120 protein-coding genes, 1 pseudogene and 1 riboswitch (1 of these 122 running past the window's edge) are annotated in these 115,343 nt (G+C 35.5%); of the genes and pseudogenes, 104 read left to right on the forward strand and 17 right to left on the reverse strand.

Annotation, left to right across the window (positions count from 1 at the left end; all coding sequences use genetic code 11):
- The first annotated feature begins 368 nt into the window (after positions 1-368).
- A complete protein-coding gene (locus ACTYBU_RS18695; protein ID WP_445492067.1) occupies positions 369-1,160 on the forward strand; it encodes an SDR family NAD(P)-dependent oxidoreductase in 792 nt (263 codons plus the stop codon).
- Positions 1,161-1,210: 50 nt separating this feature from the next.
- Here ACTYBU_RS18695 and ACTYBU_RS18700 read toward each other — a convergent pair whose 3' ends face one another.
- The gene (locus ACTYBU_RS18700; RefSeq protein ID WP_445492069.1) at positions 1,211-1,411 is read right to left on the reverse strand and encodes a YqzH family protein; all 201 of its coding nucleotides are present in this window, start codon (positions 1,409-1,411) and stop codon (positions 1,211-1,213) included.
- 177 nt (positions 1,412-1,588) lie between these two features.
- Between ACTYBU_RS18700 and msrA the strand changes: the two genes are divergently transcribed.
- Positions 1,589-2,104, forward strand: coding sequence for a peptide-methionine (S)-S-oxide reductase MsrA (msrA, locus tag ACTYBU_RS18705; protein ID WP_445492071.1), 516 nt, complete (start codon positions 1,589-1,591; stop codon positions 2,102-2,104).
- A 61-nt stretch (positions 2,105-2,165) separates the two neighbouring features.
- Here msrA and ACTYBU_RS18710 read toward each other — a convergent pair whose 3' ends face one another.
- Entirely contained in the window at positions 2,166-3,083 is a 918-nt protein-coding gene (locus ACTYBU_RS18710; RefSeq protein ID WP_445492073.1) for an alpha/beta hydrolase, read from the reverse strand.
- Positions 3,084-3,446: 363 nt separating this feature from the next.
- Here ACTYBU_RS18710 and ACTYBU_RS18715 point away from each other — a divergent pair, with 363 nt between their 5' ends.
- Complete coding sequence (locus ACTYBU_RS18715) at positions 3,447-4,208, forward strand: GNAT family N-acetyltransferase (protein ID WP_445492074.1); 762 nt, start codon at positions 3,447-3,449, stop codon at positions 4,206-4,208.
- 99 nt (positions 4,209-4,307) lie between these two features.
- Here the strand turns inward: ACTYBU_RS18715 and ACTYBU_RS18720 are convergent, their stop codons facing one another.
- The gene (locus ACTYBU_RS18720; RefSeq protein WP_445492076.1) at positions 4,308-4,439 is read right to left on the reverse strand and encodes a hypothetical protein; all 132 of its coding nucleotides are present in this window, start codon (positions 4,437-4,439) and stop codon (positions 4,308-4,310) included.
- 113 nt (positions 4,440-4,552) lie between these two features.
- Between ACTYBU_RS18720 and ACTYBU_RS18725 the strand changes: the two genes are divergently transcribed.
- Together ACTYBU_RS18725 and ACTYBU_RS18730 are read left to right on the forward strand one after the other, a co-directional pair.
- Complete coding sequence (locus tag ACTYBU_RS18725) at positions 4,553-5,002, forward strand: OsmC family protein (protein ID WP_445492077.1); 450 nt, start codon at positions 4,553-4,555, stop codon at positions 5,000-5,002.
- A gap of 45 nt (positions 5,003-5,047) precedes the next feature.
- Positions 5,048-5,293, forward strand: a complete 246-nt coding sequence (locus ACTYBU_RS18730) for a YqkE family protein (RefSeq protein ID WP_445492079.1) — start codon at positions 5,048-5,050, stop codon at positions 5,291-5,293.
- Positions 5,294-5,348: 55 nt separating this feature from the next.
- Here the strand turns inward: ACTYBU_RS18730 and ACTYBU_RS18735 are convergent, their stop codons facing one another.
- Complete coding sequence (locus ACTYBU_RS18735) at positions 5,349-6,257, reverse strand: aldo/keto reductase (protein ID WP_445492080.1); 909 nt, start codon at positions 6,255-6,257, stop codon at positions 5,349-5,351.
- Positions 6,258-6,328: 71 nt separating this feature from the next.
- Positions 6,329-6,508, reverse strand: coding sequence for a Z-ring formation inhibitor MciZ (gene mciZ / locus ACTYBU_RS18740; protein ID WP_445492082.1), 180 nt, complete (start codon positions 6,506-6,508; stop codon positions 6,329-6,331).
- Between the two features lie 227 nt (positions 6,509-6,735).
- Between mciZ and ACTYBU_RS18745 the strand changes: the two genes are divergently transcribed.
- On the forward strand, positions 6,736-7,284 hold the full coding sequence (locus ACTYBU_RS18745) for an NUDIX domain-containing protein (protein ID WP_445492084.1): 549 nt from the start codon (positions 6,736-6,738) through the stop codon (positions 7,282-7,284).
- Positions 7,284-8,447 (forward strand): endonuclease Q family protein, encoded by a 1,164-nt coding sequence (locus ACTYBU_RS18750; RefSeq protein WP_445492085.1) that lies wholly within the window; start codon positions 7,284-7,286, stop codon positions 8,445-8,447. Before ACTYBU_RS18745 ends, ACTYBU_RS18750 begins: the two co-directional genes overlap by 1 nt.
- Before the next feature lie 64 nt (positions 8,448-8,511).
- Here ACTYBU_RS18750 and ACTYBU_RS18755 read toward each other — a convergent pair whose 3' ends face one another.
- On the reverse strand, positions 8,512-9,078 hold the full coding sequence (locus ACTYBU_RS18755) for a GNAT family N-acetyltransferase (protein ID WP_445492087.1): 567 nt from the start codon (positions 9,076-9,078) through the stop codon (positions 8,512-8,514).
- Between the two features lie 348 nt (positions 9,079-9,426).
- Here ACTYBU_RS18755 and spoIIM point away from each other — a divergent pair, with 348 nt between their 5' ends.
- The 9 genes from spoIIM to ACTYBU_RS18800 all read left to right on the forward strand — a co-directional run bounded on the left by spoIIM (position 9,427) and on the right by ACTYBU_RS18800 (position 17,641).
- Positions 9,427-10,092 carry a stage II sporulation protein M gene (gene spoIIM / locus ACTYBU_RS18760; protein ID WP_445492088.1) on the forward strand — a complete coding sequence of 222 codons (666 nt, stop codon included), beginning with the start codon at positions 9,427-9,429 and terminating at the stop codon, positions 10,090-10,092.
- A 164-nt stretch (positions 10,093-10,256) separates the two neighbouring features.
- Positions 10,257-10,721, forward strand: a complete 465-nt coding sequence (gene fur / locus ACTYBU_RS18765; protein ID WP_445492090.1) for a ferric iron uptake transcriptional regulator — start codon at positions 10,257-10,259, stop codon at positions 10,719-10,721.
- Positions 10,722-10,828: 107 nt separating this feature from the next.
- A complete protein-coding gene (locus ACTYBU_RS18770; protein ID WP_445492092.1) occupies positions 10,829-11,056 on the forward strand; it encodes a YqzK family protein in 228 nt (75 codons plus the stop codon).
- Positions 11,057-11,061: 5 nt separating this feature from the next.
- A complete protein-coding gene (gene xerD, locus ACTYBU_RS18775; RefSeq protein ID WP_445492094.1) occupies positions 11,062-11,952 on the forward strand; it encodes a site-specific tyrosine recombinase XerD in 891 nt (296 codons plus the stop codon).
- A gap of 247 nt (positions 11,953-12,199) precedes the next feature.
- A complete protein-coding gene (gene deoB / locus ACTYBU_RS18780; RefSeq protein WP_445492095.1) occupies positions 12,200-13,384 on the forward strand; it encodes a phosphopentomutase in 1,185 nt (394 codons plus the stop codon).
- A 15-nt stretch (positions 13,385-13,399) separates the two neighbouring features.
- Positions 13,400-14,218: a purine-nucleoside phosphorylase gene (locus ACTYBU_RS18785; protein WP_445492097.1), complete on the forward strand. Its 819-nt coding sequence runs from the start codon at positions 13,400-13,402 to the stop codon at positions 14,216-14,218.
- A gap of 151 nt (positions 14,219-14,369) precedes the next feature.
- A complete protein-coding gene (locus tag ACTYBU_RS18790; protein WP_445492098.1) occupies positions 14,370-15,674 on the forward strand; it encodes a pyrimidine-nucleoside phosphorylase in 1,305 nt (434 codons plus the stop codon).
- Positions 15,675-15,852: 178 nt separating this feature from the next.
- Complete coding sequence (locus tag ACTYBU_RS18795) at positions 15,853-16,344, forward strand: GNAT family N-acetyltransferase (RefSeq protein ID WP_445492100.1); 492 nt, start codon at positions 15,853-15,855, stop codon at positions 16,342-16,344.
- Between the two features lie 259 nt (positions 16,345-16,603).
- A complete protein-coding gene (locus ACTYBU_RS18800; protein ID WP_445492275.1) occupies positions 16,604-17,641 on the forward strand; it encodes a serine hydrolase domain-containing protein in 1,038 nt (345 codons plus the stop codon).
- Positions 17,642-17,928: 287 nt separating this feature from the next.
- On the opposite strand, the gene ACTYBU_RS18805 is transcribed toward ACTYBU_RS18800, so the two are convergent.
- Together ACTYBU_RS18805 and map are read right to left on the reverse strand one after the other, a co-directional pair.
- Positions 17,929-19,140, reverse strand: coding sequence for a GNAT family N-acetyltransferase (locus ACTYBU_RS18805; protein ID WP_445492277.1), 1,212 nt, complete (start codon positions 19,138-19,140; stop codon positions 17,929-17,931).
- Positions 19,141-19,439: 299 nt separating this feature from the next.
- Positions 19,440-20,186, reverse strand: coding sequence for a type I methionyl aminopeptidase (map, locus tag ACTYBU_RS18810; RefSeq protein ID WP_445492101.1), 747 nt, complete (start codon positions 20,184-20,186; stop codon positions 19,440-19,442).
- Positions 20,187-20,456: 270 nt separating this feature from the next.
- On the opposite strand from map, the gene ACTYBU_RS18815 reads away from it, so the two are divergent.
- From ACTYBU_RS18815 to sigF, 4 genes are all read left to right on the forward strand, one after another.
- Positions 20,457-21,620, forward strand: coding sequence for a D-alanyl-D-alanine carboxypeptidase family protein (locus ACTYBU_RS18815; RefSeq protein WP_445492103.1), 1,164 nt, complete (start codon positions 20,457-20,459; stop codon positions 21,618-21,620).
- Between the two features lie 215 nt (positions 21,621-21,835).
- The gene (gene spoIIAA / locus ACTYBU_RS18820) at positions 21,836-22,186 is read left to right on the forward strand and encodes an anti-sigma F factor antagonist (protein WP_445492104.1); all 351 of its coding nucleotides are present in this window, start codon (positions 21,836-21,838) and stop codon (positions 22,184-22,186) included.
- Between the two features lies 1 nt (position 22,187).
- A complete protein-coding gene (spoIIAB, locus tag ACTYBU_RS18825; protein ID WP_445492106.1) occupies positions 22,188-22,628 on the forward strand; it encodes an anti-sigma F factor in 441 nt (146 codons plus the stop codon).
- Positions 22,629-22,640: 12 nt separating this feature from the next.
- Positions 22,641-23,396, forward strand: coding sequence for an RNA polymerase sporulation sigma factor SigF (gene sigF, locus ACTYBU_RS18830; RefSeq protein ID WP_445492108.1), 756 nt, complete (start codon positions 22,641-22,643; stop codon positions 23,394-23,396).
- A gap of 87 nt (positions 23,397-23,483) precedes the next feature.
- Here the strand turns inward: sigF and ACTYBU_RS18835 are convergent, their stop codons facing one another.
- Complete coding sequence (locus tag ACTYBU_RS18835) at positions 23,484-23,606, reverse strand: hypothetical protein (RefSeq protein WP_445492109.1); 123 nt, start codon at positions 23,604-23,606, stop codon at positions 23,484-23,486.
- A gap of 81 nt (positions 23,607-23,687) precedes the next feature.
- Between ACTYBU_RS18835 and ACTYBU_RS18840 the strand changes: the two genes are divergently transcribed.
- The 6 genes from ACTYBU_RS18840 to ACTYBU_RS18865 all read left to right on the forward strand — a co-directional run bounded on the left by ACTYBU_RS18840 (position 23,688) and on the right by ACTYBU_RS18865 (position 29,129).
- Positions 23,688-24,308, forward strand: a complete 621-nt coding sequence (locus tag ACTYBU_RS18840; RefSeq protein ID WP_445492110.1) for a stage V sporulation protein AA — start codon at positions 23,688-23,690, stop codon at positions 24,306-24,308.
- Positions 24,298-24,717, forward strand: coding sequence for a stage V sporulation protein AB (locus ACTYBU_RS18845; RefSeq protein ID WP_445492111.1), 420 nt, complete (start codon positions 24,298-24,300; stop codon positions 24,715-24,717). The genes ACTYBU_RS18840 and ACTYBU_RS18845 overlap by 11 nt, the downstream gene beginning before the upstream one ends.
- Before the next feature lie 44 nt (positions 24,718-24,761).
- Complete coding sequence (locus tag ACTYBU_RS18850; RefSeq protein WP_445492112.1) at positions 24,762-25,364, forward strand: stage V sporulation protein AE; 603 nt, start codon at positions 24,762-24,764, stop codon at positions 25,362-25,364.
- Positions 25,327-26,811 carry a spore germination protein gene (locus tag ACTYBU_RS18855; RefSeq protein WP_445492114.1) on the forward strand — a complete coding sequence of 495 codons (1,485 nt, stop codon included), beginning with the start codon at positions 25,327-25,329 and terminating at the stop codon, positions 26,809-26,811. Before ACTYBU_RS18850 ends, ACTYBU_RS18855 begins: the two co-directional genes overlap by 38 nt.
- A gap of 215 nt (positions 26,812-27,026) precedes the next feature.
- Positions 27,027-28,352, forward strand: coding sequence for a diaminopimelate decarboxylase (gene lysA / locus ACTYBU_RS18860; protein WP_445492115.1), 1,326 nt, complete (start codon positions 27,027-27,029; stop codon positions 28,350-28,352).
- Between the two features lie 402 nt (positions 28,353-28,754).
- Positions 28,755-29,129, forward strand: a complete 375-nt coding sequence (locus ACTYBU_RS18865) for a GNAT family N-acetyltransferase (RefSeq protein ID WP_445492116.1) — start codon at positions 28,755-28,757, stop codon at positions 29,127-29,129.
- A gap of 762 nt (positions 29,130-29,891) precedes the next feature.
- On the opposite strand, the gene ACTYBU_RS18870 is transcribed toward ACTYBU_RS18865, so the two are convergent.
- The gene (locus ACTYBU_RS18870; RefSeq protein ID WP_445492117.1) at positions 29,892-30,410 is read right to left on the reverse strand and encodes a DUF309 domain-containing protein; all 519 of its coding nucleotides are present in this window, start codon (positions 30,408-30,410) and stop codon (positions 29,892-29,894) included.
- Between the two features lie 363 nt (positions 30,411-30,773).
- Between ACTYBU_RS18870 and ACTYBU_RS18875 the strand changes: the two genes are divergently transcribed.
- From ACTYBU_RS18875 to ACTYBU_RS18970, 20 genes are all read left to right on the forward strand, one after another.
- Entirely contained in the window at positions 30,774-31,544 is a 771-nt protein-coding gene (locus ACTYBU_RS18875; protein ID WP_445492279.1) for a segregation/condensation protein A, read from the forward strand.
- Positions 31,531-32,115 carry an SMC-Scp complex subunit ScpB gene (gene scpB / locus ACTYBU_RS18880; RefSeq protein ID WP_445492118.1) on the forward strand — a complete coding sequence of 195 codons (585 nt, stop codon included), beginning with the start codon at positions 31,531-31,533 and terminating at the stop codon, positions 32,113-32,115. The genes ACTYBU_RS18875 and scpB overlap by 14 nt, the downstream gene beginning before the upstream one ends.
- Positions 32,116-32,419: 304 nt before the next feature.
- On the forward strand, positions 32,420-33,313 hold the full coding sequence (locus ACTYBU_RS18885) for a superoxide dismutase (protein WP_445492120.1): 894 nt from the start codon (positions 32,420-32,422) through the stop codon (positions 33,311-33,313).
- A 205-nt stretch (positions 33,314-33,518) separates the two neighbouring features.
- Positions 33,519-34,667, forward strand: coding sequence for a D-alanyl-D-alanine carboxypeptidase family protein (locus tag ACTYBU_RS18890; RefSeq protein WP_445492121.1), 1,149 nt, complete (start codon positions 33,519-33,521; stop codon positions 34,665-34,667).
- Positions 34,660-35,250 carry a nucleoside recognition domain-containing protein gene (locus tag ACTYBU_RS18895; protein WP_445492122.1) on the forward strand — a complete coding sequence of 197 codons (591 nt, stop codon included), beginning with the start codon at positions 34,660-34,662 and terminating at the stop codon, positions 35,248-35,250. The genes ACTYBU_RS18890 and ACTYBU_RS18895 overlap by 8 nt, the downstream gene beginning before the upstream one ends.
- A 2-nt stretch (positions 35,251-35,252) precedes the next feature.
- Positions 35,253-35,786: a spore maturation protein gene (locus ACTYBU_RS18900; protein WP_445492124.1), complete on the forward strand. Its 534-nt coding sequence runs from the start codon at positions 35,253-35,255 to the stop codon at positions 35,784-35,786.
- Positions 35,787-36,243: 457 nt separating this feature from the next.
- Positions 36,244-36,969, forward strand: a complete 726-nt coding sequence (gene rluB / locus ACTYBU_RS18905) for a 23S rRNA pseudouridine(2605) synthase RluB (RefSeq protein WP_445492125.1) — start codon at positions 36,244-36,246, stop codon at positions 36,967-36,969.
- A 381-nt stretch (positions 36,970-37,350) separates the two neighbouring features.
- The gene (gene resA / locus ACTYBU_RS18910) at positions 37,351-37,875 is read left to right on the forward strand and encodes a thiol-disulfide oxidoreductase ResA (RefSeq protein WP_445492127.1); all 525 of its coding nucleotides are present in this window, start codon (positions 37,351-37,353) and stop codon (positions 37,873-37,875) included.
- A gap of 18 nt (positions 37,876-37,893) precedes the next feature.
- Positions 37,894-39,540, forward strand: a complete 1,647-nt coding sequence (gene resB, locus ACTYBU_RS18915; protein WP_445492128.1) for a cytochrome c biogenesis protein ResB — start codon at positions 37,894-37,896, stop codon at positions 39,538-39,540.
- Positions 39,521-40,696: a c-type cytochrome biogenesis protein CcsB gene (gene ccsB / locus ACTYBU_RS18920; protein WP_445492130.1), complete on the forward strand. Its 1,176-nt coding sequence runs from the start codon at positions 39,521-39,523 to the stop codon at positions 40,694-40,696. Before resB ends, ccsB begins: the two co-directional genes overlap by 20 nt.
- 121 nt (positions 40,697-40,817) lie before the next feature.
- Positions 40,818-41,534 carry a response regulator transcription factor gene (locus ACTYBU_RS18925; protein ID WP_445492281.1) on the forward strand — a complete coding sequence of 239 codons (717 nt, stop codon included), beginning with the start codon at positions 40,818-40,820 and terminating at the stop codon, positions 41,532-41,534.
- Positions 41,531-43,297: an ATP-binding protein gene (locus tag ACTYBU_RS18930; RefSeq protein ID WP_445492132.1), complete on the forward strand. Its 1,767-nt coding sequence runs from the start codon at positions 41,531-41,533 to the stop codon at positions 43,295-43,297. Before ACTYBU_RS18925 ends, ACTYBU_RS18930 begins: the two co-directional genes overlap by 4 nt.
- A 365-nt stretch (positions 43,298-43,662) precedes the next feature.
- Positions 43,663-44,214, forward strand: coding sequence for an RNA polymerase sigma factor SigX (gene sigX / locus ACTYBU_RS18935; RefSeq protein WP_445492134.1), 552 nt, complete (start codon positions 43,663-43,665; stop codon positions 44,212-44,214).
- Positions 44,189-45,361: a hypothetical protein gene (locus ACTYBU_RS18940; protein WP_445492135.1), complete on the forward strand. Its 1,173-nt coding sequence runs from the start codon at positions 44,189-44,191 to the stop codon at positions 45,359-45,361. Before sigX ends, ACTYBU_RS18940 begins: the two co-directional genes overlap by 26 nt.
- A gap of 250 nt (positions 45,362-45,611) precedes the next feature.
- Positions 45,612-46,742 (forward strand): glycerate kinase family protein, encoded by a 1,131-nt coding sequence (locus ACTYBU_RS18945; RefSeq protein WP_445492136.1) that lies wholly within the window; start codon positions 45,612-45,614, stop codon positions 46,740-46,742.
- Positions 46,743-46,969: 227 nt separating this feature from the next.
- Positions 46,970-47,560, forward strand: coding sequence for a M23 family metallopeptidase (locus tag ACTYBU_RS18950; protein ID WP_445492138.1), 591 nt, complete (start codon positions 46,970-46,972; stop codon positions 47,558-47,560).
- 229 nt (positions 47,561-47,789) lie between these two features.
- A complete protein-coding gene (locus ACTYBU_RS18955; protein WP_445492139.1) occupies positions 47,790-48,830 on the forward strand; it encodes a sulfate ABC transporter substrate-binding protein in 1,041 nt (346 codons plus the stop codon).
- A gap of 45 nt (positions 48,831-48,875) precedes the next feature.
- Positions 48,876-49,718, forward strand: coding sequence for a sulfate ABC transporter permease subunit CysT (gene cysT, locus ACTYBU_RS18960; protein WP_445492141.1), 843 nt, complete (start codon positions 48,876-48,878; stop codon positions 49,716-49,718).
- A gap of 12 nt (positions 49,719-49,730) precedes the next feature.
- A complete protein-coding gene (gene cysW, locus ACTYBU_RS18965; RefSeq protein WP_445492142.1) occupies positions 49,731-50,603 on the forward strand; it encodes a sulfate ABC transporter permease subunit CysW in 873 nt (290 codons plus the stop codon).
- 11 nt (positions 50,604-50,614) lie between these two features.
- On the forward strand, positions 50,615-51,661 hold the full coding sequence (locus ACTYBU_RS18970; RefSeq protein WP_445492144.1) for a sulfate/molybdate ABC transporter ATP-binding protein: 1,047 nt from the start codon (positions 50,615-50,617) through the stop codon (positions 51,659-51,661).
- A 187-nt stretch (positions 51,662-51,848) separates the two neighbouring features.
- Here ACTYBU_RS18970 and serA read toward each other — a convergent pair whose 3' ends face one another.
- On the reverse strand, positions 51,849-53,426 hold the full coding sequence (gene serA / locus ACTYBU_RS18975) for a phosphoglycerate dehydrogenase (protein WP_445492146.1): 1,578 nt from the start codon (positions 53,424-53,426) through the stop codon (positions 51,849-51,851).
- Positions 53,427-53,709: 283 nt separating this feature from the next.
- A riboswitch (FMN riboswitch) is annotated at positions 53,710-53,847 on the forward strand.
- Between the two features lie 165 nt (positions 53,848-54,012).
- On the opposite strand from serA, the gene ACTYBU_RS18980 reads away from it, so the two are divergent.
- Both ACTYBU_RS18980 and ACTYBU_RS18985 read left to right on the forward strand, forming a co-directional pair.
- On the forward strand, positions 54,013-54,588 hold the full coding sequence (locus ACTYBU_RS18980) for an ECF transporter S component (RefSeq protein WP_445492148.1): 576 nt from the start codon (positions 54,013-54,015) through the stop codon (positions 54,586-54,588).
- A gap of 77 nt (positions 54,589-54,665) precedes the next feature.
- Positions 54,666-54,926, forward strand: coding sequence for a hypothetical protein (locus ACTYBU_RS18985; RefSeq protein WP_445492149.1), 261 nt, complete (start codon positions 54,666-54,668; stop codon positions 54,924-54,926).
- A gap of 232 nt (positions 54,927-55,158) precedes the next feature.
- Here ACTYBU_RS18985 and ACTYBU_RS18990 read toward each other — a convergent pair whose 3' ends face one another.
- Positions 55,159-55,407 (reverse strand): ferredoxin, encoded by a 249-nt coding sequence (locus tag ACTYBU_RS18990; protein ID WP_445492283.1) that lies wholly within the window; start codon positions 55,405-55,407, stop codon positions 55,159-55,161.
- A 260-nt stretch (positions 55,408-55,667) separates the two neighbouring features.
- On the opposite strand from ACTYBU_RS18990, the gene ACTYBU_RS18995 reads away from it, so the two are divergent.
- The 5 genes from ACTYBU_RS18995 (at position 55,668) to ACTYBU_RS19015 (ending at position 60,417) form a co-directional block, all read left to right on the forward strand.
- Positions 55,668-56,717 carry a helix-turn-helix domain-containing protein gene (locus ACTYBU_RS18995; protein WP_445492150.1) on the forward strand — a complete coding sequence of 350 codons (1,050 nt, stop codon included), beginning with the start codon at positions 55,668-55,670 and terminating at the stop codon, positions 56,715-56,717.
- Positions 56,714-58,222: a RecQ family ATP-dependent DNA helicase gene (locus tag ACTYBU_RS19000; protein ID WP_445492152.1), complete on the forward strand. Its 1,509-nt coding sequence runs from the start codon at positions 56,714-56,716 to the stop codon at positions 58,220-58,222. The genes ACTYBU_RS18995 and ACTYBU_RS19000 overlap by 4 nt, the downstream gene beginning before the upstream one ends.
- A complete protein-coding gene (locus tag ACTYBU_RS19005) occupies positions 58,203-58,859 on the forward strand; it encodes a lysostaphin resistance A-like protein (protein ID WP_445492153.1) in 657 nt (218 codons plus the stop codon). The genes ACTYBU_RS19000 and ACTYBU_RS19005 overlap by 20 nt, the downstream gene beginning before the upstream one ends.
- A gap of 108 nt (positions 58,860-58,967) precedes the next feature.
- Complete coding sequence (locus ACTYBU_RS19010) at positions 58,968-59,807, forward strand: LysM peptidoglycan-binding domain-containing protein (RefSeq protein WP_445492155.1); 840 nt, start codon at positions 58,968-58,970, stop codon at positions 59,805-59,807.
- Between the two features lie 151 nt (positions 59,808-59,958).
- Complete coding sequence (locus ACTYBU_RS19015) at positions 59,959-60,417, forward strand: YpbF family protein (RefSeq protein WP_445492156.1); 459 nt, start codon at positions 59,959-59,961, stop codon at positions 60,415-60,417.
- A 53-nt stretch (positions 60,418-60,470) separates the two neighbouring features.
- On the opposite strand, the gene ACTYBU_RS19020 is transcribed toward ACTYBU_RS19015, so the two are convergent.
- From ACTYBU_RS19020 to ACTYBU_RS19030, 3 genes are all read right to left on the reverse strand, one after another.
- On the reverse strand, positions 60,471-61,040 hold the full coding sequence (locus ACTYBU_RS19020; RefSeq protein ID WP_445492158.1) for a manganese catalase family protein: 570 nt from the start codon (positions 61,038-61,040) through the stop codon (positions 60,471-60,473).
- Between the two features lie 119 nt (positions 61,041-61,159).
- Positions 61,160-61,420, reverse strand: a complete 261-nt coding sequence (locus tag ACTYBU_RS19025) for a spore coat protein CotJB (protein WP_445492159.1) — start codon at positions 61,418-61,420, stop codon at positions 61,160-61,162.
- Positions 61,417-61,647: a spore coat associated protein CotJA gene (locus ACTYBU_RS19030; RefSeq protein WP_445492161.1), complete on the reverse strand. Its 231-nt coding sequence runs from the start codon at positions 61,645-61,647 to the stop codon at positions 61,417-61,419. Before ACTYBU_RS19030 ends, ACTYBU_RS19025 begins: the two co-directional genes overlap by 4 nt.
- Positions 61,648-61,945: 298 nt before the next feature.
- Between ACTYBU_RS19030 and ACTYBU_RS19035 the strand changes: the two genes are divergently transcribed.
- The 12 genes from ACTYBU_RS19035 (at position 61,946) to rpsA (ending at position 73,749) form a co-directional block, all read left to right on the forward strand.
- Positions 61,946-62,728 carry a metallophosphoesterase gene (locus tag ACTYBU_RS19035; RefSeq protein ID WP_445492162.1) on the forward strand — a complete coding sequence of 261 codons (783 nt, stop codon included), beginning with the start codon at positions 61,946-61,948 and terminating at the stop codon, positions 62,726-62,728.
- A 97-nt stretch (positions 62,729-62,825) separates the two neighbouring features.
- Entirely contained in the window at positions 62,826-63,410 is a 585-nt protein-coding gene (locus tag ACTYBU_RS19040) for a genetic competence negative regulator (protein ID WP_445492163.1), read from the forward strand.
- Between the two features lie 614 nt (positions 63,411-64,024).
- Positions 64,025-65,302, forward strand: coding sequence for a Glu/Leu/Phe/Val family dehydrogenase (locus tag ACTYBU_RS19045; protein WP_445492165.1), 1,278 nt, complete (start codon positions 64,025-64,027; stop codon positions 65,300-65,302).
- Between the two features lie 273 nt (positions 65,303-65,575).
- Positions 65,576-66,541: a YpdA family putative bacillithiol disulfide reductase gene (locus ACTYBU_RS19050; RefSeq protein WP_445492167.1), complete on the forward strand. Its 966-nt coding sequence runs from the start codon at positions 65,576-65,578 to the stop codon at positions 66,539-66,541.
- Between the two features lie 33 nt (positions 66,542-66,574).
- Positions 66,575-67,246, forward strand: a complete 672-nt coding sequence (gene prsW / locus ACTYBU_RS19055; RefSeq protein WP_445492169.1) for a glutamic-type intramembrane protease PrsW — start codon at positions 66,575-66,577, stop codon at positions 67,244-67,246.
- A 282-nt stretch (positions 67,247-67,528) separates the two neighbouring features.
- Complete coding sequence (sleB, locus tag ACTYBU_RS19060; protein ID WP_445492284.1) at positions 67,529-68,395, forward strand: spore cortex-lytic enzyme; 867 nt, start codon at positions 67,529-67,531, stop codon at positions 68,393-68,395.
- A 13-nt stretch (positions 68,396-68,408) separates the two neighbouring features.
- A complete protein-coding gene (gene ypeB, locus ACTYBU_RS19065) occupies positions 68,409-69,758 on the forward strand; it encodes a germination protein YpeB (RefSeq protein ID WP_445492286.1) in 1,350 nt (449 codons plus the stop codon).
- Positions 69,759-70,249: 491 nt separating this feature from the next.
- A complete protein-coding gene (locus ACTYBU_RS19070; RefSeq protein WP_445492171.1) occupies positions 70,250-70,972 on the forward strand; it encodes a flagellar brake protein in 723 nt (240 codons plus the stop codon).
- Between the two features lie 91 nt (positions 70,973-71,063).
- Positions 71,064-71,240: a DUF5359 family protein gene (locus ACTYBU_RS19075; RefSeq protein WP_445492172.1), complete on the forward strand. Its 177-nt coding sequence runs from the start codon at positions 71,064-71,066 to the stop codon at positions 71,238-71,240.
- 187 nt (positions 71,241-71,427) lie between these two features.
- Entirely contained in the window at positions 71,428-71,565 is a 138-nt protein-coding gene (locus ACTYBU_RS19080) for a hypothetical protein (RefSeq protein WP_445492173.1), read from the forward strand.
- A gap of 90 nt (positions 71,566-71,655) precedes the next feature.
- Positions 71,656-72,333 carry a (d)CMP kinase gene (gene cmk / locus ACTYBU_RS19085; RefSeq protein WP_445492175.1) on the forward strand — a complete coding sequence of 226 codons (678 nt, stop codon included), beginning with the start codon at positions 71,656-71,658 and terminating at the stop codon, positions 72,331-72,333.
- Positions 72,334-72,609: 276 nt separating this feature from the next.
- Positions 72,610-73,749: a 30S ribosomal protein S1 gene (gene rpsA, locus ACTYBU_RS19090; protein ID WP_445492177.1), complete on the forward strand. Its 1,140-nt coding sequence runs from the start codon at positions 72,610-72,612 to the stop codon at positions 73,747-73,749.
- Positions 73,750-73,807: 58 nt separating this feature from the next.
- Here the strand turns inward: rpsA and ACTYBU_RS19095 are convergent, their stop codons facing one another.
- Complete coding sequence (locus tag ACTYBU_RS19095) at positions 73,808-73,945, reverse strand: YpzI family protein (protein ID WP_445492179.1); 138 nt, start codon at positions 73,943-73,945, stop codon at positions 73,808-73,810.
- A 105-nt stretch (positions 73,946-74,050) separates the two neighbouring features.
- Here ACTYBU_RS19095 and ACTYBU_RS19100 point away from each other — a divergent pair, with 105 nt between their 5' ends.
- The 25 genes from ACTYBU_RS19100 to ACTYBU_RS19220 all read left to right on the forward strand — a co-directional run bounded on the left by ACTYBU_RS19100 (position 74,051) and on the right by ACTYBU_RS19220 (position 99,969).
- A complete protein-coding gene (locus ACTYBU_RS19100; RefSeq protein WP_445492180.1) occupies positions 74,051-74,659 on the forward strand; it encodes a YphA family membrane protein in 609 nt (202 codons plus the stop codon).
- Positions 74,660-74,988: 329 nt separating this feature from the next.
- The gene (gene der / locus ACTYBU_RS19105) at positions 74,989-76,299 is read left to right on the forward strand and encodes a ribosome biogenesis GTPase Der (RefSeq protein WP_445492182.1); all 1,311 of its coding nucleotides are present in this window, start codon (positions 74,989-74,991) and stop codon (positions 76,297-76,299) included.
- Between the two features lie 14 nt (positions 76,300-76,313).
- On the forward strand, positions 76,314-77,366 hold the full coding sequence (locus ACTYBU_RS19110) for an NAD(P)H-dependent glycerol-3-phosphate dehydrogenase (RefSeq protein WP_445492183.1): 1,053 nt from the start codon (positions 76,314-76,316) through the stop codon (positions 77,364-77,366).
- A 178-nt stretch (positions 77,367-77,544) separates the two neighbouring features.
- Positions 77,545-77,715 carry a hypothetical protein gene (locus ACTYBU_RS19115; RefSeq protein WP_445492185.1) on the forward strand — a complete coding sequence of 57 codons (171 nt, stop codon included), beginning with the start codon at positions 77,545-77,547 and terminating at the stop codon, positions 77,713-77,715.
- Positions 77,716-78,450: 735 nt separating this feature from the next.
- Positions 78,451-79,929, forward strand: coding sequence for a stage IV sporulation protein A (spoIVA, locus tag ACTYBU_RS19120; RefSeq protein WP_445492187.1), 1,479 nt, complete (start codon positions 78,451-78,453; stop codon positions 79,927-79,929).
- Between the two features lie 456 nt (positions 79,930-80,385).
- Entirely contained in the window at positions 80,386-80,658 is a 273-nt protein-coding gene (locus ACTYBU_RS19125; RefSeq protein WP_016203034.1) for an HU family DNA-binding protein, read from the forward strand.
- A 551-nt stretch (positions 80,659-81,209) separates the two neighbouring features.
- Positions 81,210-81,773, forward strand: coding sequence for a GTP cyclohydrolase I FolE (gene folE, locus ACTYBU_RS19130; protein ID WP_445492189.1), 564 nt, complete (start codon positions 81,210-81,212; stop codon positions 81,771-81,773).
- Between the two features lie 152 nt (positions 81,774-81,925).
- Entirely contained in the window at positions 81,926-82,723 is a 798-nt protein-coding gene (locus ACTYBU_RS19135) for a heptaprenyl diphosphate synthase component 1 (protein WP_445492190.1), read from the forward strand.
- Between the two features lie 6 nt (positions 82,724-82,729).
- Complete coding sequence (locus ACTYBU_RS19140; protein WP_445492192.1) at positions 82,730-83,437, forward strand: demethylmenaquinone methyltransferase; 708 nt, start codon at positions 82,730-82,732, stop codon at positions 83,435-83,437.
- 72 nt (positions 83,438-83,509) lie between these two features.
- A complete protein-coding gene (gene hepT, locus ACTYBU_RS19145; RefSeq protein ID WP_445492194.1) occupies positions 83,510-84,472 on the forward strand; it encodes a heptaprenyl diphosphate synthase component II in 963 nt (320 codons plus the stop codon).
- An 88-nt stretch (positions 84,473-84,560) separates the two neighbouring features.
- Positions 84,561-85,007, forward strand: a complete 447-nt coding sequence (gene ndk, locus ACTYBU_RS19150; RefSeq protein ID WP_445492196.1) for a nucleoside-diphosphate kinase — start codon at positions 84,561-84,563, stop codon at positions 85,005-85,007.
- A gap of 172 nt (positions 85,008-85,179) precedes the next feature.
- Positions 85,180-85,956 carry a CheR family methyltransferase gene (locus ACTYBU_RS19155; RefSeq protein ID WP_445492198.1) on the forward strand — a complete coding sequence of 259 codons (777 nt, stop codon included), beginning with the start codon at positions 85,180-85,182 and terminating at the stop codon, positions 85,954-85,956.
- 225 nt (positions 85,957-86,181) lie between these two features.
- On the forward strand, positions 86,182-87,351 hold the full coding sequence (aroC, locus tag ACTYBU_RS19160) for a chorismate synthase (RefSeq protein WP_445492200.1): 1,170 nt from the start codon (positions 86,182-86,184) through the stop codon (positions 87,349-87,351).
- Positions 87,351-88,445 (forward strand): 3-dehydroquinate synthase, encoded by a 1,095-nt coding sequence (gene aroB / locus ACTYBU_RS19165; protein WP_445492202.1) that lies wholly within the window; start codon positions 87,351-87,353, stop codon positions 88,443-88,445. Before aroC ends, aroB begins: the two co-directional genes overlap by 1 nt.
- Complete coding sequence (aroH, locus tag ACTYBU_RS19170) at positions 88,438-88,806, forward strand: chorismate mutase (RefSeq protein WP_445492204.1); 369 nt, start codon at positions 88,438-88,440, stop codon at positions 88,804-88,806. The genes aroB and aroH overlap by 8 nt, the downstream gene beginning before the upstream one ends.
- Before the next feature lie 254 nt (positions 88,807-89,060).
- Positions 89,061-90,167, forward strand: coding sequence for a histidinol-phosphate transaminase (gene hisC, locus ACTYBU_RS19175; protein ID WP_445492205.1), 1,107 nt, complete (start codon positions 89,061-89,063; stop codon positions 90,165-90,167).
- A gap of 30 nt (positions 90,168-90,197) precedes the next feature.
- Complete coding sequence (locus ACTYBU_RS19180; RefSeq protein ID WP_445492288.1) at positions 90,198-91,304, forward strand: prephenate dehydrogenase; 1,107 nt, start codon at positions 90,198-90,200, stop codon at positions 91,302-91,304.
- A 26-nt stretch (positions 91,305-91,330) separates the two neighbouring features.
- Entirely contained in the window at positions 91,331-92,623 is a 1,293-nt protein-coding gene (gene aroA / locus ACTYBU_RS19185; RefSeq protein ID WP_445492207.1) for a 3-phosphoshikimate 1-carboxyvinyltransferase, read from the forward strand.
- Between the two features lie 292 nt (positions 92,624-92,915).
- A complete protein-coding gene (locus tag ACTYBU_RS19190) occupies positions 92,916-93,824 on the forward strand; it encodes a hypothetical protein (RefSeq protein ID WP_445492208.1) in 909 nt (302 codons plus the stop codon).
- 12 nt (positions 93,825-93,836) lie between these two features.
- Positions 93,837-95,093 carry a tetratricopeptide repeat protein gene (locus ACTYBU_RS19195; protein ID WP_445492210.1) on the forward strand — a complete coding sequence of 419 codons (1,257 nt, stop codon included), beginning with the start codon at positions 93,837-93,839 and terminating at the stop codon, positions 95,091-95,093.
- A 147-nt stretch (positions 95,094-95,240) separates the two neighbouring features.
- On the forward strand, positions 95,241-95,777 hold the full coding sequence (locus ACTYBU_RS19200) for a ReoY family proteolytic degradation factor (protein WP_445492212.1): 537 nt from the start codon (positions 95,241-95,243) through the stop codon (positions 95,775-95,777).
- A gap of 354 nt (positions 95,778-96,131) precedes the next feature.
- Positions 96,132-96,731: a DUF1405 domain-containing protein gene (locus tag ACTYBU_RS19205; RefSeq protein ID WP_445492214.1), complete on the forward strand. Its 600-nt coding sequence runs from the start codon at positions 96,132-96,134 to the stop codon at positions 96,729-96,731.
- Positions 96,732-96,799: 68 nt separating this feature from the next.
- Positions 96,800-97,609, forward strand: coding sequence for a sporulation protein YpjB (gene ypjB / locus ACTYBU_RS19210; RefSeq protein ID WP_445492215.1), 810 nt, complete (start codon positions 96,800-96,802; stop codon positions 97,607-97,609).
- A 61-nt stretch (positions 97,610-97,670) separates the two neighbouring features.
- Positions 97,671-98,345, forward strand: coding sequence for a zinc metallopeptidase (locus tag ACTYBU_RS19215; protein ID WP_445492217.1), 675 nt, complete (start codon positions 97,671-97,673; stop codon positions 98,343-98,345).
- A 406-nt stretch (positions 98,346-98,751) separates the two neighbouring features.
- On the forward strand, positions 98,752-99,969 hold the full coding sequence (locus ACTYBU_RS19220; protein WP_445492218.1) for an MFS transporter: 1,218 nt from the start codon (positions 98,752-98,754) through the stop codon (positions 99,967-99,969).
- A 62-nt stretch (positions 99,970-100,031) separates the two neighbouring features.
- Here the strand turns inward: ACTYBU_RS19220 and ACTYBU_RS19225 are convergent, their stop codons facing one another.
- On the reverse strand, positions 100,032-100,910 hold the full coding sequence (locus ACTYBU_RS19225) for a YitT family protein (protein WP_445492289.1): 879 nt from the start codon (positions 100,908-100,910) through the stop codon (positions 100,032-100,034).
- A gap of 439 nt (positions 100,911-101,349) precedes the next feature.
- On the opposite strand from ACTYBU_RS19225, the gene ACTYBU_RS19230 reads away from it, so the two are divergent.
- From ACTYBU_RS19230 to asnS, 14 genes and pseudogenes are all read left to right on the forward strand, one after another.
- Positions 101,350-101,679, forward strand: coding sequence for a nucleotide pyrophosphohydrolase (locus tag ACTYBU_RS19230; protein WP_445492220.1), 330 nt, complete (start codon positions 101,350-101,352; stop codon positions 101,677-101,679).
- A 70-nt stretch (positions 101,680-101,749) separates the two neighbouring features.
- Complete coding sequence (dapB, locus tag ACTYBU_RS19235) at positions 101,750-102,550, forward strand: 4-hydroxy-tetrahydrodipicolinate reductase (protein WP_445492222.1); 801 nt, start codon at positions 101,750-101,752, stop codon at positions 102,548-102,550.
- Positions 102,551-102,560: 10 nt separating this feature from the next.
- Positions 102,561-102,983, forward strand: coding sequence for a methylglyoxal synthase (gene mgsA / locus ACTYBU_RS19240; RefSeq protein ID WP_445492224.1), 423 nt, complete (start codon positions 102,561-102,563; stop codon positions 102,981-102,983).
- Complete coding sequence (gene bshB1, locus ACTYBU_RS19245) at positions 102,952-103,689, forward strand: bacillithiol biosynthesis deacetylase BshB1 (protein ID WP_445492225.1); 738 nt, start codon at positions 102,952-102,954, stop codon at positions 103,687-103,689. The genes mgsA and bshB1 overlap by 32 nt, the downstream gene beginning before the upstream one ends.
- Positions 103,686-104,822: an N-acetyl-alpha-D-glucosaminyl L-malate synthase BshA gene (gene bshA, locus ACTYBU_RS19250; protein WP_445492227.1), complete on the forward strand. Its 1,137-nt coding sequence runs from the start codon at positions 103,686-103,688 to the stop codon at positions 104,820-104,822. Before bshB1 ends, bshA begins: the two co-directional genes overlap by 4 nt.
- A 1-nt stretch (position 104,823) precedes the next feature.
- Positions 104,824-106,020, forward strand: a complete 1,197-nt coding sequence (locus ACTYBU_RS19255) for a CCA tRNA nucleotidyltransferase (protein ID WP_445492228.1) — start codon at positions 104,824-104,826, stop codon at positions 106,018-106,020.
- Positions 106,005-106,982, forward strand: a complete 978-nt coding sequence (locus tag ACTYBU_RS19260) for a biotin--[acetyl-CoA-carboxylase] ligase (RefSeq protein WP_445492230.1) — start codon at positions 106,005-106,007, stop codon at positions 106,980-106,982. The genes ACTYBU_RS19255 and ACTYBU_RS19260 overlap by 16 nt, the downstream gene beginning before the upstream one ends.
- Positions 106,983-107,405: 423 nt before the next feature.
- Entirely contained in the window at positions 107,406-108,242 is an 837-nt protein-coding gene (gene panB, locus ACTYBU_RS19265; protein ID WP_445492232.1) for a 3-methyl-2-oxobutanoate hydroxymethyltransferase, read from the forward strand.
- Positions 108,239-109,108 (forward strand): pantoate--beta-alanine ligase, encoded by an 870-nt coding sequence (gene panC / locus ACTYBU_RS19270; protein WP_445492234.1) that lies wholly within the window; start codon positions 108,239-108,241, stop codon positions 109,106-109,108. The genes panB and panC overlap by 4 nt, the downstream gene beginning before the upstream one ends.
- Before the next feature lie 33 nt (positions 109,109-109,141).
- Entirely contained in the window at positions 109,142-109,525 is a 384-nt protein-coding gene (panD, locus tag ACTYBU_RS19275) for an aspartate 1-decarboxylase (protein ID WP_445492235.1), read from the forward strand.
- A gap of 313 nt (positions 109,526-109,838) precedes the next feature.
- Complete coding sequence (gene dinG, locus ACTYBU_RS19280) at positions 109,839-112,616, forward strand: ATP-dependent DNA helicase DinG (protein WP_445492237.1); 2,778 nt, start codon at positions 109,839-109,841, stop codon at positions 112,614-112,616.
- A gap of 293 nt (positions 112,617-112,909) precedes the next feature.
- Positions 112,910-113,389 (forward strand): cell wall elongation regulator TseB-like domain-containing protein, encoded by a 480-nt coding sequence (locus tag ACTYBU_RS19285; protein ID WP_445492239.1) that lies wholly within the window; start codon positions 112,910-112,912, stop codon positions 113,387-113,389.
- Positions 113,390-113,427: 38 nt separating this feature from the next.
- Positions 113,428-114,615 (forward strand): pyridoxal phosphate-dependent aminotransferase, encoded by a 1,188-nt coding sequence (locus ACTYBU_RS19290; protein ID WP_445492291.1) that lies wholly within the window; start codon positions 113,428-113,430, stop codon positions 114,613-114,615.
- A gap of 519 nt (positions 114,616-115,134) precedes the next feature.
- Positions 115,135-115,343: pseudogene (asnS, locus tag ACTYBU_RS19295) on the forward strand (asparagine--tRNA ligase) (it continues 1,084 nt past the right edge of the window).

Below are 115,343 nucleotides of genomic sequence, written 5' to 3' on the forward strand. Positions count from 1 at the left end.
AAGCCTCGGAGAACAGAACGAAAATCCTTACTTCCTATTTAGTTGCTAATTTTTCTTTTTTTTGAAGTTTAGCTTGATGACTTTGGGGTCTTACTGCCTGTTAAGAGTGGGATAAAAAAAGGTTGCAAGTGGACAAATATATCCAGTTAGATTCCTAATAATAGTAAAAATCTATAAGTTGAGCTTAAATATTTTTACCAGCTGTATGGAACTTAAAGCCGAATCTATAAAAATAATATGTTTTTATAGCGTAAACAAAATATTGTTTGTTAATCATTATAAGATATGTGAAAATGATTTTATTCGATATTGTATGAAACTTAGAAATTATCAGCTAGATGAAGATGGAAATTTACATGAGGTGAACAATGCAAACATTAAAAAATAAAAATATTGTCATTACAGGGGCTTCCTCTGGAATTGGAGAAAAAATTGCTCACAATGTAGCAGAATTAGGAGCAAGGCCCATTCTGTTGGCTCGTTCTGCTGATAAGCTGGAGCAAATCTGTACTGACATCAATCAAAAGTTTAATGGTGACTCCATTTATTTTCAATTGGATGTTAGTGATCCTGCAGAAATAAAAGCAGTATTTAAAAAGATTTATGAAGAAGCAGGCTTTATTGATATTTTATTAAATAATGCTGGCTTCGGGGTATTTGATTATCTAAATGAAGCAAATTATGAAGATATAGAAAAAATGTTTCAAGTAAATGTGCTTGGATTAATGGTTTGTACAAAAGAAGTGCTGCCTTCCATGCTTGAACAAAATAGCGGACATATTATAAATATTGCATCCATTGCAGGCAAGCTGGCAACGGCGAAATCAAGTGGTTATTCTGCAACAAAACATGCAGTGCTTGGGTTTACAAACAGTTTGAGGATGGAATTGGCAAAAACGAATATATCCGTGACTGCTGTTAATCCTGGTCCTATTGCTACTAATTTTTTTACCATTGCAGATAAGTCAGGGGATTATGTGAAAAATATTAAAAAACATATGCTTTCTTCTGATGATGTTGCACAAAAGGTAACAAATTTAATGATCAAGCCAAAAAGAGAATTGAATGTACCGAATTGGATGAATTGGGGTAATAAGCTGTATCATTTATTCCCAAAAACCGCTGAGAAAGTAATGTCGAAAATGTTTGACAAAAAATAGAGATGCATTTTTTTGCTTTAGCAGGAGGAATAGTATATAACAGATTCTCCTTAAAAGTAAGGAGAATCTGTTATATAGCCATAAACAATATCTTGGACAAGATCGTACATATCTGATTCAGGTGATTCCTTTTTAGAGTACAAAATTTTTTTGTACATATTTTCGAAATCTTGATTATTCAGCATATTGCTTTCTGCATGATATTGTTTCAAGGTATTTTTAATCATTTTAATTATAAGGGATTTATCCATGAGTGATACCTACTTTAGTTTGTTGTTATAAAAGAGTAAAAGATAGAATGCTTTTATAAAATATTATATATTATATCTCAATCAAATAAATTACTTTTTAAGATGTGAAAAAGTTTACGGAATTTATGGAGATTAGACTGTTGATTGGAATTTTTGAGGGAAATGAGGATGGAAGTTATGGAAAAAGCTACGTTTGCAGGGGGATGTTTTTGGTGTATGGTAACACCATTTGATGAGTTGCCAGGGATTGAAGGCATAACATCTGGCTATATGGGAGGAGCAAAAGAAAATCCAACTTATGAAGAAGTGAAAACTGGAACGACTGGCCATGCGGAGGTTGTACAAATCACGTTTAATCCAGACCTTTTTCCATATGAAAGATTATTAGAGCTTTATTGGCAGCAAATTGATCCAACTGATGCAGATGGACAATTTCATGATAGAGGATCACAATATCGCACCGTTATTTTTTATCTTAATGAAACACAAAAGAAACTAGCGGAAGCATCGAAGCAAACGGTTATAGATAATGGAAGATTTAAAAAACCAATAGTAACAACAATCGAGCCGGCAAGTGTATTTTACGAAGCAGAAGCGTACCATCAAGATTATCATAAAAAAAATAAACAGCATTATAAAGAAGATAGACAAAAATCCGGCAGAGACGAATATATTAAAGAATACTGGAATTAATTGATAGAAAAGGGATTGTCATCTGAATTAAAGCCAGTAGACAATCCTTTTAAACAGAATCTCAAATTTCTTTAACAGGCATATACTCCTGTAAAAAATCATCAATTGCTTTTTCGTATGCTTCTTTGTTTTCATTATAGGATTGTGCATGGACACCATTAACTGCAAAAAAAAGTTTTTTTGATCCTTTTTTCTTTTCAAATAACTTTTGAGTCATCTCCGGTAGTATGAAATCATCTTTTTCACTGTGAATAAACAGCATGGGTTTTGTTATTTTGTCTATAACGGTTATTGGAGATACTTCGCGAATTGAGTAATGTTCCCGCATACGAAGAAAAATATCAGCAATTGGCAAGATCATTTTTGCAGGTAATTTCATTTCAGAACGAATTAAATAGCTAACTTCCTCTGAAAAATCCGAAAAGGGACAATCTGCGATATAAAAATCTGCCCTATCTTCTAACATGCCAGCATACAAAATCATGGTGGCAGCTCCCATCGATTCCCCGTGAATGCCTAGTGTGATATTTCGTCCTTTATTTTCATAAACCCAATCAACGACTGCTTTTAAATCATACTTTTCATAATGCCCAAAACTGGTTGTCTTCCCTCCGGATTCACCATGTCTGCGATGGTCATAAATAACTACATTAAATCCTCTTTTTAAAAAAAGATTCATATACTTGATGGAATTCGTTTTGTTTTCTGTAACACCATGAGAAATAATAATATACCGGTTTGTTTCATATGGTTCGACAATAATTGTTTTTAGTAAATACCCAAAGGGAGATGGGATGGAAATATCTTGTTTATTTAATGCCTCAAATGACGTTGGATTGAAACGTCCAGCTTCTTTCTCTCGATTAAAAATAAATTGATCTTCCTTCTTCTTCATATACATTAATCGGTTGGTGCAATAAAGACCGATAGAAGTCAATAATAATACACATGAAAAGATATAACGAAAGAACCTTTTCACCCTAATCCCACCTTTATTTCTTCCCTTTTTCTGTAAAAATCTTTCTATATTTTATCACTCTTTTATCATGAAATATAGTAATAGCTTATCTCTGCATGTTCTTTTTATCCCACTCTTAACGGGCAGTAAGACCCCCATCCTCGGGGAAGCTGAGGAATCGAAGAAGCTAGTTGGGGGATAACTGCCCATAAAGGTCCGATAAGTTCAACTAACCATCAGTGGGGGATGAAGAAAACCCCGCTGATGGAAAGGTTCACTTATCGGATCGATAGGAGAAATTGTAAAGAACGGTATTTTTGTATTGTAAGAAAATCTTCAGAGAGGTAGAATATTAAAAAATGATAAAGAAGGGATGAATGAAATATGAAACATGCTGCAGCAGCAATAGAGGAATTGGCGATGAATGCTCAACCATGTGCAGAGACTCTTTTAATGGATGGCTGGATTATACGTTTTAACAACGGGTATACAAAACGCGGCAATTCCATACAGCCATTGTATGCTTCTTACGTGAATCCCGAGAAAAAAATTCAGGAAATGGAGATAGTATATAAAAAGAAAGGACTTCCTGTCATATTTAAAATGACCGAGTATGCTCATCCACAGGAGTTGGATCCGCTTCTTGAAGAAAAGGGATATGTCCTGATAGATGAAACAAGTGTACAAATAGTACCATTAGATAATTTTTCTTCTTCTTCACCTTATGTCGAAGAAGTGGAAATGGAAGTGGAAATGGAAACGGAATATACGGAAGAGTGGCTCCATTATTATTGTAAATTCAATCAAATAGAAAAAACGAATTACTCGACATTGATTCATATGTTGAGTACTATTATTCCAGACACATGCTTTTGTTTATTAAAGGCTGGCAAAAAAGTCGTTTCCTGTGGCTTAGGTGTACGACAAGGGGATTATATTGGACTATTCGATATTGTCACAAATAATGAGGAACGCAGAAAAGGATACGGCAGCGCAATCGTTCAAGCCATTCTAAATTGGGGTAAAAAAACGGATGCTAAATATGCATACTTACAAGTAGTAAAGAAGAATAAACAGGCATTAAAATTATATCAAGCCTTCGGGTTCCAAGAAAGCTATCGTTATTGGTATAGAATAAAAGAATAAAAAACACTAGCTCCCGTGCTCTTTAAAGGAGTGCTTAGCAGTCAGACGGAGGGAAAGTCTCCATCTGATTGTTGGCAGCAGCAGTTAGTGAAAATAGGTTTACTGCTTTGCGTTTTGTCTTTTTGTCGGATGAATGGCTTTTTCTAATTCTTCTGCTGCGAGTGTTGCTTTTACTGTATCACCTTCAGGTTTTCCAGCTTGACTAAATCCTTTGTCCCGTTTTTGGCTCATTATTGCTTCTCCTTTCAAATGAAACTTTGTTCATACGCTGATAATATAAGTAATAAGCAGTATTTTTATGCATTTAATCAAACATAATGACAGAGAGCAGAAGGGGGAAAAACATGGCAGATCATCACTTTTTTTTACAGGCAGACTGGCCTGGATTAAGAAATGACGTCGGAACCATACAAAGTGGGAATTTACAGACAAGGATTTCGATTCCGAAAGAAATGGACGGACCTGGGATTGGCACAAATCCCGATGAAATGCTTTTAGGAGCGGCAGCTACTTGTTTTATCATTACCTTTGCAGCTATGATGGAAAGAAATAAAATAAACAAAGTTAGTTTAACATTAGAGTCAGAAGGAATAGTGGATGTGACAAATGGCGTTTTTACATACAAACAAATCATTCATCGCCCCAAAATTGTTTTAACTAAACATGCAACAGAAAGAGAGCAATCATTAGTCCGTCGTTTAGCATATAAAGCAGAAGCATCCTGTATGATTACAAGGGCCATAAAAGGAAATGTAGAAGTAAAGTTGGAAGAGACAATCTGCTTACAGAAGTAAAGAAAGTAAAAGCACTGAATTTTTGAATAAAAGGATGAATTTACCATGAAAAAACAACGCAAACCAATAAAAAAAGAGCAGCAGGATAAACCAGCAACTCTAGGGGATTTGCTTAATGAACAATTAACAAAACAGTTAAAAGACAAACAAAAGGAATTAAAAGAAGAAGAACAGGCAAGACAAAAAGCTGAAGAAGAAAAAAGACTGAAAGAAAGGAAATTAAAAGAAAAAAATAAATCTTTTGAAGAATTATTAAATGAGAATCCTTTAAATTGGAAAGAATTTAAGTAGCAAATAATACAGGAATGTTTTTGCCGTTAATGGGAAAAACATTCCTTTTTCAGTATTATCGATGTTGAGTATATTTATTTGCCTTGGTCAGCTTTTGAATCAGTTCTATTTCATTAAGGGTTAGAGGCTCGCTGTTGACTGCTTTAGCATTTTTCGCTAATTGATCAGCAGAGCTTGCGCCTGCAATAACGGAAGCAACAGCTGGATCAGCTAAATTAAATTGCAGGGCTACTTCCGTCAAAGTTCGACTATCTGCGAAAATGTCTTGCAGCTTAGTTATTAACTCTTGTAATTCATCTTTCGTATAATCTAAAAATCCTGAGTCAAGCTTGTTCCTGAAGTTTTCACTTAACAGCCCTTTTGCTACAGGCCCTCTTGTTACTACACTAATTCCGTTTCCATATAATTGAGATAATATTTCTTCCTCTGGGCGTCTGTCCAACATACTGTATTGCATCATAACGGAAACAATGGAGGAATGTTGGATATATTCACGAATTACATTAGGACGAATGGATGAAATTCCATAATAGCGGATAAATCCTTCTTCTTTTAATTCTTCAAAAGCTTCAATGGTTTCTTTAATATTATCTTCTAAGGTGCCGCCATGGAGCTGATATAAATCGATATAATCAGTATTTAAGCGCTGAAGGCTTTTTTTAACAGCTTCTTTTATATAAGCTTTGCTGGCATCCCATGACCAATTCTCTTGTCCTTCTTTCCACTTGTTTCCTACCTTGGTTGCGATTATCACATCTTCCCGGTTGTTTTTAAAAAATTTTCCGATGATTTCTTCATTTTTCCCAAAATCATACAAATCAGCCGTATCAAAATAGTTAATCCCTTTTTCGAGGGCAGCTTCTAAAATAGGAAAAGCTGTTTTTTCTTCTGTACCTAAACTCATACATCCTAATCCAAGTCTTGATACTTGTAAATCAGATGATCCTAATCGTATTTTTTTCAAAATAAGGCACCCCATTTGTTGAATTTATTACATTGTACCGAATAAGGAAGGAGGTTTTCAAAAATATCGCCTTATGTTTTTTTTTCAAAAGGATGGTTTTTCAAAGATTGAACTTTTATTTGTTGACTTTTTCCATCTTCTATCCATTCTTTTACATACGTATAGTTTGCAGTATACTGCTTTAATAGCCGCCGGACTTGCCATGCCTTTCCTGTGCATATAATTCCTCTCTCATGCAGATAAATTTTCACATTTAGCTCCTTTCTGTCTTTACAAAAAGAAAAAAAGTATAATAAAGGTTGTATGTAGACAAAAAAAGGCTATATTTATGACAGAAAGACCATCACGATAACCTTTAGCAGTGGTCGATGAATGGTTGCGTTTCAAGACTGAAAGTTTGCAGAGTTATACTTTGTCTACACTAAAGAACTATATTTGGATAGATGAAGAAAATAGAACGAGAATAGGAGTGGAAGAAATGAAATTAGAAGAAAAAACAATAAAGACGGAAAAAATATTTGAGGGTAGAATTATTACGGTGCAAGTGGATGAAGTGGAGCTTCCAAACGGAAAAACATCGACAAGAGAATTAGTCAAGCATCCTGGGGCTGTTGCAATTATTGCAATGACAGATGAAGAAAGAATTGTGATGGTTGAACAATACAGAAAACCACTGGAAAAAGAAATTGTGGAAATACCTGCGGGTAAGCTGGAGAAGGGGGAAGATCCTGCAGTTTGTGCTAAAAGAGAACTAGAGGAAGAAACAGGCTATGGCTGCAATAATTTAGAGCTGCTTACATCCTTTTACACTTCTCCAGGATTTGCGGATGAACTTGTACATATTTACCTTGCCAAAGGATTATATAAAATTGAGGAAGGTGCAGGACTGGATGAAGATGAGTTTGTTAACTTAATGGAGGTAACCTTAGAGGAAGCAGAGGAGATGGTGAAAAATCAGCGCATTTTTGATGCAAAAACAATATACGCTGTTCAATACTTGCAGCTTGGCAAGGCACTGAAAAAATAATGAAGCGGTATTATGCAGATCTACATATTCATATCGGCCGTACTTTAAGCGGAAAACCAGTAAAAATTACCGGTTCCCGAACATTAACCTTCAGCAATATTATCAACTATGCAAAATCTCATAAGGGAATGGATATGATTGGAATCATTGACGCTCATTCACCAGAAGTGCTCGATGAAATAGAACAAAACGTGAAGAGTGGGAAGATTGTTCCAAAAATAAACGGCGGTCTCGATATGGGTGGTTTAACGATTATATTAGGATCAGAGCTCGAAGTATATGATCAAAAATGCAGCGGCCCGGTTCATGTATTGGTGTTTATGCCAACTTTAGAGAAAATGAAGATATTTTCCGATTGGCTTGCATCTAATCTCAAGAACATCACATTAAGTTCACAAAGAATATATGCAACTGGAGCAGACTTGCAGAAAAGAGTAAAAAGCCTCGGAGGTTTATTTATTCCAGCTCATATTTTTACACCTTTTAAAAGCCTATATGGTCGAGGAGTTAAACAGTCTTTATCAGAAATTTTTGATCCTGAGTTAATAGATGCAGTAGAGCTTGGTTTGAGTGCCGACTCCAAAATGGCCGATTGTTTGGAAGAATTGCACCGCTACACTTTTTTAACCAATTCAGATGCACATTCATTAGCAAAAATAGCGCGGGAGTATCAAATAATCGAAATGGTTGAGCCTTCTTTTTTAGAGTTGGAAAAAGCATTAAAAGGAGAAGAAGGACGAGGAATTAATGCGAACTATGGATTGGATCCTTTGTTGGGAAAATACCATGAAACCGTTTGTGCGAAATGCTTTAACCGTCTTTCGACCATTGAAGAAACGTGTTCTATATGTGGAAGCCAAAAAGCGATTAAGGGTGTAGCGGCAAGAATACAAGAGTTAAATAATGCGACAACCAAAACGATGAGACCACCCTATATTCATCAAATACCGCTTGAATTTATCCCCGGACTTGGAAAAAAAACATTAGAAAAACTTCTACATTATTTTTCTACAGAAATGCAGATTATCCATGAAGTTCCAAGCGGAAAACTAGAAGAAGTTGTTGCGAAAAGAATAGTGGATTATATTACAGCTGCAAGGAATGGAAATTTAACACTTTCCGTAGGAGGCGGCGGCAAGTATGGAAAAGTGAAAGAAAGTTGAATCAAAATTGGTGCTACCCATTAGTTAATTGAGTGGGAGCACCTTTTTGATTAGAATAAAAGGATTATTTGGAGTTAGTTAATGAATAGATACATGTATCTCTTAATGTTTTTCCATCCGCACTTAAACTATCATTTTGGAGGATTGCATCTAAAGAAAAGCCTAATTTCTCTGGAATGGCCCTGCTCTTTCTATTTAATCTATCACATCTAATTTCGATCCGGTTTGCATGCAATGATTCCTTGGCGAATGCTATTAAAGCTTTCGTGCTTTCTTGTATGTATCCATTTCCAGTGAAATTTGTGTCGCACCAATAACCTATTTCAAACGAACGAACTTCCCAATTAATATGATGAAGTCCTGTTGACCCTATAAATCTATTGTTTTCTTGTAAATAAATATGCAGCCGAATATCTTCTTTCAGGATAAAATTGGCGTATGCTTTCCTGATATTTTCTTCTGTACTTTCAAGTGTTTGTGTTTGATTAGCAAAGGGCATCCATTTTTGCAGATCCTCTTTGGAGCGTTGCATACTTTTATATACATCTTTTCCATCTCCAGGTAGGCAGGGTCTTATATATAATCTTTCGGTTATGATTTTTTCTGGAAAATCCATTAAAATTGGCTTCATTGTTCTCCCTCCATTTCAATATATTTCCTTTTTACTATAGTGAAATTCTCTATAAAAAGATAGGCATAGTATTATATTATTGCTGTTCATGTCATTTTTATCCCACTCTTAACGGGCAGTAAAACCCCCACCTCGGGAATGCTGAGAAATCGAGGAAGCTAGGTGGGGGATAACTGCCCATAAAGATCCGATAAGTTTAACTAACCATCAGTGGGGGATGAACAAAACCCCCACTGATGGAAGGATCACTTTATCACCTGCCACTTGCTATAAAAATACTAGATTTACATGTCATATGCCTTCTATTTTTGCATAGAATGAATTAACTGATTAGTAGGAGGAAGGGCAATGAAGAAAAAAAAGTACCAGAACATTGTAGCCAATCATTTTCGGGAGCATTCCTCAATTTATTTATTTATTGTCGTATTATTTTTAATGGGGGTAATATTCGGAGCGGTGGTTGTCAACAGTTTAACCTTAACGCAGAAAGAAGATTTATTTTATTATTTATCCCAATTTTTTGGACAAGTGTCAGATGGAAAAATGGCGGATGGCAAGGATCTGTTTTTACAGAGCTTTTCACATAATAGCAAGTTCATTGGTTTAATGTGGCTATTAGGAATTTCCATTATCGGATTGCCCGTTATATTAATTCTTTTATTTATTAAAGGAATGGTTGTTGGTTTTACTGTTGGATTTTTAGTAAATCAGATGGGATGGAACGGATTTTTGCTTTCATTTGTGTCAATTTTGCCACAAAATATTATTGTTATTCCTATTTTCATTATTTCAGCTACCCTTTCTGTAGCATTTTCATTTAAAATGATAAGACAGCAGTTTATTAAAAAAATGGGGGAGCCAATGCTGCCATTATTTGGCCGTTATTTGTTTCTTTTATTGATGTCCTTTCTTTTTTTAGCAACTGCTGCTGGAATTGAAGCTTTTATTTCACCGATGTTGATGAAGTCTGTTATAAAAATGGTTCAATCTTTTATTATGCCTTTTGGAATTTAAGTTGGAACACCATGAATAAAATAACAATAAGGTTCTGATATATTGAATATAATTAGTGTTATTTTATAATAATTATAGGTTCTTAATTATAATAATTTTTATTAGGAATCTTTTTCTTCTTCTGTTATAATGAGGTGAACAGTGGCTAGGGAGGGACTTTCGGAATGGAAAGTAGAATAGATAGAATAAAAAAGCTGTTGCACTCTTCGAGCTATAAATTAACTCCCCAAAGAGAAGCAACAGTAAGAGTATTATTAGAAAACGAAGAAGACCACTTAAGTGCTGAAGATGTATACCTCCTTGTAAAAGATAAATCTCCAGAAATTGGATTAGCAACCGTTTATCGAACATTAGAATTGTTAACTGAACTTAAAATTGTTGATAAAATAAATTTCGGAGACGGTGTCTCAAGATATGATTTACGACAAGAAGGAGCAGCGCATTTTCATCATCATTTAGTATGTATTGAATGTGGAGCTGTTGATGAAATTCAAGAAGATTTATTAGGGGATGTCGAAAAAGTAGTTGAACGTGATTGGAATTTTAAAATAAAAGATCATCGTTTAACCTTTCATGGAATATGTCATCGCTGCACGGAAAAAGATGAAGGTGCAGTTGAAGAAGAATAAACCTTCTCTTTTGGGAAGGTTTTTTGCATTTGATTGTGTAATTAAGGTATAAAACCTGTCCAAACTGGCATAGCTTTTATTAAGATGCAAGTTTGGAGGATATGAACATGGTACAATGGACTAAAATGGTTTTTCGCACGATTAAAGTGTTTCTTTTATTTACTGGATGCACCATTCTTTTTTATTATGCACTTATATGGTTTAATGAAGAATATCAAGATTTACATCGTTATGATGAACCTTCTGGTGCTGCAGTAAAAGTAAATAGTGCCGTATCAAAAGAAGATTCTTCCTGGAAGGATCGAATATTATTGTTTTATTTAAATGGGGAGTAATGCTAATGGAAGACCAATTACAAGATTTTATGCATTTTTTGTTGGTGGAAAAAGGATTAGCAAAAAATACGCTGGTTTCATATGAACGGGACTTAAAAGCTTACAATAAATATATGAAAAACATAGAAAACTGTTCACTAAAGCAAATAAATCGCCCTCATATTATCCGATTTCTAGCTTTTTTAAAGGATCAGGGGAAATCATCGAAAACAATTGCTAGACATATTGCATCCATTCGCGCATTTCATCAGTTTTTATTAAGAGACCGAGTAGTAGAAGAGGATCCTACCGTACATATTGAAACACCGCATGCGGAAAGAACACTGCCTAAAGTTCTTTCCATGAATGATGTTGAAAGGCTGCTGGATTCTCCGCAAAAAAAGGACCACTATGGAAAACGGGACAAAGCGATGCTGGAGCTGTTATATGCAACAGGCATTCGAGTTAGCGAACTTATTAGTTTAAATGAAGACGATGTTCATTTAACAATGGGATTTGTCCGGTGTATCGGTAAAGGAAATAAAGAGCGAATCATTCCTATTGGGGGTGCTGCAACAAATGCGCTCCAGCAGTATATAGAGGATGGACGCACTTATTTTGTTCATAAAAAAGAAAAGTCAGATGCCCTGTTTCTCAATCATCATGGAAAAAGGCTGACCCGTCAAGGTTTTTGGAAGATTTTAAAACGTCTGGGAAAAGAGGCGCAAATAAACAAAGAAATCACTCCTCATACATTAAGGCACTCCTTTGCCACACATTTGTTAGAGAATGGGGCTGATTTGCGGGCAGTACAGGAAATGTTGGGTCATGCTGATATTTCCACTACACAAATATATACACACTTAACCAAAGCAAGATTAAAAGATGTGTATTCGAAGTTTCATCCTAGAGCATAAAAATGCAATACTTCCTTTTTGCAGCGAAAGAGAACCAGGCAAAGTTAGTGGAACAGCCTGAACACTTTTTATGCAAATTAATGTTCTGTACCTGTCACAACGACAGGTTTTTTTCTTTCTGCAAAAGGAAAAAGTATGAATAAAAGATGTCAGACTTCTGACGATTATGATATAATTTTCTTAGATTAAAGATACATATACAAGGGCAAAATAGGGTGACTTTTTATTCTTTAAGGAGGAAGGTAGCATGTCTTCATATACATATAAAAGAGTATTTCTGATTGTTATGGACTCGGTTGGAATTGGCGAAGCGCCAGATGCTGAAAAATTTGGGGATATCGGCTCTCATACATTAGGACATATTGCAGAAAAAATGGATGGACTCAAAATGCCGAATATCGGCAAATTAGGCTTAAGCAATATTGAAGAGATAAAAGGAATTGAAAAAGTGGAGCATCCCCAAGCATATTATACAAAAATGCAGGAAGCTTCCAATGGAAAAGATACGATGACAGGTCATTGGGAAATCATGGGTTTACATATTGACACTCCTTTCAAAGTTTTTCCAGAAGGCTTTCCAGCTGAACTTCTAGATACAATAGAAGAAAAAACAGGCAGAAAAATTATTGGAAATAAACCGGCAAGCGGAACAGAAATACTAGATGAATTAGGGGAAGAGCATATGAAAACAGGGGCTCTTATTGTTTATACATCTGCAGATTCTGTTTTGCAAATTGCGGCACATGAAGAAATCGTCCCATTAGATGAATTATATAAAATTTGTGAATTGGCGAGAGAATTGACGTTGGACGAAAAATATATGGTAGGAAGAATCATTGCACGTCCTTTTATTGGAGAACCAGGCAATTTCAAAAGAACGGCCAATCGCCACGATTATGCGTTAAAACCGTTTGATCGAACCGTCATGAATGAATTAAAGGACCAAGGCTTTGACAGTATTGCCATCGGAAAAATTTCGGATATTTACGATGGGGAAGGTGTATCACAATCGTTAAGAACGATCAGCAATATGGATGGCATGGATAAATTAGTAGAAACATTACTTATGGATTTTACAGGATTGAGCTTTTTAAATTTAGTAGATTTTGATGCTCTTTTTGGTCATCGAAGAGATCCAATCGGATATGGAAAAGCATTGGAGGAATTTGACGCGCGATTGCCAGAAGTATTTGATTTATTAAAAGAGGATGATTTATTGATTATTACTGCTGATCATGGGAACGACCCAATACATCACGGAACGGATCATACAAGAGAATATGTACCATTATTAGTGTATAACAAAAAGAGGAGCGCTGGAAAACAGCTGCCGTTAAGACAATCCTTTGCTGATATTGGTGCAACTGTTGCCGATAATTTTCAAGTGGCATTGCCTAAATACGGAAAAAGTTTTTTAAATGAGTTAAAATAAGGAGAGAAATAAATAATGAACTATACAACCATTAAACAAGCTGCAGAATTTTTAAAGAAAAAAAACAGTCAATCGCCTAAGATTGGACTTATTTTAGGATCAGGATTAGGAATTCTAGCGGATGAAATTGAAAATGCTGTAAAAATACCATACAGTGAAATACCTGAATTTCCTGTTTCTACGGTTGAAGGACATGCTGGTCAATTAGTATTTGGAAGCATCTTTGGAATTGATGTTGTTGCAATGCAAGGCCGCTTTCACTTTTATGAAGGATACTCTTTTGATAAAGTAACTTTCCCAGTACGTGTAATGAAAGAACTTGGGGTAGAGACATTAATTGTTACAAATGCTGCTGGTGGAGTAAACGAATCGTATTTACCAGGAAACTTGATGCTTATTTCAGATCATATTAATAATATGGGCACCAATCCGTTGATTGGTCCGAATGATGCTAATTTAGGCGTTCGTTTCCCTGATTTGTCTGAAGCATATTCCAAAGAACTGCGTAAAACAGCAAAAGAAGTAGCAAATCAAATTGGTTTGGCAATTCAAGAAGGTGTGTATGTTGGCAATACAGGGCCATCTTATGAAACACCTGCAGAAGTTAGAATGCTAAGAACACTTGGCGGCGACGCAGTTGGTATGTCCACCGTTCCAGAAGTAATTGTGGCAAGACATGCAGGAATAAAGGTTTTAGGAATCTCTTGTATTTCCAATATGGCAGCTGGCATATTGGATCAGCCGCTTAATCATGAAGAAGTAATCGAAACAACGGAAAAAGTGAAAAATGATTTCTTGCTTTATGTAAAAGAACTTATAAAACAAATTGGCTAGTTGTGATATCACAAAAGAAGGAAATAAGCGGGGGAATTTAAAGAAGTAAAGCTCTTCGTATCAAAGCGGATAGGCAAACTTTCTTGAAATTCCTCCGCTTTTTATCCAATAGTAGGAAAACTTCTAGTAGTTGAAAAGGGGCTAGATGAAAATGCGAATGGTTGACTTGATTGCCAAAAAAAGAGATGGATTAGAACTGACAGAAGAAGAAATTTCTTTTATTATTAATGGATATACGGATGGTTCCATTCCTGATTATCAAGTAAGTGCTTTTACAATGGCTGTTTTTTTTCAAGGTATGACAGAAAAGGAATGTGCAGATTTAACCATGGCTATGGTGAATTCCGGTGATGTCATTGATTTATCGGAAATAGAAGGAATTAAAGTAGATAAACATTCAACTGGTGGAGTCGGCGACACGACAACTTTAGTATTAGGTCCATTAGTAGCTGCGTTAGGTGTTCCAGTTGCCAAGATGTCTGGCAGAGGACTGGGGCATACAGGAGGAACCATTGATAAATTAGAATCGGTTAAAGGATTTTATGTCGAATTAGATAATAAAGAATTTATTCAGCTTGTCAATAAAAATAAAATCGCGGTTATTGGCCAAAGTGGAAATTTAACTCCTGCAGATAAAAAATTATATGCTTTAAGAGATGTAACAGCATCGGTTAATAGTATGCCATTAATTGCAAGCAGTATTATGAGCAAAAAAATTGCAGCAGGAGCTGACTGCATTTGTCTAGATGTTAAAACAGGCGCTGGCGCATTTATGAAAACACTGGAGGGTTCAAGAGAGCTGGCAGAAGAAATGGTTCGTATAGGCAATAATGTCGGAAGGAAAACAATGGCAGTTATTTCAGATATGAGCCAGCCGCTGGGATTTGCAATCGGCAATGCATTAGAAGTAAAAGAGGCAATCGATACATTAAAAGGCAATGGGCCAAAAGATTTGACTGAATTATGTTTAACCCTTGGAAGTCAGATGGTCTTTTTAGCAGAAAAAGCGGAGTCCATTGAAGAGGCGAGAACGAAGCTAGAAGAAGTAATTGCCAATGGCAAAGCACTTGAATCCTTTAAATTATTTTTGCGTTCCCAAGGGGGAGATGATTCGGTTGTAGATCAACCGGATAAACTTCCTCAAAGCAAGTTTGTCTATGAACTGCCTGCTAAAGAAGCAGGATTTGTGGCTGAAATTACTGCAGACAGCATTGGAACTGCTGCGATGATACTTGGTGCAGGAAGAGCAACCAAGGATTCAGAAATTGATTTAGCGGTCGGATTGATTCTTCGAAAAAAGATAGGAGATCAAGTCGAAAAAGGCGAATCACTTGTCACCATATACAGCAATACGGAAAAAATTGAAGAAGTTAAAGAAATGCTGTATAACCACATCAACATTTCCAAAAATCATGTAGAAGCACCTGTTTTAATACATGAAATAATAACAAAGTGAAAAATGATAGAGATTCTCTTAAAGAAAAAAGCACAGAGGAGAGTGCAGATTCTTTTAAGAGAATTTTTTTTTTGAATGATTATGTAATAAGTTTTAAAAAAATTTGTAGAAATCTAGAAATTCCCCTAGATTTGGATGTATGATGGGAAGGAATGAATACATAGTAGGGGGAAGCAAAATGCAAAAAGCGGATCAAACATTATGGGAAAATAAAGAAGGTTTTACAATAAGTACGAATAAAGATTTTTTGGATAAAGAAATGATCCACCGCTTTCTTAGTGAAGATTCTTACTGGGTGAAGGGCATTACACGAGAATTAGTAAATGCATTCATTGAAAACTCTATTCTTTGCTATGGAATCTATGATGGAGATCCTGCAACGGCCAAACAAGTTGGTTTTGCGAGGGTAGTATCTGATTTTGTAAGGTTTTCTTGGCTTGGAGATGTGTTTATTATTCCAGAATATAGAAAAAAAGGGCTTGGAAAATGGTTGATAAGTGTGATAACCTCACACCCTAAATTAAAAGGAACGAGTTTTCAACTTGCCACCAAAGATGCTCATTCACTTTATGCACAATATGGCTTTCAGCCATTAGAACAGGTTGAAAACAGGATGGCTAGGTCCCTAAACTGGGAAGCTGTAAATGATGCCTATAGGATTAATAAATAATGCATTTGTTGTAATGACCAAATAACCTGAAACCTTGGAGGAAGTGCAGAACAGACGGTTCGTTACAACTTATTCTATTCGAAAGCGCCGTTCATGCTTCGCTAATAACAGACTATATTGCTTATGATTTTGAATGAAAATATTGGTTTTGTTATCTATTTATTATAGCGTTATCAAGGACAAGTATAAGCTATTATTGCTAAAGTCAAACCTAATAAACTTGAATAAATGTCTAATGGTATAAGATGGAGGGTTTATTATAAACTTAAAAAATATAAATATTCTGGAGCGGATGGAACATTATAATATATCTGGTTTAAGCATTGCATTAATGGATAATAGTCAAATCAGTAGGACAGAAACATTCGGCGTACTTGAAGCAGGAACTAGCAATCATGTAAACATTTCTTCTATTTTTAATGCATGTTCAATCAGTAAATTTTTCACTTCGATGCTAGTTATGAAGTTAACAGAACAGGGGATTTTTGACTTAGATGAGAATGTAAATACTTTGCTTACTTCTTGGAGGATTCCAGATAATGTATGGACTCAAAATAAAAATGTAACATTGCGAAGATTGCTTTGTCATCAAGCTGGTCTTTTGGACCCAAAAGGCAGTTTTGCTGAACTTGATTCCACTCAAATTCCTTTTACAATAGTTGAATTATTAGAGGGAAGAACTCCATATTGTAACGAACCTATTCATGTGAAGTATGAACCAGAAAGCGAATTTCATTACTCAGATGCTGGTTTTTGCATTATACAGCAGCTCATTGAAGATGTTATTGAAAAACCTTTTAAGGAAGTTATGGACGAAGTTATATTTGAACCATTAAAAATTAAAAATAGCACATTAGAAACGGTAATATATGAAGCGAAAAGAAAGGATTTTTCTTGTGGTCATAACAAGAATGGAGTATTAGTGAAAGGAAAATACCCGATTTATCCTTATCCCGCTGCTTCGGGATTATGGGCAACACCTTCCGATATAGCCATTTTAGTTATTGAATTAATGAATTCGTTAAAGGGTGAAAGTAAAATTGGCATTTCTGCTAATAAAGCAAAAGAAATGATAAGCGCACAAGGAAGCGTGGAGAGGGCAGGCTTAGGATTATTTCGAGATGGTTCAGAACGAGAAATCGAAATTTCATCCCTTGGTTGGGGAGTAGGCTTTCAATGTATGATGGTAGCATACCCTTATAAAGGAAATGGAATAGTCATAATGACGAATGCCGATTTAGGGGTTCATCAATTAAAAGGGATCATTGGTGAAGTTTATCATTCACTTTCTTTCTAGTATTCTACTTTACATATTGTTTAGCAAAAGGAACCATCGGCTCGAGGTTATCCCACTCTTAACGGGCAGTAAGACCCCCACCTCAAGATGCAGAGAAATAGAGGAAGCTAGGTATTGAAACTCGCCCGTATAGGTCCGAGGGAGGTACACAAACTAAGGTCGCCACATCCTGTGGACCGCATCTAACCATCAGTGGGGGATGAAGAAAATCCCCACTGATGGAAGGTTCACTTTATTGCAGATGGTTCCTTTTGCTTTTCGAATGTTCTAGCTACTGCAATTTTCGATCAAAAATAATCAGAAAAATAGGGTGTTTGTTGTTCAATTATATCTTCTAGCAGCTCAACGGTTTTTAAGTCACAAGCAAGTCGTCCAATCTTATAAAGATAGTCAGGGCTTTTATAGCTGAGCAACATGGTCGTCATTGTTTGAATGTCTAGTTTTAATTCACTTTTTTTGCCTTCACGCACTAATTTTCCTTGTCCATTTTTTGTGACAATTAGGGTGAAAACTCCTTGGTTCCATGCCAGCAAGGGATCATGCAGGCTGAACGTTAATTGTCTGTCCATCAATTGCGGTTTAAAAGGATATTGGGAAATAAACTGCTCTAAATCAACGATTCTGGCCATATAGTAGGGGGATATGGTTTCCTTAATATCAGCATCCTCCAGAAGAAAAGCTAATGGTTCATCTGTATATGTATTTCCTACCACTTTTGATACCATAGAAAAGTGGGCGCTGATAAAGTTCCATAGTCCAATACGAGCTTCTTCATTAACAAAAATCATTTCTTTTATATAAAATACTTCATCTGCAATCCAGTATAGAACATATCCATTTGGCTGCCTGTCTTCACTATAATATACTGCAGCAGTAAGGTCTTCAAAATCCCAGCGCCAATATTCATCCCAAGCCAGTTCATTTCGGAGCATGGCTCCATGTGCCTGCATGGCAAAACGCTGATAAACGGTTTCTAATATTTTGTTTTCAGTTGACATACGTTCCACTTCTCCAGCAATTTGCTTCATTTTCGGCAATTGATAGTCCTTCACTTCAAAGGTCATTTTATTCGAAATGATTTCCCAGCCCTTCCGGCGATAGTACGGGATGGAATAAGGAAAAAGGTAGCTGATGGATTGTTTTTTTTCCCGCATGTTAGAAAGTGCATGCCGCAATAATTTATCCATTAATCCGAGATTTGAATATTCGGGGAAAGTCCCAACGCCTGTGACCCCGCCCATCTGGTACGTTTTATTGAATAAACGTACTTGAAAGGGGTAAACAGCCAGCTGAGATACTAATTTATCGCCATCGAACCAGCCGATTACATCTGCTTGCTCGAGCACTGGAGATTTTGCCAAAATTATTTCTCTTTCTTCCCAGCCGATTTTTTGAAGTTCATGATTTGTTACTTGAAAAACATATCTGAGCAATTGGTTGTATTGTTCTAGATGTTCCAACTCAACTTCCTTCATCTTTAACCTTTTTTTTCTGCTCATAAAATACCTCTCTTTTTCTAACATTTTCACCATTCTCCTCTTAAATATACAATCTTTTTGACTACTAGTCATTTTTCAATTGACAAGAAGATGCAGATATTTCTCTTATGCAAACGTATATATGATTATTACTAATTATTTAGAACGAAAGAAAAAATGAATTTGCTAATCAGATGATAGTCAAAAAAAAGAGCGAGAATAAATAGTTATTCTCAGCTTCAGAGTGTAGATAAAGTAGTATTTGCACAAACCTGCAATGCAATGCTCAAAAAAAGCAAAGCAGGGAACTTATAAGTGTATTATTGTTTTGTTAGTATTTCCGGACCATTTGCCGTTATCGCCAAAGTATGTTCATATTGTGCCGATAGACTTCCGTCGACGGTTCTTGCTGTCCAGCCATCTAAATCGATTTTTGCATGGTACATGCCGATATTAAGCATTGGCTCGATTGTTATGACCATTCCCTCTTTTAATCTTTTACCTACATTAGGTGGACCAAAATGAGGGATTTGCGGGTCTTCATGCATATTAGATCCGATGGCATGACCAACGAAATCACGTACTACGGAAAAGCCTTGCTCCTCCGCAAAAGTCTGAATCGCATGCGAAATATCTCCAACCCTGTTTCCTATGACAGCCTGTTCAATTCCTTTATATAATGCAGCTTCTGTAATTTCTAATAATTTTTTTGCTTCATTAGAAATAGTACCCACTGCATAAGACCAAGCCGAATCAGCGAGCCATCCATCTAAATTAACAACCATGTCAATGGTCACAATATCTCCGTTTTTTAAGGGAACTTTGTTTGGAAAGCCATGACAAATAACATCATTTACGGATGCACATGTTGCAAAAGGGTAGCCATGATACCCTTTTTGCTCAGGAATTGCTCCTCTTTTAAGAATATACGTTTCTGCAAACGCATTAATTTCTTCTGTTGTAATTCCTGGTTTAATAATCGAGGCAATTTCTTTATGGCAATCTGCTAATATCTCGCCGGCTATTTTCATTTTTTTTATTTGTTCAGGTGTTTTGATGATAATCATCTTTTTCCTCCTTTCAATATCTAAAGATGTTGGTTTTATAAACGCTTTTTACGTTGTTAAACGTACATAATATATAAGTATAAAGATGAATGTTTTATAATTTTTTCCGTTTTGTACGAAAAAAGATTCCATTTTACCATATCTTACTCCATTTTCAAAGTCAAGGTGCTAATGGGGATAAGAAAAGGAGAGGAAAATATTCTGAGGAGATTGTATAAAAAATCCACCTTTGGAAAAAATGGAACCTATATAGAATGGAGGGTCTTGGAAATGAAACGCATCTTATCACTTGTAATTACAACTATATTATTTTCTTTAACGCTGGCGCCATCAACATTAGCTGCTGAAAAAAAAAGTGAGCTTGTTGACAATGTAAAGTCAGCTATCTTGATTGATAGAGATACAGGAACGACGTTGTATGAAAAAAACAGCAACGAAAAACTTCCCCCTGCAAGTATGACAAAAGTTATGACCATGCTGTTAATAATGGAAGCAATTGATGAAGGCAAATTGAAGATGGATGAAAAAATAAGAACTAGTGATTATGCAGCTTCAATGGGTGGTTCTCAAATCTTTTTAGAACCAGGCGAAGAGATGACAACAGAGCAAATGTTAAAAGGAATAGCAATTGGTTCAGGCAATGACGCTGCAGTTGCTGTAGCAGAAAGACTTGTTGGGTCTGAGGAAGCATTTGTAGAAATGATGAATAAAAAAGCAAAAGACTTAGGATTAACAAATTCTGTTTTTAAAAATGCAACTGGGCTGCCGGTTGATGATCATTACAGCACCGCACATGATATGGCGATTATGGCCAAAGAGCTCCTTAAATATGAAGATATTACAAAATTCACAGGCACCTACGAGGCATATTTGCGTGAAGACAGCGATAAAAAATTTTGGCTTGTTAATACTAATCGTCTTGTGAAGTTTTATCCTGGAGTGGATGGTTTAAAAACAGGCTTTACTAATGAGGCAAAATATTGTTTAACAGCAACCGCTGAAAAAAATGGCATGCGTGTAATCGCAGTTGTTTTTGGTGCTCCGACTTCAAAAGAAAGAAATGCTCAAGTTACCAAAATGCTGGATTATGCATTCAGCCAATATGAAACACATCCTATGTATAAACGAAACGAGTCAATTGGAAAAGTAAAAGTAAGCAAAGGGGATCAAAAACAAGTAACAGCTACAACTAGTGAGCCAATTTCTCTGCTTACAAAAAAAGGCGAACAAGTTAATAAAGTGAAAAAAGAAATAGTGATGAATAAGAAATTAAAAGCACCTATCGAAAAAGGACAGCAAATAGGAACTATAAAGTTTACAAAAGACGGCCAAACATTAGTGGCTAGCCCCCTCGTAGCTCAAAAAGATGTAAAAGAAGCAAATTGGTGGCAACTATTTAAACGAGCAACAGGAATGTTCACCAAAACCAATTAAAAAAGAAAAGCGGAAGCGCCAGCTAATTTTCAAATACTAATTGCCCCTAGCAATAAGTAAAAACAGGCGTTTCTTCTCTTGTTTTCCGAGTATTGTCGAATTGATTTTTTATTTAACTTTTTTTAGCGAATTGTCACTAGTTTTGTCTTTCGTGAAGGAATTGAAAGGTGAAATATAGAATTGACTCACTAAACCAAATGAGGAGGTTATGGATAGTGAGTCTTAGTATTGATCTTGAAGTGAAAAATAATGTTCTTTGTATTCGTTTATCTGGGGAATTAGATCATCACTATGCAGAAGAGCTGCGTTCAAAAGCTACGAATGCGATAGAAAGTTATGATATTCGTCATATAGTGCTTAATTTAGAGAACCTATCCTTTATGGATAGTTCTGGTTTGGGTGTTATTTTAGGAAGATATAAACAAATTAAGCAACTTGGAGGAGAAATGGTTATTTGTGCTATTTCTCCAAGTGTGCAAAGACTTTTTGATATGTCTGGACTATTTAAAATTATGAGGCTTGAAACCAATGAAGAATTTGCTCTTCAACGATTGGGGGTAGCATAACATGAAAAATGAGATGCATCTTCAATTTAGTGCTTTGAGTCAAAATGAATCTTTTGCTCGTGTAACGGTTGCTGCATTTCTAACACAATTAGATCCAACGATGGATGAATTAACAGAAATTAAAACAGTGGTTTCAGAAGCTGTGACAAACTGCATTATTCATGGCTATGAAAATGACCCAAATGGAATTGTTTATATTTCTGTTATTATGGAAGACTCCTATATTGATTTAACCATTAGGGATGATGGAAAAGGAATTATGGATGTGGAGGAAGCGAGACAGCCTTTATTTACAACTAAACCTGAATTGGAAAGATCAGGAATGGGCTTTACCATCATGGAAAATTTTATGGATGAAATTGAAGTGCAATCAAGCCCTGAGAATGGAACAGAGATCCGTCTGCGCAAGCATTTAATGAAGAGCAAAATGCTAAGCAATTAAGGAGAATTGTCTATGGATGTGGAGGTAAAAAAAGACAAAAAAGATACGTATTTAAAAGATCACGAGGTAAAAGAATTAATAAAGCAGAGCCAGGATGGGGATCAGACTGCAAGAGATACCATTGTCCAAAAAAATATGCGTCTTGTCTGGTCTGTTGTCCAGCGGTTTTTAAACAGAGGGTATGATCCGGATGATCTTTTCCAAATTGGCTGTATTGGTTTGTTGAAGTCAGTGGATAAATTTGATTTAAGCTATGATGTTAAATTTTCTACTTATGCTGTTCCAATGATTATTGGCGAAATTCAGCGTTTTATTCGAGATGATGGAACGGTGAAAGTGAGCAGGTCTCTAAAAGAATTAAGCAATAAAATTCGAAAAGCAAAAGATGAACTTTCTAAGCAATATGGAAGAACACCAACAGTTGGTGAACTTTCCGAATATCTGGAGATTCCGCCAGAAGATATCGTTCTGGCTCAAGAGGCAGCAAGAACGCCCTCTTCCATTCATGAAACAGTATATGAAAATGATGGAGATCCTATTACACTTTTAGATCAGATAGATGATGGAAATGAAGGGAAATGGTTTGATAAAATTGCACTGCAAGAAGCAATAAGAGAATTAGATGAAAGAGAGCGCTTGATTGTTTATTTAAGGTACTATAAAGATCAAACGCAATCAGAGGTTGCCGAAAGGCTTGGAATATCTCAAGTCCAGGTTTCCAGGTTGGAGAAGAAGATTTTGAAGCAGATGAAAGAGCAGATGGACTAGCTTTAGAAAGGTGAAAAAATATTGACTTTCTGCGTTGCTCATCTTATGTAGATGCTTTTCACAGAGTTCACTTCAAAAAGTCTACAATCACATTACTTTTAACAATGTAAATATACGCTTAAGCAAATGGATCAGACGTCCAATTGCTTTTTTTTTGCTGAAAAATGATAAATGGAGTGCTTGCTCTTTTGACCTTGGAAAATTTTCCATTGAATTGGATATCATATATTTTGCTTTCTTAACAAATACTACCTTTAAAAGGATGACAAAAGTGTAGGGAGGGTTATCGAAATGGGAGAGATTGTTTATATACGAATGAGGCATCGCATTCAAAAAAAATTACGTGACAAAGTAATGTTAAAAGATCTCGCACAAATTGTTGCCGCAAATTCTTTAGTAGAAACCCTTCAAGATGCTTGCATATATGAAATTTCCGAAAAAGACCGAAATATTATCATCATTGACAGTACTCAAGTAATAAAAAAAATTAGGTCAATCAGCGATGAGATTGAAATTCAACTGATTGGTCCAGCTCAAACAATAATTGAAGTGATATACAAGAAAAAAGGTGTGTCGCTACCATTATTTATTTTAATCTGGCTGCTTTTATTTATCGGTTCAGCATTAACTATTATGAATTTTCATGAAGATGTAAGCATGCAATATGTTCATCAGCGTTTATATACGATGATAACAGGCAAAAAGGTCGAAAAACCACTTCTATTTCAAATTCCATATTCGATCGGCTTAGGCCTGGGAATGATTATTTTCTTTAATCATGTTTTTAAAAAGCGTTTAAATGAAGAGCCAAGTCCTCTTGAGGTGGAAGTATTTAATTACCAGCAATCATTAGATCAGTATGTCATTATGCATGAAAATAAAGAAAGCATGAAAAAACTGGATGATCATTAGTATTCTGCTGATTATTTTTATTGGTTTGGCTTGGGGTACTACAGTTGGCGCTGGATATGTGGCATTTTTAACTGTTTTTGGCATTATCCCCCGGCTGACGCAATTAACGAAAACAGTAAGTAAAATCCATGCATACGAATGGTCTGTAGTTTTTGGCGCAGTTTGTGGTACTTTTGCTTTTTTACGAGAATCAACTTTTTCTTTGCCTCCTTTTCTACTGATCATAATAGGATTAGCTGGAGGAATTTATATCGGAATGATTGCAGCTGCATTAACAGAAGTATTAAATGTTTTTCCTTTATTAGCAAAAAGGATTGGAATTGATGATCGTTTATTAATATTAATGATGGCGATAGTATTTGGTAAAATTTTCGGCTCCTTGTTTCATTGGATGTACTTTATTCCATAAGTGTCTTGCTATTAACCGGACAAACAAGAAAGGGAGTATAAAAAATGGGAAAAAGGAGAAAAGTGATCTTAATTACGGATGGCGACGAGTATGCTAGACGTGCTGTTGAAGTAGTCGCAAAAGAGGTTGGTGGAAGATGCATTTCGATGTCTTTTGGCAATCCCAGTTGTCATACAGGATCAGAAGTGATCCAAATGATAAAAAAAGCAAAAAAAGATCCTGTGTTAGTAATGGTCGATGATAGCGGTTTTGTTGGAGAAGGAGCTGGAGAAACAACATTAAGATACATAGCCGCACATAAAGATGTTGAAATCCTTGGCGTTATTGCAGTGGCAAGCAGAACAAGAAGAGAAGAGTGGACGAGAATTCATGTCAGCATTGATCAAAACGGAGAATTGACGCCATATGGTGTGGATAAATACGGAATAGCAGAAAATGAGATTGGCCGCTTGAATGGAGATACCGTATATAACTTAGATGAATTAAAATTACCTTTGGTAGTTGGCATTGGCGATATCGGAAAAATGGGCAAAAAGGATGCATTTGAAAAAGGGGCTCCGATTACAAAAGCAGCAGTGGAATATATACTAGAAAGAAGTGGATTTAATAATGGAAAAGCAGAACAAAAATATGGTCCATATATATGATGATATAGAGTTAGTTGAAAAATATATGAAGGATCGTGTAGGTTTAGGAACTAGCTTTGATTTAGGTGTTCGAAAACTGAAGGTCTTAAAAAAAGATATCCAATTATATTATGTAAATGGGTTATGTGATAGTGTATTAATAGCGGAACTGTTAGAGCATCTGCTTTTTCTGAATGATACCGATAGACAAAAACAAGGCAGCAATATTTTTGACCTGGTGGAAAATCAACTTGTCAATCAGTCTGTTCAGCCAATAAAAACAATGGATGAGCTTGTCGATCAAGTGCTTTCCGGACTGATTGTAATTGTTGTAGATGGATATGGAACTGGCTTTGCAGTAGATGTAAGAAGCTATCCAGGAAGAACTCCCCAAGAACCAGATACAGAAAAAGTAGTAAGAGGTTCAAGAGATGGCTTCGTAGAAAATATTATTATCAATACAGCTATTACAAGACGAAGAATTCGTGATGAAAGACTGCGGTTTGAAATAATGAAAGTAGGAGAACGATCAAAAACGGATATTGCTATAGGATATTTAGAAGATGTCGCTGATCCCGATTTGGTCGATATTATTAGAAAAGAGCTTCATGCGATAGAAGCAGATGGAATTACAATGGCAGACAAATCGGTTGAAGAATTTCTATTAAAACAAGGATATAATCCCTATCCTTTGATAAGATATACAGAGAGGGCAGATGTTGCGGCAACCCATATACTAGAAGGACATGTTATCATATATGTCGATACCTCTCCCAGTGTCATTATTACCCCAGCCACTTTTTTTCACCATTTGCAGCATGCGGAAGAGTATCGTCAATCACCAATAGTAGGAACGTTTATTCGCTGGATTCGTTTTATTGGCGTCTTAGCCTCCTTGTTTTTTTTGCCATTATGGTTTTTAGTCACATTGGAACCTTCCTTGCTGCCGGAACATTTGGCTTTTATTGGACCGAATGAACGGACAAATATACCAATTGTTGTTCAGCTCTTTATTGCCGATCTCGGATTGGAATTTTTGAGGATTGCAGCCATCCATACGCCAACCCCATTATCAACTGCAATGGGATTAATAGCAGCTGTATTGATTGGCCAAATAGCCATTGATGTTGGGTTGTTTGTTCCAGAAGTCATTCTCTATGTTTCAGTTGCAGCAATAGGAAATTTTGCGACGCCGAGTTATGAGTTGGGTATTGCCAATAAAATAGTTCGCTTAGTCTTATTAATAGTGGTGGCGTTTTTCCATACACCAGGTTTTATAATAGGAAGTACTTTATATCTTTTATTTCTAATCAATATTCGAACACTCAATGTACCATATTTATGGCCGTTTATCCCTTTTTATCCAAAAGCGCTTGCCCAAATTATTGTCCGTAGAACAGTTCCAAGCAGTAAAATAAGACCAAGCCATTTGCATCCTCAAAATCGATATAAACAGCCTAACGAATAAAAAGAGGATTGAGAAATACAGTAATTTATGATACATTTGTCTAATTAAGTGGGCTGTTATAAAAAATGGACATAAAAGACAGCTCTCTTAAATGAAAGCTGTCTTTTTAATTTAGAAGAAACAGTAAATGGTAAAAATAAGAGTGGTTCTTCCTCTATTTTAAGATAGTTGGGGAGTGCTCATTTTGATATTAATAGAAGAATAGAGGGGAAAAGATGCATTATTATGGAACATCTACTGTAAATGAACATGGTAATTTAGAAATAGGCGGAGTAGACACATTACATTTAGTCGAAAAATTTGGAACTCCTTTATATGTATATGATGTTGCATTGATTCGTGAAAGAGCAAGAGGCTTTAAACAAACATTTGAAAAAATGGGGGTTACCGCACAAGTCGCTTATGCCAGCAAAGCTTTCTCAACCATTGCAATGGTTCAGCTTGCTGAGAAAGAGGGCTTATCGCTTGATGTTGTATCGGGTGGAGAACTATATACAGCTCTTGCTGCTAATTTTCCAGTTGAGCGCATCCATTTTCATGGTAATAATAAAAGCCGTGAAGAACTATTGATGGCAATTGACCATCAAATTGGCTGTATTGTGGTGGATAACTTTTACGAGTTGCAATTACTTAATGAATTATGTCAAAGCAAACAAGTAAAAATGAATATTTTATTACGTGTTACACCAGGTATTGAAGCACATACGCATGATTATATATTAACTGGCCAAGAAGATTCCAAATTTGGTTTTGACTTGCAAAACGGCCAAGCAGAAGAAGCTTTATTAAAAGGAATGGAATCTCCTTGGCTGCAAGTATTAGGATTGCATTGTCATATTGGTTCACAAATTTTTGAAACAACAGGGTTTGTACTTGCAGCCAAAAAAATTATCGATCATTTGAAAACATGGCAGCAAAACCATGGATTTGAAACGAAAGTCCTAAATCTTGGCGGAGGTTTTGGGATTCGATATACAAATGAAGACCAGCCAATCCAGCCTTCTGAATATGTGGAAGTGATTATTAAAGAAGTGCAGAAGCAAGTAGAAGCCAACCAAATGAACATGCCTGAGATTTGGATTGAACCGGGAAGATCATTAGTTGGGGATGCAGGCACTACTCTTTATAAAATCGGTTCTCGTAAAGAAGTGCCAAATGTTCGTAATTATTTAGCTATTGACGGAGGCATGACGGATAATATACGCCCATCTTTATATCAAGCAAAATATGAAGCTGTATTAGCGAATAAACCACTGCATAAAACAGATGAAATTGTTTCAATCGCAGGAAAATGCTGCGAATCTGGTGATATGCTCATTTGGGATCTTCCACTGCCTAAAGCGAATGATGAAGATGTGTTAGCCGTATTTTGTACTGGAGCTTATGGCTATTCCATGGCAAATAATTATAATAGAATTCCGAGACCTCCAGTTGTTTTTGTAGAAAATAAAAAAGCAACACTTGTTGTAAAAAGAGAATCGTATGAAGATCTTATTAAACTGGATTTGCCATTAGAAGAAACGGTTGCGATTAAAAACTAAGTGTAATAACTGCACTTAGTTTTTTTTGCTTGAAATATGCTGCTATAAAAAGGGCTCGTTTTTTGAAAAAAAAAAATAGAAATAACAATGGAAAAAGTAGCTTATTCGGCTTTATTAGCATACTAATATATGGAATGAAACTATTATACTGTGATAACAAGGGAAAGTGCTTTTTTAAACGAATCAAGAAGTCTAATACTTTTTTTCCTTTAATTACTGCTTCAACGATAGAGATATAACATAATGATTGAAGTGTAGTGATAATTTATGTATGATAAAAGAAATAACATTATTCGTCAAAGTAAGATATTATATGATATATTATGCTTAAACTTGTTTGGGATATTTGTAAAATGGAAAAAATACTAAGTAAATATGTTTTAATAATAATGAGGGATATTAATGATTATTCGATATAAGAAAACATTTGAAAAAATTGCCATGGGTCTTCTATCTTTTATGCCAGCTGAAAAAGATTTAAAAGTGCTGCAGCAAACTATTAAAGAATATGAATCAAATGATAAATGGCAGCTTTTGTTATGGAAAGAAGAGGAAGATATAATTGGTTTAATCGGAATCGTTTTTGCAGACGAAAATACGATCCAAATTCAACATATTTCCGTTAATCCATCACATCGTTACCAAGGCGTCGGAAAAGCGATGGTATCAGGAATAAAAGAGATGTATCCAAATAAAAACATAGAAGCAAATGCATTAACCCTAGCCTTTTTATCCAAATGCAATGATTTAGCGGAAAAAGAAAATATGAATTCGTAAAATGACAGATCTCGCTGGTCCAGGAGATATGGATTTACTTTTGATGATAAAAAATTAGAAGAATAACGCGATGCACAAGAGATTCAGCTTTGAAAACTCCTGTGCATTTTTTACTGTCTAGGAAATTATAAACGAAATTGAGTTGTGGATAACTTAGCAGTATGGTCCGCGTCCAACTCCGACGTACAGGATGTACTAGTGCCGATGTTGCAACAGGCTCGCAGGATGCGGGTCAATCGACGTTGCAACAGGACGTTGCGTATTTAGTCGATTTTCCTCTTTTGCGTACTTAATCGGCCAGCGCTTATCGTGTTTCCTTTATCACGTTATAACGGGCAGTAAGGTATCGCCTAAGAATTGTGAAGTAGGTGAAAAAACTGCCCGTAAAAACCTGATCGACTCAACTAACCATCAGGGGGAAATCGCCATGATAGAAGGTTCGTCTTATCTCAGTCGATGCCCTTCCGAAGTATAAGGATGTACAAGTGCCGATGAAGACATAAGGCCGTGGCGTAGTTAATCGGCCAGTTTGTACGGCGATGGTCAAGGCGCTTGCGCTTTTGTTCTTAAAAACGAAATATGTTTGTGATGAACTAAACAGAATGGGAAAGCCTGAGTAGAACAAAAAGAGATCAATAAAAGAAAAAAGTCCCTCATTACGATGTATGAAGGACAAATACTTATCGTGAAATTTTGATGAATGAAATGTTTCTAACCACCCTGTAATGGAACGCATATTAACGAATTTTGGTACAATCGTAATTATTCCTTGCGTTTTTTTGCCTCTTTTGCTGCATCTCTTTCTTTTATGACCATACTTCGATCTCTTGTAAGATGCCGGTGAATAATATCATAAACTGCAGTTTTGGTTTGTTTCCAACATAGACCTAATTCACTGCATAATTCTTGGCACTGTTTTTCTAAATTATGATCTTGGATAGGAAGATACATCATTTCGTATGCTGTTTTGTTTTTGATATTCGCAATCATTCCATCGAGCAAGGAGAATAATAAAGATGGATCCAGACCAAAAGAAGGAACATCGTTTTGATTCTGTTTAAAAAGAGAATAACTTTTTTTTAATGTTTTGCTTGCTCCGGCAAAATTCCCTCTTCTATGGTGGTAGCAGGAAACGGCTAATAAGATAAAAGCAACCCATATGGATTGTTTATTTGCGGCATCAACTTCTTTCCAATACTCCTCCAATATTTCATGACATTCAAAATAATCTCTATCGGCATGAAAATGCACTAAATAAAGAAGATAAGGTTTTGGATACATATAAGTTCACACTTTCTTTCGTTTTTAATTAAGAAAAATAGAATATATAACGATATATTAGGTCCTAGGTTAATTAACTGGTAATAATTCTCAAAAAAATGATAGTGATAAAGGAAACAAGCGTTTGTGACACCTGAACCAAAGATATTCTTTCCCATTTTAAAAAGAATAACGGTTATTGTTTTCTTATTCAACTTAATATAGTTGTTTTAAGCGGGCAAATTCTTTCGTAACAGTAAAATATTTGTTTTCCAATGTATTTGAATTATTTTTCTGTTGGATAACGCTTTTAAATCAACTATACTAGTACTAGCATGCTTTTGACAGCAATAAAGCAATTTTATTAGGATTTTGGTGAGATTAATGCAGTATAATGTGAAAATTGATAGTTTTGAAGGACCTTTGGATTTGCTTCTTCATTTAATTAATAAATTGGAAATAGATATATATGATATAAATGTGGCGGAAATTACAGAACAGTACTTGGGGTATATTCATGCGATGACAGAACTAGAACTGGATATTGCCAGCGAATTTCTAGTAATGGCTGCAACACTGCTTGCTATTAAAAGCAAAATGTTATTGCCTAAACATGATGAAGAACTATTTGATGAAGAATTAATGATGGAACCAGAAGAAGACTCGAGAGATGAATTAATCGAAAGATTAGTGGAATATCGAAAATTTAAAGAAGCAGCCGGTGATTTAAAAGCAATGGAGCAGGAACGTGGTTTAATTTTTACAAAACCGCCAAGTGATTTATCAGATTATGCTGCTGAAGTAGAAGAGGCTTCCAAAAAGGAATTGGATGTCACTTTATATGATATGCTTGCGGCTTTTCAAAAACTCATAAAAAGAAAAAAAATGCAAGCTCCGTTAGCAACTAAAATTACGAGGCAAGAAATTCCGATTGAAAATAGAATCAATGAAATTTTACATTTTGTACGCGGCAAAAAAGGGAGAATATTTTTTGAAGATCTTTTTCCTATTCATGATAAAACACATATTGTCGTTACGTTTTTAGCGATTTTAGAACTAATGAAACGCCAGCAGATATTTGTAGAGCAAGAACAAAACTTTGCAAATATTTTTGTTATTGGAAAGGAAGTTGAAGCAGGAATTGAAAGTGAATAAATGGAAAGGAATCATCGAAAGTCTACTGTTTGCAGCTGGAGATGAGGGACTTACAGTAAAGCAATTAACACATGTACTATCAATTGAAAATGGAGAAGCAGAAAATATCCTTCAGCAGATGAAAGATGATTATGCAAAGGATCCAAATCGAGGCATTGCGATTATTGAAATAGCAGGAACGTATCAGTTTGCCACAAAAAAAGAGCATTCTATGTATTTGAAAAAATTAGTAGAATCTCCCCATGCTTCTACATTGTCTCAAGCAGCCTTAGAAACATTAGCGATTATTGCATACAGACAGCCGATAACCCGTGCAGAGATTGAGGAGGTTAGAGGAGTAAAAACAGAACGGCCGCTACATACGCTAGCGGCTAAAGCCCTGATTAAGGAAGTAGGAAGGGCGGAAGGTGCGGGAAGAGCGATACTATATGGAACAACAAAAGAGTTTTTAGACCATTTTGGTTTAAGGGATTTAAAAGAGCTTCCTCCCCTTGCGGATAAAGAAGAAGAATACAACCAAGAAGAAGCTGATTTGTTTTTTGAAACATTTCAACAAAAAATAGAAGAATAACTGTGTGAATTTAAGGAGAGCAATAAAAGGAATCATTTCTTTTTATTGTCTTTTTTTGTTTGTTATAATATTTATTCAACTCGAATGAAAGTATGTCGTAGAAGCTATTCATGTTCTTATTGAGACAGCAAATAGCATGCTCCATTTGATGGGAAAGATAAGGCTGTTAATTTGGCACCCTCCTCTAAAGAAGTAGAAATGCAGCTGTATTCACTGTTCCTGTTTTTGTAAAAATAACATGTTCCAGCACGATTAATCATACCATTTAAGGAGGATATTTTGATGAAATGGGGTTAATTGATAGATGAGCAGCTACAATGAATATGTGAAAGAAGTGTTAATGTGGAATCAACAGTTAAAAAAATTATTAGAATCGGAACAGGTGCAAAAGGACGAGAGGATTTGGAAGAATCTTGATAAATTTTCCGCTTTAATGGATAATGTGCAGCGAAAGCCATTAGATACGGATGAATTAATTAAAATTCAGCATGAGGCAGAAGAACTTCATGAAAAAATGGAACGATACTTTTCAGAGCGGCAAAATTTAGGGACTATTTATATGAATGAGCCGATTGTGCCAGCAGGCAAACATGTTTTGCCGAAATTGCCTTATGGTTATGATGCATTGGAGCCATATATTCAAACAGAAATTATGAAGCTGCATCATACAAAACATCATCAATCATATGTTGACGGTTTAAATAAAGCGGAATTAATGTTAGCGAAGGCAAGAAAAGACGGGAATTATGAATTGGTAAAACATTGGTCTCGAGAACTTGCCTTTCACGGTTCTGGTCATTACTTGCACACCATTTTTTGGAATAATATGAGTCCAAAAGGAGGCGGGTCGCCGAGTGGTGCTTTATTAGAAGCAATAAAAAAATATTTTGGCAGTTATGAAGCATTTAAAAAACATTTTACGGAAGCAGCCAATGCAGTGGAAGGGGTAGGCTGGGCGATACTTGTATGGTCTCCCAGAGCAAGGCATTTAGAAATTCTTCAATCAGAAAGACATATGCTTCTAACGCAATGGGATACGGTTCCGCTCTTGGTGCTCGATGTTTGGGAACATGCTTATTACCTGCAATATAAAAATAAAAAAGCAGACTATATTCAAAACTGGTGGAATATTGTGAATTGGAAGGACGTAGAACAACGATTTTTGAAAGCAAGCGAATTAAAATGGAGACCTTATTAACATTCGAATAATAATCTGCAGCAGAGCCAATCATCCCAGTTTTGGAGATTGGCATTTTTTTTGGCAGAAAGGTAGGTGTAGAGGTTTAGTTCGTAATGAAACAGGCGCTTCCCACTTTTCTTCATAAGTTTTAGCATTATTGTCATAAGCCAACTTGTCCTGCATAAACATGTACAAACCACTTAAGGAGACGAGGTAGTGTTAAATGAAATTAAAAAAAAACATTCTATTCTCCCTTATTATTTCCATTTTAATGCTAGCTGTTCCTCAAACAACACAAGCAGAAATATATGTAAGTGCCAATAGTGCAGTATTGATGGAACAAAAGTCAGGAAGAGTATTATATGAAAAAGACGCGTATACAAAAAGAAGAATTGCAAGCATCACAAAGATAATGACGGCTATTCTAGCAATTGAATCTGGAAATTTAGATAAAAAAGTCACAATAAGTGAAAATGCAGTGACAGCGGAAGGTTCTTCGATCTATTTAAAAGCTGGCGAAAAAATTTCATTGAAGGATTTAGTATATGGGCTAATGCTTCGTTCTGGCAATGATGCAGCAGTTGCAATTGCAGAGTTTGTTGGTGGAAGTGTAGATGGTTTTGTCTATTTAATGAATCAAAAAGCACAGGAAATAGGCATGAACAACACGCATTTTGCTAATCCACACGGACTTGATGATCATGAAAACCATTATTCAACGGCATATGATATGGCGCTTTTAACACGTTATGCAATGAACAATGATACATATAAAAAAATTGCAGGAACGAAAAAATATACTTCGAATAATCCTTCTGAAGAGTGGGACAGAATATGGAAAAATAAAAATCGTCTATTAACAGAGCTTTATGACTATTCAACTGGTGGAAAAACAGGCTATACGAAAAGGGCAAAAAGAACCCTAGTCAGCACGGCTGAAAAAGATGGTTTAGAGTTGATTGCCGTAACGTTAAATGATCCGGATGATTGGGATGATCACATTAATATGTTTGAATCCTCGTTCAAAAAATATCAATTGACTCGAATAATCGAAAAAGGAAAATTGGAAGATATAGATAATGATTTTTATAAAAATAAAGTTTATATCAAACACGGATTTCAATACCCTGTTGCTTCTGCCGAAAAGAATTTAATTGAAATAGAATATAAACTTGCCACGATAAAAAAAGAATGGAAAAAAAATAAAAGGAAAGTCCCTGATACAGTAGGACAGGTACAAGTATATTTTGATCATAAGATAGTAGATACGATTCCAATCTATTACAAGCATTCTAATAAGCAATCAAAATCTTTTTTTGAGTACTTTAAACAAATGTTTATTGCGATTAATGGTGTGGGCAGCGATGGTTAATATCATATGGGTGCTCCTTACCGTCATTGGAATTGTATTTGCGATGATTAATGGAACAATTGATGAAGTGAATAAAGCAGTATTTTCAGGCGCAAAGGAAGCTGTCACTATTTGTATCGGGTTAATAAGTGTATTGGTTTTTTGGCTAGGAATGATGAAGATTGCAGAACAGGCAGGTTTATTAAGAAAACTAACGAATCTTTTTAGACCGTTTGTTGTAAAATTATTTCCTGAAGTGCCAAAAGATCATCCTGCAATGGGGTATATTTTATCCAATATGATGGCCAATCTGTTTGGGCTTGGAAATGCTGCAACTCCCCTGGGCATAAAAGCGATGGAAGAGCTGAAAAAATTAAATGGCGGGAAAAATACAGCAAGCAACAGCATGATTACGTTTCTTGCGGTTAATACTTCGAGCATTACACTAATACCGACTACTGTTATTGCGATTAGAATGAATTATCATGCATCATCTCCTACTGATATTGTAGGTCCTACATTAATTGCTACGATTTTTTCTGCCATTAGCGGAATATTAATTGATCGATTTTTTTATTACAGAAGAATAAAAAAGGGTGAATAAGAATGGAATTTGTTTCACTTCTATCATTATGGCTGATTCCTTCCCTTATTGGATTTATTTTATTGTATGGAACCTATAAGCGGGTTCCCACATATGAGAGTTTTGTGGAAGGAGGAAAAGAAGGGATAAACATTGCTTTTTCGATTATTCCTTTTTTAATTGGCATGCTTGTCGCTATATCGGTTTTTCGAGCTTCAGGAGCATTAGAATACTTTATGGGATTCTTAAAGCCAGTATTAATTTATTTAGGTATCCCTTCTGAAGTGGCTCCTCTTGCCATTATACGGCCGATTTCTGGAAATGCTGCTCTTGGCATGACCAGTGATTTAATCGCAACTTATGGGCCCGATTCCTATATTGGCAGACTTGCTGCCACCATTCAAGGCAGCACAGATACGACGTTTTATGTGCTTACCGTTTATTTTGGTGCAATTGGCATTAAAAAAATGGGAGATGCTTTAAAAGTTGGACTATTAGCAGATCTTGTCGGTTTTATTGCAGCTATTATCGTTGTTACCTTGTTTTTTGGGAAATAGGAAAGGAAGCCTAATACGAATACTACAAAACTTAAAGTGTTCAGGCTGTCGACAAACGCTCGAATTCTTTGTTGCTCGTCTTACTCGGATGTTCATTACTTAACCATGGCAACTGCGCTCCTCCCAAGTATTCACGCCTCAAAATACAAAAGTTTTCGAACAACTTGCAGTTTGTGCAATTGATACTTTGTCTAAACCCTAGACACTACAAAACTTGTAGTGTTTTTTAGGGTTACATTTTTCTAAGGCAGTTTTTTAGTAAAATATCATGTATTATGCTGGAGATTGAAAGACTTTCTTTGAAAATTCATTAATTTATGTCATAATTCAAAAGGGTAAAGAAAAATTTGTTTTTAGATTGAATTGTTCTATTAAAGTAGATAAAAGAAAGCAAGAGCAGCTTTCTTCTAGAATAAAAAAGACAAAAACAATGGAAAAAACTTAGAGGTGACAATAGATGGAAAGATTACAAAAAGTAATAGCGCATGCAGGATTTGCATCGAGAAGAAAAGCAGAAGAGTTAATAATAGAAGGAAAAGTGAAAGTGAACGGTGTTACGGTAAAAGAACTTGGGGTAAAAGTAAGCCCTTCAGACAAAGTGGAAGTGAATGGAATACCTGTGGAAAGAGAAGAACCTGTTTACTTTATCCTTTATAAGCCAAGAGGCGTTATATCCAGCGTGAATGATGATAAAGGCAGAAAAGTAGTAACAGATTTCTTTTCTGAAATTCAAGCTAGAATTTATCCAATTGGCCGTCTAGATTATGATACATCAGGATTGATTTTATTAACAAATGACGGCGAATTTGCTAATTTAATGATGCATCCAAAAGGCGAAATCGAAAAAGTGTATGTTGCAAAAGTAAAAGGCATTCCCGCTAGAGAGAAGCTAAAGCAGCTAGAAAGAGGAATTGTTTTAGAAGACGGTAAAACAGCACCGGCAAAAGTAAAGCTTTTATCGTTAGATAAGAAAAAAGGGACGTCGATTATTGAACTGAAAATCCATGAAGGAAGAAATCGCCAAGTTAGAAGAATGTTTGAGGCAGTCGGTACACCTGTTATGAAATTAAAAAGGGAAAGATATGCTTTTTTAAATTTAAATGGATTACAGCCAGGTGATGCGAGAGAGTTAACTGCGCACGAAGTGAAATTACTTCGTACTGAGGCTAGCAAGAAAAAATAAGGACAAGTCTTGACTTGCGAGTTTTAGATGGAGTAGCTTAGACATCCATCTTTGGTTAAAGATAGATCAAATTTTCTTTAAAAAAATTCATAAAACATTCACAGATGAATGGATGAGATTACAATATCTACAACATATAAATGGTATAATAGTGGCTAAGATTCCTAATTTACAAGGTTTTTATATATAATTAGGCAACTGTCTAGCTCTGAAGAACTGGATATACGAGTGCCGATGTTGTCACAGACTGGAAGGATGCTAGCCAATCGACGAAGATATAATGCCTTGGGCGATTAGCCGATTTACTTTTTCTGCACACTTAATCGGCCAGTCCGTCCGGCAATAATCATGAAGCTTGCGCTTTTCTGATGGGAGGCTTGCATGAAAAAGAAACGTATACTGCTTCGGGCAGTTATTTTACTTTTATTATTAACTGCAGCTGTTTATGCGATATACATGAGTTTCACCAATCAACACACTGGTAAAGTTCAAGCAGGAAAACAAGCTCCAGATTTTGTGCTTGTTGATCAAAATGGTGAGCAGCAAAAGCTGTCGAATTATAAAGGGCAAGGAGTATTCTTGAACTTTTGGGCTACATGGTGCAAATCATGTGAGAAAGAAATGCCAGCAATAAATAATTTATACGCTGATTATAAAAATAAAGGCGTACAAGTATTATCTATTAATGTTGGTGAATCTCCAATTGCAGTCAATAGATTTATAGAGCCATATCAATTAACTTTTCCAATCATGATTGATTCAGAAGATGAGGTTCAAGAGGCATTTTCCATTAATCCGCTTCCTGTTACATTTTTAATTGATAAAGAAGGAGCAATAAAGGAAATTTATACAGGGGAATTAACAGAAAAGAAGATGCAGCTCATGATGGAGAAAATAAAACCTTGATTTTTAGGTGACTATTAAATGAAAAAAATAAATTGCAGCTGTGGAAACAGCAATCCGTATGGGACGGAATTATGTGTTGCATGCGGACGAATTTTAAAAGAAAATGATACAGAAAAAGTAGATATGAGGTATGAGGGAAGTGCGCGCCGATCTCAAACGTATAAAAAGAACTTAATCGATAAAGTATGGAATTTTTTTTCTTCCGTTAAAATTGGTGTGAGCTTTATAATAATTTTACTTCTTGCATCCATCGTAGGAACGATATTGCCACAAGAAAGTTATATTCCGCCAGGGATACCGGCAAATGATTATTACAAGGATACATATGGATGGTTTGGCAGTGCGTACTATTACATTGGTTTTGCTAATTTGTATCAATCTTGGTGGTATCTTCTGCTAATTTTTTGTTTGAGTTTTTCCTTAATCATAGCAAGTTTTGACCGTTTTTTTCCATTATACCGTGCATTAAAAAATCAGCATGTGAAAAAACACCCCAGTTTTTATTACAATCAGCGGATTTTTTTCCGAATCCCCGTAAGTGCTGATAATCAATTGGAGGAGAAGCTGCGTCAATTGCGGTACCATGTAAAAAAAGATAAACAATATGTCTTAGCTGAAAAAGGACGGTTTTCGAGATGGGGTCCTTATATAAATCATGCAGGTTTGATTCTTTTTTTATTTGGTGCGATGTTGCGTTTTGTTCCAGGATTATATGTTAATGAAGTAATGTGGATAAGAGATGGGCAAACGAAACAAATCCCCGGTACAGATGGATTATATTATTTGAAAAATAATATATTTAAGATAGAAGTCTACGACAAAAAAAAAGAAAATAAAGTCTTTCAGAAAGCATTGGAAAATAGAAAGGTGATGGCTAAAAACTTTCAAACTAATGTTACTTTGTTTCAATCCGATTCTAACGCAGTTGCTGGAGAGAAAACAGAACTAAAAAAAATAAAAGATGCCAATATTAAAGTCAATGAACCACTCCAATTCAACGAGTACGCCATCTATCAAGGGGATTATAAACTAAATGAATTTTCCCATGTCCGTTTTGCAATAACCGACAATGAATCGAAAAGAAAGCTTGGAGATATACAAATTCATTTAGACAATCCAGAAAGCAGTATTCCTTTAAATAAGGATATAAAGATAAAGTTGTTGGAATATTATCCCGACGTTTCCCTTAATGAGGATGGCAAACCTTCAACCAAATCCAAAATTCCGAATAATCCTGCTTTTATTCTGGAAATCAGCCATAAAAATAACCAGAATAAAGAGCGTTTTTTTGCCACTTTAAACCAAACGATAGCATCAAGTAAAAATAATAAGTGGAATATTAAATTAGAGGATGTGCATACAAGAAATGTTTCGGCATTAACTGTAAGAAAAGATCCAATGCTGCCTATTCTGTTTGCAGGCGGAATTATTTTTATGATTGGTGTCATACAAGGTTCATATTGGAATCATCGAAGAATATGGCTTCAAAAGCACGGCAATGAAATACGGGTTGCTGCCCATACGAATAAAAATTGGTTTGCGTTAAAACGAGAGTTATCGTTTTTATTTGCATATAAATCGGATGAACTTATGGAAAAAAATATCAATGATCAAAAAATATTAAGTAGACAGGAGGAAAGAGCAGATGGTAAACATAAGCAGTAATTTTCTATATGCAGCTTTCCTCCTGTATTTCATTGCAACCATTTTATTTGCTGGAGGTATAAAACAGAAAAAAAAGGAGCAAAAACGGCATTATAATACATCAGCAAAAATAGGAATGGTTGTTGCAGTAATTGCATTTTTTAGTCATTTTGCTTATTTTGTGCTGAGGTGGGCTGCATCCGGACATGCGCCCGTAAGCAATTTGTTCGAGTTTATTTGTTTTTTTTCATTAGCTGTAGCTGCTGCTTTTATATTGCTTAGCAAAATGTATCGGACGCCTGCATTGGGCTTGGTTACATTGCCGCTTGTCATCATACTGATTGCATATGCAAATATGTTTCCTAATGACGTTGTACCGTTAATACCTGCACTGCAGAGCTCTTGGCTGCAAATTCATGTTATAACAGCTGCACTTGGGGAAGGGATATTATCCATTAGCTTTGTTGCAGGATTTATTTATTTGTTAAAAAACACGGACGATAAGAAGCCGATAAAAAGCACAAAAGGAATTGAGTGGATCATCTTCTTATTCTGCTCCTTGATAGGATTTATTCTTTTATCGATTCTTTTTTCTGCTGCTGACTATAAAGAAACGTTGCAGTGGATAGGAAAAGACGGTCAAAAAAACGAAATGAATTATCATTTGCCAGCTGTAATTGGTCCTGCTGATCAAATAACAGGAAATGATGGAATACATTCCATTTTAACCGTTACTGAACCATTAAACAGCAGTAAATTAAATAGTATGCTATTATCCTTGATTGCAGGATGTTTTATTTACTTTACATTGCGATTAATCTGTAAAAAAAGGATTGGCTCCATTTTAAAACCTGTTGTAAAAAATATATCTCTGGAATTATTGGATGAAATAAGTTATCGGTCTGTTTTAATTGGTTTTCCTGTTTTTACATTAGGTGCATTAATCTTCGCTATGATTTGGGCGCAAATTGCCTGGTCGAGATTTTGGAATTGGGATCCAAAGGAAGTTTGGGCGCTTATTACTTGGTTGTTTTATGCGGCTTTTCTTCATTTGCGATTAACAAAAGACTGGCAAGGAGAAAAGTCCGCATGGCTTGTTGTTATTGGTTTTATTATAATTATGTTTAATTTAATTGCAGTAAATTTAATAATGGTTGGTCTCCATGCTTATGCTTAGTAAATAAGGATAAGCTTAAATGGAAGGACCTTTTTGCAACCTCTTGGTAGCAGCGTATTTGAATCATAAGACATGTGTCTATCGAAATAGTGATAGGTATTTTGTATAGGAGGATATTATGATGGAAAAGGAAATGAAAATATTAGTAGTGGATGATGAAGAAAGAATTAGACGTTTGTTGAAAATGTACTTAGAAAGAGAAGACTTTATAGTAGAAGAAGCAGAAGATGGTAACATTGCTTTAACAAAAGCACTCGAAACAGATTATGATGTTATACTCTTGGATCTTATGATGCCTGAGAAAGATGGCATGGAAGTTTGCAAAGAATTAAGAGAAAAAAAAGCAACTCCAGTTATCATGTTAACGGCTAAAGGGGAAGAAATAAATCGTGTACAAGGTTTTGAGGTAGGGACAGATGATTATATTGTAAAGCCGTTTAGTCCAAGAGAAGTTGTTTTAAGAGTAAAAGCATTGCTTAGAAGATCAGCAGCTGCTTCTTTTGTACAAAGCGATAATGGTTCTAAAGATGTTATAGTATTTCCAGCTTTAACAATTGATCATGATGCACATCGAGTACTTGCAGAAGGAAAAGAAGTAAGCTTAACTCCGAAAGAATATGAACTTTTACATTTCTTAGCCCGATCTCCTGATAAAGTTTTCGACAGAGAACTTTTATTAAAAGAAGTATGGCACTATGAGTTTTTTGGGGATTTGCGTACAGTTGACACACATGTAAAGCGTCTAAGAGAAAAATTAAATAAAGTGTCAGAAGATGCGGCAGCCATGATTGTAACAGTTTGGGGAGTAGGATACAAGTTTGAGGTTAACAATGGATGATGTTTTGGAGAAGTGTAGTATTTAAACTGTGGTTTACTTTTTTACTGCTAATTTCTATCGTCTTATTTATCTTAACTGTGATGCTGCTGGAGTACTTTCAACAATATCATTCAGATCAGACCAAAAAGGGTTTGTCAAATACTGCTGGGAAAATTGCGAAAATAATGGAGCAGTATGATTCAGAGGTGGGTGTAGAAATTGCATGGAATCTCCTGGATCAATCTACAGGTGCAGCCATTTTGAAAACATCTAAAGAAATGGTTGTTTCACCAAATAGTAGTTCGAAAATGATCTCGACTGATTATTTATTGAAGAATAAAAAGCTTTCTGAAGTATTAACAGAAAGTAAACCAAAAATAGTAACCACAGATACACCGAACCATAATAAAGATCAATTAGTCATCGTTGGGGTTCCTATTTTGAAAAATGGAAAGGCAGCTGGAGCAGTATTTATTTATCAGTCAATTGAGGTTTTAAACGAGACGAAAAAATCAACAACAAAATTTATAGTACTGGCAGCTGTTGTAGCTGTTATTTTAACAACTATTTTTGCTTTTTTCCTATTGACAAGAATTACAGCACCTCTGCGAAAAATGAGAGAAGCTGCTTTTGAGTTGGCAAGGGGCAATTTTGATACAAAAGTACCTATCATGACGCAGGACGAGATTGGGGAATTATCGATTGCCTTTAATGAGATGGCCAAAAGATTAAATTTTAATATAAATGCATTAAGTGAAGAAAAAGAACAGCTTGGCAATATACTGAGCGGAATGGCAGACGGAGTAATTACATTTAATAAAAACGGCAGTCTAATAATTACCAATCCACCGGCAGAAAAATTTTTGCAGCATTGGCATTATGAACAAGCCCGGATTCAGATGGATGAGCAAGTGCCTCGCCAAGTAAAAGATTTATTTCATTTAGCTGTTACGACTGGTGAAGAACAATTGGATGAAATAAAAATGGAGGGCCGTTATTGGGTCATTATTGTAAGTCCCTTGTATAATAAAGAACGTATTAGAGGTGCAATTGCGGTTATAAGGGATATGACAGAAGAGCGGCAGCTTGATAAACTTCGCATTGATTTTATAGCCAATGTTTCCCATGAATTGCGTACGCCAATCAGCATGCTGCAAGGGTACAGCGAAGCAATTGTCGATGATATTGCAGAATCGGAAGAAGAAAAAAAAGAGATGGCACAAATAATTTATGATGAGTCTTTAAGAATGGGAAGACTTGTTAATGAATTATTAGATTTAGCCCGGATGGAAGCTGGACATCTAGAACTATTGACAGAAGAAGTTGAGCTTCGTTCCTTTTTGCAAAAGGTTGCCCGCAAATTCTATGCGCTTGCTCGAGAAAAAGAAGTTAATCTTGATGTGCATTCTATTGAATCGGATCAATATTATCAGATGGATCCTGACCGAATGGAACAAGTGCTGACAAACATTATTGATAATTGCATTAGACATACACCAGCAAAAGGTGATGTTCATATTACATGCAAAACAGATGAGAATGGAGTATATTGGCAGATAAAAGATACAGGCGTCGGTATTTCAGAAGAAGACTTGCCGTTTATCTTTGAACGATTTTATAAAGCGGATAAAGCGAGAACAAGAGGGAATTCCGGTACAGGGCTAGGACTAGCCATTGCCAAAAACATAGTAGAGGCACACAAAGGACAAATTTCGGTCCATAGTAAATATGGTCAAGGTACGACATTTTTTATCTATTTGCCTCGAAATGGTGAATATAATTAGAGAAAGTGCCGATTGTTCTTGATTCACGAGAAACAATTTAACATAATAGAAGTACAGGAAGGAGATTTCATTATTTCCTTTCTTTTTTTATTGAAAAGGTAGGAACTCCGCTATTTTTATGGAGCTGCTTCGTATATATTATGGACTGATAGGCTGGCAGTCTTTGATTAGTTGGAGGATAAGCCATCAACTTTAGAAGAAAAAGGGCCGAAATAAGGTTTCTTATAGGGAAATAAGATAATCCTTTTATACATAGAGCCGATAGGTCGATAAATTAGAAGAAAGTGTTTTGAAATAATTTTTTAAAATACGAAACTATTTTCATTTTTCCTACGACTAATTTTATGAACGGGGAGGCGAAAGAGATGAACTCCGTTTTTGATGAAATATATAATAAGTATCATCATGACGTTTTTCAATTTTTATTTTATATGGTTAGCCATAAAGAAACAGCAGAAGATTTAATGCAAGAAGTTTATATTCGTGTTTTGAAATCGTATCATCGATTTGAAGGAAAAAGCACTGAGAAGACATGGTTATTTAGTATTGCACGAAATGTTGCTATTGACCATTTTCGCAAGAATAAAAATTTAAAAAGCAGAATAATGGAGAAGTTCGATTGGTCCAAGCATCAAATTATAGCAGAAGATATATTGCCTGAGGAACTTATGCTGCAGTCGGAAGAAATTCGTACTATCTATAAAGCATTAAATTATTGTACCTTTGATCAGCGTTTAGTTATTATTATGCGTTATTTACAGGAATATTCGATTTCTGAAGCCGCGGAAGCATTGGGATGGACGGAAAGCAAAGTGAAAACAACTCAGCACCGAGCATTAAAAGTTTTAAGAAAACAAATGGAGAAAATCAGCAGAGAGGAGGACAACAAGGATGAAACAATCAAATTGGACCGATGAACGTCTAGAATGCATTTTAAAACAGTTGCCAGCAGTAAAAGATAAACGAAATCCTTCGTTTATATACCAGCAAATAAGAGCAAAACAAAATGTGAGACGGAAGAAACATTGGCTTTTTCCATCTATTGCAACGGTATGTTCACTATTTCTTTTTTGGATAATAGCGACTAGCTTTCTAGACTCTGGTATAAGCTCAAGCGACAAAAAGTCTACTTTAAAAGAAAACAATAGTATGGTGGCATTACAGACAGATAAAAAGATGGATAAAGCAAACGTTCTAAAAGAAGAAAAACGAACCTTGGATAGTGTAGTTGGTAATTTGGAAGCAATCTCAATTTATCCAGAAGATGTTAATGGAAATGAAGTATTAACATATCCAATTCCTGATAAAAATTTGCAAGTGGTTGTACCCGTAAGTATACTCGTAGATAAAAATCAGGCAGCAAGCAAATTTGATTTATATAAGGAATATATGAAGAAGTTGACAGAAGAAAGCTGGGGATTGAAGGACTATTATCCTATAAAAGCTGATTTATCCTTCGATGCAATTAAAAAAGAGGTTGCTGTAAATGTAACAAAGACACCTGTAGTCTTTAAAGCTAATGGAGATAATTTATATTCTGCTATTCTAAATGAACAGCTTCATGAGGTCGGTGCAAAAAAAATTAACTTTTATACAAACAATAAACAAGGGATTGTTTTTGGTGATTATGGAGAAATAAGGTCGGAAAAGTATAAAAGGTTAGAAAAAAGAGGATATTTTCTATTGAATGCTGGAAAAGAAACGAACAGACCCTATTATGTACCATCATTAGATTCCTACAATTCCATTGAAAAGGCATTTAATGACATGCATAAAGATAATAAAACGTTAGGGCTTTCTGCATCTCTGCCTAGTACAATCCATTTTGAAAAAATCTCTTCGAATCAATCAAACAAACAATTAGTAATATCTTTAACAAAAGATAGCAAGTTAGAAGAAAATCATCGAACTATACGGGCGATTGAATCCATTTTATTAACAGCAAAGGATTTTCATTACTCGTCTGTAAAATTTGAAAATACTAAATTAACTCAATTAGGAAGGTTTACATTAACAAAAGAAGTAAGAGTGCCAATAGCTGCCAATAAAAAGGAAATTCATTAATGTTAATTTGGACTGTTTACTATAGAAAACTTACTGCCTGATCGCATGCAAATAGTATCTAGTACTTTTTAATGTGAGCAGGTAGGAGAAGTGATCTATAGGAAAACAGTTTTTTTGTTCATAAAATATACATAATGAAGTTTATGTTTGCTGGTTTTAAATGTGCATGATATAAAAAAAGTATCTTTATCGTTTTTTCGAGCACAGAACCATGAGGAACAAAACATTACATTTTTGGGAGGGATTTTCGATGACTAAAACTTTTTTGCTGGCGCCAGATTCTTTTAAAGGTAGCATGACTGCAAAAGAGGTTTGCATAGCGATGGAAGCAGGCATAAAAAAAGCAAATCCTCATGCAAACTGTATTCATGTGCCAATGGCCGATGGGGGAGAAGGGACCGTACAATCTTTAGTGGATGCAACGGGAGGAATCATTTATGCTCTTGAAGTAACAGGTCCATTAGGAAATAAAGTGAGAGCAAAATACGGAATAATGGGAGATAAAAAAACAGCTGTCATTGAAATGGCTGAGGCAAGTGGAATTCAATATGTGAATAAAGCGAATAAAAATCCAATGGTCACTACCACATATGGCACTGGCGAATTAATAATAGAATGCTTAGATAAAGGCATAAAAAAATTGATTATAGGAATTGGCGGGAGTGCGACAAATGATGGAGGAACAGGAATGGCTGAGGCGCTAGGAGTGCGCTTTTTGGATGAAAAAGGGGAACTGCTGAAAAGAGGGGGTGGATCTTTAGGTCAGTTGAAAACAATTGATGTATCAAATATTGATCCACGATTAAAGAATATGAAAATATTAGTGGCATGCGATGTAACGAATCCATTATGTGGAGAAACAGGGGCAACTCGAGTTTTTGGTCCACAAAAAGGGGCAACATTTGAAATGATTCCGACATTGGACGCTAATTTAGAACATTATGCTAATAAAGTAAAAGAACAGTTGGGAATGGATGTTAAAGATCTTCCAGGTGCAGGTGCTGCTGGCGGACTCGGTGCAGGTTTATTAATTTTCACACAGGCTACTTTAAAAAAGGGAATTGATCTGGTAGTAGAGTTTTCTCATTTAAGACAAAAAATGAAGCATGCTGATTATGTTATTACTGGAGAAGGCGGAATCGATTTTCAGACACAGTTTGGAAAAACACCATATGGAGTAGCAAAAGTTGCGAAAGAACAAAACATAAAAGTAATAGCAGTTGCAGGCTTCATTGGAGAAGGAATTAGTGTTCTTTATGATAAAGGAATAGATGCGATTTTTGGAATAACCCCGAAAGCAGATTCATTAGAGACATTGCTTAAAGAGGGTCCTAATAATGTGGAAAGAACATGTGAAAATATTGCTCGTTTATTATTATGACTGGATAGTGGAGATTTCTCCACTTTTTTTTGCGGAAATTAATGCTGTTGAACAAATGGAAAGCTTATAAGTATAGATATCGGATAATGGAAAATAATAAACATTGTTCCTTTTTATGCTGGTTGTATTTACAACTGCAATTATTTGTTTTGTTCTAACTATATAGAAGGATTCATACTGTATAGAGGATAAATTACTGAATGGTTCGGATAATGAAGGAGGAAAAAATGGGGGACTATATAAGAAGGCTGTTGATAGCGGCCATCATGCTTCTTTTTGTCTGTTTATTGTTTTTAGGAGGCAAACAATCTGAAGCCAAATCTTTGTCAATTTCTGAACGTACGAAAGGATGGATATGGCCAAGTGATGGTATTATCTCCGATCTATTTTACTCAAGAAACGGCAATCATAAAGGAATTGATATAGCAGGTGAAATGGGATATCCCATTTATGCTGTAGACAATGGAAAGGTAACGAAATCCTACCTATCTTCGTCTTATGGAAATGTTATTTTCATAAAACATACTAACGGAATGGAAACGGTTTATGCTCATTTACATACACGCTTTGTAAAGGAAAAAGAAAAGGTAAATAAGGGAAAGATAATTGGTGAGATGGGAAGTACAGGTAATTCCTCAGGCGTTCATTTGCATTTTGAAGTACATAAGAACAAGTGGACAGCGACGAAAAAAAATGCAGTCAACCCTATATTAGCATTAGGAAAAGTGGAAGTGGGCCAAAGCGTGCATGCTGCTCAAAGGAAAAAGACAACCATTGCTACGAATGGAAAACAAGGAAAAGTTGATTCAGACAGATAAATAGCTACAGAAATGTTAATGATTCTTCGTTTTACAGTAAAAATGAAAGTAATCATAAATTAAATTAAAAACCTAGTTGACAAGTATGATTACTTTGGATTAATCTGTATTAAAGAAAATAAAAGTAAATGCTCATTAGACAAACTAAAGGCATATTACCAAGTTACACGGGGTAATATGTCTTTTTTTTATGGCATATACTGAACTATTAAACAGGGGGAAAGAGAAAATGAAAAAAAGCATTCTATTATTTCTATCGATTTTTTTATTAACAGGAATTTTATCTGCTTGCGGACAAACGAAAGAATCAGCAGGGAAAACCAAGAATGATAAAAAGGATGTTGAATTATTAAATGTATCCTATGATCCAACAAGAGAGCTTTATCAAGAATTTAATAAATCATTTGCAAAGAATTGGAAAGAAAAAACTGGCCAGAATGTGACGATTAAGCAATCACATGGTGGATCTGGAAAACAAGGGAGAGCAGTAATTGATGGTTTAGAAGCTGATGTAGTAACCTTAGCCCTAGCATATGATATTGACGAAATTTCGAAGACTGCTGCTTTAGTAGATAAAGACTGGCAAAAGCGACTGCCAGATAATTCAACGCCGTATACTTCTACCATCGTTTTTTTAGTTAAAAAAGGAAATCCTAAAGGGATTAAAGACTGGGATGATTTAATTAAAAAAGATGTTTCTGTTATCACACCAAATCCGAAAACATCTGGTGGAGCAAGATGGAACTATTTAGCGGCATGGGCTTATGCAAGCAAGTTATATGGTGGAGACGAAGGGAAAATAAAAGAATTTATAAAAAAATTGTATCAAAATGTAGAGGTGCTAGATTCAGGTGCACGTGGTGCTACGACAACTTTTGTTGAACGTGGAATAGGAGACGTGCTCATCGCTTGGGAAAATGAAGCATACTTAACATTAAAGGAATTTGGTGCAGATAAATTTGAAATTGTTAATCCTTCACTTAGTATTTTAGCCGAGCCGCCAGTATCAGTCGTGGATAAAGTAGTTGATAAAAAAGGGACAAAAAAAGTGGCAGAAGCTTATTTGAAATACTTGTATACAAAAGAAGGACAGGAAATAGCAGCGAAAAATTTCTATCGTCCTCGCAATGAAGAAGTATTAAAAAAATATAAAGATCAATTTGCAGATATTCAATTAGTGACTGTAGATGAAGAGTTTGGCGGCTGGAAAAATGCGCAAGAAACGCATTTTAATGATGGCGGAACATTCGACGAAATCTATCAGCCATAATACAACAAGAAAGGCTGGAAGTTTCGATGAAAAAGTTGGTGTGTGATGGCAAATTTACTTATAAATAACAAACGAAAAAGAAAATACCCAATACCAGGTTTTCGATTAACATTAGGATTTACACTTATTTATTTATCGTTGATCGTTCTTATCCCACTTTCTATGATCTTTTTAAATTCTTTTTCAAATGGACTAGATGGATTTTGGAAGGTGGTTACCGAAAGAAGAGTACTAGCCTCTTATAAACTGAGTTTTACGACTGCCTTTACAGCAGCATTTATTAATGCGTGTTTTGGGTTGTTAATAGCTTGGGTGTTAACAAGATACCAATTTCCAGGAAAAAAAATAATAGATGGCTTAGTTGATTTGCCTTTTGCATTGCCAACAGCTGTAGCTGGGATTACATTAACAACTCTTTACAGCACGAATGGGTGGATTGGTCAATTTTTTAACTTTAAAATTGCTTTTACTCCTGTTGGAATTATTATTGCGTTAGTATTTATCGGATTGCCGTTTGTTGTCAGAATGGTGCAGCCGGTATTAGAGAATATGGATGCTGAAGTGGAAGAAGCATCTGCTGCTTTAGGTGCTGACAAATTCCAAACCTTTTTTCGAGTGATTTTGCCGGAGTTAATTCCGGCAATTGTCACTGGATTTGCTCTTTCTTTTGCTCGAGCTTTAGGAGAATATGGTTCTGTTGTTTTTATAGCTGGCAATATGCCATTTAAAACAGAAATATCGCCATTAATAATAATGACGAAACTGGAACAATATGATTATAAAGGAGCTACTGCAGTTGCAGCAGGAATGCTGATTATTACCTTTATCATCATGTTTTTTATCAATTTCATACAATGGTGGAGCAATCGCAAGTATTTAAGCAGGTAGAGGAGAAAGTAAATGGATGCAAAAATACAAATATCCACAAAATCGATTAAGAATAAAAATGCTGAAAAAAAAGAATCTGTACTTATTCAATGGCTGTTAATTTCAATCGTTCTCTTATTTTTGAGTCTATTTTTGGTCGTTCCTTTAGCAGCTATTTTTGTAAAAGCGTTTGATAAGGGCATAGCAGTATATTTAGCGGCGATTTCTGATCCGGATTCATTTGCAGCTATCAAGCTGACTCTATTAGTCGTTGCAATTACTGTTCCAATTAATACTATTTTTGGCGTAATTGCAGCATGGGCGTTGACAAAATATCAGTTTAAAGGAAAAAATCTTCTTTTAACGCTAATAGATTTGCCATTTGCCATATCACCAGTCATTGCTGGCTTAATCTTTGTTTTATTATTCGGTCTTCATGGGCTATTCGGTCCATTTTTATTGGAACATAATATAAAAATTATTTTTGCTGTTCCTGGCATTATATTAGCTACACTATTTGTTACTTTCCCATTTATCGCAAGGGAACTTATTCCGTTTATGCAAAATCAAGGAAGCTCAGAAGAAGAGGCATCCATTATTTTAGGTGCAAGCGGCATCAAAACGTTTATATATGTTACCCTTCCCAATATTAAATGGGCGCTTCTTTATGGCATTATTTTGGCGAATGCCAGAACAATAGGGGAGTTTGGAGCTGTTTCCGTTGTATCTGGCCATATTAGGGGCATGACAAATACGATGCCGCTTCATATTGAAATTTTATACAATGAATACCAATTCTCTGCATCATTTGCCGTTGCATCGCTTATGTCTATTTTTGCCATTATCACGTTGATTATTAAAAGCATTATTGATTCAAAAAGAGATCATCTTCCATCCAAGTACTAGGGGGACATCCTATGAGTATTATTATTGAAAACATCTCAAAAAATTATGGGAGTTATGAAGCATTGCAAAGTATTAATTTGGAAGTAAATACAGGGGAGCTTATCGCCTTATTAGGTCCATCAGGTTCTGGGAAAACATCTTTGCTGCGAATCATTGCAGGGTTGGAATTGCAAGACAATGGCAGCATAATCGTTGATGATCAAAATTTTTCTGAAACAGATGTGAAAGACCGGAATGTAGGGTTTGTATTCCAGCATTATGCCTTATTTAGACATATGACCATTTTTGAAAATGTTGCATACGGATTAAAAGTAAAACCCAGAAGATTAAGAAAATCCAAAAAAGAAATAAAAACTAAAGTAAATGAATTATTGGAGCTCGTTAAATTAAGCAACTATGCGGACAGGTATCCTTCGCAGCTGTCTGGTGGACAAAGGCAGCGTGTAGCATTAGCAAGAGCTCTTGCGGTGGAACCGAATGTTTTATTGCTGGACGAACCATTTGGAGCATTAGATGCGAAGGTGCGAAAAGAATTAAGACGATGGCTTCGGAAATTGCATAATGAATATAAAATTACAAGCATCTTTGTCACACATGATCAAGAAGAAGCGCTGGATGTGGCAGATAGAGTAGTAATTATGAATGAGGGGAAAATTGAACAAGTTGGAACACCTGAGGAAGTATATGAATCTCCAGCTAATCCTTTTGTATATGACTTTTTAGGAAGTGTAAACATATTTAAAGGACGAATTGAAAAAGGAAAGTTATCCTCAGGGAATGCCAAGTTTGAAATACCAGATCACGTAACAGGGGAAGATGGGATAGGGTATGTTAGACCGCATCATTTTATTATCGAACATAAAAACTCAGACAATAGCTCGATTGAATGCACTATTCATCATATACAGAAAGTTGGGAGTATTGTCCGGTTAGAAGCAGTAAGAACAGATATTAAAGAAAGTATAGAAATAGAGTTAACGACAGACCAGTTTCATGCGTTAAATGTGGGTAAAGGTGACTTGGTCTATATTCGGCCAAAAGAAATAAAAGTTTTTTAATGGGGTATTTGTCAATTGTTAAATCTTAGGCGATGCGCGCTACTTATATATATTGAAGCCGGCTCTTCTATTAGAGCCGGCTATTAAGCATTTGAGTAAGAAGAAGAATTTTTTAAACTTAGATCAGTGTTTATATCTGGCATATATGCCAGCCAAAGCCAAGTTCTCGCATTTTCTAAATCAGGGATCAGCTTAACGTAATTCGATTTAAGGATGTAATATCATCTAATTGTTTAATAGCAGCAAGTGAGCTGTCTTCCAGTGTTTTATCAAATGAAAGAATCATAATTGCTTCTCCGCCTGCTTCTTTTCTTCCAACCTGCATGGTTGCGATATTAACAGAGCAGTCTCCTAGAATTTTACCAACTCTTCCGATAACACCAGGTCTGTCCATATGTTGCACATATAATAAGTTTCCTTCTGGATGGAAGTCTATATGAAATCCGTTTAAGTAAACAATCCGAGGACCATAGTTTTCAATATACGTTCCTTTCACTGTAAAGCTGGTTTGTTCCCCTTTTGCTGTTATCGTGATTAAATTAGAGTAGCCATGTGAGTTATTGGCTATTTTTTCTCCAATTGTAATTCCTCGATCCTTTGCTGTTAAAAGAGCGTTTACTTCATTAACAAATACATCTACACGATTTCTAAAGAAACCTGAGATCAATGCTTTTGTAAGATAAGTTGTTTCTAAGTCTGTTACAGAGCCAGAGTACGTAATGGTAATTTCCTGAATACCCTGCTGCATGCATTGGGAGAGGATGGCTCCCATTTGTTTGGATAATTGATGGAACGGTTTAATTTGTTCAAAAATATCTTTTGACAATGCAGGCAGGTTGATTGAATTTGCAGGCAGCTTACCTTCTAAATAAAGCCTTACTTCTTGTGCTACTTGTGTTGCCACATTCAGCTGTGCTTCTTTTGTAGATGCCCCTAAATGTGGTGTAACAATGACATTATCCAGTTTCACTAAAGGATTACCAACTGGTGGCTCTACTTCAAATACATCGATGGCAGCTCCAGCAACATGTCCATTTTCTATTGCTTGGGCAAGTGCCAGCTCATCAATAATTCCTCCGCGGGCACAGTTTAAAAAATAAATGCCTTTTTTTGTTTTACGAAGTGCTTCAGCGTTAATTAATCCCTTTGTTTCTTGTGTTAATGGGGTATGAACTGTAATGATATCTGCATTCTCCAGCAGTTCATCTAAAGAACCCGCTTTTACACCTTGTTGTTCTGCTCGCTCTTTCGTTAAAAATGGATCATAGACATATACACTCATTCCAAAAACTTTTGCACGTTTTGATAATTCGGAGCCGATTCGGCCAAAACCGATAATACCAAGTGTTTTTCCATTTAATTCAGTTCCGACAAAAGCATTTCTTTTCCATTCTAAATTTTTCACCGATTGATGTGCTTGCGGTATTTTTCTCATCAAGGAAGCCATCATGGCAAAAGTATGCTCAGCAGTAGAAATTGTATTTCCATCCGGAGCATTTACCACAATTACTCCTCGTTTTGTTGCAGCATTTATATCCACATTATCCACGCCAACACCAGCGCGGGCGACAATTTTTAAATTAGGCATTTGTTGAAGAAGTTCATCAGTAACAGTAGTTGCACTTCTAATGAGCAAGGCATCTATGGAACTCAAATCTACATCCGGATCATCCGTTTTTTTCTGAATAATATTTACCGATTGCATTTCTAATAATGGCTGTAATCCGATTTCACTAATGGCATCTGCTACTAATATTTGATACATGTTTTCTCTCCACCTACCATTTATTTGAATTCTGTCTTTTCGAGTAAAACAGTTGTACATTTTATTATTGTTTATTTCCTATAAATACTCAAGACTAATTAGAAAAGTTTAATCGAAATAATACAAAAAAACAGAAAATAAATGAAACTTGTCCATTGCGTCTATAAAAGTAATTAAATATGTTTATCAAAATAAGATAAAAATTTTAATAAAAATGCTAACTTCTTCACAGAATGACCATTCTTTTGTATAATAACAATGTAAACAAATTAATTTAATATTGATCTATCTTCGGGGCAGGGTGAAATTCCCGACCGGCGGTGATGAGAGTTCGAACTCTATAAGTCCGCGAACCTATGCGTTAGGTTGATTTGGTGAAAATCCAAAACCGACAGTACAGTCTGGATGGGAGAAGATGGAGGTTCAGCACGTTCAAAAATAAAATTATGAACGTTTGTTTAAGCATACCTTTAAAACTACTCCCTCAAGTGTGTTATTACTTGAGGGTTTTTATTTGGAATGTAAAACAATGCTGGAATCTTCCTTCTTTAGGTGAGATGGATCCTAAAAAAGGAGAAGAGAAAAAATGAGAAAAAAGATGAATGTAAGAACGTATGTCGCAGTGGGCATGTTAAGTGCATTGGCATATGTATTAATGATGCTTAATTTTCCGATTCCGCCATTCCCAACATGGCTGCAAATTGATTTTAGTGATGTACCTGCATTGGTAGCTGCTTTAATTCTGGGGCCAGCAGCAGGAATATTAGTGGAAGTAATAAAAAATATCATTGATTATTTTATTACTGGAAGTGAAACAGGGATTCCAGTTGGGCATATGGCAAACCTGCTTGCAGGCATAACTTTTATTTTGCCAACCTATTATATATATAATAAATTGAAGTCAAAAAAAGGAATGATAGTTGGACTGATTATCAGTACAGTGATAATGAGCATTGCCTTAAGTATTTTTAATTATTATATTCTTTTGCCTGTATTTATAAAATTAACGAAATTTCCGATGGATATAAAAGAAAATGTAGTACAATTTATACTGCCTTTTAACATCCTAAAAGGAGTTTTAATTTCGGTGGTTTTTATGCTGATTTATACAAAAATGAGCTCATGGCTCCATAAACAAATTCAATATCGAAATGCTGGATAAAAAGATAAGAGCAACACAAATATAAAAAATTTCAGCCTGCAGTATTAGAAGATTTTAAACATGATGACAAGACATTAATGGTGACCTTTAAATCCTTGCCAAAAGACAAAATCGAACCCATTCACCTTATGATAACGGCGCATTCTCCTATAGGGGAGAATAATAACACTAATTTTAAAGAAATAAAATTAAAGGATGGAACAATAGGTCAATATTTTGGCAATTCTCTTGTATTTAACCGTGATCATGTTTCTTATGAAGTGCTATATAAAAATGAAAGCATTCCAAAAGACCAATTGGAGAAAGAAATAATAGAGATAGCTAATCAAATGTTGTGAAAAAAGCCTGGAATTTTTCCAGGCTTTTTTTCTAAAAAGATAAGAAAGTATAAGTTTTCTGAAGTCAGAGAAGTGTCTAGCGCAAGCGCCCTATCGACTTCAACGCTTCCCTCACCTCGCTTGCGTAGTCAACATCGAATCACTACGTTCTTCGTGTTTCTTTTATCTAACTCGATTCAGTCCAGCTTATTCTGTCGATGAGCAATGGCGCATGCGCTTTTCTTAAATAAGACTATTCAAATTTAAGAGCGTCTCCCTCAAACGGTTCGTCTGCTACTTTAATGGAATCTGTTGGACAGCCTTCGAACGCATCTAGCATATCATCCAATAAAACTTCTGGAACTTCTACGTTCCCTTGGTTATCGTCTAAAGTTACAAATGCTAGACCTTCATCATCATAATCATAAATATCTGGTGCAGCAGCTCCGCAAGCTCCACAAGCAATACATGTGTCTTTATCTACGATCGTATATTTTGCCATGAGTGTAATTACCTCCAATATTTTCGTTAAGTTATATTCATTGTTTAACAAATGATACTCCTCACTATTATCTTATTGTAAAACTGAATCTGTAACTTTTCAACAAAAAATAATTACTTCTTTTATATGGTAAAGTAATTTTCTTTAATTTTCCTTGCTTTAATAGGAAATAAAAACAGGTTTTCATGTTAGAATATAGATAAATATCTTAACAAATTTCTACAAAATTAGTCATTGCCCGCATTAAAGGAGATGAGTAAATGTCCTTTATTGAGATCGTCATATTGCACTGTTTTCAAAGAATAAAAGGAGAACGAACCATTTATGCCATTTTACACTTGTTAAATGGCAAAAAGTCATCACAAACCATACAAGATATTCATCTTTTTCAATTGACAGCATTGTTTCAATCTTTTCCTGAATTAACACGATGTAACTTTGAAAAGATTGTCGTTCAATTGGCTGATAACGGATGGTTGGATCAAATAAATGATCAGCATTATGCTGTAAATAAAGATAAAAAATATCAAGTGGAAAAGTTGCTTCAGATGGAGCCAATTCCGAAGTATTTGAAAGGATGGAGCTATCATCAAGTTACAACTGTTTTTTGGGAACGACTGTCGTTATTTGTTCAAGTAGCTTCCCATCTTGCTGTAAATAAAGGCCGATATTTGCCTGTACAAAGAGATCGAAATGTCCAGAATTGGCTGAAGGAAACTCTTTATTTATTAAAAATTCCGCGAAATGAGTTAAGTGAAAATCTATATAGCGAAATAGTTGATTGTTTGGATGAACATGATATTCAGCCAGAATACTTAATTATACGATTGACGGGAGTCGATTATATTGGTTTGACTTCCCACCAGGCTGCAGAACTACTAAAAGTAGACCATGATTATTTTCTTGTGTATTTTTTATCAATTCTTCATTTTATGATCGGACGAGTTTTAGAAAGAGAGAAAAAATTTCCTATTTTAAAGAGAATGATTCAGACAAGCAATCAATTTTTGGGATTGACCAGATCAACAGCTAAAACATACGAATATCTTCAATTGGGGTATTCTATAGAAGAAATTATTGCTGCCCGCCAACTAAAAAGGAGTACTATTGAAGATCATATTGTAGAAATAATATTAAATATACCAACAGCTTCTATTCATCATTTTGTGGAAGAGAAGAAAGCAAAGCAAATTGAAGCGTGTATAAAACGGACATCTTCCAAGTCTTTAAAGCAGCTGAAAGAAAAATTATCGAATATAAGTTATTTTGAGATACGGATTGTTTTGGCGAAATTAGGTGACAAATCGTGAATTTAGAAAAAAAATTACAACAATTATATCATTTTAATGCTTTTCGGTCTGGACAAAAAGATGTGATTGAATCTATTTTAAATAAAAAACATACACTTGCTATGCTGCCTACTGGCACAGGAAAGTCTTTATGCTACCAATTGCCTGGTCTATTGATGGATGGTATCGTAATTGTTATTTCTCCCCTTTTATCATTAATGCAAGATCAAGTAGAACAAATGAAAATGAATGGGGAAAAAAGGGTAGTTGCGTTAAATTCGTTTTTGTCGCCGTTCGAAAAAAACGATGTACTGAAGAATATTAAAAAATATAAATTTTTATTTATTTCACCAGAAATGGCAAGAAATCATCATGTGTTATCGGTGTTAAAAACATTAAACATAAGCTTATTTGTCATTGATGAAGCGCATTGCATCTCTCAATGGGGATATGATTTTCGACCGGAATACCAAAAATTAGGACTCGTCAGAAAGGAATTAGGCGATCCTGTTACTTTAGCGCTGACAGCAACTGCTACAGAAGAAATTAGAAAAGATATTAAAGAATCACTTTTTTTAGAAACGATAAATGAAGTGGTTTATTCCGTTGATCGTCCGAATATTGCCCTGTGTGTGGAGAAAATATCCACTTCTAAGAGAAAAATGGACAGATTAGTTCACTTGGCAGAAAATTTACATGGACCAGGAATCATCTATTTTTCAAGTAAAAAAATCGCGGAACAAACAGCAGAATATCTTCGCGGAAAATGTAATAAAAAGTGTACAGGTTATCATGGAGGAATGACTCAGGAAGATAGAATCCTTATTCAGCAGCAGTTTCTTGCAGGACAGTTGGATATTATTTGCGCAACAAGCGCTTTTGGTATGGGGATTAATAAGGAGAATATACGGTATGTAATTCATTATCATATGTCTTCACAATTTGAATCCTACCTGCAGGAGATTGGCCGTGCAGGGAGAGATCAACAGCAAAGTGCTGCTATCTTGTTATTTGCTCCGGGAGATGAATTTTTAGCCTATCAAATGGCTGAGATGGAAATGCCGTCTGAATTGCAAATAAAGCAGTTCGAATTATCCCTGACATCCTATAAAAAGTATGAAGATTGGGAGAAAGCAGAAAAAGCATGGTTGGATTATCATTTTTCTGAAACGCAGTGGAGAGTATTAAAAGCATTCATCCATGAGGAAAAAAACGATATCAGACAGCTAGTAAAGAAGCTGGATGATTTTAATGAACATCGAAGTAGACGGTGGCAAAAAAAGAAACAAAATATAACAGATTTTTTATGCTGGATTAATACGGATCAGTGCAGAAGATCAATGATAACTACTTATTTTGCAGAAGAGAAAAATCCATCCTATATAAACAAATGCTGTGATAATTGCGGGCTGGAGGTATCCGATTTTTATGAGGAGCAAGTGTTTTACTCGGATCAGCCTTCTATACAGGATTGGAAGAAGATGCTAGCTGGAATTCTTTTGAAAAGTGAGTTGTCAAATGAATAAAGAAAAGTATGATCAAATGATCAGTCAGTTGTCAGATAAAGAATTAGTCAAACATTTATATTTAACACAAATCTTTTTATGGATTGGATCTATTCTTTTAAGTATGCTTGTTTTTAAATCCAATTCATTGCTTATTTTGTTATTTAAGGTGGAGATCCATTATTTTTACATTGGTTTGGCAGCTGGTATTGCCGTTGTCCTAATAGATATTTTATTAATGAATATTTTACCTGAAAAGTATCAGGATGATGGAGGCGTAAATCACCGACTATTTGCAAAAAGAAATCCATTTCATATAGCGGTAATTGCAGCAATGGTTGCTTTTAGTGAAGAAATCTTGTTTAGAGGGATCTTGCAGACCAATCTAGGTTTGTTTATCAGCAGCTTTATTTTTGCGCTGATTCATTTCCGTTATTTATATAATCGTTTCTTATTTGCGAATATAATTGTTTTAAGCCTGCTAATTGGGTATTTATTTAAAATAACAGATAACCTTTGGGTAACGATCGTGATGCATTTTGTCATTGATTTTCTGTTAGGGATTATTATTCGATATAAATTATTTGGATACAAAACGCTTGTAGGAAGGATGAGTGAGTCTCCACCATCTAATAATGAAAATACAGATTCAAAATAGGATTAAGATGGTGTGTGCAGACCACTGTTTCTTTACTTGTATAATAAAAATAAAAAAACTTGCTAGAAGGGGAAATAGACAAATGAATAAAGTGAGGGAAGGGATGTTATGACAAAAGAAGATCCTTATAGAGTCCAGGCAGATATGCAAAAAAAGAGAATCCCTCGGGTGGATAAAACAATTAAACTAAAAGAAGAAAAAGAAGAGACAACAAGTGAGGGGATAAAATATCCTCCAAGAAGAAGTGTACATCATAAGAAAAGAAAAAAGAAAAAATTTAAAACACCGCTTATAACTTTATTAGTTATTATTTTTATTTTATTGCCAATAAGCGTTTTATTTATTAATAAAGCTTTATCTGAAAGAGGTTTTTCATCCATCATTCCTGCTGATTCATCCTCTAAACAGTTTGAACAAGTGGATATACAACAAAATAATGACAGTGAAGAGATTTCAGCAGATGACAAAAAAGAGCAAACATCAGAACAAGAAGAAAAGAAGAACGAAGAAAAGCCAACAGAAGTTCCTGCCAATGAAACTGTAAACAAAAATGCCAATGAAGAAAAAAAAGAACAAATAGAAAAACAAACAGACCAAGGAGAAAGCAAAACAGTACAAACAGAGCAAAAAACGCCAGTATATAATTCAACAACTGACGCCAAAAACATAAAAAAAGTACAAGGTACAAAAGATGATTCTGGTGCTTTCTCCGAAAATATGAAAGATGAAGAGACTTCAACTAATAATAAAACTACTACTTCTCCTGTACCGAATGAAACTACAGAAGGTAAAGTTGTTTATCATAAAGTGGCAAAGGGAGAAACGTTGTATCGAATTGCCATGAACTACTATCATTCAGATGATGGCATTGAGAAAATTAGAGCAGCAAATAATTTGCAGGGAAACGAAATACAATTAGGTCAAACATTAAAAATACCACTACCTTAAAGATAGATGCTTTATGAATACTACCTCAGTACTATGTCTGTGCTTGCTGAATAAAAAATAGTATTCTAACTTGTCCATTCTTTTCATATCTTTTTATAAAGCGTTTTTAAATCAGTATAAAAAGGTAATAAGGGAGAGGAATGATCAAGAGATGGAAACTTCTATCCAAAAGTTGGACGATTATACAGATGAAGCTACAAAAACAATGCTGCAAAAATTGGTTGAGAAGAAGTGGAAATTTGATTTATTAACAAAACGACATTTATTTATTATGTGGTTGACGATTTTTCTAACATTTATTTATACGTACTGGTTGTATAAACAAATTGCTGTTCCGTATGCCCACTCATTTGCTGTTATGTTTTCTGTATTTATACAAGAAAAGAATAATTTGTATGCGATGGCAATTATTATTGGTTCATTTGGATTTATGAATGTATTAAAACAAAAAAAAGATAAAGCAGAAAAAGAATTTCATGCATTGCGTTGTGAGATTATCGATAAAAGCAAGGATCTATGGAAAAAAGAAGAAGAATGGAAAAATCGTCATAAAGTTTTTGACATGATGAAAAAGCTTTATGACATAAATTTATTTCATGAATCGAAATGAAGAGAGAAGCATTGTCATGATACAAGGTATGATGCTGTCTCTCTCTTTTTTGATTAAAATATTTTTTTTCGGTCTTTTTCGTCTTTTAATAGTTCAACTGCTTCTCGAAAACGCTGTGAATGGATGATTTCTCTTTCTCGCAAAAAACGGAGGCTGTCATTTAAATCAGGATCATCGCTCATATTAATAATCCATTGATACGTTGCTCTTGCCTTTTCTTCTGCGGCAATGTCTTCGTACAGATCAGCAATAGGATCACCTTTTGCAGCAATATAGGTAGCAGTCCAAGGATTTCCGGCAGCATCATGATAAAATAAGGCATGATCATGATTTGCGTAATGGTCGCCAAGTCCAGCTGCTTTTAATTGGTCGGGTGTTGCATCTTTTGTTAGTTTATAAATCATTGTTGCGATCATCTCAAGGTGAGCAAATTCTTCTGTTCCAATGTCTGTTAATAATCCAATAACACGATCTGGAATAGAGTAGCGCTGATTTATATATCTTAGTGCTGCAGCCAACTCTCCATCAGCACCACCATATTGTTCAATAAGGAATTTAGCTAACCTGGGATTACAGGTACTGACTTTAACAGGGTATTGTAATTTCTTTTCATATAGCCACATACTGCTTTATCTCCTTTCTAAACAGGGAAGAAGGCATAAATGGTTTAAAAGTTTAATAGTTTTCTTTTTAAGTCGCCAAGGGACTAATGTACCTCGCTAACGGGAGCTTGCGCTTTTCTCTACACTTGCCATGGCCATGGAGCCGAATCCCAATCCCATGGTGACCCAGAATAACTGTTTCCATATTGAAGCAAAGGACCGTATCTACTTTCGTATAGCTTTTTAAATTTTTCTCTTTCTTTTACATAATGGTTAAATTGATGGATGGCATCCTCATCATGATGATGGGTGTCTAAGTATAAGGTTAATTCAACAAGTACAAAATCTACTGCCTGTAATTGTTCTAATAATTGATAATACTCTGGTGTGAGCTGTTTCATAAAGCGAAATCTCCTTCTCTTTTTTCATAAGGACTATAATAAGGATCATAAAATGCCTTCCATAAGGTTCCTGCTTTTAAGGCTTCCATTGGGGAAAATTGCTCCAGATTTGGTGGCTGGAATCCCATATACAGATTAGGCGGAGTCGAGTAAGTTTTCGTTTTAATTGGATGGCAAGGATCATTTGGTCCTATAAAAGGTTGGTATTGTTTATAAAATGAACTCATAAATAGGTCCTCCTTTAAAATGGTATAATCTTTAAATAATATGAAAATATTTCTATTTCATGCTTTACTTTTAAAGAAACAGCAAATCTTCCTAATGAGCAGGGAAAGCATTGGATAAAGTAAACTTCCATCAGTGGGGGTTTTGCCTCATCCCCCACTGATGGTTAGTTGCACTTATCGGACCTTTACGGGCGAGTTTCAACACCTAGATTCCTCGATTTCTCGGCATCTTGAGGTGGGGGTCTTACTACGCGTTAAGAGTGGGATAAACAAATTAGAAAGCGAAAGGGAGAATAAAATGAAAATCTTTATTCTACTAGTGCTGTTCTTCATGATCGGCATATGGATATTGATAAAAATGTATAAAGAAGCACATGAAGACAATGTAAAATATGAAATGCTCTTTTTTCCTGATTTTCCCCGTTCTTTTAAAGAAATCTCACTGTTTTTCATTTCTGATATTCATAAAAGAGTTATTTCAGATGCCATTATAGAAGAAGTAATAGGTGTTGCTGATATCGTCATTATCGGAGGAGATTTATTGGAAAGAGGAGTCTCCATGCAGCAAGTGGCAGAAAATATTCAAAAACTGAAAAAAATTGGCGACATTTATTTTATTTGGGGAAATAATGACTATGAAGCGGATTTGGACTCATTAAAAAAAATAATGAATGAACATCAAGTGCATGTGTTAGAAAATACAGCGATAACCTTTCAATCGAAACAAGGAGAAAAATGGTCTTTAATTGGAATTGGAGATCATGCGCAGGAATTAGATGATTTAGAAAAAGCTCTTATCAAAACAAAAGAGGAAACCTTTAAAATTTTATTAAGCCATAACCCAAAAGTGATTCAGGATATAAAAAAGGAGGATAATATCTCCTTTATATTAAGTGGGCATACACATGGCGGCCAAATCAGAATTTTTGGATTTGGACCATATAAAATTGGAAAAACAAAAGTTGTTGGCAATACAACGATATTGGTCAGCAATGGATATGGTACAACCACTTTACCGCTGCGTCTTGGAGCAAGATCAGAAACACATATGATAAAAATTAAAAACACATTAGATCAATGAAATATTTCCGCTCGTTTAGATGTTGATACTAATCACCCTTTTCTGTCTGCTTCATAAACTACAGTAAGAGTTTTTTCAAGGAGCAGGAGGCAATGTCATGCGCTTAGAGAGGTTAAATTATAACAGAATAAAAATACATCTGACTTTTGATGACTTATATGAACGCGGCTTAACAAAAGAAGATATATGGAAAGACTCGATTAAATGGCAGTATTTTTTTCATGAAATGCTAGAAGAGGCTAATGATCTGTTCGGTTTAGAAATAAACGGTTCTGTTGCAGTGGAAATTTTTTCGTTAAAAGCACAAGGTATGGTCATGATTTTAACGATGACCGAACAAGAAGATGATGATGAAGAGCTGTTAAACGAAGGTTTTTTGGAAATGCAGGTTACAGTGGAAGAAACTGTCGACATATTATTTGCATTTAAGGATTTAGAGGCTGTTATACAAGTGTGCAAACAGCTGGAGCATGTTGGGTTTAAAGGCGGAAGTCTTTATGCTAAAGAACGCAGCTACTATTTGTGTTTTGCGGATATAATCGCAAAAAGAGAGGAACAAATGGTTGCATTGTTAGGAGAATATGGAGAATGCTGCTTAACCAGCATTTATTTGATTCAAGAATATGGAAAAACAATATGCGAACAGAAAGCGATTGAAACGATCACGACCTATTTTCATTGAACTTTCCATTTCGTTAGTAAAAGAAATATATTCCCCAGATAAAGTACAAAAATAGATAGAAAAAGATAAAGTTAATTCCAATACTTTTTCACCTATAATGCTAGTTTTAGATTGGCATATGCAGAAAGGGGAATAAGTAGGAAACAGCTTTATCTTTTTGTGCTGAAAATGAAATCAGATAAAGGCTATAAATAGAAGAAGTTCGTTGGTAAAACACCTTAAAAATGTTAAAATAAAAGCATGATTTATTCCTTTAAAAAAGGAATATAATGAAACAATTAATTTTACATAAAAACTACAGGGAGATGAAGGACAAAGAGTATCTTTGCGGAATATACTATAGAAAGATTGGTTAATCAGGAATAAACATCTATCCATATTAATAATAGTAACAAAGAAAAAGATTTAATAAAAATAGTTCTCTTGCAATAAGAATGGAAACGTGTATACTAATTTTGAAAATGGTTAAAAGACTGAAACAAAATCTTATTTATATAACAAAAAACTACTAGTAAATACAAAAAAATGGACATTTTTTGCAATGGACCTGCTCTCATTTTATGAAGAGTATACTTGAAAATTATTTATTTTTTAGTTTTTTAGGAGGATTTATAATGGTAGCCAAAAAATCTAACGAGAAAAAACAAATGGATGAGCAGCATGATGTGTTAAAATCAACACAAACTATAATTCATAAAGCATTAAATAAATTAGGATATTCTGATGAAGTGTATGAATTATTAAAAGAGCCTGTTCGGATGATGACTGTTAAGATTCCTGTAAGAATGGATGACGGAAGTGTAAAAATTTTTACTGGCTACCGGGCTCAGCATAATGATGCTGTTGGTCCAACAAAGGGTGGAATTCGTTTTCATCCTCAAGTAACGGAAACAGAAGTAAAAGCATTATCGATATGGATGAGCCTAAAATGCGGCATTGTTGATCTCCCATATGGTGGTGGTAAAGGTGGTATTGTTTGTGACCCACGTGATATGTCCTTTCGTGAATTAGAACGTCTCAGCCGTGGATATGTGCGTGCTATTAGTCAAATTGTTGGTCCGACAAAGGATATTCCCGCACCGGATGTGTTTACAAATTCTCAAATAATGGCGTGGATGATGGACGAGTACAGCAGAATTGATGAATTTAATTCCCCGGGCTTTATTACTGGAAAACCGCTAGTTTTAGGTGGCTCGCATGGGAGAGAAACAGCTACAGCAAAAGGTGTTACTATATGCATTAGAGAAGCAGCCAAACGAAAGGGCATTACGATTGAAGGAGCACGTGTTGTTGTGCAGGGGTTTGGAAATGCAGGTAGTTTTCTTGCTAAATTTATGCATGATGCAGGAGCAAAAATCATCGGAATATCAGATGCATACGGAGCATTGCATGACCCAAATGGATTGGATATTGACTATTTATTAGACAGAAGAGACAGTTTCGGGACAGTAACAAACTTATTTAATAAAACGATTACCAATAAAGAGCTTTTGGAACTAGATTGCGACATATTAGTGCCAGCAGCCATTGAAAATCAAATAACCGAACAAAATGCTGATAATATTAAAGCAAGCATTGTGGTGGAAGCGGCAAATGGCCCAACAACTATTGAAGCGACGCGAATTCTTTCCGAAAAAGGCATATTATTAGTGCCGGATGTCCTGGCTTCTGCTGGTGGTGTCACAGTATCTTATTTTGAATGGGTGCAGAATAATCAAGGCTTCTATTGGACAGAAGAAGAAGTGGAAGAAAGATTGGAAAAAGTCATGAGCAAAGCATTTCATAATATTTATGAAACGGCTCAAATAAGAAGAGTGGACATGAGGTTGGCTGCCTATATGGTGGGTGTCAGAAAAATGGCGGAAGCATCTAGATTTAGAGGCTGGATATAAATCGCCTTTTATCTATTGTATATTTTCGGAAAATCTCCTATGCTATTTGTAGGAGATTTTTTCCTTAAAAAAAACACTTACCACAAAAACAAAATGTAATCTTATCTAATTATAAAAAAGGACTAAGTTCCGTAACTTTAGTATGTTTAAAAATATTGTATTTCGCAGCGAACAATTAGAAATGCAGGCGATTCTCTACAGCATATTGAAATGGAATTCAATGGTTGTCTTCATCTATTTGGGATGAATGACTTTTGTAAGGAGTGAAATCATATGATAAAAGAAAATGCCATCATTATTGGCGGAGGACCGTGTGGATTGGCTGCAGCTATTGCATTAAAAGAATCTAATTTAAATCCGGTTGTCATTGAAAAAGGAAATATTGTTAATGCCATTCATGGGTATCCTACCCACCAGACATTTTTTAGCACAAGTGAAAAATTAGAAATTGGAGAGGTTCCGTTTTTAACAGAACAATATAAGCCTAATCGCAACCAGGCTTTAGTATACTATCGAGAAGTAGTGAAAAGAAAGAATCTTCGTATCAATGCGTATGAAAAAGTATTAGAAGTAGAAAAAACATCTACTAACGAATTTTTTGTAAAAAGCACAAAAAATGAATACATAACCCCATATCTTGTCGTAGCAACTGGCTATTATGATCATCCAAACTATATGAATATCCCTGGAGAAGAGCTTCCAAAGGTGATGCACTATTTCAAAGAAGCTCATCCTTATTTTGATCATGATGTTGTAGTAGTAGGCGGAAAAAACTCAAGTGTTGATGCTGCCATTGAACTTGTGAAAGCGGGAGCAAGAGTAACTGTTATATATAGAGGAAATGAATATTCATCCAGCATCAAGCCATGGATTCTTCCTGAATTTGAGTCGTTAGTCCGAAATGGCATTATTAAAATGGAATTTAATGCGAATGTAGTAGAAATTAAAGAGAAGGCTTTGCGTTATCAAAAGTCAGGAGAAACATTTGAAATAAAAAATGATTTCGTCTTTGCAATGACAGGCTATCATCCGGATCATCAATTTTTAAAAAAAATGGGCGTGGAAATTGAGGAATCTACAGGCAGGCCTGTATTTGATTCAGACACGATGGAAACAAATGTGGAAGGGATATTTATTGCTGGAGTATTAGCAGCAGGCAATAATGCAAATGAAATTTTTATAGAAAATGGCCGTTTTCACGGAGGGCAAATAGCAGAGGCTATTTTAAGCCGTAAATAAAGGTTGATAAAAAAGGGGAATGAGGTCGGAAAAATGTTGGCGATTATTTCTGCTGGGATCGCTCCTGGCTTGGCTTTATTAAGTTATTTTTATTTAAAAGATCAATATGATTCTGAACCCATTACCCTTGTGTTTAGAACATTTATTTCTGGTGCGCTGCTCGTTTTTCCCATTATGTTTATTCAATATGTTTTACACGTAGAAATGATTTTGCCTGATGGGATATGGAGCTCCTTATTTTCCACTAGTTTATTAGAAGAGTTCTTTAAATGGTTTATTTTATTTTATACAGCATATCAGCATGTGGAATTTGATGAACCATATGATGGCATTATTTATGGTGCTTCCGTTTCATTAGGATTTGCTACAGTCGAGAATATTTTATATTTAATTGCGAATGGAGTAGAGCACGCTTTAGGAAGGGCAATTTTGCCGGTATCAAGTCATGCTTTATTTGGTGTAATAATGGGGTATTATTTAGGCAAAGGAAAATTCACCATGCCTCGCGGAAAATGGGTCTTTTATTCGTTGTTTTTCCCTTTTTTGCTCCATGGCATATATGACTATATTTTAACACTGGAAAAAAACTGGCTGTTGATTATAACACCGTTTATGTTTTTTTTATGGTGGACTGGTTTGCGGAAAGTAAGGCTGGCAAGGGAGTTAAGCAGGGAACATTATCAGAAATATGTTAATGCAAATTAGCTTTTGATAGAAGAAACTGCAGCATTAAAAGTAACCGGGTATAAATTACCAGTTGCAGGTTATTATTTTGTTTGAAAAAATGAGTGGAAAGGCGTCATCCCTTAAGGATGCTGTCTTTTTTTAGGTCGCAGCCAATAGAATAAGAATAGAAAACAGAGTGAGACTGGTTCACTCTGTATTTTTTTTGTATAAAAATCCAGTTGCTACAAAAAATAGAGTTAATGTTAATAGTATTTATTTCTGGGGGTAACAGTCGTGAAAAAAAAATTATTACTCGCAAAAATGACCATCATTTTTTCTCTCAGCTTAACAATAGTGCCATTGACGATTGGAGAAAAGGCATATGCCTTTTCGAATCAAGTCATTCAACATGGTGCAGTCGGCGATGATGTTATCGAACTTCAGTCGCGGCTACAGTATATAGGTTTTTATAATGGGAAAATTGATGGAGTTTTTGGATGGCAGACATATTGGGCATTACGAAACTTTCAATATGAATTTGGTTTGCCAATCGATGGAATGGCAGGCTGGAAAACAAAGTTAAAGCTTGCGGATGCATCTCAATACAATGAAAATTATGTCAAACAGCAGATCAACAAAGGAAAAAAGTTTTCCCATTATGGCGGGGTGGATTTGAATAAACAAAAATCTCCTCCCTCAAAAAAATCAACTAGTAATAATGGCGGTGGAACTGAACCAAAAGGAACCACTTCAAAACTAAACAAGAGTACAGCGCAATCTGGTGAAAGTAAAACGCAAAATAAACCGACAGCAGCAAATGTTCCGAATGGTTTTTCACAAAATGATATTCAATTAATGGCCAATGCTGTTTACGGGGAATCACGTGGAGAACCATATACAGGACAGGTTGCGGTTGCAGCAGTTATTTTGAATCGTATTAACAGTGCGTCTTTCCCTAATACCGCATCTGGGGTAATATTTGAACCTGGAGCTTTTACGGCAGTAGCTGATGGACAAATTTGGCTAGCACCGAATGAAAAAGCGAAAGAAGCAGTACTGGATGCGATAAATGGATGGGATCCTACAGGCAATGCCTTGTATTATTTTAATCCAGATACAGCTACAAGTGCTTGGATTTGGACAAGACCACAAATCAAACAAATAGGCAAACATATCTTTTGTAAATAAAGAGGTGAGAAAATTGCTAAGAGGAATATTAATTGCAGTATTAGCAATAGGAGTTGCAGGTGCTGGATTTTGGGGCTATCAAGAGCATAAAGAAAAAAATGCTATTTTAATGAATGCGGAAAACAATTATCAAAGGGCATTTCATGATTTAACATATCAAGTCGATTTATTGCATGATCAAATAGGAAGCACTTTGGCAATGAATTCACAACAATCATTATCTCCTGCATTGGCAGATGTGTGGAGAATTACATCGGAGGCTCATAGTGATGTGGGGCAATTGCCTCTTACTTTATTGCCATTTAATAAAACAGAGGAATTTCTGGCAAAAATCGGGGATTTCAGTTATCGAACTGCTGTGAGGGATTTGAATAAAGAGCCGCTTTCCGATAAAGAATATGATTCATTAAAAAAATTGTATGGCCAAGCGGAAGAAATTCAAAATGAACTGCGCAATGTTCAACATTCTGTCATCAAAAATAATTTGCGCTGGATGGATGTCGAAATGGCATTAGCAACAGGCAATGAGACAAAAGATAATACCATTGTCGACGGTTTAAAGACAGTAGAGCAAAAAGTAGAAGGTTATGAAGAAACCTCCTTTGGACCAACCTATGTAAATATGGAGAAAAAAGATGAGAATTTTCAAAGCTTGGAAGGAAGCACTATTACAAAGGAAGAAGCGATTAAAACAGCAAAAAAATATGCGAATTTTAAAGGGGGCACCGACGTAAAAGTAACAGAAAATGGAAAAGGTTCCAATTATGGATTTTATAGTGTTAATGTACTGGATAAAGATACAAAACTTGAAGCAAGCATGGACATTACCAAAAAAGGCGGATATCCAATTTGGTATATTCTTTCAAGAGATGTGAATAAACAAGAAATAAGCCTAAATAAAGCTGGTAATAATGCGGTGAAGTTTTTAAAAGACAATAACTTTAAAGATCTAGCGCTTTTTGAAAGCATGCAATATGATAAGATCGGTGTTTTTTCTTTTGTAACCGAAATAGATGGGGTGAAAATTTATCCAGACAGCATTAAGGTGAAAGTAGCTTTGGATAATGGAAATATTGTTGGTTTTGCCGCTGAAGAATATTTGAAATCCCATAAACAAAGAAAAATTGCCGATCCTGTTATTTCAAAAGCAGACGCACAGAAAAAAATAAATAAACAAGTAAAAATAATGGATGACGGTTTAGCCATTATTATCAATGATTTAAATGAAGAAGTGCTTTGCTACGAATTTATTGGAACGCTAGGGGAAGATACGTACAGAATTTATATTAATGCTAAAAACAGTATAGAAGAAAAAGTCGAAAAGCTAAAAAATGCTGAACCTGTGTACGAAGAGGTTGTATAAAGTGAACCTTTTTCATCAGTGGGGGTTTTCTTCATCCCCACTGATTGTTAGTTGAACTTATCGGACCTTTACGGGCAGTTATCCCCCACCTAGCTTCTTTGATTCCTCAGTACCTTGAGGTGGGGGTCTTACTGCCCGTTAAGAGTAGGATAAATAATGGGAAACGCCAACAGAGGCGGTTTGTCACATCTTCATCCTCTGCTTTTTAGCACATTAAAAGCAAAAAGATGGGCAGTGACTGCTTGTTTTTATGGGATGAAATTTTCTTGGTTTATGTTTAAGTATTAAAATCCAGCTTGAAAAGTTGTTGTATTATATACACTCTGAGGCGGTCATTCTTTGAATGGCAGCCTTTTTTATCATAAAGAGATTTAAGATTGGACGGTTGTATTTACTTTAAGAAAATAAATGAAAGACAAGTCTATTGTTTGTTTTTCTTATTTAGTGCTATTGATTAAGGGCAAAGTTCCATGTCATAATAAAAGAAAAAAATGGATAAAAAGAAGGAAATAATGCTTATAGGCCATTTAAAAGGAAGAAAGAGTGGTAATACAGTGATAAATATAGGGGATACTTTAATATTGGAGCCAGCTAATACAGACCGTACAGAGAAATATAAATGCAGGCTTGTTGAAACAGGAGAAAAAGAATTATATATAGATTATCCAATTCATCTGGAAACAAATAAAACAGTATTTTTATTAAACGGCACGCAGCTAAAGGTGAATTTTGTAACAAGTGAAGGATCCGTCTATATGTTTCAATCAGAGATTGTAGGAAGAAAAAAAGAACAAGTTCCTATGCTAATCCTGCATTTGCCTTCAAAAGAGCAAATGATAAAAATCCAAAGAAGGCAATTTGTACGTGTCGACACAAATGTAGATACAGCCGTTCACCCATTACATAATGATTTTTTGCCATTTACAACAGTAACAACAGATATAAGTGCAGGAGGAGCGGCTATTATTGCGCCAAAAACAATCATATTTCATGAAGGGAATTCATTAGAAGTGTACTTAGTTTTGCACCTGCAAAATGGAGAATACTATTATCCTAGATTAAAAGGGAAGGTAATAAAAGTATACGGTTATAATGAAACGAATAATAAAGTATCCTTGCAATTTCATGAAATGAACTCAACTGATCGACAAATTATCTTGCGTTTTTGTTATGATGTTCAATTATCTTTAAAGAAGAAAGGACGCGAAAATTGAATAAACCCCCAAAAAAACTCCGATAATAAGAAAGGTGGAACGCCCGTTAAGCGGCTGGTGTTTTCTGCAAGTAATTAGTGGAGTGGTATGGATGAAAACTCTTGAACGGTTTTTAATAAAAATGATTATTATTCAGGCAATTTTTTTAGCATTAAGCCAATTGATTCATATTTGGGACATCTTTCCTCAACTATATGAACTAGCACAATATGAAGGGGTATCGAAAACGAATTATTCAAAGATTTTGGAAACATTTCAGCAAAAATAATAATATACTATTCATATCTAGTGTTTGCTGCTTGCATTAATATGTAAGATAATGCACGAAAAAATACTGTTACCCCAATTTAGGCGAGTAAACAACTTGCAATAAGCTGTTTGTTTCGCCTTTTCGCCGTTCCGTAACCAGAAAATTTGAAAAAGAAGCTTTTTACAAATGAAAGGATATTTCGAGTGTGAAACAGTTTCGCTTCGGAATTTTGGAAGTATTCGGTGCTGATGAACAATCGGCCAGTACACACGCTGATGATCAAGACGCTTCTGCTTTTCTTAATTATTTCATCGAAAATATGTATAAAAATATGTTAGAATAAAGTATGTTAGATGACTCTTGTCGTTATCAGTCAGCTATTATTAATTGTTCATTGGTTTTTGTATAGAAAACCAGTAGTTCAGGAGGATTTATGAGTAAAAAAATAAGTATAGCAATAGATGGACCGGCTGCAGCGGGTAAAAGTACGGTTGCTAAAATTGTAGCAGAAAAGCTTGGTTATATTTATATTGATACGGGTGCCATGTATCGGGCACTAACCTTTAAAGCATTGTCGAATCAATTAAACCTTGAAGATGAACAAGCTTTAATTAATATGCTTGAAAATACAGTGATTGAACTTTTTCCAGGCGAAAAAGGCCAATTGATTTTTTTAGATAATAATAATGTAACAGACGAAATTAGGACAAGTGCAGTAACTAATTCTGTCTCTATTGTTGCGAAACATAAATTGGTGCGGGAAGAAATGGTTCGCCGCCAGCAAATGTTTTCAACAAGCGGCGGTGTGGTAATGGATGGTAGAGATATTGGAACACATGTTATTCCAACGGCAGAAGTGAAAGTGTTTTTATTAGCTTCTGTAGAGGAAAGAGCTGTTCGACGTCATACAGAAAATATGAATAAAGGCTATCCTTCTGATTTGGAGTTATTGAAGCAGGAAATTGCAGCAAGAGACAAACTGGATTCGGAAAGAGAAATTGCTCCTTTAAAAAAAGCTTCAGATGCAACAGAAATTGATACTACTTCTCTCTCTATTGAAGATGTAGTAAATCAAATAATGGAGCTTACTGTTGAAAAAATCGCTCATTAATGATTAAAAAGAATAGCAGCTCAGGAATAGGAAAAGAAAGGATGTTTGAACAATAACAAAACATTTTTCTGCATCTATTCCTTTGGAGTTTTCTTACTTGACAAAAGCAGCTATTTGTAAGAAGTTAATTAAAAGGAATAAAATTTTGCAGTATTCTAACAATTTGGAATCCTATATTAATATGTTTTAACAAAATAGTATGTTTTCAAACTGATAGGAAGACTATATTGTTTTAACAAATTAGTTGATTATAGTGAAGCATAAGGAGGAGTACATATGTCCGAGGAATTAAATGACGTGGTAGTAAACAATTTTGAGGTTGGAGAAAATGTTGTTGGACAAGTTACAAAAGTGGAAGAAAAACAAGTGATTGTTGCGATTGCTAACAGCAAATTAGATGGATTAATACCTATTAGTGAATTATCTAGCCTTCATATTGAAAAAGCGAGTGATATCGTCTCAGAAGGGGATGAGCTGGAGCTTCAAGTCATAAAAGTGGAAGAAGAAGCGCTCGTTTTATCCAAAAGAAAAGTGGATGCGGAAAAAGCCTGGGATAGTTTAGAAGCAAAATTTCAATCAGGAGAAATATTTGACGCTGAAGTGAAAGATGTAGTAAAGGGCGGTTTAGTAGTCGACCTTGGTGTTCGAGGATTTGTTCCTGCTTCCTTAGTAGAAGCCCATTATGTGGAAGACTTTTCTGACTATAAAGGAAAAACCATTTCGTTTAAAATTGTCGAGCTGGAAAAAGATAAAAATCGTTTAATTCTTTCCCACCGAGCAGTTATTGAAGAAGAGAAAAGCAAACAAAAACAAAATTTACTAGATTCACTAGAAGTAGGGCAAGTTGTTTCGGGAACAGTACAAAGAATTACTGATTTTGGGGCGTTTGTAGATTTAGGTGGAATTGATGGTTTGGTTCATATCTCTCAATTATCACATGAACATATTTCGAAACCCTCTGATGTTGTAGAAGAAGGCCAGGTAGTCAAGGTGAAAGTGTTAAGTGTTGATCGGGATAATGATCGCATCTCGTTATCCATAAAAGATACTTTGCCAGGACCATGGACAGATATTGCTGAAAAAGCAGAAGTTGGTAGCATTTTAGATGGAACAGTAAAACGAATTGTATCATACGGTGCATTTATTGAAGTTTTTCCCGGTGTAGAAGGACTTGTTCATATCTCTCAAATTGCACATAAACATATTGGTACACCCCATGAAGTGATAAAAGAAGGCCAAGAAGTGCAAGTGAAAGTATTGGAAGTAAATGAAGGCGATCAGCGTCTGTCATTAAGCATTAAAGAACTAACAGAAAAAGAACAAGATGAAGAGGATGTTTATGAACTTCCGGAAGAATCAAAAGGTTTCCAATTAGGAGATATGATTGGAGAACAGCTTAAAAAACTAAAAAAATAACAAAAAAGAAAGAGCCAGCAAATTATTTCTGGCTTTTTCTTTTTGTAATTAAAGATAATTACTTATTATTATTTAAGGACCTAGCTTCTTCCGGGCTTTGCATCTCTGTTGATCCTGGATAATGCAGTGCTTGATCCCGATCAGATTCCACTCGTTTGCTGTTTTTTAATTTTTTTTCTTGTCGATCTTGCCCCATTTCTAACACCTCCTTTTCTTAGCATAATAAATCTGGAGAAGATTATGCATTTTCCGTTTAAAGTTTAAAAGGAAAAGACATAATGAGATTTAGGAGAGTGAGAAAATGGATGGAGCGTTGTTTTATTGGTTTACATGGATTTTTTGGATTATTACTACCTTTTTTATGAAAAAAGAGAATAAAAATCGTTTGCCTTATTCTATTTGTTTATTAGCAGCTATTATTGCATCACCCTATCAAGCAAGTGTCTGGGGATATACAGTATCCTGGCTGTTGTTATTTATTTTAGGAGCTATGTTTATCTATATGGCATGTCTAAAAAAAGCTGTACTTTTTTATTTTTTTCTTTGTGTTTTTATTTTCATGATTGTCTATTGTACTTTTCAATTCTTAGCTGTTTTAGACCCGATCTGGGTTATAATTGATCAAAACTGGATGGCAGCTATTGTTCTAATGATTCTAGCAAGGCTGCTATACAGCGCACCTTCTAAACAAATAGCAACTATAATTTTTGGAAGTATAACTGGTGATATATTATATGGAGTCCTTTTAAAACAATATAATTTTTATTATGTTATTGGAGCATTAAAATTCTTTGACTGTTTGTTTATATGTATTGCAGGAATTACAGTAATATATTCTTGTAAAGCATTTCTTGCCAAGTGGGAGCATCATATTTACATTATGGAAAAAGAAAAGCAAAAGTTATCATAATCTCTTATAGGAGAAGGAGATAAGAAAGAGAAAGATTAAATTTGCAAATACTTGATGCAAATATTTCCATTTATAGGATGATTTTTCTGATGTTTTTGGTAAGATGTCTTTATTATGCTTTTAATCTTGCTAGTCATATAGCACTTTGTTAAAATAAATAAGTTAGAGGGTGTCCTAGCAGCATGGATTAAATCCATCTTTTCAAAAAGAAGAAGGATAATCCTATCAGGGGACACCTTTAAACATTTGATTAAGAATGAACGCTAAATGCTACTTAACACAAGCGAATATAAAAGTAAATTTTAGTATGAAGGAAAGGATTGAAACGGATGGCAAAACCGGTAATTGCAATAGTTGGAAGGCCGAATGTAGGCAAATCCACTATTTTTAATAGAATTGTTGGCGAACGTATTTCCATTGTCGAAGATATTCCGGGAGTGACAAGAGATCGGATATACAGCTCAGCAGAATGGTTAAATCATGATTTTAATTTAATTGATACAGGTGGAATCGATATAGGTGATGAACCGTTTTTGGAGCAAATTAGATTGCAGGCGGAGATTGCGATAGACGAAGCAGATGTTATCATCTTTCTTACAAACGGAAGAGAAGGAGTAACATCAGCAGATGAAGAAGTGGCAAAGATATTGTATAAAGCCAAAAAACCTGTTGTCCTTGCTGTTAATAAAATTGATAATCCTGAAATGAGAGAGCAAATATATGATTTCTATGCATTAGGATTTGGAGAGCCATTCCCTATTTCGGGATCTCATGGCTTAGGATTAGGTGATCTGCTCGATGAAGCAGCGAAAAATTTTCCAAAAAGAGAGACAAAGGAATATGGCGATGAAGTCATTAAGTTTTCTTTAATTGGCAGACCAAATGTTGGGAAATCTTCCCTGGTAAATGCTATACTTGGAGAAGAACGCGTTATTGTAAGTAATATTGCTGGAACTACTAGAGATGCCATTGACTCGGAAGTTACAGTAAATGGCGACCCTTATGTAATAATTGACACGGCTGGTATGAGGAAAAAAGGAAAAGTATATGAAAGCACGGAGAAATACAGTGTCCTTCGTGCATTAAGAGCAATCGAAAGATCCGATGTTGTCTTAGTGGTAATAGACGGAGAAGAAGGAATTATTGAGCAGGATAAAAAAATTGCCGGTTATGCCCATGAAGCTGGAAGAGCTGTCATTATTGTGGTGAATAAATGGGATGCAGTAGAAAAAGACGAAAAAACAATGAAAGCATTTGAACAAAATATTCGCGAGCATTTCTTATTTTTAGATTATGCACCGATCGTGTTTTTGTCTGCCAAAACGAAAAAACGCATTCATACACTTATTCCAATGATTAATATGGCAAGTGAAAATCATACAATGCGTGTAGAAACAAGTGTGTTAAATGATGTAATAATGGATGCAGTTGCAATGAATCCAACACCGACAGACAAAGGAAGACGATTAAAAATATTCTATGCAACACAAGTGGCTGTAGGCCCTCCAACTTTTGTAGTTTTTGTAAACGAACCAGAATTGCTTCATTTCTCTTATGAACGTTTCTTGGAAAATCGTATTAGAGATGCTTTTGGTTTCGAAGGAACACCAATTAAAATCTTTGCTAGAGAACGAAAATAAAAGAGGTGTTTAATATGGATGGCAGTAAAAATAAAGTGGCAATGATTGGTGCTGGGAGCTGGGGGACAGCACTATCATTAGTACTTGGCGATAATGGACATGTTGTGCACATTTGGGGGAAAAATGAACAAACAATAAATGAAATTAATCAACAACATGAAAATAAAAAATACTTGCCTAATATTATCCTTCCAGAACAAGTATATGGCTTTACTTCGATGGAAGATGCGCTGAAAGGTGTTTCCTATATTGTACTGTCTGTTCCAACTAAGGCCATGCGTGAAGTAATAGCACAAATGATACCTTTTATTAAGGAACCAATGACATTTATCCATGTCAGCAAAGGAATTGAACCTGGAACATTGCTACGAATTTCAGAAATAATGGAACAAGAAATTCCTGCGGATATAATAAAAAGCATTGTTGTTCTATCAGGTCCAAGCCACGCAGAAGAAGTTAGTCTGCGTCATCCTACTACCGTTACTGTTTCATCTAAAAACATGGAAGAAGCTGAAAAAGTGCAAGACCTATTTATTAATTCCAATTTTAGAGTGTACACAAATTCTGACATTGTGGGAGTTGAGATAGGTGGAGCATTAAAAAACATAATAGCAGTATGCGCTGGCATTACTGACGGCTTAGGGTATGGCGATAATGCCAAAGCAGCTTTAATTACAAGAGGATTAGCTGAAATGGCAAGACTCGGAACAAAAATGGGCGCAAATCCATTGACATTTTCGGGATTGACTGGAATTGGTGATTTAATTGTTACATGCACAAGCGTTCATTCAAGAAACTGGAGAGCCGGTAATCTTCTAGGAAAAGGCTGTCCTCTTGAAGAAGTGCTTGAAAATATGGGAATGGTTGTGGAAGGTATCCGAACAACCAAAGCAGCTTATCAGCTGGCACAGAAATATAATGTTGAAATGCCGATAACGACGGCGCTGTATAATGTTCTGTTCAACGGAGGAAATGCTAAAGATGCTGTCGACAGTCTAATGGAAAGAGGCAAAACACATGAAATGGAAGACCTTACAAACATTCTTGCCTCCCAATACATAGAATAAGAAAAGCGGAAGCGCCCGTTAAACGACGAACGGACTGGAGCACTTCGAATGAGATAAAGGAAACACGAAGAACGAAGTGATTCGACGTTGACTTATCGCAAGGAGGAGAGCGAAGTAAGAGAGTAGTTGGGTGCTGTAGCTAGACAAAAGAAAAGCGGAAGCGCCCGTTAAACGGCGTATGCAAGAAGAACAGAAACTGATTTTTTTAAATTTAATATATTCTAATTCTAAAAAAATCGCTTTTTTTTTAGAATTAGGCATTTTTATGGTGCGAATTAAAATGCTCAGCATACAATGCAACGAAGCAACCTGGTGGATTGAACAGGGTAAGGGTACTATAGTCAAATAACGCCAAAGTAAAGTTCCCCCTTCTTTACTTTGGTATTTTTTATCCTTTCATAACGGTAGCTGCTGTTTAGTTTTTTAGTCAGTTCTCTAAAATTTAAAGAAATTGCTTAGGGGCATCGATACTATCAATACCCGAAATTACCATAAGCCATGTGTTTCTGCGGTGAGGACGTCTTTCCGCTATTTGGTGAAAGATTGTTACGATGATAGGATAGAGCGTGAAATAGCCGCATCACCGTACTATATAGTCTATATGTCGTTCGTTTTTACATATTACCTCACTCTTAACGGGCAAGTAAGACCCCGACCTCAAGATGCCAAGAAATAGAGGAAGCTAAGTGTTAAAACTCGCCCGTAAAGGTCCGATAAGTGTAACTAACCATCAGTGGGGGATAAGGAAAACCCCCCACTGATGGAAGTTTACTTTATTAGATTTTACGGAAAAATGTCATAACCCTTCTTTTCAAGTATATATTGAAGAGAAGGGTTTTTAATTTTTATTAGTGTAAAACCTGAATAAATATTGCATGAACAAACGGATCATTGCCGTTTAGAATGATAAATCTAGATTTACTTGAGCATAATCATTCATTAACGAAATGAAAAAAAATGTATAGGAGGAAATTTTTAAAATCAGTCATAATGATATAGGACAACATCATAAATATATATTGTCATATAGTATTTTCAGGATATTACAATCCCATTTGCTAGGGAAAGTTCAGGAGGGGATCACTTGGAAAAGGTCAATATTTTCAAAGATATTGCCGAAAGAACGGGCGGTGATATTTATTTAGGAGTAGTAGGTGCTGTTCGAACTGGAAAATCAACTTTTATAAAAAAGTTTATGGAACTTGTAGTTATCCCTAATATGGAAAATGAAGGAGACCGAACTCGAACAAAAGATGAATTGCCACAAAGCGCAGCTGGAAAAACGATTATGACAACGGAACCAAAGTTTGTTCCAAATCAAGCTGCCTCTGTTAAGGTAGATGAAGGCTTAGATGTTAACATAAGACTAGTTGACTGTGTAGGATATACGGTTCCTGGAGCACAAGGCTACGAAGATGAAAATGGTCCAAGGATGATTAATACACCATGGTATGAAGAACCAATTCCATTTCATGAAGCAGCTGAAATTGGTACAAGAAAGGTTATACAGGAACACAGTACAATTGGTGTTGTCATTACAACAGATGGAACGATTGGAGACATTCCGAGAAGCAACTACCTTGAGGCTGAAAATCGCGTAATTGAAGAACTAAAAGAAGTAGGAAAGCCTTTTATTATGATCATTAACAGTGCGCAGCCATATCATCCAAATACAGAGGTGCTCAGATCAGAACTTTCAGAGAAATATGATATTCCTGTTATTGCAATGAGTGTGGAATCTATGCGAGAAACGGATGTCTTTAATGTAATGAGAGAAGCTCTGTTTGAGTTCCCAGTATTAGAAGTAAATGTCAATTTGCCGAGCTGGGTAATGGTGCTTCGCGAAAATCACTGGCTTCGCGATAACTATCAAGAAGCAGTAAAAGAAACGGTTAAAGATATTAAAAGATTAAGAGATGTGGATCGAGTAGTTCAGCAATTCAGCGACTACGAGTTTATTGATAAAGCTGGTTTGGCTGGCATTGAAATGGGGCAGGGGGTTGCAGAAATTGACTTATTTGCTCCAGATGAATTATATGATGAAATATTAAAAGAAATTGTTGGTGTAGAAATAAGGGGAAAAGATCATTTATTAGAATTAATGCAGGATTTTGCCCATGCAAAAACTGAGTATGACCAAATCTCCGATGCTTTAAAAATGGTAAAACAAACTGGTTATGGAATTGCAGCACCTTCCTTAGTTGACATGAGTTTAGATGAGCCGGAAATTATTCGTCAGGGTTCGCGGTTTGGTGTGAGATTAAAAGCTGTTGCTCCATCCATCCATATGATAAAAGTCGATGTAGAATCAGAATTCGCCCCGATTATCGGGTCAGAGAAGCAAAGTGAAGAGCTTGTTCGCTATTTAATGCAAGACTTTGAAGATGATCCATTGTCCATTTGGAATTCTGATATTTTTGGTAGAAGCTTAAGTTCCATTGTAAGAGAAGGGATTCAAGCAAAACTGTCTTTAATGCCAGAAAATGCAAGATATAAATTAAAAGAAACCCTTGAAAGAATTATTAATGAAGGGTCAGGAGGACTTATAGCCATTATTCTTTAGGAGAACTCTTTTTAGGGTTCTTTTTTGTTCTTTAGAAGGATATTTATCATCAAGTAGAGCATAAACAAAAACCAACAGCAATGGAATTTCTCTATGATTGCCTGCATTTATCCAAGAGAATGGACAAAAAGAAAAGAAAAAAACCACGAAAACAATACATTTATTACACAATTTTATCAAAATAAGAAAAGATTGCTATCATTCTATAAAATTTCTTGATAAGCTTTATTGATTATGATAATCTTTTAAAGGAATTAGCGTCAAATAAGCTATTTTTGCTATGTTAATATATGGCGGATAGCTTTTTACTTGAATTATTCTCTTATATGAACTAATATAGTCCATGTTTAAGAAAAAAGTTCCGAATGACGTATATAATTCCGATAATTTGTTTACAAATAATGATAGGAATTGTATGGAATTATTTATTTGAAACATTGGGAGGAGGTGAAAGGCATGAACAAGACAGAATTAATCAATGCAGTTGCTGAAGCAAGTGAATTATCAAAAAAAGATGCTACTAAAGCAGTTGATGCTGTTTTCGATACAATCTTAAATGCTTTAAAAGATGGGGATAAAGTACAACTTATCGGTTTTGGTAACTTTGAGGTGCGTGAGCGTGCAGCTCGTAAAGGGCGCAACCCTCAAACAGGTGAAGAAATTGAAATTGCAGCAAGTAAAGTTCCTGCTTTTAAACCAGGTAAAGCACTTAAAGACGCAGTGAAGTAATTACATACATTGCAACGTATTTTAATGAAAACCGCGAATATTCGCGGTTTTTTTCTTTATTAAGAAGACTAATTAAACGGTAATGTTGTTTTAGGGAAGGGAATTTGCGAGACTCCTGCTTAAAAAACGGGCTGGCAAGACCCTGCAGAGAGGTACGAGCGAGAAGGCTTGCCGGTTCGTCCGTGGAAAGCGAGCCGATTCCCTGACCATTTAAAATCAAAACTGAAATTTTACAGAGCCATTAAGAAAAAGTGAAATTTCCGCTGAAAAGGAAGTGGATAATGTTTCAAGTAGGTGAAAATAGATCTCTTGCGCTGTAAGTTAAATAAAACTGTCGACAAACTTCCACTTTTATATTACTCTCCTTATTATATGTATTTTTTCAGAAAACCAGCAAAAATAAATGGTTTTTATATTGGAATAAAAATTCTTCAACTCGTTATCCATACAAAATTATTCGTTGATTAGGCCTTTCATAGTTTTACCCGCCTTATTATGCTAATATGAGTAATGACAATTGGAATGAAAGGCTTTAGGAGGAAGGAAAAAGAATGACTAAAGTGAATTTGGCACAAATTGAAGACGCAGTAAAATTAATACTTGAAGCTATAGGAGAAGATCCAAATAGAGAAGGATTGCTAGATACTCCTTCAAGAGTAGCAAAAATGTACAGTGAAATTTTTTCAGGTTTGCAAGAAAATCCAAAAGAATATTTCCAAACAATCTTTGGTGAAGATCACGAGGAACTTGTTTTAGTAAAAGATATCCCATTTTATAGTATGTGTGAACATCACTTAGTACCGTTTTTTGGCTTAGCCCATGTTGCATATATTCCAAGAAACGGAAAAGTAACAGGATTAAGCAAATTAGCAAGAGCTGTAGAATCGGTTGCAAAAAGACCACAGCTGCAAGAAAGAATTACAACAACAGTAGCGGATACCATCAATGATATGCTGGAGCCTCATGGTGTTATGGTGGTAATTGAAGCAGAACATATGTGTATGACCATGAGAGGGGTCAATAAGCCTGGGACAAAGACGATAACGACGGCAGTACGAGGAAGATATGCCGAAAGTCCAGAGAGTAGAGCAGAAGTGCTATCCTTTTTAAAATAAGAAAAAGTCGGCTTCTTATCGCTAAAACACAGCATATAAATTTGAACGATATTTATGTTATAATTATTCGAGTTAAACAAAGAATACTTGCTAAAAAAGAGATTGTAATGAGCGTATGATACGGTAAATTTAAGGGGAACAAGGGTGATAACATGGCAAACATACAAGAATTGATGGATGAGGTAAAAGAGAAGATTACAAAAAAAATAGATATTCCTTATCTGTTTCAACATATTCCTGAACCAAACATGGATGAAGACAAACTTCTTTTAACTGTAGCAGCTTTAAAAGCATCTAAGCTATCAGAAAAAGAAGCGGAAATATATACAATGACAACAATGTTAATTCAAATTGCCCTTGATACCCATGAATTAGTAACAAATGAAAGCATCAGCAAAGGAATCGAAAAAAGTAGGCAGCTGACGGTATTAGCAGGAGATTATTATAGCGGCCATTACTACAAGCTGCTGGCAGATGTTGATGATATTTCAATGATAAAAAAGTTAGCAGAAGCCATTAAAGAAATAAACGAGCATAAAATTTATCTCTATCATGAAACAGAAAAAGATATAAATCAATTGTTGAAAAGTGTAGAGATAGTTGAATTTTCATTGTTGGATAAACTTCTAACTCACTTTCAAATGGAAGAATGGAAAGCAATATGCCGTACTTTATTAGTGTTGAAGAGATTATTAAAAGAAAAGACATTATATTTACAAACCGGTACATCTATTTTGATGACGATTATGCCATTAGATAAATCGGCAGAAAAAGATATACAGCATTCTAATAGACTTCTTATTTTAGAGAAATATTTGCTTTCTGCTTGTAGTCAATTAGAAAAGGCAGCAGAATTGCTGCCAGCTTTCAATGACAGCCTCCTGCATAATAGGATAGAGAATATTTTAAATGAATGTAAACAACTACAATTGTATGTGGAAGAAGGGTAATTGGTAATGCAGCAACAGCAATCAAAGGAAGAAAAAGTACACCATGTTTTTGAAAAAATTTATGGTAATTATGATAAAATGAACACATTGATTAGTTTTCAGCAGCATAAGATTTGGCGTAAAGATACAATGAAAAGAATGAATGTGTCAAAAGGTTCATCTGCCTTGGATGTTTGCTGTGGGACTGCTGATTGGACCATTAGTTTGGCAGATGCTGTAGGCAAGGACGGCAGCGTAACAGGTTTGGATTTTAGTGAAAATATGCTGAGCATTGGTAAAGAAAAAACAAAAGATTATGCAAATATTACTTTAATACATGGCAATGCAATGGAACTTCCGTTTCCTGATAATCACTTCGACTTTGTAACAATCGGTTTTGGTTTAAGAAATGTTCCTGACTATCTACAAGTGTTGAAAGAAATGAAAAGAGTTGTAAAACCAGGCGGACTAGTTGTATGTTTGGAAACCTCTCAGCCTACATTGCCTGTTTTTAAACAATGCTATTATTTTTATTTTCGGTTTGTGATGCCTCTGTTTGGAAAGCTTTTTGCCAAAAGCTATAAAGAATATTCCTGGCTGCAGGAATCAGCTCGGGATTTTCCTGGGATGAAGGAACTTGCCAATATGTTTCAACAAGCAGGGTTAAGAAATGTTTCATATAAACCATACAGCGGCGGCGTTGCAGCTGTACATATTGGTCAAAAAGAAAAATAAGGTTTCTATACGATAGGAATAATATGCCAATGGTTCTTTCGTATAAGAAGGTAAAAGACAGGTGAGTAGGTAGTGAAATTAAAAATGATGTATTCATTTTTGAATTCGGATCTTGAAGTAATAGAAAAAACATTAGAAGATACAGTAAATGCTGATTCTTCTTTATTACGGGAATCTTCCTTGCATCTATTAAAGGCTGGCGGAAAAAGAATAAGACCCATATTTGTCTTGCTGGCAGGACAATTTGGAAATTATAATCTAAACAGTATAACAAAAGCTGCTGTTTCGCTGGAATTAATACATATGGCTTCACTCGTGCATGATGATGTAATAGATGATGCTGATCTCCGCAGAGGACTTCCAACTATTAAAGCAAAATGGAATAATAAAGTCGCTATGTATACTGGAGATTATATCTTTGCAAGATCCTTGGAAATAATGAGTGATATCAAGAAGCAATCAGCTCATAAAGTATTGGCAAATACTATTGTAGAAGTATGTATAGGGGAAATTCAGCAAATAAAAGATAAATATCGATTTGATCAAAATATGAAAGATTATTTTCGCAGAATAAAAAGAAAAACAGCTCTTTTAATTTCAGCAAGTTCTTTAGTAGGGGCTATTGTTTCCGATGTGGAAGAAAAGCATCAGAAAAAACTTTATCAGTTTGGCTATTATGTTGGAATGTCCTTTCAGATCATTGATGATGTCCTCGATTTTGTTTCAACAGAAAAGGATTTGGGTAAACCTGCTGGAGGCGATTTGCTTCAGGGAAATATCACCCTGCCAGTTTTATTTGCGATGGAAAAATCGGAAATTCGCCATAAAATAATGACAGTTCATGAAGGAATGGAAAAAAACGAGTTGCAGGAAATTATTGATCTAATTAAACAGTCCGATGCGATTGACCGCTCATTAAATATTAGTGATATGTATTTAGAGAAAGCATTAAAATCCTTGGAAGGTTTGCCGAATAATAGATCTAAAAAAGCATTAATAAATATTGCAAAATATCTTGGCAAACGGAAATATTAGAATTTTTTGCATAAAAACCAGATTTATGGTAGTGTTTTCATGATTGGCCAATTCTTACCTTTTCTATTTTGATTATAGGAGTGAGCGTATGGAGAGAACGTTTTTAATGGTAAAGCCAGATGGAGTACAAAGAAATCTAATAGGCAAAATTATAGAACGTTTTGAACAAAAGGGCTTTCAGCTTGTTGGTGCAAAACTAATGCAGGTATCGCAGGAATTAGCAGAAAAACACTATCAAGAGCATGTGGAAAAGCCATTTTTTTCTGACTTAGTCGGTTTTATTACTTCTGGACCCGTATTTGCGATGGTATGGCAAGGGGAAGAGGTTATTACGAAAGCTCGTCAAATGATGGGGAAAACAAATCCTTTGGAAGCATTACCAGGAACCATTCGTGGAGATTTTGGCGTAATAATGCGCAAAAATATTATTCACGGGTCAGATGGAATAGAAAGTGCCGCAAGAGAAATCGCTTTGTTTTTTAAAGAAGAGGAATTAATAGAGTACCAAAAAGACGCGAATCGCTGGATTTATTAATTTTTTATAAAACAAAGATGCTTGAATATTCAAGTATCTTTTTTTGATGAATGATTCAATATTGTCCGAACTGAACATTCCTTTATCCATTTCTAAATTAAATCCCCTTTTCCTATTATTTTCGTATATACTATAAAAAAAGAAATTCAACGTGGTGTAGTGAGGGAAAAACATGGAGAAAGATTATGAGGAGTTTGTAAGAAATTTTTATCGAACATCTGGGATTGATTTATCTTTATATAAGGAAGCCCAAATGAAAAGAAGATTAACGTCTCTATATGTAAAGAGAGGCTTTAAGTCTTTTCGGGATTATTTTCATTCCATTAGCCAAAATAAAGAGCTTTTAGAAGAGTTGCTCGATAAAATGACGATCAATGTGTCTGAATTTTACCGGAATTATAAAAGATGGGAAGTTTTAGAGCAGAAGATTCTCCCTTCTTTGACAAAAAAATCAGGAGCCAGGCTAAAAGCATGGAGCGCTGCCTGTTCTACTGGAGAAGAGCCATATACCATTTCCATGATCCTTGCTAATAGTCCAAGTTCCATTAAATTTGAAATCCTTGCAACCGATATTGATGTGAATGCGATTAATAAAGCACAGGAAGGACTTTATGTGGAAAGAGCTTTAAATGAGGTTCCACTAAAGCAAAAGCAAAGATATTTCACCCGAAATGGAAGTTTTTATGAAGTAAGCAAGGAAATAAAAAAATCGGTTGTTTTTAAAAAACAAAATTTATTAGCTGATCCATTTCATGAATCTTTTGATTTAATTGTATGCAGAAATGTGCTTATTTATTTTACAGAAGAAGCAAAGGATTTGTTATACCAAAAGTTTGCTGCAGCATTGCGCCCAGGTGGAATCTTTTTTGTCGGGAGTACAGAACAGATTTTTAATCCAGGGAAATATGGACTGGAAACGGAGGATACTTTTTTTTATAAAAAAATATAAAGTGAAGCTATCTTTATTGGATGCTGCAATGAAAAACGAGCAGTAAGAAGTAAATTAAATAGATAAAAACCAGAAAACTTTTAAAAATACAAATTATTCTATTATTTTCAACGTTTTAGCGAACTTTTTTATCATTTTTATTTTTTTTGCTATTATTATGATCAAACGTATGTTATATTGAAACATATTTCCTTTAAAGCGTTGAAGGGAGAAAGGATTCGAAAAATGAGATACTTAACTTCAGGGGAGTCACATGGTCCCAAACTTATTACAATTATTGAAGGCCTTCCAGCAGGAATGCCATTATTAGCAGCTGATATTAATGCAGAATTAGCAAGAAGACAAAAAGGCCATGGACGTGGCAGAAGAATGCAGATTGAAACAGATACCGCTGAAATTGGCGGAGGAATAAGACATGGTTACACGTTAGGTTCGCCTGTTTCTTTGATTGTTGATAACAATGACTGGAAACATTGGACAAAAATTATGGGGCAAGATCCTATTGATGAAGAAGAAACAGAAATTAAACGAAAAATTTCCCGTCCAAGACCAGGACACGCAGATTTAAATGGTGCAATTAAATATGGTCACCGTGATATGCGAAATGTGTTGGAGAGATCATCAGCAAGGGAAACGACGGTTAGGGTAGCTGCAGGTGCTGTTGGAAAAAAACTTCTTTCCCTTTTAGGAATAAAAATAGCATCGCATGTTGTTGAAATCGGTGGTGTAAGAGCAAAAGAAGCGAATTCTATTTCTATAGATGAAATGATAGAAGTATCCGAAAATTCTCCTGTGCGATGTTTAGATCCGATTGCTGAGAAAGAGATGATGAAAGCAATTGATGATGCGAAAACAAATGGTGATTCCATTGGCGGGATTGTAGAAGTAATTGTCGAAGGAATGCCAACAGGTGTAGGCAGTTATGTTCATTATGATCGCAAACTTGATTCCAAAATAGCTGGAGCCATTATGAGCATCAATGCTTTTAAAGGGGTAGAGTTTGGAATTGGCTTTGAAGCTGCAAGAAAGCCAGGCAGTGAAGTGCATGATGAAATTATTTGGGAAGAAGATAAAGGATATACACGCAGTACAAACAGATTAGGCGGTTTAGAAGGTGGAATGACTACAGGAATGCCAATCGTAGTCAGAGGTGTTATGAAGCCAATTCCAACTTTATATAAGCCTTTGAAAAGCGTAGATATTGAAACAAAGGAACCATTTGCAGCTAGTATTGAAAGATCTGATAGCTGTGCAGTTCCTGCAGCCGCAGTTGTTGCAGAAAATGTAGTAGCATGGGAATTAGCTTGTGCTATCATTGATCAATTTTATTCTGACAGATTTGATGCATTATTGGAGAATATAAATAAGCATCGTCAATATGCGAGGGAATTTTAATGAAAGCAGTCGCCATTAAAACAGATTCTAAACAGTATGATGTTTTGATAGGAGAGAATGTTCAAAAGCTTTTGCCTTCCATGCTGCAAAATGACTATCCTAAAACGACAAAAATACTAATCATAACAGATGAAACAGTAGAGAAGCTTCATTTAGCTTCTCTACAAAAAGAACTAGCTTCTTTTTCCTATGTGACATATACGGTTCCAGCTGGAGAAAAAGCGAAAACATTTGATGTTTATTATAATTGTTTAACATTTGCTCTGCAGCAAAAGCTGGATCGCAAATCTTTGGTTATTGCGCTTGGCGGCGGAGCTGTTGGTGATTTAGCAGGATTTGTTGCGGCTTCCTATATGCGAGGAATCCCTTTTATTCAAATGCCGACAACGATTTTAGCACATGATAGTGCGGTCGGAGGCAAAGTGGCGATAAATCATCCAGAAGGCAAAAATATGATTGGGGCTTTTTATCAGCCGGAAGCAGTTTTGTATAATACATCATACATTCAAACATTGCCATTTAAGGAAATAAAATCTGGCTTTGGCGAAGTGATGAAACATGCATTAATTAGTGATCCTTTATTTTATTCCATGCTGTTGCAGGATATTACGGATTTAAATAATGTTCCGGAAAAAACATGGACTTCCTTATTAAAAAGAGGGATTGAAATTAAAGCAAATATCGTCAGTCAAGATGAAAAAGAGGCTGGCATTAGAGCTTACTTGAATTTTGGTCATACATTGGGACATGCTATTGAAGCAGAAATGGGTTATGGAAATATAACACATGGGGAAGCTATTGTGATCGGTATAGTATTTGCTTTGAAATTAAGCAAAAAGAAATTTTCCTTCGATTTTTCTTGTGAAGAATTCATAAACTGGTTATCAAAGCTACAATATGATGTGGAAATTCCAAAGCAATTAGAAATAGAAAGATTAATTAACCGCATGAAACAAGACAAAAAGTCTGTTAATGGGGATATTCATTTTGTATTGCTCGAAAGCATTGGTGAACCTGTTATGATAAAAATTGGAGAAGATGAATTAAAAAGAGAGCTACAATTATTCATGGATGGAGAGAGTGTAAATGATTAGAGGAGTGCGGGGCGCAATAACCGTAGAACAAAATGAAGAACAGACAATCCTTCAGGCAACAGAGCAGCTTGTAAAAGAAATGATCATTTTAAATGATATACAAGCTGAAAACGTTGCTTCTGCGTTTGTGTCGGTCACAGATGATATTACTGCAGCATTCCCTGCAAAAGTCATTCGTTTACAAGAAGGTTGGTCGTATGTGCCAGTAATGTGCATGAAGGAAATGGATGTTCCTTTTTCATTGGAAAAGTGTATTCGCGTTATGTTTCATGTGAATACAGATGTTTCGCAAAAAGAGATAAAGCATGTGTATTTGGAAAAAGCGATTCAGCTTAGACCGGATTTAAAGAAGCTTAAATGATAAAGGCTGTTTTCTAAAAGTTTGTTGCTTTTTGATAAGTTGAAAAACTCTTTAGAATGACTGAGTTGCCTGAATACACGTAGACTCCTGCTTAGATTAGCGAGATAGGCGAGAAGAAAGCAGGAGTGAAACGACGAAGAGGCTCAGGCGTAGCCCGCGGAAAGCGAAGTATATTCAGGCTGTGGGATAAAAAACAACAATCTATACGAAAAGAGCCATGATAAAAAACGAACCATTATTCAGAGGTGAACAGCATGAAATGGAAAGATCAATTACTGAATTTGACAGCTTATCAACCAGGAAAAACAATTGATGAAGTGAAAAAACAGTTTAATTTAGAGAAAATTGTCAAACTTGCTTCCAACGAAAATCCTTTTGGCAGTTCTGCAAAAGTGAAGGAAGCACTTGAAAAAGTGGACGGTTCTTTTGCTTTGTATCCTGACGGATATGCAACCAGCCTGCGTTTTGCATTGGCAGACTTTTTAAAGGTTGCTCCAGAACAGCTAGTGCTTGGGAATGGTTCAGATGAGATTATTTTAATGATTTCTCGAGCTTTATTAAGACCTGGTTTAAATACAGTAATGGCATCCCATACTTTTGGCCAATATAAACATAACGCTATTGTGGACGGGGCAGAAGCAAGAGAAATTCCGTTGACTAGTGATGGAAATCATGATTTAGAAGCAATGCTTAGTGCAATAGACGAAAATACAAGTGTTGTTTGGTTATGCAGTCCAAATAATCCAACTGGTACTTACATTACAGAAGAAAAACTTTTAAACTTCTTAAAGGCTGTTCCGAAGGACGTACTAGTTGTATTAGATGAGGCCTATTACGAATACGTCGTAGCAGAAGATTATTATGATGCAATTAAGCTGGTTAATCAATTTGAAAATTTAATCGTATTAAGAACTTTTTCAAAGATTTATGGACTGGCAAGCATGCGAGTAGGCTATGGAATTGCAAATAAAGAGTTAGTTACAACGCTGGAGCCGATAAGAGAGCCGTTTAATGTAAATACATTAGGACAGATTGCAACAGAAACAGCTTTAAAGGATCAGGAATTTGTAGAAAGCTGTAAACAGAAAAACAGAGAAGGCATGGAATTATTTTATGATTTTTGTAAAGAACATGATTTAACTTATTATCCATCACAAACAAACTTTATTTTAATTGATTTTAAAGTAGATGGAAATGAAGTATTCCAGCATTTTATGGAAAATGGATATATTGTAAGATCGGGTGTTCCTTTGAATTTCCCGACATCTGTTCGAATTACAGTAGGCTCCAAAGAGCAAAATGAAGGATTGTTAAAAGTAATGTCTCAGTTTTTAGAAGAGAAGAAGGCAGCTGTTTTATAAATTTTTAGCAGGAAGAAGGCGGTGAAGAAAGTGAATGGCCGCGTCTTCGTTATAGGATTGGGACTAATTGGCGGTTCGCTTGCATTATGTATAAAGGAGAGGCATCCACAAAGCTATATAGTTGGCTATGATGTTTCAGAACATAATGTAAAGCTTGGGAAAATGCTTGGTGTAATAAATGAAGACGTAGATTCTATAGAAGCAGGAGCCGTGCATGCCGACTTAATCATCCTTTCTACTCCTGTAAAGGAAACGGAAAGAATTATTAAATTGCTTTCAGAATTGCCGTTGAAAAAAGGGGTAATTATTACCGATGTCGGCAGTACAAAAGGACAAATAGTCCAAAAGGCACAAGTGCTTATTAATAAAGGCGTTACATTTATAGGAGGCCATCCGATGGCTGGTTCCCATAAAAGTGGAGTGTCAGCAGCAAAACAACTGCTGTTTGAAAATGCATTTTATCTCTTAACACCAGAACCGAACACAAAAGAAGAAGAAATACAATGTTTAATAAACTGGCTAGAAGGCACAAATGCCAAGTTTCTTGTTATTTCTCCAAAGGAACATGATTTATTAACAGGAGTAATAAGCCATATGCCGCATATTGTTGCAACATCTTTAGTACATCAGGCTGATCAGACAAGTAAAACAAACGAGCTTGTAACAAGGCTTGCAGCAGGAGGCTTTAGAGACATTACGAGAATTGCCTCTAGCAGCCCAGCCATGTGGCGGGACATTTTATTGCATAACAAGGAAGTTTTGCTGAAACTTTTAAATGATTGGCAAAAAGAAATGGATAAGGTAATTTCTTTTATAAAGAAAGAAAACGCCAGTGAATTATTCAATTATTTTCAGCATGCTAAAAATGTAAGAGATGAGCTTCCTCAAAATCAAAAAGGTGCCATACCGGCATTTTATGATTTATACGTAGATGTGCCTGATTATCCTGGTGTCATCTCTGAAATTACTGGTTATTTAGCGAAGGAAACAATCAGTATAACAAATATACGCATTATTGAAACAAGAGAAGAAATAAACGGAATTTTAGTCATCAGTTTTCAAACAGATGAAGATAGACTCCGGGCACAAGAGTGTATAGCCCGCTATTCGAATTACGGAACGACTATAGAAAAGTAATAAATGGATAATAAAAGGTGATATGGATGGAACCAATAAAATTAAACGCAAGTCCGATAAGTTTACAAGGCGAACTTTCTATTCCAGGAGATAAGTCGATTTCCCACCGTTCCGTTATGTTTGGAGCAATAGCAAACGGAAGAACAACGGTTACAAACTTTTTAATGGGAGACGATTGTTTAAGTACAATCTCTTGTTTTCAAAAGCTTGGTGTAACAATTGAGCATAAAGACGAAAAAGTAATTATCGAAGGAATTGGATTGGATGGTTTAGTAGAACCAAAAGATATATTGGATGTTGGAAATTCAGGAACTACGATTCGTCTCTTATCAGGTATTCTCTCAGGAAGAGATTTTCATAGTACATTAATTGGAGATTCTTCTATCGGAAAACGTCCAATGACACGAGTGGTTAATCCATTGCGTACTATGGGTGCACAAATTGATGGGAGAAACAAAGGAGAGTTTACTCCATTATCTATTCGTGGAGGCAATTTAAAAGCTATCTCTTACCAGCTGCCAGTTGCCAGTGCACAAGTAAAATCCGCGGTACTATTTGCTGGTTTACAAGCAGAAGGAACGACTACAGTTATTGAACCTGTTGCTACAAGAGATCATACAGAAAGAATGATCAATCGATTTGGCGGAGAGATAAAGGTGGAAGGAAAAGCCATACATATTCAGGGAGGTCAAACATTAACTGGTACGGAAATCCATGTACCTGGAGATATCTCTTCTGCAGCATTCTTTTTGGTAGCAGGCTGTCTGCTGCCGAACAGTGAAATTAAGCTGAAAAATGTTGGGTTAAATCCTACTCGTACTGGTATTATGGATGTCTTAAAGAATATGGGTGCAGCATTGGAAGTTAAAATAGACGAAACGGAAGTATTTGAGCCAGTTGGCGATTTAGTTGTCAAAACAAGCAGCCTTTCAGGAGTAACGGTGGAAGGGGATATTATTCCTCGCCTAATCGATGAAATTCCGGTAATTGCTCTTTTGGCAACACAAGCAAAGGGAACTACTGTTATAAAGGATGCACATGAATTAAAAGTAAAAGAAACAAACCGAATTGATACGGTTGTGAATGAACTGAAAAAACTAGGTGCAGATATTACGGCAACAGATGACGGCATGGTTATTAACGGTGGAACTCCTCTAAAAGGAGCTGTTGTTGATAGCCATGGAGATCATCGTATCGGAATGATGCTGGCGATTGCTTCCATCATTTGTGAAGGGGAGCTTACACTGGAAAATGCGGAAGCAATTTCTGTCTCCTATCCGTCGTTTTTTGATCATTTGAATAGTTTGATGCAATTCTAACTCAGTCAGTATTGACTGGGTTTTTTTTTATTTTTTGGCTCTGTTAAACTTGCCTGTTGATTGCAGCGAGAGGCGTTTGCTTACCGCGAGCGGTCTTGGAGCCTCGCCTTCCGCTCCAATCAACAAAGTGTCCATTTCAACAATTAGCCTTATCACAGCCTATTTTTATAAAAGGGAAGGGGAAAATGCAGGATGTTTAAAATTATAGATTAATGTGATTATTTTTAATCCGGTCAGTCATATTTTATAAAATCAAATCATAGCTTGTCTTAAAATGACTGGAGGTGGTTGAATGGCATATATAATTGATAACATTACCGTGTTAAAAAAACAAAAATTTAAAAAAACATCCATTTTAATTCAAGGAAACCGAATTGAAATGATAAGACCTTCCTTTCAAAAGTATCGATGTGTTAGAATGGACGGGGCGCCATATATAATGACCCCTACTCCCATTATTTTAGATAATAAAGTAACAAAAATTCCATCCGTAAAAGAACAGAAAAACTATATTGAAAATAATTTTATAAAAAAAGGAATTACGTCCTTTTTAACCTGCTGCGAAATAAATAAGGAAAAGGAATTAGATCAGCAATTCAAACAAATGAAAAATGTTTTGATGAATTGTTCCATAGATTATATTATTAGTATTAAAATACCGTTGAAGCTATTGTCAGCTGCTTTTATCCGAAAATGCAAAAAGGAAAGAATTCCTGCCGTTTTTGTTGAAATAAAAGAAAAAAAAGATTTATATAAAGTACCTTGGGGCTGGATAAAAGAATCGATGTTCCCGTATAATTGTCCTCTTGTTCCTGTTCTACTAATAAAGGATGAACAAGAAAAGAGAAAAACATTAGATGCTTGGGCAGCAATTATGAGAGATGCAAAAATCCCTTCTGTCCCAGAAGAGGTGACAGAAGGTGAAGTTATTTCGTACTCTACCTTAATAAAAATAGGGATTTACCCATTTAAAGGAAATATTTATCAAGGGGGAGATGTTACCTATAATCTGTATGAAAAAAATCGACAAATCTTAAATATTGAACAAAATGAGTTGTTTCATTATCATAGTGATAGAATACAATTTACGATTCATAAAGGTGTTTGTATTCGAGCAGGTGAAAAAGTTTATTTTCGTCCTGGGTTTGGTGAACAAATAGAAGTAAAAGTACCTTCCTTTTTTGCTATAGGAGGAGTCTAGAGAGGAAAATACATGGAACGAGTAAACGAAATTATTGCTTTATTGGAAGAAGGACAACAGGAAAAAGCATTGCAATATTATAATGATATAGTAAAAAGTGGTTCGAATGAAGAAAGGTTTGTTTTGGGGGAAGAGTTTTTTCAATTAGGTTTTTTAGAGGAAGCGAAGCAATTATTTACACTGTTGCTAAAAGCATATCCAGAAGAAGGGGAACTATTGGTTCTTTTGGCTGAATCAGAAATGGAGCTTGGAAATGAAGAAGAAGCTATTTCTATTTTAGAAAAGATAAATTCTGAAGATGCAAGTTTTCCTCAGGCGCTATTGTTATTAGCAGATCTTTATCAGATGGATGGCTTATATGAAGTAAGTGAACAAAAGCTGCATCAGGCGAAGAAGATTTTGCCGGAAGAGATTATCATTGATTTTGCATTGGCAGAATTATATGCCGAGCAAGGCAGATTAATGGATGCAATCAATGCCTATAAGATTGTGCTTCAGGCTGAAACAGTTATTGGCGGTGTAAACATAAATGGAAGAATGGCAGATTGTTTAAGTGCTGGCGGTGCATTTGAAGAAGCGGTAACGTATTATAAAAAGGCGCTGGAAGAAAAAGTGGAGATTAACACGGTTTTTAATCTTGGATTAACGTCTCTGCAGGCTGGTTTTACTCAAAGTGCCATACACCATTTAGAGGAAGTCAAAGCTTTAGATCCGTCCTTTCATTCTCTTTATTTATATTTGGCTAAAGCATATGAAAGAGAAGAAATGCTTAAAGAAGCATATGAGGCAGCATCAGATGGCATGAAACAAGATGAATTTAACAAAGATTTATACTTGTATGCCGGCAAGCTTGCGTTAAAATTAGGGGATGAAGGAAATGCTGAAAAACAATTTCGTGAAGCTCTGGCGATAGATCCTGAATTTATTGAAGCAGTACTTTTATTAAATAAATTGTTTTTTACACAAGACAGGTTTGATGACGTAATGGAATTAATTCAATTAATGGAAGGCCAAAATATAGAAGAACCACAATTTCTGTGGGATGCAGCGAAATCTTTACAAGGATTGGAAAAATATTCAGAGGCATTAAACAAATACCGATTAGCATATACTTATTTTAAAGATCAACCAGATTTTCTATATGATTATGGATATTTTCTTTTAGAAGAAGGAAAAAGGAAGGAAGCTGCCGAAATTTTTAATAAGCTTTTAGAAAGTGATCCAAGCAATGCCGAGTATATGGAAATCATCGATCAGTTAACAGAGTAATCGCTTTATTGTAATCCTTTTTGAAATGGAAATGAGCTACAAACACAATGGTCAAAAAAGCAGCTAGACTACAAGCAAAAGGCATCTGTTTAAGGGGAGTTTGAAGAAAAATAAAAATTAGTTGCAAGCAGAGGAGGGAAATAAAAAATGAAAACCCCTGTATCTGTCAACGAGAAAAAAGACTTCATTCGTTGGTTTTTAAATCATTATCAATTGAAGAGACGGGAATGTGTTTGGATTTTAAATTATTTAATGAGCCACGATCAATTAATGGAAAAAGTCCATTTTGTTGAAAATGCGGAAAGTTGTCCACGAGGATTGGTGATGTCCACTCATTGTGTTGATGAAGTTCCGTTCCGATTTTATAAAGAAAATGTCATGACAACCGATGCAGAAAAATCTTTTCATGATATCCGTTTAAACAGAGATGAAGATATTTATATTCAATTAAATTTTTATGCTTCTAATCAAGCGCATCAATATGCAGCTGTATTGGTCGAAAATCCATTTATATCAAAAAAATTACAAATTAGCGAAAAAGATAGGTTAATTGCTGAACAATTTCTTGTATCAAGCATTGAAAAATTTCAAAAAGAAAAAATACTGAAATTAATCGATGAAGCTTTGGATAATGGAGATGAACAATCATTTCAAGAGCTGACGAATAGATTAAAACTTCTTTAAATTACTGGTAAATGATTGCAGGGAAAAACCGATAGGTCAACAGCGAAGGAAAATCGCTGTTGATTTATTGGTTTTTTTATTTTAATGCTGGTTCATTAACATCATCGGGGGTTTGTTCTGTTTCCCCTTGGTGGCTAAACTATCTGTTTCTAACTTTCTTGTGATAAAATAAAGTAAACTTCCATCAGTGGGGGTTTTCCTCATCCCCCACTGATGGTTAGTTGCACTTATCGGACCTTTACGGGCGAGTTTCAAAGCCTATCTTCCTCGATTTCTCGGAATCTTGAGGCGGGGGTCTTGCTGCCCGTTAAGAGTGGGATAAAACAATAGTCAGACGAAAGGAAGTATACATAGATGAAATGGTTGTATTTTATATTAAGCAATCGTTCCTTTTTAGTGTTATTGCTTGTAGTTAACGTGTTGGGAACGGCTTATGGGTATTACTGGTATCGATTTCAATTAGAAGAAACACCGCCAATATTTTTGGCATTTGTACCAGATAGTCCAACTGCAAGTCTGTTTTTTGTTATCGTTCTCATTGCTTTTTTATGGAAAAAAAATTGGCCGTTATTTGAGTCTTTAGCTGCCATCACCTTATTTAAATATGGCATATGGGCAGTAGTAATGAATATCCTCGTATTTTTAAAATTAGGAATGGTGGAGAAAGAGGGACTTATGCTGATTTTGTCCCATGGAGCAATGGCGATGCAAGGCTTATTGTATGCTCCGTTTTATCGGATAAAATTAAAACATGTTGTTATAGCAGCTGTTTGGACATTGCATAATGATATTATCGATTATGTATTCTTTATGATGCCGAGTTACAAAGTCTTAGATCAATATATGCAGCAAATTGGCTATTTTACTTTTTGGCTAAGCGTTGCAAGCATTGCCACCATTTATTATCTAACACAAAAAAAGAATAGATTGAAATGGAAGTTAGTGCACGAATAAAAAATTATTAGTCTAACCTTGTCCACCTCTACATACATTTTTAATAGGATACAGGGGAGGGACATGGAATGAAGGCTAAATTGATTGTATTAGTTATGTTATTGATGCTGCTTGCACCTATTTCATTATCGGTTTATGCAGATGCAGATCAAAATGCGCCTATAGATGAATTAGACTCATTATCCGACGAAGCGTTACAGCTTGTAAAATCCGCTCGATATGAAGACGCTAAAAAAATTCTTGAATATTTTTCTAATCAATTTAGCAATGTAGCAGTAAAACAGAATCCTTTTACGATGGACGAGTTGCGAATTGTTACTACAGCGCATGATGAAGCAGTGGAGGCAACGACAAATGCTTCAATGGATATGAACGAGCGAGTTAACACGGTTACGAAGTTTCGTTTGGCAGTAGACGCCCTTTCTTCTGGGCAGCAGCCCTTATGGACTCAAATGGAGGACCCTGTAATGACTGCTTACAATGAAATGGAAGCTGCTGCACAAAATGGAAATAAACAGGTTTTTGAAGAAAAAATGGAGGCGTTTCTTTCTTTATACGATATTATTTATCCCAGTCTAAAGCTGGATGTAGCAACAGGACAGTTTCAAAATCTGAATGCTCTCGTTCAATTTATTAGCAAGTATCGACTTCAAGTGTATAATAGCAGTGGTCAGCAAGATGAATTAACGGCGTTGCATGGGGAGCTGGAAGATGTATTTAATCAAGTGTATGAAGATGATGCAGATCCTTCCCTTTGGTGGGTTATTATTTCAACTGGAAGTATTATCATTCTTACATTATCCTATGTTGGTTGGAGAAAATATTTAGGGGATAAAGCAGATAAAAAAAAGAAAAGAAAATCGAATCATAAAATTTGACTCTGCGTTTTCCTTTACTTACAATTAACTTACTATAACAAGGTGAAATTGGGGGAAATGTATGTATATAGTATATTTTATTCTTATACTCTTGGTTCCTCTTTTGGTACAACTAAGAGTTAAAAGAGCTTATAATAAATATTCAAAAGTAGCTTCTTCATCTTTTATGACAGGTAAAGAAGTTGCAAGAAGAATTTTGGATAAAAATGGTTTATATGAGGTAACAGTAGAGGAAACAAGAGGGGTATTGTCTGACCACTATGATCCTCGTACTAAAGTGGTTCGCCTCTCAAGCAATAATTATCATGGACATTCTGTAGCTGCAGCCGCGATTGCTGCACACGAGGTTGGTCATGCGATACAGGATCAGCAGAACTATTCCTTTTTGCGCTTTCGCCATGCATTAGTTCCAGTTGCGAATATCGGCAGCAATTTTTCTTGGATTCTAATATTAATTGGGATGTTTGCTAATTTAGCCAATTTTGTGCTGGTAGGTATTTTATTTATGGCTGCAGCAGTATTGTTTCAATTCGTAACATTGCCAGTTGAATTTAATGCGTCAAATCGGGCGATGGATCAAGTCGTTTCGTTAGGAATTATCCGCAATAATGAAGAGCGGGAAACAAAAAAAGTATTAAATGCAGCTGCATTAACGTATGTTGCCGCAGCAGCAGTTGCTATTTTAGAATTAATTCGTTTAATTCTGATTTACACTGGGATGCAAAGAGAAGATTAAAACTTTATCCCACACTTAACGGGCAGTAAGACCCCCACCTTGAGGATGCTGAGAAATCGAGGAAGATAGGCGTTGAAACTCGCCCGTAAAGGTACGATAAGTTCAACTAACCACCAGTGGGGATGAAGAAAACCCCACTAATGGAAAGGTTCACTTTATAAACAATGGCTTTTTTTTCGATAGTCTGGGGTGCGTTGTTATTAAATAACAGCGCACTTTTTTTATGGCAAAAAAATCATATTTCACTACTCATCATCTCAAGTTTTAAAGAGAGTTCCAGAGAAATCCTGCTAATGCCTATTTTTGCGAGCTTTTCCGAGGTATAATAAGATTTGTCATCAAACGTCGTGCAAAATGATGCATGGAATGTAAAATCAGCTTATAATCAACAGGAAGAAGGGGTATTTTGCAGACAGCAGAACAGCTGCAAAAACAGCAGCAATTAACGGTTTATAAAATTTTATTTGCGATAAGTGCAGGTCATTTTATTAATGATTGCATGCAGTCAGTCGTGCCTGCGTTATTTCCGATTATTCAAAAGTCGATGGATCTTAATTACACACAAGTAGGGTGGATTGCATTTACCCTGAATATTACATCGTCTATCATGCAGCCTTTTTTTGGTGTTTTGGCAGATAAGCGTCCAGCACCTTATTTATTGCCAATCGCTATGTTCTCCAGTTTATTGGGCATGCTGGGGCTGGCATTGTCTACCAATTTTTATTTTGTACTTTTATCTGTACTATTCATCGGCTTTGGCTCCGCTATATTTCATCCTGAAGGCTCACGTGTTTCCTATATGGCAGCAGGAACGAAAAGAGGATTGGCACAGTCCATCTATCAAGTTGGCGGCAATGCCGGCCAATCGATGGCTCCATTATTTACTGCATTTATCTTTTTTTATACTGGCCAGTTTGGCACCATTTGGTTTACCTTTTTGGCAGCTGCCGGCATGTTTGTGCTTTTTTCTGTTTCCACTTGGTATAAAAGTGAACTAAAAATAAGAGAGCCAATAAAAAAGAAACAAACAAAAAAATCGCTATATATAAATAAAGAAATTATCATCGCAATCAACTTGCTAATCTTTTTAGTGTTTGCAAGATCTTGGTATGGAGCAGGCATAAATAATTTTTTTCATTTCTATATGATTAATAAATTTGATTTATCGATTCGTTCTGCCCAAATTTATGTATTTTTATTTATGCTTGCAGGGGTTGTCGGAACGTTTTTTGGTGGACCTTTAGCAGACCGATTTGGAAAAAGGAAAATATTGTTGTTTTCCATGCTAGGCTCTGCACCGTTTACCTTATTGCTTCCACATTTGCCTATTGACCTTGTAGGTCCAGTATTAATTATAATTGGTTTTATTCTGCAATCAAGCTTTAGTGTGACGGTTGTGTATGCACAGGAATTACTGCCAGGAATGATTGGCCTCGTTTCTGGATTAATTGTTGGATTAGCTTTTGGAATGGGAGCACTTGGAGCAGTAATTTTAGGGGTGCTTGGCGATAAATATGATCTGCAAACCATTATGCTTTTATGCAGTGTTTTACCTTTAATGGGCATCTTGTCTCTATTATTGCCTTCTGATAAACGTGTGAAAGAAATACATGATAATCATTAGTAAAAAAACAGCAGGAGAAAAGTAGGGCTTTCATCCTGCTGTTTTTTAGATTTACAGCAATGTTATCGCTCAAGCGGTCTTTTGTATTCATCTAAAGTAAATCCTTCCCCAAGTACATCGTGGACAACGCTGACGGATACAAAGGCATGTGGATCAATAGATGTTATGACAGATTTCAAACGGACAATTTCTGTTTTTGCAACAACACAGTAAAGAACTTCTCTTTGTTTTTTCGTAAACGAACCATGCCCTTTTAGAACAGTCACACCACGATCCATTTCGCTCATGATTTTTTCCGCTATTTCATCATTGAAATCAGAGATTATCATGGCACCTCTTGCAGCATAGGCACCCTCCTGCATGAAGTCAATCACTCTTGAGCCAACGAAAACAGCAACAAGTGTATACATAGCTTCCCTGTATGTTAAGTAAAAGATCAACGATAACGTGATCACACATGCATCAAAAAGAAACATCGTTTTTCCCATACTCCAGCCATAAAACTTAAAGCAGAGCCTTGCGATAATATCCACCCCGCCTGTTGTTCCTCCAAACCGAAAGATAATCCCCAACCCTATGCCGATAAATGTACCGGCAAAAAGCGCTGCTAACGTTAAATCTTCCTTTAGGGGAATATGCAGTTGAATGTAAGGAAGCTGGAAAAACCATAAAAAGATCGAGACGCCGACTGTGCCGATAATGGTATAGATAAACACATTTCTTCCAAGCAGCTTCCATCCAACAAAAAATAGAGGGATGTTCAATATTAGATTTGTATAAGAAGGATCTATATGTAGTTTAAAAAATAATAATAAGGTTAAACCGGTAAAACCGCCTTCTGCCAGATTATTTTGCATATTAAAATGCACAATTCCAAAGGAAAAAATCGCTGAACCTAAAAGAATAAAAAATATATTTTTTATTTTTATGCCTTTTAACAAAAAATCTCCTTCTTTCAATAAAACATAACTAGCTAAAATAAATGAAATGGACAAATAATAAAGTGAACCTTCCATCAGTGGGGGTTTTGTTCCTCCCCCACTGATGGTTAGTTGAACTTATCGGATCTTTACGGGCAGTTATCCCCCACCTAGCTTCCTCGATTTCTCAGCATCCCCGAGGTGGGGGTTTTACTGCCCGTTAAGTGTGGGATAAATAAGAAGGTAAACAAAATAAGACAGTTTTTCCACGGTGGGTATGCTTATAGCTTATTTATTATACCGAATAGACAAATGAAGAGCAACGACTTGGAAATGGAATGAGCGATAAAACGGACCACTTCTTTCTGTGAAAAAAGCTAAAATGATTGTAAAAACCTATTAGATTAGCTAACATGTAAGTGGATAAGTTGAATACTTTTTACGGCATGAGGTGGAAGGCTTGAAACAAGAGAAAACATTAAAAGAATTGCAGCAGGAAGTGGATGATTATATTGGCCAATTTAAAGAAGGATATTTTAGTCCACTTGCCATGCTAGCCCGATTAACAGAGGAATTGGGAGAGCTGGCTAGGGAAATAAACCATCACTATGGAGAGAAACCGAAAAAATCAACCGAAAATGAAAAAGAAATAAATGATGAACTTGGCGATATGCTGTTTGTTTTAGTTTGTCTCGCAAATTCTTTACATATTGATTTAGAGGAAGCGCATGATAGAGTCATGCATAAATTTAATACAAGAGATAAAGACCGCTGGACAAGAAAAGAGTAATCGTAAGATAGATAGTACGGCGAATAAAACACATGAATACATAAAAACAAATTGAAGGAGCGTATATAAAGTGGAGAAAGTGAAAATTGTAATTGCAGGAGCTAGAGGAAGAATGGGAAAGGAGGCTGTTTATTTAACTGGGCGTACCGATCATTTTCAATTAGTCGGCGTTTTAGATCATAAAAATGAGGGGAAAAAATTAAGTGAGCTAGATGGATTTGCGTCATTCGATGTGCCGATTTATACAGATATAGATACATGTTTGCAAACAGAAAAACCGGACGTGCTGATTGATTTAACAACTCCAGAGTATGGCATGCATCATGCGAGAACAGCTTTAAGCTATGGCGTTCGTCCAGTAGTAGGCACAACAGGATTTACGACGGAAAATTTGCAGGAATTAGAAAATTTATGTGAAGAAATGAATCGCGGCTGTATTATTGCGCCTAATTTCGCATTAGGAGCAGTTCTAATGATGAAATTCGCACAACTTGCAGGGAAATATTATAAAGATGCTGAAATTATTGAATTGCATCATGATCAAAAATTGGACGCTCCTTCTGGAACAGCAGTCAAAACAGCAGAATTGATCGCAGAAGTAAGAGAAACGAAAAAGCAGGGACATCCAGAAGAAAAAGAAACAATTCCAGGTGCAAGAGGAGCAGATTTTGATGGGATGCGCATCCACTCTGTTCGTTTGCCAGGATTAATTGCTCATCAGCAGGTAATGTTTGGAGCAGACGGGGAAACATTAACTTTAAAACATGATTCGTATAATCGCACATCCTTTATGTCTGGGGTGAAAATTGCAGTGGAAGAAGTGCTAAAAGTGAATGTGCTTGTATACGGTTTGGAAAATATAATTGATTAGGGGGAGAAGCATGAATATTGCCTTAATTGCTCACGACAAAAAGAAAGATGATATGGTGCGCTTTGCGACTGCTTATAAGCCAATTTTTGCAAAACATACATTATTTGCAACAGGAACGACAGGTTTAAAAATAGCGGAAGCGACTGGTTTAGAAGTGCATCGTTTTTGTTCCGGTCCACTTGGCGGTGACCAGGAAATTGGAGCAAAAATTGCCAACAATGAAATGGATATGGTTTTTTTCTTTCGTGATCCATTAACAGCTCAGCCCCATGAACCGGATGTTACTGCTCTTATTCGTTTATGTGATGTGTATTCCGTCCCACTGGCAACCAATATGGGAACAGGGGAAGTATTAATACGGGGATTAGAGCATGGTGATATAGAATGGAGAAATGTTGTACATGGAAAAACAGAAAAATTTACAGAAGAGTAACTGGGATGTAGATATATTGGCATTTGGGGCCCATGCTGATGATGTAGAGATCGGCATGGGGGCAACCATCGCCAAATATGCAAAAGCAGGAAAAAAAGTCGTGATTTGTGATTTAACCAAAAGCGAACTTTCATCTAATGGAACGGTTGACAATCGGAAAAAAGAAGCTTTTGCTGCAGGAAATGTTTTGGGAATTGCTGAAAGAGTGACCCTTGATCTTCCTGATCGCGGTTTATATATGCAAGAATCTTCCATAAAGAAAATAGTGGAAATTATTCGATTATATAAACCGAAAATCGTTTTTGCTCCATTTTTGCTTGATCGTCATCCGGATCATGGGAATTGTGCGAAATTAGTCGATGAGGCGGTATTTTCAGCGGGTATAAAAAATTTTCAAGTAGAAAGCACAACAGCACACAAAATTCAAAATAGCTATTACTATATGATCAACGGTTTTCAGAAACCTGATTTTTTAATTGATACAAGTAGTTTTATGGATAAAAAAATAGAAGCGCTGAACTGCTATAAAAGTCAATTTGTAAAATCGTCAGAAAGTGTTGATACCCCATTGGTAAATGGCTATATTGATAGTATTCAAGCAAGAGAAAAACTGTTTGGACAAGAAGCAGGAGTGGCCTTTGCTGAAGGATTTATGAAGAAAAAACCGTTGCTGTTGAATAATGATTTATTAGGTGAAAAAGAATGAAAAAATTAAAAATAGGTATTACTTGTTATCCGACAGTTGGAGGATCAGGAGTTATAGCAACAGAACTTGGAAAAATGCTAGCAGAAAAAGGACATGAAATTCACTTTATTTCCTCCAGCCTTCCATTTCGATTGAAAAAAATGTATCACAATATTTATTATCATCAAGTGGAAGTCAGCCAATATTCTGTTTTTCAGTATCCTCCATATGATATTGCTTTAAGCAGCAAGATGGCAGAAGTAATCAAGAGGGAAGAGTTGGATTTACTTCACGTGCATTATGCAATCCCCCATGCGGTCTGTGCCATATTAGCTAAGCAAATGAGTGGAAGAGATGTGAAGATTGTCACAACATTGCATGGTACAGATATTACAGTATTAGGTTATGAGCCTTCTTTATCAGACAGCATCCGATTTGGGATTGAGCAATCAGATGTTGTGACAGCTGTTTCAGAATCTTTAAAACAACAAACGTATGAGTTGATTCAGCCAAAGAATAACATTGAAGTGTTGTACAATTTTATTGATGAGAGAGTCTATCAAAAAGTTGAATCTTCCTATTTGCGTGAAGAATATGGCATTAAGCCAGAGGAGAAAGTCGTTATACATGTGTCCAATTTTCGAAGTGTGAAGCGAGTGCCAGATGTAGTTAAAGCCTTTTATCATCTTGCAGAAAAAGTCCAATCAAAGCTTTTGCTTGTTGGGGATGGACCGGAAATGAGCAATGTAACGAAGCTGGTAGATGAAATGCAAATAAGAGATCGTGTTTTATTTTTAGGAAAACAAGAAAATTTAGAAGAACTGTATTCTATAAGTGATTTAATGCTGCTGCTCTCCGAAAAAGAAAGTTTTGGCTTAGTCGCATTAGAGGCGATGGCATGTGGTGTGCCATGCATTGGCACAAATATCGGCGGCATTCCAGAGGTAATTGTGGATGGCGAAACTGGCTTTCTTTGTCAATTGGGAAATATTGAAGAAATCGGGGAAAAAGCAGCTTATTTATTAAATAACAAGGAGCTTCATGAGCAGTTCTCCCATCAATCTTATCAACGTGTTAAAGAGCATTTCCGTGCAGGGTTGATTGTTAATCAATACGAAAAAATTTATGAGACGCTGATGAAAACTGGTGAGTAGTATGAACAACCTTTTCCAAGAAGCGATACCAATCATTAATAAAATTGAAAGTGCAGGATATGCAGCTTATTTTGTCGGCGGTTCTGTCCGAGATTTATTATTAGGTAAAGAAATACATGATATTGATATTGCGACATCTGCCACACCGGAAGAAATTAAAACTATTTTTGATCAGACCATTGATGTTGGAATTCAGCATGGTACCGTGATGGTTTTATTTCACAAACATACATATGAAATTACCACTTTTCGGACAGAGTCAACCTATATAGATCACCGAAGACCATCTGAAGTGTTTTTCGTAAGAAATTTAAAGGATGATTTAAAACGTAGAGATTTTACGATGAATGCAATGGCAATGGATAAAAACGGCAGGATTCTTGATTATTTTCATGGAAAAGATGCGTTGAAAAATAAACAAATTGTCACTGTTGGAAATGCTAATGAGCGTTTCCAAGAAGATGCTCTTCGTATGATGCGGGGAATTCGTTTTATCAGCACATTAGATTTTACATTAGAAGCAGATACCAAAAAGTCCATTATGGAAAATAGACGGCTGCTGAAAGAAATTTCAGTAGAAAGAATTACAGCAGAATTTGAAAAGTTGCTGGAAGGTGTTGCGAGAAATAAAGCATTAAAGGATATGGCGGAAACAAAGATATACGAATATTTGCCTGCTTTAAATGGAAAAGAGCACGCTGTCGTCCAATTATCTTTGCTGGATACCAAGCTGCTAAATCGTCAGGAAATGTGGGCTTTATTTCTATTGCTTTTAAATCGGAAGGAAAACAAATCCATTGAAGCGTTTCTGCGGGATTGGAAGCTGCCGGTTAAAAACATAAAACAGATCCAAAAAATTATTATATTTGTTTTAAAGGTTCAAGTTTATCCTTGGACTGCCAAAGATTTGTATGAAGCTACACTTCCTATTGCATACAGTTCAGAAAAAGTTTCTAACGTTTTTTTGCAGAAGAAAATAGATTTGCAGCTGTTAAAAGAGAGTTATGAAAAACTGCCAATAAAAAGTAGACAAGATCTTGCCCTTACTGGACGGGATGTTATGGCTTGGAGCAATAAGCCTTCAGGACCGTGGATAAAAGAATTGTTGGAGGTTGTCGAGCAAGCAGTTTTGACGAAAAAAGTTCAAAACGAGAAATCGGTAATAAAGGAGTGGCTCCAATCGTGTCATCTGATTTAAGAAAAAGATTGCTTGAAGCTTTTACAAGCAGACCAGATCAATATATTTCTGGCCAAGAGCTGGCAAATGTATTAGGTTGTTCAAGAACTGCCATTTGGAAACATATCGAAGAACTTAGAAAAGACGGATTTGCACTAGAAGCCGTGCGTAAAAAGGGATACCGGATTCTAAACGGCCCTAAAAAAATAATTCCAGATGAAATTCGGTTCGGTTTGAAAACAAAAAGTATTGGCAGAAGCATCTACTATGAGGAAACGGTGGAGTCAACGCAAAAGATTGCACATAAACTGTCAATAGAAGGAGCAGAAAATGGCACCCTTGTTGTTGCCGAAGAGCAGCTTGGAGGAAAAGGAAGGCTGAATCGTCAATGGCATTCTCCTAAATTTAAAGGCATCTGGATGAGTTTGCTTTTAAGACCCAATATTCCTCTTATGCATGCTCCTCAATTAACCTTGCTTACAGCAGTAGCTGTTGTTCAAGGGATAGAAGAAATAACAGGGGTGCAGGCACAAATAAAATGGCCTAATGACCTTTTGATAAATGGCAAAAAAGTAACCGGGATTTTAACAGAGATGCAGGCGGAAAGCGATCGTATACAATCAGTTATTATTGGGATCGGCATCAATGTAAATCAGGAGCTTGGGGATTATCCAGAGGATATTCAATCGATTGCAACATCACTTGCCATTGAAACAAAAGAAATTTGGAATCGGGCCCAAATTATCCAAGCCATCCTTATGCAAATAGAAAAACTGTATACCCTCTTTTTAGAGAATGGTTTTTACCCTATTAAATTATTATGGGAAAGCTATGCAGTCAGCATAGGAAAAAAAGTAACGGCAAGGACTCTCGCAGGTAATATGCAAGGAATCGCATTAGGCATTACCGATGATGGAGTATTATTACTAAAAGATGAAAATGGAGAAACGCATCATATTTATTCAGCAGATATATTAATTTAATGGTAATTTTTTTATAGTAAGAAATTGCATCGTTTGATATAATGCATTTATTGGGCAGTATCTTCAAGGAACTGCACCTTTAGCAAGGATCTTTGTCATCAAAACCATCATTTTAAAGCTACAAAATGTCTAGCTTTAACCATGATAAAAGAGTTGAGTGCATTGGCAAATATGCCTAAAAAAGCATTCTGCCTTATTTTAATTAATTCTGCCTAGATCCAAAAATGGACAGGGACAGAGGGAGGAAACGAAAAATTAAACGTGACGAGACTGTCTCAAAAGCATAAGACTAATTCTATACCAGCTTTTTTTGCAATTGATCCAATAAAGGATCGTAAAAAGGGCTGCTTGGAAACGGTTAAATGATGGGGCAGTCTCTTTTTTTTGTTCTGAACTACCCTCTTCAAATTTAAGGAGGACATAATGAAGTCAACAACAGATTTTCAAAAGATGAAACAGCAGAAGGAAAAAATTACGATGATTACGGCTTACGATTATCCCTCTGCTAAGCAGGTGGAAAAGGCGAATGCTGATATGATTTTGGTAGGTGATTCATTAGGAATGGTTGTCCTTGGATATGATTCGACGGTTCCAGTAACAATGAATGATATGATCCATCATGGAAAGGCAGTAAAGCGCGGTGCCAAGGATACTTTTATCGTTATCGACATGCCATTTATGAGTTATCATCTTTCCGAAAGGGACACTTTACTAAATGGAGCAAAGCTTATCCAAGAAACAGGTGCAAATGCTATTAAACTGGAAGGCGCAGATGATGTAATCGATAAAATCAGACTGTTGACAAACGCGGGCATCCCAGTAATGGGGCATTTAGGATTAACCCCTCAAACAGTTGGGGTATTAGGAGGCTACAAAGTACAAGGGAGAAACTATCAAGAAGCGCTTGCTCTAATAGAAAATGCAAAAAAGTGCGAAAAAGCAGGTGCCTTTGCCATTGTATTAGAGTGTGTCCCTATGCAGCTTGCAAAAGAGGTCAGCAGCCAATTGCATATACCTGTCATTGGAATTGGTGCAGGTGTCGATGCGGATGGCCAAGTTCTTGTCTATCATGATCTGCTGACATACGGCGTTGAACGTGTTGCTAAATTTGTTAAACAGTATACAAATATAAATGAAACTATTTCCATTGCATTAGAACAATATATTAGAGAAGTGAAAACTTGTCAATTTCCTGAAACGAAACATAGCTTTACAATGAAAGAAGAAGAAATGAATCGTCTTTATGGAGGAAAACAATGAGCATATTAACAAAAACAAAAATAATCACAAAAAAAGAAGAACTGCAAGCATTGACAACGAATCTTAAAAAGGAACATAAAGTAATAGGTTTTGTACCGACAATGGGTTATCTTCATGAAGGCCATCGCGCTTTGTTAAAAGAGGCACGGGCAAATAATGAAATTGTCATTTTAAGTATTTTTGTCAATCCGCTGCAATTCGGTCCAACAGAAGATTTAGATTCTTATCCAAGAGATTTTGATAGAGACCTTCTAGTAGCATGTGAAGAGCAAGTGGATTATCTTTTTTATCCAACAGTGGAAGAAATGTATCCTGATACTCCTTCTGTAACAGTAAAGGTGCACACCAGAACGAATGTATTATGTGGTAGTTCTCGTCCAGGTCATTTTGATGGAGTTGCAACGGTGTTAACTAAACTTTTTCATCTAGTTCAGCCAAATCATGCATACTTTGGGCAAAAAGATGCACAACAAGTAGCAGTAGTTCATGGATTAATAGAAGATTTTCATTTTCCAATCAAACTTATAGCGGTGAATACGGTTCGTGAAGAAGACGGTTTAGCAAAAAGCTCAAGAAATGTCCGGCTTTCCCAAGAGGAAAGAAAAGAAGCAGGAATTCTTTATCAATCGCTTGCTGCTGCAAGAGAAGAGTTAATAAAAGGAAATAATCAACTGGATGATTTGATTGCCCACTTAAAAGATAAGGTGGAAAAGGAATCAAGCGGGATAGTAGATTATTTGGAAATCTTAACGTATCCTGCATTGGAGAAAATTAATCAGCCTTCTGGCAAGGTGATAGTAGCAATCGCTGTGCAGTTTAAAAAGGCTAGATTGATTGATAATATTATTTTTGATCTTTCGATGTAAATGTAAATTTGAATAAAGTTAGGAGAATAGATAATGTTTCGTACGATGATGAACGGAAAAATACATCGGGCAACCGTTACAGAAGCTAATTTAAATTATGTTGGAAGCATTACGATTGATGAAGACATTTTGGATGCTGTCGGGATGGCACCTAATGAAAAGGTGCAAATAGTTAATAATAATAATGGTGCAAGACTTGAAACATATATCATTCCTGGTAAAAGAGGAAGCGGTACTGTTTGTCTGAATGGAGCAGCAGCACGATTAGTGCAAGAAGGAGATATTGTAATCATCATTTCCTATGCACTAGTAGCAAATAACGACATTTCTGATCATAAACCTAAAGTAGCTATTATGGATGAAAATAATAAAATAATGACGTTATTGCATCAGGAGCCGGAAAAAACAGTAATTTAAGGCTGTGGAACTGCTGAACATTCTTGTTAGTGTGTAAATTAGATGCCCCTAAACTTAAAGCAGATCGAAAACGTCTGAATTTTAAAGCGTGAACAACCAGGGAAGAGCTGAATTACCATGGATGGTAGAAGCCTTCTCTTTTTGTATGGAATGGCAATTCGAAGTCTTTTTTAATAATTTTGTGGAAAAAATGGAATAATAAGCAGCAGAAAAGTCTAAAAGCATTTATACATAAACAGCGTGAAAGTAATATCTTTTCCTTTTATCAATTTTATGTTACCTTTTGAATGACTGAAAGTTTGAGGTGGATGTAATGGAGAATAAATACGTCGTCATTGATTTGGAAACAAATGGTAATTCTCCGAGAAAAGGGGATAGAATTATTCAATTCGCTGCTGTCGTGGTAGAAGACGGAAAAATAATTGAAGAATTTTCATCATTAGTTAATCCCTTGCAGCCAATAAATCCCTTTATTGAGGAATTAACAGGAATAAATGATGAGATGGTGGAAGAAGCCCCGCTATTTGAAGAAATAGCGGATAAAATTATAGTATTATTACAAGATGCCTATTTTGTAGCACATAATGTTTTGTTTGATTTATCTTTTTTATCAGAAGAATTGGAGCAGGCAGGATATCAAGCATTTTACGGGCCAGTTTTAGATACAGTGGAATTAGCAAGAATTTTATTTCCAACTGCAGATAGCTATAAGTTAACCGATTTGGCTTTACAAGAAGGAATTGACCATACAAGACCGCATCAGGCTGATAGTGATGCTTATGTAACGGCAGAACTACTGCTTATATTATTAAAGAAAATGAAGAACTTTCCTCTTCAAACGCTAAAACAATTAAAGAAATTAAGCAGTTCATTAAAAAGCGATGCTGATTTAGTGCTTGACAATATCATAAATGAGAAACAAAAGAAAGTAGAATACATACCAGAAAATATGGAAATATATCGTGGGTTGGCATTAAAGGTTCAACCTATAGATAAGATGCAGAAAAAAATGAGCCCCCCTCCTTTATTTGAATCCGGTCGTTTGGATAAAGTGATGGAAAGAGCACTTCCTTTTTATCGAAAAAGACATGGCCAGCTAAAGATGATGGACTCCATATACCAGGCATTTGAACAGAATCAGCATAGTTTAATAGAAGCAGGAACGGGTGTTGGAAAATCATTAGCTTATCTAATTCCTGCATCCTATTTTGCAGCTCATCATCATAAACAACTGATAATAAGTACATTTACTACTCAGCTGCAAGAACAGTTAATTCAAAAAGATTTGCCGCTTTTAGAAAAAATTTTGCCTTTTTCTATTTCCTATACCATAATAAAGGGCAGAAATCATTATATCAGTTTAGATAAATTTGAAGTCTCTCTTTTTGAACAAGATGACAATTATGATGTTATTTTAACGAAAATGCAAATTCTTGTTTGGCTGACAGAAACATCTACAGGCGATAGAGATGAATTAAATCTTTCGAGCGGCGGCGTACTTTATTGGGATAAAATAAAAAATGACGGGAATTTTTCTTTATCCATTTCAAAGGCCTGGGCGCCAAAAGATTTTTATCGCCGAATCAGAAATGCTGCGCAAAAAGCACAATTAATCATTACAAATCACGCCCTTCTTTTAAAAGATATGACCTCAGTACAGAAACTGCTTCCTGCTTATGAATATGCAATTATTGATGAAGGTCATCAGTTTGAAAAAGCAGCAACAAAACATTTTGGCTATCAGCTCCCGTATGTTCAAATGAAATGGAGCATTAATGCAATTGGTACATATGAGCAAAAGCAGTATTTCTATAGACTGGAGTCTTTTTTAGTCGATGATGAAAACAGATATATGCGGAAAGATAATCAATTATTTCATGATTTGCAAGCTGAATTAGAGGAGTTTTTTCGAACGCTGCTGCGCTATGCAAAAAAATACGGGCGGAAAAATGTCGTAGCAAAAACAAGTTTTCGGGTGAAAAACAATGATACAAAAGAATGGAGTCTTCTGCGTGGTGTGGCGGATAGATTAGTATTTCTTTTTAAAGACTGTCAAACAGTAGTGACAGAGAAAATTAATGCATTAAAAAGAATGAATGAAACATTGTCTTCTGAGCAATTGATGATTGTAGAAAGAATTACTGCGATTCAAAAAGAGTGGGAAGAATATACGAGTTCGCTTCGCAGTATTTTTTTGCGGGAAAATGAAAGCATTTCTTGGCTGGAAGCAGATTTGAAAACCTATCCAAATAATGCAATATTATATGCACAGCCCTATTCTATATCAGATAGACTGCAAAAAGATTTTTTTTCTCGTAAAAATACCATTATTTTTACCTCTGCAACAATGACCGTTAATAACTCTTTTCAATATTATGCTGAATCTCTTGGTTTGATAAACAGCAATCATAAAGAAGAACAAATACCTTCTCCTTTTCAATATGACAAACAAGTTCAGCTGTTAATACCTGAAGGAGTGCCTGAAATTAATACAGTTCCGTTGGAAGAATACGTAGTATCCGTGGCGGATCACATCATTCGTATTGCTGAAGCTACTAATGGAAGAATGCTTATCTTATTTACCTCCTATGATATGCTTAGAAAAACGTATGATTTAATGAAAGAAGGCGGTTTTCTAGAAGAGTATGCCATTTTGGCACAAGGCATTACAGCAGGAAGCAGAATGCGCCTAACGAGAAATTTTCAAAGATATGATAAAGCCATTTTAATGGGAACGAATAGTTTTTGGGAAGGGATTGATATACCTGGAGAGGATCTATCCTGCCTAATTATTGTTCGACTGCCATTTTCTTCGCCAGATGAACCGTTGACAGAAGCAAAGAATGAACAAATTAAAAAAAATGGAGGCAATCCTTTTTTAGAAAATAGTCTCCCTGAAGCTGTATTGCGATTTAAGCAAGGCTTTGGACGATTAATCCGAACAGAAGAAGACAAAGGGTTTATTGTGGTTTTTGACAGAAGAATTATTACAACATCCTATGGAAAGACATTTTTGCAGTCTATTCCTACTGTTCCTGTCAAAGCAACGAAGCTGGACGAAATGCTTGTCTTTATTAAAGAATGGCTGTAATAATTTACAATCTGAAGGGCATTTATCAAGAATAAAGGAATTTTAGTATAAAGACATAAAAAAAAATAATAGTTTTGAATATTTTTAAAGGGAAAAAGGTTTCTTTCTGTTTAGGTATGCTGTTATAATAACTGATGTGCACAATCACTAACTATTTGTCATAAAAACTGCTTGCTTTTTAATTAGATAAATAAAACAGAAAATAATATAGTGAATAACAGAAAAAATTGTATATCAATACAAAAACAGCAAGAAAAAGAATATTGAATGAATAAAAAGAAGTGATGAACGAAATGAAAAAATGGATTTGGATTACGGTAATTGCAGCTCTTATCCTATTAGGTTTTGTGATAAATATTTATTTAAATGCAGTTGAGCCGGTAAAAGCAGCTAGTTCTAAGGCAAAAGCAATTGCAGAAGAAAAAGCTGGCTTAAAAAGTGTTGATAATGTAACACTGTTTCACGGAACAGATAAACATACTTATTCTATAGTAGAAGGCAGCAATGCTAAAAAGGAAAAGTTGATTGTATGGATTGAGGAGAAAAAGCAAACAGTTACTGTTAAAAAGCAAAAGGATGGTATAACCAAAAATGAAGCCATTCGTCTATTAATTGCTGAGAAATCATCGGATAAAATAGATACTGTGCGCTTAGGGATGATAAAAGGTATACCTTCTTGGGAAATATATACTCACTCAGTTAATAATTTAATCAATTATTATTATTTGGATTTTGAAACAGGAGAAATACTTCTAAAAATAGAAAATATATAATTCAAAAGGTCTTGGTTGGAGGAGAAAGCATAATGGATATTCGATTGGCACAACGAGTTAATGCATTAACACCATCTACTACATTGGCAATAACAGCAAAAGCAAAATCACTAAAAGCAGAAGGATATGATGTAATTGGTTTAGGTGCAGGAGAGCCAGATTTTAATACACCGCAAAACATTATAGATGCTGCAATAAAAAGCATGAATGAAGGGCTTACAAAATATACTCCTGCTGCCGGTTTACCAGCTCTAAAAGAAGAAATAGTAAATAAATTTAAAAAAGATCAAGGTCTTGATTATGAAGCTTCACAAATTATTGTTACGAATGGTGCAAAACATGGATTGTACACGCTATTTCAGGTGATTTTAGACGAAGAAGACGAAGTAATTATTCCAACTCCATATTGGGTTAGCTATCCGGAGCAAGTTAAGCTTGCAGATGGTGTTCCAGTGTATGTGGATGGTTTAGAAGAAAACGAGTTTAAAATTACCCCTGAACAATTAAAACAGGCGATCACTAGCAAAACAAAAGCTGTTATTATTAATTCTCCAAGCAATCCAACTGGCATGATTTATACAGAAGCTGAATTAAAAGCAATAGGCGAAGTTTGTTTGGAGCATAATATTTTCATTATTTCGGATGAAATTTACGAAAAACTGGTATACGGAGATGCAAAGCATGTTTCCATCGCTTCTTTATCTCCACAGTTAAAAGAAGCGACCATTGTTATTAATGGAGTTTCTAAATCTCACTCGATGACTGGATGGAGAATCGGTTATGCAGCAGGAAATAAAAAAATTATTACGGCAATGACAAACCTTGCAAGTCATAGCACCTCCAATCCTACAACATCTGCCCAGTATGGTGCAATTGAAGCTTACAGCGGACCGCAGGATGCATTGGCAGAAATGAATCAAGCATTTCAGCAAAGACTGGATATCATTCATCGCAAATTAACAGAAATTCCTGGAATTACCTGCTTGAAACCGAAAGGCGCTTTTTATTTATTTCCAAACGCAATAAAAGCTGCAGAATTAACAGGCTATTCTTCTGTGGATGAATTTGCGGCTGCCTTGCTGGAAGAAGCATTGGTTGCAGTAGTGCCAGGTTCTGGTTTTGGAACAAATGACTATCTACGTTTATCTTATGCTACCTCATTAGAGAATTTAGAAAAAGCAGTTGAACGTATTCATCAATTTGTAGACAAAAAAATCGGAAAATAAATATATTAATAAAGTGAACCTTTCCATCAGTGGGGGTTTTCTTCATCCCCCACTGATGGTTAGTTGAACTTATCGGATCTTTACGATCAGTTATCCCCCACCTAGCTTCCTCGATTTCTCAGCTTCCCCGAGGTGGGGGTCTTACTGACCATTAAGAGTGGGATAAAGCAAATAATAAAAAAATAGAAGTGAAAAACAACTGTTTTCGAAAAGGTTAAGAGGGCATGTCAAAAGTTATCAGCTTTTGGCATGCCCTCTTATATTGATTGTCATCTTTAAGAAGAGTATAATATTATGATAGGAAAGTATTTAATTTTGCGCTTTCGCTTTTCTGTCTAACTGCATCGCCTAACGTACTTCAGGTCTTCTCCCTACGATAAGTCAACATCGATTCGCTATCGCTCATCGTGTTTCCTTTATCTCAGTCGAAGCCCTTACAGTCCGTACAGCGATAAACAAGGCGCTTTCGCTTTTCTTTTTACATATTAGATTTTATTGTTTTTGGGGGAGTATATTGTGATTAAATCAACTATAGCTGAATTACCGAAAAATGTTGATAAAGAAGTGAAAATAGGTGCTTGGATTGCGAATAAACGTTCAAGTGGGAAAATTGCTTTTCTCCAGCTTCGTGATGGTACTGGATTTGTACAGGGGGTTGTCGTAAAAAGTGAAGTAGCTGAAGAGGTATTTCAAACAGCAAAAACAGTAACGCAGGAATCTTCCGTTTA

The organism is Niallia sp. 03133 (assembly GCF_052663225.1).

Excerpts from the sequence above, each read along its gene's own strand:
- ACTYBU_RS18930 (WP_445492132.1), top strand. The coding sequence starts at position 41,531 with ATGATGTTTTGGAGAAGTGTAGTATTTAAACTGTGGTTTACTTTTTTA.
- ACTYBU_RS19075 (WP_445492172.1), top strand. The coding sequence starts at position 71,064 with ATGAAAACTCTTGAACGGTTTTTAATAAAAATGATTATTATTCAGGCA.
- ACTYBU_RS19125 (WP_016203034.1), top strand. The coding sequence starts at position 80,386 with ATGAACAAGACAGAATTAATCAATGCAGTTGCTGAAGCAAGTGAATTA.
- ACTYBU_RS18770 (WP_445492092.1), top strand. The coding sequence starts at position 10,829 with ATGGTACAATGGACTAAAATGGTTTTTCGCACGATTAAAGTGTTTCTT.
- ACTYBU_RS18720 (WP_445492076.1), bottom strand. The coding sequence starts at position 4,439 with ATGAGCCAAAAACGGGACAAAGGATTTAGTCAAGCTGGAAAACCTGAA.
- cysT (WP_445492141.1), top strand. The coding sequence starts at position 48,876 with ATGGCAAATTTACTTATAAATAACAAACGAAAAAGAAAATACCCAATA.
- ACTYBU_RS18940 (WP_445492135.1), top strand. The coding sequence starts at position 44,189 with ATGAAACAATCAAATTGGACCGATGAACGTCTAGAATGCATTTTAAAA.
- ACTYBU_RS18715 (WP_445492074.1), top strand. The coding sequence starts at position 3,447 with ATGAAACATGCTGCAGCAGCAATAGAGGAATTGGCGATGAATGCTCAA.
- xerD (WP_445492094.1), top strand. The coding sequence starts at position 11,062 with ATGGAAGACCAATTACAAGATTTTATGCATTTTTTGTTGGTGGAAAAA.
- ACTYBU_RS18950 (WP_445492138.1), top strand. The coding sequence starts at position 46,970 with ATGGGGGACTATATAAGAAGGCTGTTGATAGCGGCCATCATGCTTCTT.
- ACTYBU_RS18795 (WP_445492100.1), top strand. The coding sequence starts at position 15,853 with ATGCAAAAAGCGGATCAAACATTATGGGAAAATAAAGAAGGTTTTACA.
- ACTYBU_RS18875 (WP_445492279.1), top strand. The coding sequence starts at position 30,774 with ATGCAGTATAATGTGAAAATTGATAGTTTTGAAGGACCTTTGGATTTG.
- ACTYBU_RS18895 (WP_445492122.1), top strand. The coding sequence starts at position 34,660 with ATGGTTAATATCATATGGGTGCTCCTTACCGTCATTGGAATTGTATTT.
- prsW (WP_445492169.1), top strand. The coding sequence starts at position 66,575 with ATGTTGGCGATTATTTCTGCTGGGATCGCTCCTGGCTTGGCTTTATTA.
- ACTYBU_RS19135 (WP_445492190.1), top strand. The coding sequence starts at position 81,926 with ATGGCAAACATACAAGAATTGATGGATGAGGTAAAAGAGAAGATTACA.
- sigX (WP_445492134.1), top strand. The coding sequence starts at position 43,663 with ATGAACTCCGTTTTTGATGAAATATATAATAAGTATCATCATGACGTT.
- ACTYBU_RS18955 (WP_445492139.1), top strand. The coding sequence starts at position 47,790 with ATGAAAAAAAGCATTCTATTATTTCTATCGATTTTTTTATTAACAGGA.
- ACTYBU_RS19190 (WP_445492208.1), top strand. The coding sequence starts at position 92,916 with ATGGCATATATAATTGATAACATTACCGTGTTAAAAAAACAAAAATTT.
- msrA (WP_445492071.1), top strand. The coding sequence starts at position 1,589 with ATGGAAAAAGCTACGTTTGCAGGGGGATGTTTTTGGTGTATGGTAACA.
- folE (WP_445492189.1), top strand. The coding sequence starts at position 81,210 with ATGACTAAAGTGAATTTGGCACAAATTGAAGACGCAGTAAAATTAATA.
- map (WP_445492101.1), bottom strand. The coding sequence starts at position 20,186 with ATGATTATCATCAAAACACCTGAACAAATAAAAAAAATGAAAATAGCC.
- spoIIM (WP_445492088.1), top strand. The coding sequence starts at position 9,427 with ATGAAGAAAAAAAAGTACCAGAACATTGTAGCCAATCATTTTCGGGAG.
- ypjB (WP_445492215.1), top strand. The coding sequence starts at position 96,800 with ATGAAGGCTAAATTGATTGTATTAGTTATGTTATTGATGCTGCTTGCA.
- aroH (WP_445492204.1), top strand. The coding sequence starts at position 88,438 with ATGATTAGAGGAGTGCGGGGCGCAATAACCGTAGAACAAAATGAAGAA.
- rluB (WP_445492125.1), top strand. The coding sequence starts at position 36,244 with ATGGAAAGATTACAAAAAGTAATAGCGCATGCAGGATTTGCATCGAGA.
- ACTYBU_RS19050 (WP_445492167.1), top strand. The coding sequence starts at position 65,576 with ATGATAAAAGAAAATGCCATCATTATTGGCGGAGGACCGTGTGGATTG.
- ACTYBU_RS18890 (WP_445492121.1), top strand. The coding sequence starts at position 33,519 with ATGAAATTAAAAAAAAACATTCTATTCTCCCTTATTATTTCCATTTTA.
- ccsB (WP_445492130.1), top strand. The coding sequence starts at position 39,521 with ATGGTAAACATAAGCAGTAATTTTCTATATGCAGCTTTCCTCCTGTAT.
- ACTYBU_RS18945 (WP_445492136.1), top strand. The coding sequence starts at position 45,612 with ATGACTAAAACTTTTTTGCTGGCGCCAGATTCTTTTAAAGGTAGCATG.
- resA (WP_445492127.1), top strand. The coding sequence starts at position 37,351 with ATGAAAAAGAAACGTATACTGCTTCGGGCAGTTATTTTACTTTTATTA.
- ACTYBU_RS18840 (WP_445492110.1), top strand. The coding sequence starts at position 23,688 with ATGGGAGAGATTGTTTATATACGAATGAGGCATCGCATTCAAAAAAAA.
- ACTYBU_RS19095 (WP_445492179.1), bottom strand. The coding sequence starts at position 73,945 with ATGGGGCAAGATCGACAAGAAAAAAAATTAAAAAACAGCAAACGAGTG.
- ACTYBU_RS18790 (WP_445492098.1), top strand. The coding sequence starts at position 14,370 with ATGCGAATGGTTGACTTGATTGCCAAAAAAAGAGATGGATTAGAACTG.
- serA (WP_445492146.1), bottom strand. The coding sequence starts at position 53,426 with ATGTATCAAATATTAGTAGCAGATGCCATTAGTGAAATCGGATTACAG.
- ndk (WP_445492196.1), top strand. The coding sequence starts at position 84,561 with ATGGAGAGAACGTTTTTAATGGTAAAGCCAGATGGAGTACAAAGAAAT.
- ACTYBU_RS19115 (WP_445492185.1), top strand. The coding sequence starts at position 77,545 with ATGCAAGAAGAACAGAAACTGATTTTTTTAAATTTAATATATTCTAAT.
- ACTYBU_RS18805 (WP_445492277.1), bottom strand. The coding sequence starts at position 19,140 with ATGAGCAGAAAAAAAAGGTTAAAGATGAAGGAAGTTGAGTTGGAACAT.
- lysA (WP_445492115.1), top strand. The coding sequence starts at position 27,027 with ATGCATTATTATGGAACATCTACTGTAAATGAACATGGTAATTTAGAA.
- aroC (WP_445492200.1), top strand. The coding sequence starts at position 86,182 with ATGAGATACTTAACTTCAGGGGAGTCACATGGTCCCAAACTTATTACA.
- ACTYBU_RS19045 (WP_445492165.1), top strand. The coding sequence starts at position 64,025 with ATGGTAGCCAAAAAATCTAACGAGAAAAAACAAATGGATGAGCAGCAT.
- ACTYBU_RS18855 (WP_445492114.1), top strand. The coding sequence starts at position 25,327 with ATGGAAAAGCAGAACAAAAATATGGTCCATATATATGATGATATAGAG.
- ACTYBU_RS18745 (WP_445492084.1), top strand. The coding sequence starts at position 6,736 with ATGAAATTAGAAGAAAAAACAATAAAGACGGAAAAAATATTTGAGGGT.
- ACTYBU_RS18700 (WP_445492069.1), bottom strand. The coding sequence starts at position 1,411 with ATGGATAAATCCCTTATAATTAAAATGATTAAAAATACCTTGAAACAA.
- ACTYBU_RS19205 (WP_445492214.1), top strand. The coding sequence starts at position 96,132 with ATGAAATGGTTGTATTTTATATTAAGCAATCGTTCCTTTTTAGTGTTA.
- rpsA (WP_445492177.1), top strand. The coding sequence starts at position 72,610 with ATGTCCGAGGAATTAAATGACGTGGTAGTAAACAATTTTGAGGTTGGA.
- ACTYBU_RS18755 (WP_445492087.1), bottom strand. The coding sequence starts at position 9,078 with ATGAAGCCAATTTTAATGGATTTTCCAGAAAAAATCATAACCGAAAGA.
- panC (WP_445492234.1), top strand. The coding sequence starts at position 108,239 with ATGAGCATATTAACAAAAACAAAAATAATCACAAAAAAAGAAGAACTG.
- cmk (WP_445492175.1), top strand. The coding sequence starts at position 71,656 with ATGAGTAAAAAAATAAGTATAGCAATAGATGGACCGGCTGCAGCGGGT.
- resB (WP_445492128.1), top strand. The coding sequence starts at position 37,894 with ATGAAAAAAATAAATTGCAGCTGTGGAAACAGCAATCCGTATGGGACG.
- ACTYBU_RS18815 (WP_445492103.1), top strand. The coding sequence starts at position 20,457 with ATGAAACGCATCTTATCACTTGTAATTACAACTATATTATTTTCTTTA.
- ACTYBU_RS19155 (WP_445492198.1), top strand. The coding sequence starts at position 85,180 with ATGGAGAAAGATTATGAGGAGTTTGTAAGAAATTTTTATCGAACATCT.
- ACTYBU_RS19100 (WP_445492180.1), top strand. The coding sequence starts at position 74,051 with ATGGATGGAGCGTTGTTTTATTGGTTTACATGGATTTTTTGGATTATT.
- ACTYBU_RS19215 (WP_445492217.1), top strand. The coding sequence starts at position 97,671 with ATGTATATAGTATATTTTATTCTTATACTCTTGGTTCCTCTTTTGGTA.
- ACTYBU_RS19200 (WP_445492212.1), top strand. The coding sequence starts at position 95,241 with ATGAAAACCCCTGTATCTGTCAACGAGAAAAAAGACTTCATTCGTTGG.
- sleB (WP_445492284.1), top strand. The coding sequence starts at position 67,529 with ATGACCATCATTTTTTCTCTCAGCTTAACAATAGTGCCATTGACGATT.
- deoB (WP_445492095.1), top strand. The coding sequence starts at position 12,200 with ATGTCTTCATATACATATAAAAGAGTATTTCTGATTGTTATGGACTCG.
- ACTYBU_RS19020 (WP_445492158.1), bottom strand. The coding sequence starts at position 61,040 with ATGTGGCTATATGAAAAGAAATTACAATACCCTGTTAAAGTCAGTACC.
- ACTYBU_RS18985 (WP_445492149.1), top strand. The coding sequence starts at position 54,666 with ATGGTGACCTTTAAATCCTTGCCAAAAGACAAAATCGAACCCATTCAC.
- ACTYBU_RS19040 (WP_445492163.1), top strand. The coding sequence starts at position 62,826 with ATGCGCTTAGAGAGGTTAAATTATAACAGAATAAAAATACATCTGACT.
- ACTYBU_RS18970 (WP_445492144.1), top strand. The coding sequence starts at position 50,615 with ATGAGTATTATTATTGAAAACATCTCAAAAAATTATGGGAGTTATGAA.
- fur (WP_445492090.1), top strand. The coding sequence starts at position 10,257 with ATGGAAAGTAGAATAGATAGAATAAAAAAGCTGTTGCACTCTTCGAGC.
- ACTYBU_RS18725 (WP_445492077.1), top strand. The coding sequence starts at position 4,553 with ATGGCAGATCATCACTTTTTTTTACAGGCAGACTGGCCTGGATTAAGA.
- ACTYBU_RS18995 (WP_445492150.1), top strand. The coding sequence starts at position 55,668 with ATGTCCTTTATTGAGATCGTCATATTGCACTGTTTTCAAAGAATAAAA.
- ACTYBU_RS18750 (WP_445492085.1), top strand. The coding sequence starts at position 7,284 with ATGAAGCGGTATTATGCAGATCTACATATTCATATCGGCCGTACTTTA.
- ACTYBU_RS19010 (WP_445492155.1), top strand. The coding sequence starts at position 58,968 with ATGACAAAAGAAGATCCTTATAGAGTCCAGGCAGATATGCAAAAAAAG.
- bshB1 (WP_445492225.1), top strand. The coding sequence starts at position 102,952 with ATGGAAAAACAGAAAAATTTACAGAAGAGTAACTGGGATGTAGATATA.
- ACTYBU_RS18990 (WP_445492283.1), bottom strand. The coding sequence starts at position 55,407 with ATGGCAAAATATACGATCGTAGATAAAGACACATGTATTGCTTGTGGA.
- ACTYBU_RS18785 (WP_445492097.1), top strand. The coding sequence starts at position 13,400 with ATGAACTATACAACCATTAAACAAGCTGCAGAATTTTTAAAGAAAAAA.
- ACTYBU_RS18865 (WP_445492116.1), top strand. The coding sequence starts at position 28,755 with ATGATTATTCGATATAAGAAAACATTTGAAAAAATTGCCATGGGTCTT.
- bshA (WP_445492227.1), top strand. The coding sequence starts at position 103,686 with ATGAAAAAATTAAAAATAGGTATTACTTGTTATCCGACAGTTGGAGGA.
- panD (WP_445492235.1), top strand. The coding sequence starts at position 109,142 with ATGTTTCGTACGATGATGAACGGAAAAATACATCGGGCAACCGTTACA.
- ACTYBU_RS19195 (WP_445492210.1), top strand. The coding sequence starts at position 93,837 with ATGGAACGAGTAAACGAAATTATTGCTTTATTGGAAGAAGGACAACAG.
- ACTYBU_RS18835 (WP_445492109.1), bottom strand. The coding sequence starts at position 23,606 with ATGGAAAATTTTCCAAGGTCAAAAGAGCAAGCACTCCATTTATCATTT.
- ACTYBU_RS18850 (WP_445492112.1), top strand. The coding sequence starts at position 24,762 with ATGGGAAAAAGGAGAAAAGTGATCTTAATTACGGATGGCGACGAGTAT.
- spoIIAB (WP_445492106.1), top strand. The coding sequence starts at position 22,188 with ATGAAAAATGAGATGCATCTTCAATTTAGTGCTTTGAGTCAAAATGAA.
- ACTYBU_RS18870 (WP_445492117.1), bottom strand. The coding sequence starts at position 30,410 with ATGTATCCAAAACCTTATCTTCTTTATTTAGTGCATTTTCATGCCGAT.
- ACTYBU_RS19110 (WP_445492183.1), top strand. The coding sequence starts at position 76,314 with ATGGATGGCAGTAAAAATAAAGTGGCAATGATTGGTGCTGGGAGCTGG.
- panB (WP_445492232.1), top strand. The coding sequence starts at position 107,406 with ATGAAGTCAACAACAGATTTTCAAAAGATGAAACAGCAGAAGGAAAAA.
- ACTYBU_RS18925 (WP_445492281.1), top strand. The coding sequence starts at position 40,818 with ATGGAAAAGGAAATGAAAATATTAGTAGTGGATGATGAAGAAAGAATT.
- ACTYBU_RS18695 (WP_445492067.1), top strand. The coding sequence starts at position 369 with ATGCAAACATTAAAAAATAAAAATATTGTCATTACAGGGGCTTCCTCT.
- ACTYBU_RS19140 (WP_445492192.1), top strand. The coding sequence starts at position 82,730 with ATGCAGCAACAGCAATCAAAGGAAGAAAAAGTACACCATGTTTTTGAA.
- ACTYBU_RS18730 (WP_445492079.1), top strand. The coding sequence starts at position 5,048 with ATGAAAAAACAACGCAAACCAATAAAAAAAGAGCAGCAGGATAAACCA.
- ACTYBU_RS18980 (WP_445492148.1), top strand. The coding sequence starts at position 54,013 with ATGAGAAAAAAGATGAATGTAAGAACGTATGTCGCAGTGGGCATGTTA.
- aroA (WP_445492207.1), top strand. The coding sequence starts at position 91,331 with ATGGAACCAATAAAATTAAACGCAAGTCCGATAAGTTTACAAGGCGAA.
- sigF (WP_445492108.1), top strand. The coding sequence starts at position 22,641 with ATGGATGTGGAGGTAAAAAAAGACAAAAAAGATACGTATTTAAAAGAT.
- mgsA (WP_445492224.1), top strand. The coding sequence starts at position 102,561 with ATGAATATTGCCTTAATTGCTCACGACAAAAAGAAAGATGATATGGTG.
- ACTYBU_RS19015 (WP_445492156.1), top strand. The coding sequence starts at position 59,959 with ATGGAAACTTCTATCCAAAAGTTGGACGATTATACAGATGAAGCTACA.
- cysW (WP_445492142.1), top strand. The coding sequence starts at position 49,731 with ATGGATGCAAAAATACAAATATCCACAAAATCGATTAAGAATAAAAAT.
- ACTYBU_RS18900 (WP_445492124.1), top strand. The coding sequence starts at position 35,253 with ATGGAATTTGTTTCACTTCTATCATTATGGCTGATTCCTTCCCTTATT.
- ACTYBU_RS18885 (WP_445492120.1), top strand. The coding sequence starts at position 32,420 with ATGAGCAGCTACAATGAATATGTGAAAGAAGTGTTAATGTGGAATCAA.
- ACTYBU_RS19035 (WP_445492162.1), top strand. The coding sequence starts at position 61,946 with ATGAAAATCTTTATTCTACTAGTGCTGTTCTTCATGATCGGCATATGG.
- ACTYBU_RS19285 (WP_445492239.1), top strand. The coding sequence starts at position 112,910 with ATGAAAAAATGGATTTGGATTACGGTAATTGCAGCTCTTATCCTATTA.
- aroB (WP_445492202.1), top strand. The coding sequence starts at position 87,351 with ATGAAAGCAGTCGCCATTAAAACAGATTCTAAACAGTATGATGTTTTG.
- dinG (WP_445492237.1), top strand. The coding sequence starts at position 109,839 with ATGGAGAATAAATACGTCGTCATTGATTTGGAAACAAATGGTAATTCT.
- ACTYBU_RS19255 (WP_445492228.1), top strand. The coding sequence starts at position 104,824 with ATGAACAACCTTTTCCAAGAAGCGATACCAATCATTAATAAAATTGAA.
- ACTYBU_RS19025 (WP_445492159.1), bottom strand. The coding sequence starts at position 61,420 with ATGAAACAGCTCACACCAGAGTATTATCAATTATTAGAACAATTACAG.
- der (WP_445492182.1), top strand. The coding sequence starts at position 74,989 with ATGGCAAAACCGGTAATTGCAATAGTTGGAAGGCCGAATGTAGGCAAA.
- ACTYBU_RS18845 (WP_445492111.1), top strand. The coding sequence starts at position 24,298 with ATGATCATTAGTATTCTGCTGATTATTTTTATTGGTTTGGCTTGGGGT.
- ACTYBU_RS19070 (WP_445492171.1), top strand. The coding sequence starts at position 70,250 with ATGGATAAAAAGAAGGAAATAATGCTTATAGGCCATTTAAAAGGAAGA.
- ACTYBU_RS19030 (WP_445492161.1), bottom strand. The coding sequence starts at position 61,647 with ATGAGTTCATTTTATAAACAATACCAACCTTTTATAGGACCAAATGAT.
- hisC (WP_445492205.1), top strand. The coding sequence starts at position 89,061 with ATGAAATGGAAAGATCAATTACTGAATTTGACAGCTTATCAACCAGGA.